Source organism: Kitasatospora sp. NPDC088346 (assembly GCF_044740765.1).
Classification (GTDB): Bacteria; Actinomycetota; Actinomycetes; order Streptomycetales; family Streptomycetaceae; genus Kitasatospora.
In genome coordinates this window covers 56,589-170,034 of the sequence record NZ_JBIURH010000009.1, presented here as the reverse complement: position 1 = coordinate 170,034, position 113,446 = coordinate 56,589, and the positions used below count along the sequence as shown (strand labels likewise).

Below are 113,446 nucleotides of genomic sequence, written 5' to 3'. Positions count from 1 at the left end.
TCAACCTCGGCGCCGGCTTCGACGCCCGGACCCACCGCCTCGACTGGCCCGGCACCTGCCGGGTGATCGAGATCGACTGCGCCCCCGTCATCGGGCTCAAGGACCGCCTGCTGCCCGCAGCGACCGCGTCCGTCCCGATGGAACGGCTGTGCTGCGACCTCCGAGACCTCACCGCCCTCGCCCGGCTCCTGCGGCCCCGCACCGCGGGCCGCCGGACCCTGCTGCTGGCCGAGGGCCTGCTCGGCTACCTCACCCCGAGCGAAGTCCGCCTGCTGTGCGCCGAGTTGGCCTGGGCGGTCGGCGCCGAGGGCGGGTGGATCTGCGACGTCCTGTCCGACACCTCCGCCCGGGCCCTGACCGCCGCTTCCCGAGCCGCCGGGACGAGCCTGCCCATGTACGGCCTCACCGACCTCGGCCCGTTCGAGACCGCCGGCTGGCGCTGCGAGCGCCTCGAACTCCTCCCCACCGCCCAGCCGTCCACCCGGCCGGGTGCCACGGGCCGCCAACTGCCCGACAGCGTCCTGCAGCTGAGGCGGAGCCGGCCGGCCGACCCGCCGGCGGCCTGAGCCACCGGCGGCCTGAGCACGCCCCGGGCCGCGCCGCCCCGACGCCGGGTTCCCGCGGCGCACCGGGCGGTTCAGGCGTCGCCCGGCCCGGGGAGCTCCTGGGCGCGTTCCTCGGTGCGTTCCTCGGTGCGTTCCTCGGCGCGCTCCTGGGCGCGTTCTTCGGTGAGCTCCGAGGCGAGCGTGGCGGAGGGCTGCGGGATCTCGCCGAAGTCGGTGTCCGGACACTCCACGGGGAGACGGTTGATGGCGGCTTCGAGGCGGGGCGGCAGGACCAGTCGCAGTCCGCTGTGGCACTGCTTGATCAGGTCGTGCTGGACCTCCAGCGGCAGCAGCGACTCCCGGGAGCCGCTCGCGGAGCGCCGGTGCAGGTGGGCGGTGAGCCGGCGGCCCTCGGCGCGCCAGTGCTCGGCGTCCCGGAACTCCGCGCGCCGCCGGTGGGCCAGGAAGAGGCAGAAGGCGGCGTTCCGGCTGCCGCCGCCGGCCGCGAACTGCCACCAGAAGCAGGCGGCGTCGCGGTACCCGGCCAGGTGCAGCAGCGCGCCGAACACCAGGGCGCCGGCCGGGTCCACGTCCTCGCCGTCGCCGAGCCGCCGCAGCCCGGCCGCGGCCTGGGGCGCGGTGACGACCAGGGTGACGGCCAGGTCGAGGTCGTGGGCGGCCCGGTCGGTGCCGGCCGGGAACCGGTGGCCGGGGGAGGACGACCGCGGGGCCCGGTGGGCCCGCGGCAGGGCGGCGATCCGCTGACGCGCGGCCGCGCCGTCGTAGTCCTCGTACTCGTCGGCGAGGATCTCGGCGTCGCCGAGCAGCCCTTCGACGGACGGGTGTTGGTGGGCGCGGTGCACGGTCACCCTTCCGGTTCGGGATGTCTGGGCAGGTTCAGCCGCTTCGCGAGCCGCCGTTTGGCGTGCCGCACGTGCGAGCGCACGGTGGCCTCCTCGATGCCCAGGTACTGGGCCACCTCGCGGTCCGAGCGGCCGAGGACGAAGCGCACCACGACCACGTCGTACTGGCGGTCCGGCAGTTCGGCGATCGCCGCGTACAGGCCGAGCTCGCTCTCGATCACGGCGAACTCGTCGCGCAGCTCGTGCACCAGCAGCTTGCGGACGGCCGCCTGGAAGGCCGCGGTGCCGACCATGGCCGGCTGCCGGCCGTGCCGTTCGAGCCAGTCGTGGACGTGTTCCTTCAGGACGGTCCAGGCGTAGCCGGGCACCGACTCCTGGGCGAGCACGTGGTCCCAGTTGCGCAGCAGGTCGGCGCAGGCGTCCTCGACCACGGTGCGGGCGGCGTCGCGCCGGCCGACATGGGTGTGGGCGTAGCGGAGCCAGAGTTTGTGGTGGTACTCGTGAAAGGCGTCGAAGGTCACCGGGGTCCGCCGGGCGGCGGGGCGGTGGTGCGACCGCGGTAAGGACGGCCGGGGCGGGGACAGCGTCTCGCTGCCCGGGAGATCGGTGGGCGGATGTCCCATCGGGCTTTCCTGTCAGGGCTGTTCGGGGCTCGTCCGCGCGCCGGGGGACGCGGCGGTGGTGACACAGGTGTTCTCTCTGTGGTCAGCCAACCGGATTCGTGGCCCCGATGTGCAGCGGCCCCGGAAGTTTTCTGCCACAGGGCAATAGTATGACTACGCTCCGCTCCGTTCGGGTGCCCGGCACCGGGGGAGGGACGGGAGCACCGGGCCCGCCGGCACCTCCGGCGGCCCGTCGGACAGCTGCGAGGGGGCAGACGATGGCAGATGCGGACGGCGTGGTCGATCTGGAGCTCGACCGGGCCCACTCGGCCCGGATGTACGACTACTTCCTGGGCGGCAAGACCAACTTCCCCGCGGACCGGGAGGCCGCCGCGCAGGCGATCACGGCCTTCCCGTCCGCCTCGACCGCGGCCCGGATCAACCGCCGGTTCATGCACCGCTCCACCCGCCTGCTGGCCCGGGCCGGCCTCGCCCAGTTCCTCGACGTCGGAACGGGCATCCCGACCTCGCCCAACCTGCACGAGGTGGTCCAGGGCGAACGCCCCGAGGCGCGGGTGGTCTACACGGACAACGACCCCATCGTGCTGGCCCACGCCCGGGCCCTGCTGCAGAGCCATCCCCTCGGTCGGACCGCCTACGTCCAGTCCGACGTGACGGACCCGGTGTCGCTGCTCAAGGCGTCCGAGCTGCTCGACACCCTGGACCTGGACCGCCCGGTCGCGCTCAGCCTGAACGCGCTGCTGCACTTCGTCCCCGACGAGCGCGGCGCCCACGAGATCGTCGAGCACCTCAAGTCGGCCCTGCCGTCGGGCAGTACGCTGGCCATCTCGCACGCCACCCCGGACTTCGACCCGGCCGGCATCGCCCGGGTCGTCGACACCTACCGGGCCGCCGGCACCACCGTCCAGGCCCGTACCCGCGCGGAGATCGCCCGGTTCTTCGACGGCTGGGAGCTGCTGGACCCGGGCATCGTGCCGACCCACCGGTGGCAGCCGGACGACGACGAACGGTCCGCGGGCGCGACGGACGTCGAGGCCTCCTGCTACGCCGGGGTCGCCCGCAAGCCGTGACCGTCAGCGGTGGCCGGCCGCCGCCAGGGGCAGTTGCAGCCCGCCCTCCAGCGGCGAGCGCAGTGCGAGCGCGGCGGCCACCTCCGCCGGCAGCACGTCCAGGCCCAGCAGCCCGGCGGTGAGCCGGGCCGCCGCCCGGTGCCAGTCGCCGGCCCGGCGCAGCAGGGTGTGCCCGCTGCCCTCGACCCGGTAGCCGGCCACCTGGGCGCCGGCCGCGCGGGCCCGGCCGGCGAAGAGCAGGGTGTCGGCGGGGGCGGTCACCCGGTCGCGGTCGCCGTGCAGCATCAGCAGCCGACGGTCCGCGAGGTGCTCGCAGGGCTCGTCCTCGGGGCACCAGGGCGCCAGCGCCACCACGCCGGTCACGCACGGGTGGCCGGCCGCCCGCAGCGCCGCCCGGCCGCCCATCGAGTGGCCGATCAGCACGGTCGGCACCGGTCCGAGTTCCTCGGCGAGGTCGGAGAGCGCGGCCAGGGTGTCCCGGGCGGCGTCCGCCCGGTCGCCGTTCCAGCCCCGGCAGCGGTAGCGGACCGTGCCGACCGCAACGCCCGCGCCGGCGGTGGCCCGCTCCACGGCGCAGGTGAACCCGCGCATCCGCAGACCCGGCAGGTTGACCGGCCCGGGCGCGCGCAGGCCGGCCACCTGGCCGCCGTGCAGCACCAGCACCGCGGCGCTCGGCGACGCGGGCCGCACCTGCCACGCCAGCGCCTGGTGCCCGCCTGCCCGTGGTACCGAACCCCGTCTGTCCACGTCGTCACTCCCGTCCGTCCGGGCTGTCACTGTACGCGGCGCCGTACGCGAACCGTAAGCTTCCCGGCCCGATTCCGGGCCCGGCGGCTCCTAGGCTGGTGGGCGGTGTCCCCGACCGGGCCGCACCGCCCACCCAGGGAAGGACGAGAGCCCATGGCCGACGCACCCTCACCAGCCCCCGTGCGCGCCGAACTCGGCGTGATCGGCGGCTCCGGACTGTACGCGCTGCTGGACGAGGTCACCGAGATCACCGTCGACACCCCGTACGGGCCGCCCAGCGACTCACTCTTCGTCGGCGAGGCGAACGGCCGCACCGTCGCCTTCCTCCCGCGCCACGGCCGCGGCCACACCCTGCCGCCGCACCGGATCAACTACCGGGCCAACCTCTGGGCGCTGCGCTCGCTGGGCGTTCGGCAGGTGCTCGGGCCGTGCGCGGTCGGCGGGCTGCGCCCCGACCACGGGCCGGGGACGCTGGTCGTGCCGGACCAGTTCGTCGACCGGACGAGCGGCCGGGTGCAGACCTACTACGACGGTGTGCCGCGGCCGGACGGCACGGTGCCCGAGGTGGTGCACGTCTCGATGGCCGACCCGTACTGCCCGGACGGCCGACGGGCGGCGCTCGCCGCGGCCCGGGCCGGTGGCTGGGAGGCGGTGGACGGCGGCACCCTGGTGGTGATCGAGGGGCCGCGGTTCTCCACCCGCGCCGAGTCCCGCTGGTACGGCGGGATGGGCTGGTCGGTGATCGGTATGACCGGCCACCCGGAGGCCGTGCTGGCCCGCGAACTCGGCCTCTGCTACACCTCGCTGGCGCTGGTCACCGATCTGGACGCGGGAGTGGAGAGCGGCGAGGGCGTCACCCACGCCGAGGTGCTGGCGGTCTTCGGCCGCAACGTCGACCGGCTCCGGACCGTCCTGTTCGCGGCGCTCGAAGGGCTCCCGGACACCCGGGACTGCGTCTGCTCGCACGCCCTGGACGGCTTCCGGACCCTCGACTGACGGTGCCGTTCTCCGGGGGCGGTGGCCGCCCCCGGAACGCCCGCCGGAGCCTTCCGGTGACGTTCGCGCTGCTGGCGAGGGCTGGGGGAGGGATCGGCCGGTCCGCTACGGTGTCGCCCATGACGTCCGTGCTCGTCGTCGAAGACGACCCGATCATCCGCTCCTACCTGCTCGACGAACTGACCGCGCACGGGCTGGTGGTGCGCACGTCCCCCGACGCCCTGGGCGGGCTGCGGGAGGTCACGCAGTGGCAGCCGGACGCGGTCGTGCTCGACCTCGGACTGCCCGACCTGGACGGTGCCGACGCGCTGCGCATGATCCGCGGCCTGTCCCAGGTGCCGGTCCTGGTGGCGACCGCGCGGTCCGACGACCGGGAGATCATCAAGCTGCTGAACGCCGGCGCCGACGACTACCTGGTCAAGCCGTTCTCCGCCGGGCAGCTGGTGGCCCGCCTCGCGGCGGTGCTGCGCCGTAGCGCCGTGCAGTCCGGGGCGGCCGGGCCCGGCACCGAGGGCGCCGCAGGCGCGGCGCCGCTGGTGGTCGGCGAGCTGCGGATCGACCCGACGGCCCGCACCGCCCAGCTCGCCGGCCGTGAACTGGCACTGACCCGGCGCGAGTTCGACCTGCTGGAGTTCCTGGCCAGGAACGCCGGGCGGGTGGTCTCCAAACGGGAGCTGCTGGCCGAGGTGTGGCGCCTGCCGTACGTGGACGAGCAGACCGTCGACGTCCACCTGTCGTGCGTGCGCCGCAAGCTCGGTGAACGGGCGTCGACGCCCCGCTACCTGCACACCGTCCGGGGTGTCGGCGTGAAGCTGGTGTCGCCGCGGTGAGGGCCACGCTCGCGATGGTCGCGCTGGTGGTCACCTCGATGGTGGCGGTCTCCTTCCTGATCCCGCTCGGCCTGCTGGTGCGCACCCAGGTGGAGACCCAGGCGACGATCGTCGCCGAACGGCGGGCGGTCGCGGTGCTGCCGGCCATGGTCCTCTCCTCCCAGCCGGGCGAACTGGCGGTCGCGGTCTCCGCGATACCCCGGGGTGAGCGGCCGTGCGTGCACCTGCCGGAGGGGCAGGTGGTCGGCGTGTCGCACGCCCCCGAGAACCTGCTGGCCCGTACGGTGACGGACCGGAAGTCCGCCGCCGGCACCGTGCCCGGCGGATGGGTCTACCTGCAGCCCGTGCTGCTGGACGGTGGCCGGGTCGCGGTGGTGGAGGAGTTCGTGCCGCACGCCGAGCTGACCCGCGGGGTCACCAAGGCCTGGACGGTGATGGGCTTGCTGGCCGTCTGCCTGGTGATCGCCTCCGTGGTCGTGGCCGACCGCCTCGGCTCCCGGATGGTCGGGGCCTCGCGCGGGCTGTCCCGCGCCTCCACCGCGCTGGGCGCCGGCGATCTGGCCGTCCGGGTGGAGCCGGCCGGCCCCACCGAACTGTACGAGGCCGGTGTGGCGTTCAACACCATGGCCGACCGGGTGAGCCAGCTGCTGGCGAGCGAACGGGAACTGGTCGCCGACCTCTCGCACCGGCTGCGGACACCGTTGATGGCGCTGACGGTCGCCTCCGAGCGGATCGGGCGGGTGCCCGGCTCGGACCAACTGGAGTCGGCTGTGGGCCAGCTGGAGTCCGAACTCGACTCGATCATCCGCGCGGCGCAGACCCCGCTGTCCACCCGGGCGGCGCAGCCCGCGCCCGGGGAGGCCGGTCCGAAGACCCTCGGGCCGACGGCCTCCTGCCGGGTCGCCGAGGTGGCCGGGCGCCGGGTCGGCTTCTGGTCGATGCTCGCCGAACAGCAGGGCCGGCCCTGCGCGTTCGCCGCCACCGACGAGCCGACCCCCGTCCAGCTGCCGGAGGACGACCTGGCCGCCGTGGTGGACGCCCTGGTCGGCAACGTCTTCCGGCACACCCCGCAGGGCACGGCCTTCGGGGTGAGCGTGCGGCGCACCGCGCAGAGCGTCGTCCTGGTGGTCGAGGACGCCGGGCCCGGCATCGCCGACCCGGACGGCGCGGTCTCGCGCGGCGCCAGCTCCGGCGGATCGACCGGCCTCGGCCTGGACATCGCGCACAGCGCCGCGAACGCCACCCGGGGCCACGTCCGGCTGGGCCGCAGCCGGCTCGGTGGAGCCCACATCGAAGTGGTGCTCGGCCTCGCCCCCGACCAGGACCGGGGCCTCGCCGCGTCCTGGGGTCACCGGCGGCGCCGGGCCCTGGAAAACCGCCGCCTGCGCCGGCAGGTCTGAGCCCGACTGGTGACGACTGACCGGTTCGGCCGGTAGTTTCCGTTATTGACGGCGTTCGGCAGGATCTCCTGGGTGGGTGGTCCCACGTTCGCCGGTGGCTGCCCGACCGACGGCAAGAGGCGGCAGGGCGGCGTGACCACTGAGGTGGCGCCGGCCTCCGCGACAGAGGGGTGGTGCCATGAAAGCTGCATCACAGTGCGCGGCGTGCGAGCGGAACGGCCGGGCGGAGGAATGCCGTTGCGGGCAGCCACCGGCCCTGGTCCCGGGGCAGCCACCGGCCCGGGTGCCAGGTCAGCGGTCGGCGCCCGCACCCCGCGACCCCGCCGCGGCCCGGCCGCGGGTCGACCGGCGCAGACTGCGCCCGGTGGTCGAGCCGTGGTTGAGGGCGCCTCAGGTCGCCGGCCTGCTGGCGGCCGGCCTGGTGGCCACCACGGCGGCCGTCAGCGTCCTGGCCGTCGTCACCACACCGGACGCGCTGACGGCGCCGATCGCAGGTCCCCTGCTGCCGCAGACCTGGAGCCTCACCGCGTCGGCGGCGCCGAGCCTCGTGCCGTCCGCGTCCCCGGTGAGCCCGTCCCCCAGCGCCGGCACGACGACGGCCGAGCCCTCACCGTCGCCCTCGCCGTCGCCGTCACCTTCGCCATCTCCCTCCCCGCCCCCCTCCCCGTCCCCGTCGCCCCCGCCGCCGGTGAACCCAGACCTCCAGGGAACGCTGGTCAGCGCAGCCTCCGGGCGCTGTCTGACGGTCAGCGGCCAGACCCGGGTGGACATCCGGGACTGCGGGGAGGTCCAGGCCCAGCAGTGGACCGTGACCCAGGCCGGCGAGGTGCGCGACCGGGGCGGTGACTGCCTCGCGGCGTGGAACGGCGGCGTCCAGCCCGGGACGCCGGTGCACGTGTTCCCGTGCACCCGGGACGGCCGGCAGCTGTGGCGCACGGGCGTCAGCGGCGCGCTGGTCGACGTGCGGTCAGGTCTGTGCCTGGACGTGTACAACGGCCGCATCGCCAACGGCACCATGGTCCAACTCTGGTACTGCGGCTTCCACCAGGCGAACCAGACCTGGGGCGTGTCCTGAGCGACCGTCCGACGCGGCCCCGGCAGGGCGGCGAGGCGGGCGGGCGGCAGAGCGGGCGCCAGGGCGGGCGTGGCCGTCGACCGGACAGGTGGATCGACGGCCACGCCCACCGGCGGGCCGGTGGGACGGCGCACCCAGGCCGTCCCACCTGAGGCGGGCAGGATCCGAGCGGCAGTGGGATGCTGCCCGCTGCCCGCGTGCCGCCGACGGACCTCGTCACCGTCGGACCGGCACACCGATCGTATGACCGGCCAGGGGCCGGGGAGAAGGCATCTCAGCTGCCCCGCAGCTGCTCCTAAGGCTGGGCTGAGGTCTGCCCGAGGGGCCGTCCGGAGGCGGGCCGGGCGAATCTGAGCGCAACCTTAGGCGACCGTTAGGGCCGGTTCACGACCGGCCGGCCGGGCCCGTACCGCTTCTACGATCACTCCACGGCCCCCAGCCCCCGGCGGGGCGGGGGGCCGTCCAAGGCCGAGGCGAGCCGCGGTGATCCATGAGGAGGAACCTCCATGCGCCGAATATCCCGGCTTCCCGCGACGAGGACCGGCAGCGAGCGGACCGGCGCCGCGCTGCGGGCCCGCGCGGTCCGTCGCCTGGAGGAGACGGCCGCCGAGCTGTGGAGCTTCGTCCCGGTGACGTTCCCCGACGGGACGTCCTTCCCCGCGCGGCGCGCCTTCGACGAGGCCGTCGCGCTGGGCAGGGCCGTGATCTACGCGTCGCCGCCCCGGGCCGCGGACCTGATGCGGTTCTGCCTGAAGGCCCTCGCGGGCCTCGCCTCGGTGGGCGACCCGCACACCTACACCGTCCAGGCCGGGATCGACGCGATGGCGGCGCGCACCCTGCTGCGGCAGAGCGGGATGGCCGCCTGGGAACAGACCCTGACACGGGTTCTGCTGCTCACCGTCGAGTACCACCGCAAGGCGGGTCACCTTCCGGTGGCGCACCGGCTGCCCGAGGGCGGGAGCGGCCCCGCGCCGCAGCGTCCGGCCTCCTGAGGCGGGCCCGAGGGCCCCGGCGGCGGGCGATCAGCGCCCATCCGGTGGTCACGGCGGCGATCGCGGCCAGCACCAGGAGCCAGTTGCGCAGGTAGGGCAGCGGCAGGACGGTCGGATTGCCGCCGTCCGTGCCGGCCCGCAGGACGGCCGGGAGCGCGACGGCGGAGACGGCGGCGGCCACGCCCAGACCGGTGCGGACCGGCGTGCTGCGGGCGAGGGTCGCGCCGATCAGGCACACCAGCGGCAGCCACAGGCCGTCGTGGAGGATCAGCCCGCCGACGGCCCACCGGACGATCGCCGGCGGGTCCTGGACGAACGGGTCGGTGAGCAGCCCGGCAAGGCCCCAGCCGGTCAGTGCGAGGCCGGCGATGGCGAGGGCGGCGCGCAGCGTCCGCATCACAGGACCTCCATCCGGGTGACCCACTTGGTCTGCAGCACACCGGGGCGGTTCGGCGCCATGATCCGGGCCGGGTAGCCGTGGTCGGGGGCCAGGACCTCGCCGTTGACCCGCAGCGCGAGCAGGGTCAGCGGATCGTGGGCGTGCGCGGTGGGCAGGTCCGTCACCCGGTACGGTCCGTCGGCCTCCAGCGAGGTGACCCGCACCCGGGCGCCGGCCGGGGCGCCCACGAGCTCCAGCAGGTCCCGGACGCGTACGCCCGTCCAGCGGGCCGAGGCGCTCCACCCCTCGACGCAGGCGATCGGCAACTCGGCCTCGTACTGCGGCAGTCGGGCGAGGTCGGCGAGCGAGAGGGTGAGCGGCCGGGGGCCGTCGACGGTCAGCCGCCAGTCGGCGGGGACGGTCGTGGTGCCGGCCTGGGCGGCGGTGCGGTTGACCGGCAGCCCCTGCGGGCCGAGGTCCGGGCGGCGCGGCGCGAACAGGTCGGTGGCGCGCAGCCACGGGACGCTCTGCCCTGCCGTGGTCAGGGTCACCGCGCCCACCGAGGCGGCGACCGCCGTCAGGAAGGCCCGGCGCTGGGCGAGTCCGGGCCGGGCGCGCCGCCAGTGTTCGCCGATCGCCGGAGCCTTGGCGGCGACGTGCAGCAGCAGCCCGCCGGTGGCCAGCCAGCCCAGCCAGAAGTGCGTCTGCCGGAAGGGGAACGGCCACGGGTACCACTGCAGGGTGTTGAACAGGCCGGTGAACAGCTCCAGCAGCATCGCGGCCACCAGGACGGCGATCCCCAGCCGCTCCAGGGCGTGCAGCACGCTGCGGGCCGGCGGCCACTCGAAGAGCTTCGGGTAGACCGTCCAGAGTTTCGCGGCCAGCAGCGGGATCGCGGCGATCCCGCTGATCACGTGCAGGCCCTGGGTGATCCGGTACCCGTCGACCGGCCGGCTCGGCAGCCAGCCGGGCCCCTCCTGGACGAGATGGCTGAACAGCCCGGTCAGGAAGCAGGTGAGCAGCGCCGCGCCGAGCCACCGGCCGACCACCACGGCGGTGCGGGGGTCGTGCAGGGCGGAGCTGAAGGTGCCCTCCCGCAGCGGCCCGCGCCGGAGGGCGTCCGGCGGGGTCGGCAGCGGGAGGTCGTACGCGGCGCGGCGCGGGGGAGGGAGGTTGTCGTCCACCCGTCCATCAGACCGTCCGGAGGGCCTCGGGAGGGGCTTCGGCGTGCTTACGGAAGTCGTACGGACGCCCCGGCGCCCGTCCGGCCGGCGGCTGTGCGGCGTCCCCGCGGCTCAGAACGCCGAGTTGGCGCACCAGCGGGCGAGCAGCTCGCGGTCGCCGTCGAGGGTGAAGGCGGCGGCGTCGTGCGGCAGCCGGCCGTAGAGCAGGAGCAGCAGGTCGGCCGCCGTCCCCCGCACCGTCGCGTCGGCGGCCTGGGCCGTCCGGGCGGCGGGGTCGAGGCCGAAGCCGTCGGGCCGCAGCCGCACCCACCAGTCGCCGGGCCCGTCCGGATCCCCGTCGGTGGCGTGGAAGCGGACGGTCTCGCCGGTGCCGCGCAGCTCGGCCACCCTGGGCGCGAAGATGCCGGCGAAGGGGAGGTTGACCAGGAACTCGTCGATGCCGTCGAGCGCGAGGGCGCGGTCGACGCGGGAGTCGAGCCGCAGGGCGCGCTCGGCGTCGGTCCGGTGCACCAGGGTCTCGAAGAGCATCCGGCGGGCCCAGAACCGGGCGTGCTGGTCGGCGCCCCAGGCGTACATCGGCACGTCGGGCCCGGTGGCGGCGAAGGCGTCGGCGGCCTCGGCCGCGCTCGCAGTCAGCCAGCCGGGCCAGCCGTCGGCACCGTCCGGCAGCCGCAGGTCGACGTCGCGACTGCGCGGCGGCTCCTGGACGCGCCCGCGCAGCAGGACCGAGAACCAGCGCTGGACGCTGCCGGTGTGCCGGACCAGGTCGGCCAGCGTCCAGCCGGGGCAGGCGGGTACCGGGGTGGTGAGGTCCGCGCCGTCGAGCGCGGCGACGAACCGTGCGGTCTCGGTCGCGACGGCCGCGCGGTGGTCGGCCGGGCCGGGCGCCCGGTCGGGGTGGAGCGGGGTGGTCATCGTGTCGTTCCTCCGGTCGTGGTGCGGGGTCAGCCGAGCGGCTTGTCGAGGATCGCCTTGGTGTGGCTGAAGGTGTCGATGGAGTACTCGCCGTGGTAGCGGCCCATGCCGCTCTCGCCGACGCCGCCGAACGGCAGCTCGGGCACCGCCAGGTGCGAGACCGGCAGGCCGAACGCGAGGGCGCCGGAGGAGGTCTCGTCGGTGAGCCGTCGCTTGGTGTCCGCCGACTCGGTGAAGGCGTAGAGCGCGAGGGGCTTGTCACGGCCGTTGACGAACGCGATCGCGGCGTCCAGGTCGGGGACGGCGACGACCGGCAGGATCGGGCCGAAGATCTCCTCCCGCATCACCGGGTCGTCGGCCTCGACGTCCGCCAGGACGGTGGGGGCGAGGTAGCGGGCGGCACGGTCGTGCCCGCCGCCGGTGACGACGCGTCCGCTGCCGAGCAGCGCGGTCAGCCGGTCGAGGTGGCGCTCGTTGACGATCCGCCCGTACTCCGGGTGGGCGGCGGGGTCGTCGCCGTACGCGGCCCGGACGGCGTCGGCCAGCCGGTCGGGGAGTTCGGCGGCGGTCTCGCCGATCGCGAGGACGTAGTCGGGGGCGACGCAGGTCTGGCCGGCATTGAGGAACTTGCCGCGGACGATCCGTTGCGCGGTGGCCGCCAGGTCGACGCCGGGCTCGACCACGACCGGGCTCTTGCCGCCGAGTTCCAGCGTGACGGGGGTGAGGTGCCGGGCGGCGGCGGCCATCACGATCCGGCCGACCGCGCCGTTGCCGGTGTAGAAGACGTGGTCGAAGCGCTGCTCCAGCAGGGCGGTGGTCTCCGGGACGGCGCCCTCGACGACGGCGACGGTGTCGCGGCCGAGGTAGCGGGGCAGCAGCCGGGCGATGGCCGCGGAGGTCGCCGGGGCCAGCTCGCTGGGCTTGACCACGGCCGTGTTGCCGGCCGCCAGTGCGCCCACCAGCGGGGCGAGTGCCAGCTGCAGGGGGTAGTTCCACGGCGCGATCACCAGGACGACGCCGAGCGGTTCGCGGACCACCCGGGCTTCGGCGGGCCGGAAGGCGTCCGGGACACCGGCCGGCGCCGGGCTCAGCCATTGCTCCAAGTGCCGCACGGTGTGGTCGAGTTCGTTCACCGTGAAGGCGATCTCGGTGCGGTACGCCTCGGCGGGGCCCTTGCCGAGGTCCGCGTGCAGGGCCGCCAGCAGGGCGTCGCTCTGCTCGGTGAGCAGGGCCCGCAGGGCGGCCAGCCGGGCCAGCCGGTCGTCCAGCGGCCGGGTGCGGCCAGTGGCGTAGGAGGCGCGCAGCCGGGCCACCACGGCGGCGGGGTCGGCCGACAGGTCCGCGACCATCCGCCGGGCGACGTCCGCCGAGGAGCTGGGGTTCTGGCCGGTGTACAGGGTGCGGTCGACCACGGTGTGCGGCGCGAAGGGGGCGGCCGCGACGAACTCGGCGCCCAGCGCGGTCAGGCGGTCCTGGACGAGCCAGGGCGCCTTCGCGGCGAGACCGGCGGCGGTCTCCTCCTCGTTGGTGAAGGCCGTCATGCGGTAGCCGGCCAACGGCCAGCTGCCGTCCTCGCGGCGGGCGGCGAGCAGTGCGGCGGGGCCGTGGCAGACCACGCCGAGCGGCTTGCCGGAGTCGAGGGTGCGGGTGAGGATCCGGGCGGAGTCGGCGTCGACCGCGAGGTCCTCCATCGGCCCGTGGCCGCCGGGGTAGAAGACCAGGTCGAAGGCGTCGGGGTCGACCTCCGCCAGGGTGGCGGGGGCGTCGAGTCCGGCCCTGACGCTGTCCAGGTAGGCGCCGATCGCGGCGGCGCGCTCCTCCCCGCCCGCGGCCGCCGCGGTCAGGCTGCCCGGGTCGACGGGGGCGGGGACGCCGCCGGGGGTGGCGATGGTGATCTCGTAACCGGCCTCGCTGAGGATCCGGTGCGGCTCGGCGAGTTCCTCGGCCCAGTAGCCGGTCGGGTGCGGGGTGCCGTCGGCGAGGGTCCAGCGGTCGGCGCCGGTGACGACGAAGAGTGCGGCGGTCATGGGGTGGCTCCTGGGGCGGCCTGTTGAGGTCCTGGATGGTTGAACTATTCAACTAATCTGACGGTAGTCCTCAATAGTTAAAGATGTCAAGTAATATCGCCTACACTAGAACCATGACTCGCCCCGCGCCGTCCGTCCCGTCGGCCGCACCCACCCCGGCCCCCGACCCCGCCCAGCTGATGGACCGGCTCGCGCAGGCCGCGGCGGCCTACTACCGGAACTTCGCCGCGGTGGCGGCCGGGCGCGGCCTCACCCTGATGCAGGGCAAGATGCTCAGCCTGCTGCGACGGCCGATGCCCATGCGGACCCTCGCCGACCTGCTCGCCTGCGACGCCTCCAACGTGACCGGCATCGTCGACCGGCTGGAGGCGCGCGACCTGGTCCGGCGCGAGGCCGACCCCACCGACCGGCGGGTCAAACTGGTGCTGCTCACCGACGCCGGGCGGCGGACCGTCGAGGAGATCCGCGCCGAACTGCTCGCCGACCTCAGTGGCCTGGAGTCGCTGGACGAGCCCGACCGGCACGCCCTGCTGCGCCTGCTGGGCCGGGTCTTCCCCGCGGACGGCACCCGCCCGCCGCGCTGACGCCCGCGCCGCCCACCCGGGTACGGCGCCGCTCACCCGGGTGCGGTGCCGGACGCCCTCCCCGCCACCGTGACCGCCCGCAGGTGGCCGCGGAACCACCGGTGGGCGTGGTCCGCCGTGTTGCGCGGGTGCCAGGCCATGCCGATCTCCAGCGGCGGCAGGTCCAGTGGGACGGGGAAGGTGCGCAGGCCCAGGGCGGCGACGGCGTCGGGCAGCCACCCGCCGAGGGTCAGCGCGACCAGGTCGGTGGTCCGGGCCAGCAGCAGGGCCGCGGTGTGGCTCGGGACGACGGCGGCCACCCGCCGCCGCAGGCCCTGCCGGGCCAGGGCGGTGTCGATCGGCCCGTGACGCCGGCCCAGCCGGGAGACACCGACGTGGTCGGCCTCGGCGAACCGGCGGGCGTCGAGCGGGCCGTCGAACAGCGGGTGGCCGGTCCGCGCGACACCCAGGACGGGCACCCGGGTCAGGCCCTCCGTGCAGGTCTCCGGGTCGACGTGGTCGAGGGCGCCGAGTTCGACGTCCAGCAGCCCCTGGCGCAGGGCCGTTCCGCCCTCGCCGGCCTCGGACAGGAACACCACGTCCACCTCGGGCGCCCGGGAGCGGATCCGCTCGATCAGCGGCCCGGCGAGGCCGGCCAGCACCAGGTCGGCGGCCTGCACGGTGAACGTCCGCCGCAACTGCGCCGCGTCGAAGGCGGCGGTGGGAGCGAACAGCGCGTCGGACTGCCGGACGAGACCGCGCACCTGGTCGCGCAGTTCCAGCGCGCGCGGCGTCGGCACCATCTCCTGGCCGGCGCGGACCAGCAGCGGGTCGCCCGCGGCCCGCCGGAGCTTGCCGAGCATCCGGCTGGCCGCGGCCGGCGAGGTGCCGAGCCGTTCCGCGGCGCGCGTCACGCTGTTCTCCTGGAGCAGCACGTCCAGCGCCCTCAGCAGGTTCAGGTCCACGGACTCTCCTCCGGACTCGGGCGGTGGCGCGACGGGCGGGGTGACGGGCGGGGTGACGGCGGGAGCGGATTGCGTCGGGCGCAATGACCCCTTGCCCATCCTTGCATTGCCCGGTGGGTGCCCCGGCTCCGAGAGTGGAGGGGTCCGCGGGAGGGCGGACATCCCACCACCCCACTTTGGAGCAGTCCGTGCAGCAGTCCGTCCGTAGTGACCTGGCCGGCGACGTCCTCGCCGTGGTCAGCCAGAGCGGCCCCACCGTCTCCTTCTTCGACGCCGCGACCGACCGGCACCTGGAGACCGTCGACGTCCTCGCCGAGCCGCACGAGCTGTGCTTCGACCCCGTGCAGCGGCTGATCTGGTGCGCGAACACGTACCGCTCGGGCTACTACCACGCGAACAGCGGCCGGCGCAGCGAACTGACCGTCATCGACGCGGACACCCGCCGGATCGTGGAGGTCGTCGACCTCGCCCCGGAGCAGGGGCCGCACGGGCTGGCCCTGGACACCGTCCGCGGCCGCCTGTACGTCAGCGTCGAGGGCTCCGGCAGCCGTCCCGGCGGGGTCGTGGTCGTCGACACCGCGACCCGGCGCCCGATCGGGCGGATCGACACCGGCGCGCCCGGCCCGCACTGGTTCGTCGTCGACCCGGCCGGCCGGGCCGGCTACGCCAGTAACAAGGAGGCGCCGTTCGTCTCGGTGGTCGACCTCGACCGCGGTGTGCTCACCGACCGGATCGAGGTGCCCGGCAGCGAGGGCATCGCGGTGTCCGCCGACGGCGCCCGGGTCTTCGTCGCGGCGCCGTACGGGTCCTTCGCGAACCGGGGCCGGATCCCGGGCGACAGCCCGGAGGAGGCGCCGGCGACGGGCATCCGGGTGATCGACACCGCGAGCGCCTCGGTCACCGCGCTGCTGCCGACCGAGCACGTGGTCTTCCCGGTCCACGTCACCGCGACCGGCCGGTTGCTGGTCGGCGAGCTGCGGATGGAGCCCGACCCGGCCTCCCGGCTCGGCCGCCAGGCCGCCGGCCGGCTCACGGTGTTCTCGGCCGCCGGCCACGAGCGCCTCGGCACCGTCGAGGTCGGACGCTTCCCGCTCACCATCACCTCGTCCGCCGACGGCCGGATCGGGTACGTCGCCTGCGTCTCCTCCTCCACGGTCGACGTCGTCGACCTGGACGCGATGCGGCCCCTCGCCCGGCTGGACGTCGCCCGGCGCGGCGAGCCGGGCGCCCACGGGATGGCGTACCTCCCGAAGCCGGGCTGACCTGCGCCGGAACGGGTTGGCTGTCGGCGATCCGGTCTGCGGTGGGTGGATGCCGCCCACCGTCTCGATCCGGCTGGTCCGGGCGAGGCGACTGGCAGACTGCTCGGCATGAGTGACTGGTATGAGCAGTTAGCGCTGGGCAGTGACCTCGTTCGGGTCTCGGAACCCCGCGTCAGCCCGCTGCTGTCAGCGAAGACATGGTGGCTGCGCGGAGCCGACCGCGACCTCGTCGTCGATGCCGGGCTCGGTGTCGTCGCCCTGCGCGGGGAGATCCCACGCATGTTCGAGCGCGACCCGCTGGTGGTCCTCACCCACGCGCACCTGGACCACGTCGGCGGGGCTCACGAGTTTCGTGAGCGGGCCGCTCACAAGGCCGACGCCGCGATCCTGGCCGCGGGTGTCCCGGCCAGTCTGTACGGCGCCGAGCTCTACGAGAAGCTCGGCATCGATGCCGGGGGAGAGCCCGTCCCGGACCTGCTGATCAAGGACCTGCCGTATCCCGGGTACGACCCGCGGACGTATCGCGTCGAAGCGGTGACACTGAGTCGCCGGCTGGACGACGGGGACCGGATCGACCTGGGCGACCGCACGCTGACGGTCCTTCACCTTCCGGGCCACTCCCCGGGAAGCATCGCCCTGCTGGAGGAGCGCACCGGGGTGCTCTTCGCCGGCGACGTGGTGTACGACGGCCACCTGATCGACGACCTCCCGGACTCCGACGTGCCCGCCTACCGGCGCAGCATGGAGGTCCTCGCGCAGCTGGACGTGTCCGTCGTCCATCCGGGCCACGGGCGCAGCTTCGACCAGATACGGCTTCGTGAGCTGGCCCATGCCTATCTGCACAAAGCGGGCACCGGACAGGCAGGTAGTGCCTGCGGCTGACCTGACGCCTCGTCGGGTGCCGCCTGGGACGACGAGAATCGGACCAGATCACGTGAGACCGTGCCCGCCAGGGCATCGGCGTGCTGCCTACAGCCAGGTGACGTCGTCACCGTCGACGATCAGGTCGTCCCAGGCGGGGATGCGGTAGAACTTCTTGTTCTCGCCGCCGCCGAGGACGGCCTTGCGCCAGACGCCGACGCCGTCGGTGAGGGTGTAGCCGCCCTCGTAGACCTTGTCGTAGGCGGGCACGAAGGTGCCCTGCTCGCAGGTGACGTCGGTGGACCACGCCCCGTGCTCTCCGGAGGCCTCCTTGTACCGGCGCGGCATGCCGTCGCGCCGGTACCGGCCGACGTACTCGGGCTGGGGTCGGGGGTCGGCTTCGCCGGCTGCGGCGGTCACCACGGCCAGCGGTGCGCCGGCCAGGCGGGCGGGAGCGGATGCCTCTGCGGCGTCGGGGGCGATCACGGTGCAGGTGTGGTCGGAGTAGGCCACGCGCACGGTGCCGTCGGGGCGACGGCGATGGCCGGGGCCCTGTCCGGGGTGCTGGGGAAGGTGCCGGTCTCCTGACCGCACGCACCGGGGCCGTCGCCGGGGGCGGTCGGGCGGCGGGGCCCCGGGCGTCCGCGTGACACCGGCCGGCTGGGGGACAATGTCCCTGAATAGCACCATTCGTGCATAGCATCGACCTGTGCACAGAGATGACGGCCTCTCAGCCGGGACACCCGACCAGGACCACCCGACCGCCTCGATGAGCCGGCGTCAGCTGCTACGGGCCGCCGCCGTCCTCGGGGTGGGAGCGGCCGTGCCGGGCCTGGCGGAGCCGGTCTCCGCCGCGGTGCCGCGGCACGGGGCCGCCCGCGGGCGGCGCGGCGGGGACGCGCTGGACCTGGCGGCGGTGCCCAAGTACGTGACCCCGCTGTACGTCCTGCCGGCGATGCCCCGTGCGGCGCAGGGCGGCGGCCGCGACGACTACACCCTCGCCGTCCGGCAGTTCTCCCAGCAGATCCTGCCGGCGGGCTTCCCCGCCACCACCGTGTGGGGCTACGGCGCGCGGGGGCGCCCGGAGTCGTTCCACTTCCCGGCCTTCACCCTGGAGGCGGCGGCGGACCGCCCGGTGCGCGCCCTCTGGGCCAACGAACTGGTCGACCAGGACGGTCACTTCCTGCCCCACCTGCTGCCCGTCGACCCGACCCTGCACTGGGCCAACCCGACGGGCGGGGAGTCCGGCCGCGACTCCCGCCCCGCCTTCGACCAGACCCCGGGCCCGTACCGGGGACCGGTGCCGATCGTGCCGCACCTGCACGGCGGCCACGTGCTGCCGGAGGCGGACGGCTACCCCGAGGCCTGGTACCTGCCCGACGCCGTCGACATCCCCGACGGGTGCGCGCGGACCGGGAGCGCCTACGCCCGGCTGACCGGCACCGCCGAGGACGGAACGGGCCGGCAGCCCGGCACGGCGCTGTTCGAGTACCGCAACGACCAGCGGGCGGCCGCCCTCTGGTGGCACGACCACACCCTCGGGATGACCCGGCTGAACATCTACGCCGGGCTGTGCGGCTTCTACCTGCTGCGCGGCGGCGCGGCGGACCTCCCGGCCGGCGTGCTGCCCGGCCCGGCGCCGGGGCACGACGACCCGCCCGGAACGGCGTACTACGAGATCCCGCTCATGATCCAGGACCGCTCCTTCGACAGCGACGGCTCGCTGTTCTTCCCGGCCGGCCGGGGCTTCGTCGGGGACACCCCGCAGGACGGGCCGTTCCTGCCCTTCACGGACGTCCCGCCGATCTGGAACCCGGAGACCTTCGGCGAGACCATCGTGGTCAACGGCCGGACCTGGCCGGTCCTGGAGGTCGAGCCCCGCCGCTACCGCCTGCGGCTGCTGAACGGCAGCAACGCCCGCACCCTGCTGCTCAAGATCGCTGCGGACCCGCTGGCCGACCGCCCGCTGGCCGCCGCACTGCCGCTCTGGCAGATCGGCACCGACGGCGGCTTCCTGCCCGAGCCGGTCCGGCTCGATGAGGTCCTGCTCGGCGTGGGTGAACGCGCCGACGTGGTGGTCGACTTCGGCGCCCTCCCGGTGGGCACCGAGCTGTACCTGGTCAACGAGGGCCCGGACGCGGCCTTCTCCGGCGGCACGGTGGGCACCGACTACGCCGCCGCCGACCCGGAGACCACCGGCCAGGTGATGAAGTTCCTCGTCGGGCCGCTCGCCTCCACCGACACCAGCCTCCGCCCGGACCGCCTCGACCTGCCCGCCCTGAGCCGGCTCGCCGAGCCGGAGCGCACCCGGGAGCTGTCGCTGAGCGAGGTGACCTCGGCGGACTTCCGCCGGGCGCCGGTGATGGCGATGCTCGGCACCGTCACCCGCGACGCCCGGCGCCGGCCCCGCCCCGCCCCGCTCGGCTGGGGAGACCCGGTGACCGAGGACCCGGAGCAACACGCGGTCGAGCTCTGGGAGTTGTACAACTTCACCGGACACGCGCACCCGATCCACGTGCACCAGGTGATGCTGGAGGTCGTCGACCGGGAGACCTTCCGCGGGGTGGTCCGGCCGCCCGAGGCGGGCGAGTCGGGCTACAAGGACACCGTGATCGCCTACCCGCGCGAGATCACCCGGGTGAAGCTGCGGTTCGACCTCGCCGGCCGGTACGCCTGGCACTGCCACATCACCGACCACGAGGACAACGAGATGATGCGGCCGATCGAAGTCCGGCCCCGCTGAACGGCCCGCCGGGGTCCGCGCTCAGCCGGCCCCGGTCACCCGCAGCAGCAGGGTGGCGATGTCGTCGGCCCGTTCGCCGGCCGCCCTGGCCCGGCCGACCAGTTCGTCCGTGATCCGGTCCGGCTCGGCGTCCTCGGCGCGGTCCACCTGCTCGGCGACGGCGGCGATGGCGTGGTCGATCTCGACGCCGGGGCTCTCCACCAGGCCGTCCGTGTAGAGCAGCAGCAGGGTCCCGGGGACGAGCGGGATCTCGGCGACCGGGTAGCGGGCGTCCGGGTCGATGCCCAGCGGCGGCCCGGGCACCAGGTCGACGGCGCGGGTCCGCCGGCCCGGGGCGCGCAGCAGCGGGGGCGGGTGCCCGGCGTCGGCGAGCAGCGCCCGCCCGCCCTCCAGGTCCAGGTGGACGTAGAGGCAGGTGGTGAACAGACCCGGGTCCAGGTCGCACAGCAGCCGGTTGGCGCGGGCCAGGACCTGGTCGGGCGGGGCGCCCGAAGCCGCGTGCACGGCCGTGCGGACCTGGCCCATCAGCGCTGCGGCCGAGGCGTTGTGCCCCTGCACGTCGCCGATCACCGCCGCCGCCGCGCCCTCGCCGAGCCGGATGACGTCGTAGAAGTCGCCGCCGACGTCCATGCCCCGGGTCGCCGGCGAGTAGCGGGAGGCGATCTCCAGCCCGGGCACCGGAGGCAGGGTGTGCGGCAGCAGCGCCTGCTGGAGTTCGCGGGCGAGCCCGAGCTTGGCGTCGTACAGGCGGGCGCGCTCCAGCGCCTGCGCGAGCAGGCCGGCCAGCGAGGTCAGCACGGTGCGCTCGTCCACGGCGAACCGGTGCGGCTGGTCGTACGCGAGCAGGCAGCAGCCCACCGGCCGGCCCGAGGTGATCAGCGGCAGGACGGCCCAGGCCTGCTTCCCGGTGACCAGCGGGACGTCCGGATAGACCCGGACCAGCTCCTGCGGGGAGCCGAAGAAGCCCGGCAGCCCGGAGGTGAGGGCGTCCACGGTGGGCGTCTGGTGCGCGCGCAGCGGGGTGTCGTTGAAGCGCTCGATGGCCTCCCGCGGATAGCCGCGGTACCCGGTCACGTGCAGCCGCCCGGCGTCGGCGGAGAGCAGGGCCAGCCCCTGGGCGTCGAAGGCCGGCAGGATCTGCGCGGCCACCAGGTCGATCACGTCGTTGACGCTGACCGCCTCGGTGAGGGCGGCCGCCAGGTGCATGATCTGGTACAGCTGGCCCGCCCGGGAGGCGGGCGGTGGCTGCGGCCGGGTCGAGGTGGGATCGGGTGCGGGCCCCCGGCCGGCCGGGGTGATCCGGATGCTGGTGCCGTCGGAGTCGGGGTACAGCCGGAACGACAGCCAGCGGCCGGGCGGGCGCAGGGCGGTGAACTCGGTGGGCCGGCGGGTGACGACCGCCGCGCGGTAGCGGTCCTCGTACTCCGGGCCGTCCAGCCAGGGCAGCGCCTGCCACGGCAGCGCGCCGATCAGCCGCTCGCGCCGGGCGCCGAGCAGGGCGCACGCGCCGGAGCTGAGGTAGGTGATCCGGCCGTTGAGGTCGAGCGCGCAGCTGCCGCCGGGCAGCCGTTCGGCGAAGGCGCTGGCGGCGTCGGCGGGCAGCGCGGCGGTGGGCAGCCGGACGGGCAGCACCCGGGGCCGGGAGGGCGGCGTGACCGGGTGCCCGGCCAGGTCGGCCTCGGCCAGCAGCCGTCCCAGCTCGTCGCAGGCCGCCGCGATCAGGTCCTGCTCGCGGCGGCTGGCCCGGGCCGGGTGGTCGCCCGGCCACAGCAGCAGCAACGCGCCGAGGAGGCGCTCCCGGCGGCGGACCGGGGCGGCGGCCAGCGCGAAGTGGTACGGGAAGGCCAGCGCGGCCCGCGGGTAGCGCCGGGCGAAATCCTGCTGGCTGCCGCACCAGATCAGCCGGCGGTCGCGGACGGCCTCGGTGACGGGCAGCGGGGCGGTGAGCGGGACGCGGATCCACGGGGTGATGAACTCGGCGGGCATGCCCCGCAGCACCGCCAGGTGCAGCACCGGCTCGGTGGCGGGGAGCAGGTAGATCCCGCCCGCGGAGGCACCGCACCGGCGGACGATCGACGTCAGCGCCGCGTCCAGCCGCTCGTCGCGGTCGGCCGGCGCGTCCCGCTCGACCGTCACGGCACGCCCCGGCCGTGCGGCGCACGGCGCGGGCCGCCGCCGGTCACCGGCCGGTCCGTACATCGCCCATACCTGGACGCTACGCCCGTCCCGGAACCGCAGCACCACGGACGGACGCGGGAGGGGCCCCCGGGCCGGTGAGCCCGGGAACCCCTCCCGTCCTGCGTGCGGTGTCGTCGCGGACCTCGTCAGGCGAGGGTGGCGACGGCCTCGTTGAAGGTGGCCGACGGGCGCATGACGGCGGCCGCCTTCGCCGGGTCGGGCTGGTAGTAGCCGCCGATCTCGGCGGGCGAGCCCTGGACCGCGATCAGCTCGGCGACGATCGTCTGCTCCTGCTCGGACAGCGTCTTGGCCAGGGCCGCGAACGCCTCCGCGAGCTGGGCGTCGTCGCTCTGCTGCGCCAGCTCCTGGGCCCAGTACATGGCCAGGTAGAAGTGGCTGCCGCGGTTGTCGATGCCGCCGAGGCGGCGGCTGGGCGACTTGTCCTCGTTGAGGAAGGTGCCGGTCGCCCGGTCGAGGGTGTCGGCGAGCACCTGGGCGCGCGCGTTGCCCGTGGTCTGCGCGAGGTGCTCGAAGCTGACCGCCAGCGCGAGGAACTCGCCGAGGCTGTCCCAGCGCAGGTAGTTCTCCTTGACCAACTGCTGCACGTGCTTGGGCGCGGAGCCACCGGCGCCGGTCTCGAACAGGCCGCCGCCGTTCATCAGCGGGACGACCGACAGCATCTTGGCGCTGGTGCCGAGCTCCAGGATCGGGAACAGGTCGGTCAGGTAGTCGCGCAGCACGTTGCCGGTGACCGAGATGGTGTCCTCGCCGCGGCGGATGCGCTCCAGGGAGAACGCGGTCGCCTCGACCGGGGAGAGGATCTCGATCTGCAGGCCCTCGGTGTCGTGCTCGGCGAGGTAGCCGCGGACCTTGCCGATCAGCACGGCGTCGTGGGCACGGTTCTCGTCCAGCCAGAACACGGCCGGGTTGCCGGTCGCGCGGGCGCGGGAGACGGCGAGCTTGACCCAGTCCTGGATCGGCAGGTCCTTGGTCTGGCACATCCGGAAGATGTCGCCGGCCGCGACGGGCTGCTCCAGGACGGCGTTGCCCTCGGCGTCGAGCACGCGCACGGTGCCGGCGGCGGCGATCTCGAAGGTCTTGTCGTGGCTGCCGTACTCCTCGGCCTTCTGCGCCATCAGACCGACGTTGGGCACCGAGCCCATGGTGGCCGGGTCGAAGGCGCCGTTGGCGCGGCAGTCGTCGACGACGACCTGGTACACGCCGGAGTAGCTGCTGTCCGGCAGGACGGCCAGGGTGTCGGCCTCCTTGCCGTCCGGGCCCCACATGTGGCCGGAGGTGCGGATCATGGCCGGCATCGAGGCGTCCACGATGACGTCGCTCGGCACGTGCAGGTTGGTGATGCCGCGGTCCGAGTCGACCATCGCGAGGGCCGGGCCCTCGGCGATCTCGGCGTCGAAGGACGCCTTGATCTCGGCGCCCTGGGGCAGCGCGTCCAGGCCGTTCAGGATGGTGCCCAGGCCGTCGTTCGGGCTCAGGCCGGCGGCGGCGAGCACCTCGCCGTACGCGGCGAAGGTCTTCGGGAAGAAGGCGCGCACCACGTGGCCGAAGACGATCGGGTCGGAGACCTTCATCATGGTGGCCTTGAGGTGCACCGAGAACAGCACGCCCTCGGCCTTGGCGCGGGCGACCTGGGCCGCCAGGAACTCGCGCAGCGCGGCGACGCGCATGACGGAGGCGTCCACGACCTCGCCGGCGAGGACCTTGACCGACTCGCGCAGCACGGTGGTGCCGCCGTCCTCGGCCGCCAGCTCGATGCGCAGCGAACCGGCCTCGGCGATCACCGCGGACTTCTCGGTGGAGCGGAAGTCGTCGGCGCCCATGGTGGCGACGTTGGTCTTGGACTCGGGGGTCCAGGCGCCCATCCGGTGCGGGTGCGCCTTGGCGTAGTTCTTCACCGACAGCGGCGCGCGGCGGTCGGAGTTGCCCTCGCGGAGCACCGGGTTGACGGCGCTGCCCTTGACCCGGTCGTAGCGGGCGCGGATGTCGCGCTCCTCGTCCGACTTCGGGTCGTCCGGGTAGTCCGGCAGCGCGTAGCCCTGCTGCTGGAGCTCCGCGACGGCGGCCTTCAGCTGCGGGATGGAGGCCGAGATGTTCGGCAGCTTGATGATGTTCGCGCCGGGGGTCTTGGCGAGCTCGCCGAGCTCGGCGAGGGCGTCCTCGATGCGCTGGCCCTCCTCCAGACGCTCGGGGAAGCTCGCGATGATGCGACCGGCGAGGGAGATGTCACGCGTCTCCACGTTGACACCGGCCGTCGAGGCGTACGCCTGGACCACAGGCAGGAACGAATACGTTGCCAGGGCCGGGGCCTCGTCAGTGTGCGTGTAAATGATGGTCGAGTCAGTCACCGGTGCTCCGCTTCACGTCTAGAACGTCTTGATGTCAAGATATCTCCTGACGGCCCCTCCCCGACACCCACCCCCGCATCGAGTCGCCGGGACCGCCCCGCGCGGCGTCGGCACGGGCCGGGATCCGCCCTCCGGTCCGAACCTAGCGCGGTCCGCGCCCGCCCGCCCCGCCGTCCCGCCGCGGTCGGCGGCCGGCGCCCGCTCCCGGGCGTGTCGCGACGGGCGTCAGGGCGTTTCGCGATCCGGGCCGGGGCCGTGCCCGGGCCTTACGGAACTCGAACGACCCTCGCGCGCCCCGGCCGCGGGCGGCGGCCCGGTGGCAGGGTGGCCGGGTGCCCCCACTCCTCCTCCCGTCCGCCGCCCTGCTCGCCCTGGTGGGTGCCCTCGCCGGTACCGTCACCGCCGGCGGCACCCTCGGCCGGCCCGGCCCGCTGTACGGCTGGTACCTCGCCGACCTGCTGCTCTTCGGGCTCGCCGTCGCCCTGCTCCGCCGGGTGCCGGCCCGCCGGGCGGCCGCCCTGGTGCTGGCGGGCAGCCTCGCCGTCGCCGCCACCGGGCTGCTCGCACCGCCCCGGACCAGCGACGACGCCTACCGCTACGTCTGGGACGGCCGGGTGCAGGCGGCCGGCCTCTCGCCCTACCGGTACGCGCCCGACGACCCCGCGCTGGCCGGCCTGCGCACCCGGTCCCCGGACCTCTTCCCGCCCGCCGCGCCGTGCACCGGCTGGGACGAGCGGCGGACGGCCGCCGGGCAGTGCAGCCGGATCAACCGCCCCGCCGTACCCACCCTCTACCCGCCGGTGGCGGAGGGCTGGTTCCTCGGCCTGCACGCGTTCGGCGGCGGGGTCCGGACCGTCCAGCTCGGCGGCGCCCTGCTCGCCGTCGCGACCACCGGCCTGCTGCTGACCCGCCGGCGGCCGGTGCGGGCCGCGCTCTGGGGCTGGTGCCCGGGGGTCGCCCTCTGGGCGGTCAACGACGCCCACGTGGACGCCCTGGGCGCCCTGCTGCTGGTCGCCGGGCTGCTCGTGGCGGTCCGCGGCCGGCGGGCGGCGGGCGGGGTGCTGTTCGGAGCCGCGATCGCGGTCAAGCTCGTCCCGGTGCTGGCCCTGCCGGGCGCGCTCTCCGGGGTGCTGGCGCGCCGCCCCCGCCCGCGCGACCTGCTGCTGCCGGGGGTGGCCCTGGCCACCGTCGCGCTCGCCTACCTGCCGTACCTCGCGCTGTCCGGCACGGGCGTGCTCGGCTACCTGCCCGGGTACCTGCGCGAGGAGGGCTACGACCGGGCCGACGTCGAACGGTTCGGCCTGCTGCGCCTCCTGCTGCCGTCCGCTCTCGCGCCGTACGCGGCGGCCCTGGTGCTGCTCGCCGTGGTGCTCCACGTGCTGCGCCGGGGCGACCCGGCCGGGCCGTGGCGCGGTGCGCTGCCGGTGACCGGGACGGCCCTGCTGCTGGCCGCGCCGAACTACCCCTGGTACGGCCTGCTGGTGGTGGCGCTGGTCGGGCTGGACGGCCGCTGGGAGTGGCTGGCCGTGCCGGGCGCGGGGGCGGTGCTGTACCTCGGCGCCGGGTCCCAGCCGCTCGCGTACGGCGCGGCGCTGCTGGTGGTGCTCGCGGGCGCCGCGGCGCGCCGGTGGGCGGCCGGCGGACGGCCCGCCGTGTGGTGGGCGGGGGAGGGATCCGCCGGTCGGGAGTGAACCGGTGGGCGGGACGCCGTGACCGGTGCGGTGCCCGGCCGGGGCGCCGTCCCGGACCGACCGTCACCCGCCGCCACCCGGCCCACGGCCCCGGCCGCCCGCCCCGGGCGGCCGGGGCCGCCGCCGTCACCGCTGCCCGGGGCGCGCGGGTTGGGCGGTCGGCTTCGGTGGACGAGGTGGTCCGTGTGCGGAGCCGGGCCCGCGCGGGGGAGGGGTGGCGTGAGGCCGTTCGGACCGTCAAGTTTGCTCTGGACATGCTGAGTTACTGACCGTCAGGGCAGGTGGGGCGGCCCTTGACGGCCTCTTTGGTCTATGCCAGTCTCTCCGCAGGTCTGGACCAATCTGAACTGATGTGAATCACCGCGTCCCGGCCGTCCGGCCGTGGCCGCCGGCTCCGTCGACCGTCCGGCGGCCGGGACGGCGCGCGGCGCCCGCCCCCGGAAGGTCGCCTCCCGCCCCGTCGTGGCCGACCCCCGACCGACCACGGCTCCTCGCTCCCCGCAGCACCCACCACCCGAAGTGAGCAGCGATGCCTGAACAGAACGCGGCCCGCCCGTCCGCCCCGGCCGGGGCCGCCCAGCAGGGTGTCTGGCTGACCGAACGCCTCGGTCTGGCCGGCCGGAACTACCACATGCCGGTGCGCACGGCCTTCGACCGGATCGACCCGGCGGCCCTCGGCCGCGCCTGGGAGGACGTGCTCGACCGCCACCCGGCGCTCTGCTGCACGCTGGTCGAGCAGGACGGCGCGCCGCACCTGCGCACCGCCGACGAGCGCCCCTCGCTGGCCGTGGTCGACGCGGTCGGCGCGGGCGCCGAGGACTTCGCGAAGCGGCTGGAGTCCGAGATCGCCCGACCGCTGTGGACCGCGTCCGGACCGCTGGCCCGCGCCACCCTGTTCCACCGTCCCGACGGCCGGGCCGAGTTGCTGACGGTAGCCCACCACGCGGTGTTCGACGGCACCTCCAAGGACATCCTGCTGGCCGACCTCGCCACCGCCTACAACGCCCGGCTGGCCGGTCACGCCCCCTTCTGGCCGACCGGCACCGGCACCGGCACCGGCACTGGCACCGGCGCGCCGCAGGCGCCCGCCGAACCCGACCCGGCCCTGGTCCGGGAGGCCTCCGACTGGTACGCGCAGCGTTGGACGGACCGGGCCGAGACCGCGCTGCCCGGGGTCGGCCGGCCGGCGGGGCCGGGCGGCACCGGGGAGCCGCTGGGCGAGAGCGTCGAGCGGCTGCTCGGCCCGGTGGAGCACCGCGCGCTGCGCCGGGCCGCCGAGACCGCCGGAGTGAGCGTCTTCGAACTGCTGCTGGCCGCGGCGCACGCCCTGCTGCTGCGCTACGGCAACGAGGGCGCCTCGATCGCCGTACCGCTCTCCACCCGGGGCCCGGCGCAGCGGACGGCCGTCGGCCTGTACGTCAACGAACTCCCGCTGCCCGCCCCGGCCGTGGACCAGGACACCACCGGGATCGCCGCCTTCGCCCGGGCCGTACGCGCCCGGCTGCGGGCCGTGTACCGCTTCCGCACCGTGCCGTTCGGCACCGCGGTCCGCGGGCTGACCCCCCGGGTGGGCCTGACCCCGGTCACGCTGAGCTACCGCAGGCGCGGAGCCGACCCGGTCTTCGACGGCTCCTGCGCGACCGTGGACTGGGCGGTGTTCAACCACGCGGCCCGGAGCACCCTCAACCTCCAGGTGGTGGACGGACCGGACCGGGCGCTGATCGCCCTCCAGTACGACCCGGCCGTACTCCCCCCGGACGCCGCCCGGCGGATCGCCGAGCACTTCGCCACCCTGCTGGACGCGGCCGTCGCCGACCCCGAACGCCCGCTCGCCGAACTCCCGTTGCTCGGCGAGGCCGAGCGGCACGCGGTCGTCGAGGGCTGGAACGGCACCGCCGCCGGGTACCCCGCCGACCGGACCGTGGTCGACCTGGTCGAACGGCAGGCCCGGCACACCCCGGACGCCGTCGCCGTCACCGCGGCCGACGGCAGCCTCGACTACCGCACCCTCGTCGAACGCTCCGGCGTGCTCGCGTCCGTGCTGCGGGCCCGCGGCATCGGCGCCGGCGACCTGGTCGCCGTCCACCTCGACCGCACCGCGGCGCTGCCGGTCGCGCTGCTCGCGGTGCTCCGGGCCGGCGCCGCCTACCTCCCGCTCGACCCGGCCTACCCGGCAGAGCGGCTCGCCCACGTCCTCGCCGACTCCGGCGCCGCGCTGCTGCTCACCGACCTCCCCCCGGCCGCCGAACTCGCCGCCGCCGCACCCGCGGTGCTCGACCTCCGGGACCTCGGCCATCTCCGGGACCTCGGCGACCTCCGGCACCCGGGTGGCGCCGGCGACCTCCCCGCGCCTCCCGCGCCCGGCGACACCGCCTACGTGCTGTACACCTCGGGCTCCACCGGCCGCCCCAAAGGCGTGGTGGTCGGACACCGGGCACTGGTCAACCTGCTGGCCTCCTTCGCCGACCGGCTGGACTCCGGCCCGGGGCACGTCTGGCTGGGCCTGACCTCGCTCTCGTTCGACATCTCCGCCCTGGAGCTGTTCCTCCCGTTGACCACCGGCGGCCGCCTGGTGCTGGCCCCGGACGGCCTGGCCGTCGACGGGCCGGGCCTGCTCCGGCTGATCGCCGCCGAGGGCGTCACGCACGCCCAGGCGACGCCCTCGGGCTGGCGGGTCCTGCTCGCCGCCGCGCCCGGCCCCACCGGGCTGACCGCGCTGGCCGGCGGCGAGGCGCTGCCGCTCCCGCTGGCCCGGGAGCTGCGGGCCGTGGTGGGGCGGCTGCTCAACGTCTACGGCCCGACCGAGACCACCGTCTGGTCGACCTGCGCCGAGATCCCGGCCGGGCCGCACCGGATCGGTATCGGCCGCCCGCTCGCCAACACGCGGGCGTACGTCCTGGACGCGGGGCTGCGCCCGGTGCCCGTCGGCCTGCCCGGCGAACTGCTGCTCGGCGGCGACGGCCTGGCGTCCGGCTACCTGGGCCGGCCCGGGCTGACCGCCGACCGGTTCGTCCCCGACCCGTTCGGTCCGCCCGGCGGCCGGCTCTACCGCACCGGCGACCTGGTCGTCCGGACGGGCGACGGCGACCTGGAGTACCTCGGCCGGATCGACCAGCAGGTGAAGATCCGCGGCCACCGGATCGAGCTCGGCGAGATCGAGTCGGCCCTGCTGGACCACCCGGAGGTCACCGAGGCCGCCGTCGCCGTCCACCCGGACGCCGACGGCGAACCCCGGCTGGTCGGCTACCTGGTCGGTGCGGCCGAGCCGGCCGGCCTGCGGGACCACCTGCGGCGCACCCTGCCCGCGGCGATGGTGCCCGCGCGGTTCGTCCCGCTGGAGCGCCTGCCGCTCACCCCGAACGGCAAGCTGGACCGCCGGGCCCTGCCCGCCCCGCCTGCCCTGCCCGCCGCCGGGGCCGCTGACGAGGCCGCCGCCGGACCCGCGGGCCCCGGGGACGGGCTCACCGCGACCCTCTGCGCGATCTGGGCGGAGGTGCTCGGCCTGCCCGCGGTCGGCCCGCAGGAGGACCTCTTCGACCTGGGCGGGCACTCCCTGACGATCATCCGGATCTCCTCGCGGATCCGCGAGTCCCTCGGCGTCGAGGTCGACTTCGACGTCTTCTTCGACACCCCGACCGTGGCCGGCATCGCCGAGGCCGTGGCCCGCCCGCGCTGACCGCGCCCGCCCACTCGCCCGGCGCGCCCGCGCGGCGCGCCTCCCCGATCCCGAACAGGACGACGATGACCGAAACCCAGCCCCTGACCACGGGCTGGTCCGACGCCAAGCGGGCCCTGCTGGCGCAGCGGCTGCGCGGCGCCCGAGGCCCCGCCAGGACCGTGCACCCCAGGCCCGCAGGGGCGCCGGCGCCGCTCTCCAGCAGCCAGGAACGGCTGTGGTTCATGGAGCAGCTCACCCCCGGCTCGACCGCGTACGCGCTGGCCCCGCCCGCCGCATCCACGGCCGCTACGACCGCCGGGCCCTGGACGCCGCGCTCACCGACCTGCTGGCCCGGCACGAGAGCCTGCGCACGGCCTTCCCCGCCACCGCGGACGGCACCGCGTACGCCCTGGTCGCCGAGCCGGCGCCGTTCACCGCCCGGTACCTGGACGCGACCGCGGACGGGAACCCCGACCGGCGGGCCGCGGAGGCCGTCGAAACGCTCCTCGCCGAGCCGTTCGACCTGGCGGGCGGCCCGCTGCTGCGGGTCCTGCTGGTGCGCCTCGCCGAGCAGGAGCACGTGCTGGCGCTGGTCCTGCACCACATCGTCTGCGACGGCTGGTCGATCGACCTGCTCCAGCGCGAACTGGACGCCCTCTACGCGCACCACGCGGACGGCACCCCGCACGGCCTGTCCGAGCCCGAGCTGCAGTACGGCGACTACGCCGCCTGGCAGCGCGAGCGGATCGCCGACGGCACGCTGGCCGCCTCCCGCGCGCACTGGCGCACCGAGCTGGCCGGCGTCCCGGCGCTCGACCTGCCCGCCGACCGCCCCCGGCCGCCGGTCTTCGGCTTCGCCGGCGCCGCGCACGAGTTCCGCTGGGACGCCGACCTCTCCGCGCGGATCACCGAGCTCGCCCGCGCGCACGGCGCCTCCCGCTACATGGTGCTGATGGCCGCGTACCAGGCGCTGCTGGCCCGGCACACCGGGCAGTGGGACTTCGCGGTCGGCTCGCCGGTCGCGGGCCGGCTGCACCGCGAACTCGAACCGCTGGTCGGCATCTTCGTCAACATGCTGCCGATCCGGGCCCGCCTCGCGCCCGACCTGCCCTTCGGCCGCCTGGTCGACACCGTCCGGGAACGGAGCCTGGACGCGTACGCCCACCAGGAGGTGCCCTTCGAGCAGATCGTCGGCGACCTCGCGGTCGAGCGCGACGTCAGCCGGGCCGCCGTCTTCCAGACCACCTTCGCCTTCCAGAACTACGGCGAGCGGGCGGCCCCGGCCGGGCCGATGGGCCCGCCGCGCTCGGAGGGCTTCGGCTACCGGGCCACCACCACCCACCACGACCTCGCGCTCTACCTGCGCGACGAGGCCGACGGCGGTCTGTACGGCCTGTTCACCTACCGCACCGACCTGTTCGACCACACCACCGTCGAGCGGCTGGCCGAGCGCTTCGAGGTCCTGCTGCGCACCGCGCTGGCCGACCCCGACCGCCCGGTGGGCGCGCTGCCGGTGCTCGCGGAGGGCGAGGAGGCCTCGCTGGCCGACCGGGCGGCCGGCCCCGCCCTGCCGGCCGGCGGCCCGGCCACCCTCACCGAACTGCTCGCCCGCGCCGCCGCGCTGACCCCGGACGCGCCGGCCCTGACCCTGAACGCACGGGCTCCGGACGAGCAGACCCTGACCTACGCCGAACTGGAGCGCCGGGCCACCGGCTTCGCACGGCGGCTGATCGCCCTGGGCATCGGGCCGGGCGCGGTCGTCGGCATCTGCCTGGAGCAGTCGCCGGAGCTGGCCGTCGCCATGATCGGCACCCTCAAGGCCGGCGCCGGATACCTTCCCGTCGACCCCGAACAGCCGGTCGGCCGGGTGGAGTTCCTGCTCTCCGACGCCGGCGCCGCGGTGCTGGTCGCCGACCCGGTGCTCGCCGGCCGGGCCCCCGGATTCGCCGGACCGGTGCTGGCTCCGGACACCGCCGCCGACGCCGCCGCGGGCGGCGACCCGCTCCCCGAGCGGGCCGGCCCCGACGACCTCGCCTACGTCATCTACACCTCCGGCTCCACCGGCCGCCCCAAGGGCGTCGCCGTCCAGCACCGGCAGATCCTCAACTACCTGGCGGGCGCGGGCGAACGGCTGCGGATCGAACCGGGCCGCTCGTACGCGCTGCTGCAGTCCCTCGCCTTCGACTTCAGCCTCACCATGCTCTACCTCGGACTGTCCACCGGCGGCCGGATCCACCTGCTGCCGCGGCGGATCTCGGGCGCCGAACTCGCCGTACGGATGGCCGAGCTGGGCATCGACTACCTGAAGATGACCCCGTCCCACCTGGCCGCGCTGACCGCCGACGCCCCCGCCGAACGGCTGCTGCCCCGCCGGGCGCTGGTGCTCGGCGGCGAAGCTTCCTCCGCGGCCTGGGCCCACGGCCTCGCCGCGCTGGGCCGGTGCGCCGTCTTCAACCACTACGGGCCCACCGAGGCGACCGTCGGCGCCACCGTGCACGAGGTCCGGGCGGACGGCCCGGCGCCCGCCCACGGCTCGACCCCGATCGGCCGTCCGCTCGCTGGCGCCCGCTGCTACGTCCTCGACGAGCGGCTGCGGCCCGTCCCGCCCGGCGCCGTGGGCGAACTGCACCTGGGCGGCGACCGGCTGGCCCGCGGCTACCTCGGCCGGCCCGACCTGACCGCCGACCGGTTCCTGCCCGACCCGTTCACCCCCGAGCCCGGTGCCCGGATGTACCGCACCGGCGACCTCGTCCGCCACCGGCCCGGCGGCGAACTGGAGTTCCTCGGCCGCGCCGACCACCAGATCAAGGTCCGCGGCTACCGGGTCGAGCCCGGCGAGATCGAGGCCGCGCTGACCGCCGTCCCCGGCATCGCCCAGGCCGTCGTGCTCGCCCGCGGCGAAGGCGTCAGGCAGCAGCTCGTCGGCTACCTGGAGTGGCCCGGCGCGAGTGACCCGCCCACCGCCGCCGAGCTGCGCGCCCTCCTGCTGGACACCCTGCCGGACTACATGGTCCCGGCCCGCTGGGTGGTCCTGGACCGGCTGCCGCTGCTCGCCCATGGCAAGGTCGACCGGGCCGCCCTGCCCGTCCCGGAGGACGGCCCGCTCGGCACCGCGGAGTACCAGGAGCCGGACGGCGAGAGCGAACGGCTCGTCGCCGACCTCTGGGCCGACCTGCTCGACGTCGAACGGGTCGGCGCCCTGGACGACTTCTTCGAACTCGGCGGCCACTCCCTGCTCGCCACCCAGGTGGTCGCCCGGCTTCGCCGCGCCCGGCCCGAACAGGCCGCCGGACTGGGCGTCATGGACCTCTTCCAGCACCCCACGGTGCGCGCCCTGGCCGGCCTGCTCGGCTCCTCGGCCGAGGAGCGCGGCCCGCGCCGGCTGCTGCACCGCCTCACCCCGGCGCGCACCCGCACCACCGGCTCGATCGTCTGCGCCCCCTACGGCGGAGGCAGCGCACTGATCTACAAGCCGCTCGCCGACGCCCTCCCGGACGACTGGGCGCTGCACTCGCTCGCCGTCCCCGGCCACGAACTCGGCGAGCAGGCCCGGCCGTTCGACGAGGTCGCGGCCGAGACCGCCGCGGAGATCCTGGCCGGCGTCGAGGGCCGGATCGTGCTCTACGGCCACTGCGGGCTCGGCGTGATGCTGATCGTCGAGGTGGCCCGGCGGCTGGAGGCCGCCGGGCGCGAGGTGTCGGCCGTGCACCTCGGCGGGATCTTCCCGTTCGCCCGGCCCGAGGGCCGCGGCGCCGCCCTCTCCGAGCGCTTCGGCGCGCTGGTCGACCGGCTGCGCAGCGACCAGGACATGGTCAACGCGCTCACCGCGGCCGGCCTCGACGTCGAGGACTTCACCCCCGAGCAGCTCGGCCTGATCGTCCGCAACCGCCGGGTCGGCACCAAGGAGGCGGAACGCTACTTCGGCGAGCTGTTCCGCACCGACGGCGGACGGCTGCGGGCGCCGGTCATCGCGATCGCCGGCGAACGCGACCCCGCCACCGAGTTCTACCAGGAGCGCTACCGCGAGTGGCACCGGCTCAGCGACACCACCGGCGTGGTGGTGCTCGACGAGGCCGGGCACTTCTTCCTCAAGTACCGCGCCCGGGAGCTCGCCACCGTCCTCACCCGGGTCCACCCCGCGATCGCGGCCGGCACCGAGGACGAGCACGCCCGCACCCCGGCTGCCACCTGGTGGTTGGAGGGGGTGTCCCGCTCGCCCGAACCCGTACGGCCCGACGCCGCCGAACCGGCCGTACGGCCCGGTCTCGGCCGGTTCCTGGCCGTCGCCACCGGTCAGCAGCTGTCGATGATCGGCTCGGCGCTCACCGAGTTCGCGCTGCCGATCTGGGTCTACCTGCGGACCGGCTCGCTCGCCGACCTCGGCCTGCTCGCCGCCTGCGCCCTCGTCCCCGGCATCCTGGCCGCCCCGCTGGCCGGCGCCGTCGTCGACCGCGGCGACCGGCGCCGGGTGATGCTCGCCGGGGACCTCGCCGCCGGTGCCACCCAGGCCGTCCTGCTGGTCCTCCACCTGACCGGCGGGCTGCGGGTCGGGCACGCCTACGTGCTGATCGCGCTGCTCTCCCTCGCCCTCGCCTTCCAGCGCTTCGCCTGGGGCTCGGCCGTGCCGCAGCTGGTCCCCAAGCGCTATCTCGGCCGAGCCAACGGCATCGTGCAGATGGCGCTCGGCTTCGCCCAGTTCCTCGTCCCGCTGTTCGCGGTCGGCCTGCTCGCCGCCATCGGCCTCGGCGGAATCCTCGTCCTGGACGTGGCCAGTTACGCGGCCGCCGTCGGCATCACGCTCGCCGTGCGTTTCCCGCAGGCCATGGCGTGGCGCCGCCGGGAGAGCGTGGTCGAGGAGATCAGGGCCGGCTTCCGGCGCTCGCTGGGCAGCCGGCACTTCCGGGCGATGCTGGTCTTCTTCGCCGTCCTCAACGTCTTCCTCTCGCCGCTGTTCCTGCTCACCACCCCGCTGGTGCTCTCCTTCGCCGACCTGCCCGCCACCGGCTGGGTCGCCATGGCGGCCGGCGCCGGAGCCGTGGCCGGCGGCCTCACCCTGCTGATCTGGGGCGGCCCGCGCCGCGAACGGCTGCGCGGCGTCATGTTCGCCACCCTGGGACTGGCCGCCGCCTGCGTCCTGACCGGCCTGCGCCCGGCCCTGCCGCTGGTCGCGCTCGGCGCGTTCGGCATGACGCTCGGCCTGGCCCTGCTCAACGGCACCTACGCCACCATCGTCCAGACCAAGGTGCCGCTGCGCTTCCACGGCCGGATCATCGCGGTCAACACCATGGTCGCCTGGTCCACCCTGCCGATCGGCTTCGCGGTGGTCGCCCCGCTCGCGCCCGGCCTGCTGCAGCCCCTGATGGAGGAGCACGGCGCACTCGCCGCCACCGTCGGCCGGGTCATCGGCACCGGCGCGGGCCGCGGCATCGGCCTGGTCTACCTGCTGTTCGGCCTCGCCATGGCCCTGCTGGCGCTGGTCTGCCTGCGGATCCCGGTGCTCGCCCGGTTCGACGACGAGGTCCCGGACGCCGTGTCCGACGACCTGGTCGGCCTGGAGACCCTGCAAGCCCGTACGAAGGACGAGGTGGCCCATGACCGCTGAACCGACCACCCACCCGCTGACCGTCGACCAGCGCCGGCTCTGGTTCCTCCAGCAGCTCGACCCCGACGACACCGGCTACCACCTCTACCTCGCCCACCGCTGGCTCGGCCCGCTCGACCTGCCGCGGCTGCGCACCGCCCTCGACGGAATCGCCGCCCGGCACGACATCCTGCGCACCCGCTTCACCGTGGTGGACGGGGAGCCCCGCCAGGTCGTCCACCCGCCGGCGCCCGTCCCGCTCGTGCTGCGCGAGCTGCCCGCCGGCGCGGGCGAGGCCGAGCTCACCGCGGCCGTCGCCCCGTACGTCAACGCCCCCTTCGACCTGGCCGCCGAGGCGCCGCTGCGCGCCGTCCTGGTCCGCGCGGGGGAACAGGACCACGCCCTGTGCCTGGTGCTGCACCACATCGCCGCCGACGGCTGGTCCGCCGCACTGCTCCACCGGGAGCTGCTGGACCGCTACCGCGGCGGCGAGCCGGCCGACCTCCCGCTCCAGTACGGCGACCACGCCCGCGCGGAGCAGGCCCGGCTGGGCCCGGACGAGGCCGAGCAGGCGTACGCCCACTGGCAGGCCCGGCTGGCCGGCACCGAGCTGCTGCGGCTGCCCACCGACCGTCCGCGTCCCGAACGCCCCGCCCACCCGGCCGGGTTCACCGACCTCGGGCTCGGCCCCGAGCTGACCGGGGCCGTCGACCGGCTGGCCCGCGAGGAGCGCTGCACCCCGTTCATGGTGCTGCTCGCCGCGTACCAGATCCTGCTCGGCCGCTGGAGCGGGCAGCAGGACTTCACCGTCGGCACCCCGCTCGCCGGCCGCAACGAGGTCGCGCACGAGGCCCTGATCGGCTCCTTCACCCGGACCGCCGTGATCCGCGCCGACCTGCGCGGCGAACCGGACTTCCGGACGGTGCTGCGCCGGGTCAGGGCCGCCACCATGGCGGCCCTGAGCCACCAGGACGTCCCCCTGGAACGCCTGGCCGCCGACCTCGGCGCCCCGGCCGGCGGGCTGCCGTTCACCACCCTGTTCGTGCTGCAGAGCCAGACCGAGCGGGGAGGCGCGGACGCCGAACTCCCCGACGGTGTCGAACTGGCGCCGCTGGACTCCGGGTTCGCCCGCGCCAAGGCCGCCCTGCTGCTCGACAACTGGCGCACCGGGACCGGGCTGACCTGCTCCTTCTCCTACGACCTGGAGCTGTTCGACCGCCGCACCGTCGAGCGGCTGGCCGGCCGCTACCGCGCCCTGCTGGCCCGCGCCGCCGCAGACCCCCTCACCCCCGCGTACGGGGACTGGCTGCTCGACGACCGCGAGCGCGCCGAACTGCTCGCCCGCGGCACCGGCCCGGCCCTGCCCGCCGTCCGCCGCACCCTGCTGGAACGCTTCGCCGAGCAGGTCGCCCGCCACCCGGAAGCCCCCGCACTCGCGCTCGGCGACACCACCCTCGGCTACGCCGAACTCGACCGCCGCTCCTCGCTGCTGGCCGAGCGGATCGGCCCGCTCGCCGGCCGGGTCGCCGCCGTCCGGATCGCGCCCTCCTACGAGCTGGTCACCGCCCTGCTGGCGATCTGGAAGGCCGGCGGCGCCTACCTCCCGCTGGACCCGGCCCACCCGGTCGAGCGGCTCCGCCAGCAGGTCCAGGACGCGGACGCCGCCCTGCTGCTCGCCGACGGCGACTTCCCGGAGCTCGGCCTGCCGCGGCTCACCGTGCCCGCCGGGGAGCCCGGGGCCGCGCCGCCCGGACCGCTGCCGGGCGGCGCGGCGGGCGATCCGGCGTACGTGCTGTTCACCTCCGGCTCCACCGGCCGCCCCAAGGGCGTCGTGGTCGAGCACGGCGCCCTCGCCGACCGGATCGACTGGATGGCCGGCGAGGGCTACGGCCTCGGCCCGGGGGACCGGATCGTCCAGTTCGCCTCCGTCGGTTTCGACACCCACGCCGAGGAGCTCTGGCCCGCGCTCGCCGCCGGCGCCTGCGTCGTACTGCTGCCCGGCGGCGGCCGCACCCTACCGGACCTGCTGAGCGGCCCGGCCGGCGCCGAGGTCACCGTGCTGGACCTGCCGACCGCCTACTGGCACGAACTGGTCCTGCTGGAGGATCAGTTCGCCTGGCCGCCCGCCCTGCGGCTGGTGGTGCTCGGCGGATCGGCCGTGGAACCGGCTCCGCTGGAGCGCTGGCACGCCCGCCACGGCCGGCGGATCCGGCTGGTCAACACCTACGGCCCCACCGAGGCCACCGTGATCGCCACCAGCGCCGAGCTGGACGGCCGCGCGGGCCGCCCGCCGATCGGCCGCCCGCTGCCCGGGGTCCGCTGCCACGTCCTCGACCCGTACCTCGGTCTGGTGCCCGACGGCACCGAGGGCGAACTCTTCCTGGCCGGCGCCGGCCTCGCCCGCGGCTACGCCGGGCGGCCCGACCTGACCGCGGACCGCTTCCTGCCCGACCCGTTCGCCGGTGGCGGCGCCCGGATGTACCGCACCGGAGACCGGGTCCGGCGCCGGCCGGACGGCGAACTCGACTTCCTCGGCCGCACCGACACCCAGGTCAAGCTGCGCGGCTACCGGATCGAACCCGGCGAGGTGGAGCACGCGCTCGCGGCGCACCCCGCGGTCGCCCACGCCGTGGTGCTGGTCCGCGGCGAGCGGCTGCTCGGCTACGCCGTCCCCGCCCCCGGCGAGGCGCCCGGCGTGCCCGAGCTGCTGGAGCACCTCGCCGAACGCCTGCCGTCCTTCATGGTCCCCGCCGGCCTCGCCGTCCTCGACCGGCTGCCACTGACCACGAACGGCAAGCCCGACCTCGACGCCCTGCCCGTGCCGGGCCCGGCCGCCGCCGCGGGCGAGTACCTGGCGCCGCGCACCGACGCGGAGCTGCTGGTCGCCGACATCTGGCAGGAGGTCCTCGGGGTCGAGAAGGCGGGCGCCCTGGACGACTTCTTCGCGCTCGGCGGGGACTCCCTGCGGGTCACCCGGGTCGCCGCCCGGATCCGCGCGTTGGCCGGGCTGGAGATCACCGTCCGCGAGGTCTTCGAGAACCCCGTCCTGGCCACGCTCGCGGACCGGGTGGAGGCCCTGCTGATCGCCGAGATCGACGCCCTCTCCGACGGCGAGGCCGCCGACCGGCTCACCTGAACCACCGACCCCCCCCGAGGAGCACACCATGTTCGCCGTAGTCGTCAACGACGAGGAGCAGTACTCGCTCTGGCCCGCCCACCGCGAGCCGCCCGCGGGCTGGCACGCCGAGGGCACCCGCGGAAGCCGCGAGGAGTGCCTGGCCCGCGTCGCCGAGGTCTGGACCGACCTGCGGCCGCTCAGCGCCCGCCGCTGAACCCCCGCGCCGGGGCACCCGTCCGAACCGGTCGGGTGCCCCGGCGTCGCGCTACCCCGGCCGGTCGCCCCCGGCCGCCGCCCTGATCCGCCGCGCCAGCAGCGCGGCGTCCACCGGGCGGGTGGCGTCGACCCGGTGCACCGTCCCGAGGGCCAGCGGTTCGGCCGTCCGGCTCCAGGCGTCCCAGCGCTCGTCGGAGTCCCGCAGGTCGTCGGAGTCCCGCAGGTCGTCGAGGTGCACCGGGTGCCGGTGCGCGGCCCGCGCGGCCCACCGGTGCCGCGCGATGTGCGGCGGCACATCGCACCAGACCTCCTGGACGTCCTGCGCCCCGGCCCGGGCGAGGCCGGCCACCACGAAGGGCCGGGTGTCCCCGAGCCACGGACTCTCCAGCACGGCGCCGCCGGCCGCGTCGCCCAGCAGCGTCCACAGCGTCTCGGCGGCGGCACGGCCCAGGGCGCTGCTCCACCCGCGCGCGGTGGAACCGGGCGGGGGCCGCAGGCCGAGCGTGTCGGCCAGGGTCTCCTTGACCGCGTCCTTGCTGAACAGCGGAAGGCCCAACTCCTGCGCGAGGGCCCGGGCGAGGGTGGTCTTCCCCGCGCCCGGGAGCCCGTTCACCAGCACCGTGGTCATCCCGCGATGGTAGGGGCGCGGACGCGTCGGCTCAGCCGCAGGCCGCCTCCAGAGCGGCCACGAAGTCCGCCGCCAGCGCCGCGACCACGGGCTCCTCGAAGGCCAGCGCGTTGTACTGCAGCCAGCACCGCAGACCGCCGTCCGGCTGCTCCACCACGGTCAGCTCCGGCACCCCGCGGTCCCCGCCGGGCAGCGGCCACGGGACGGTGCTGCCGCGCGGCAGCTCCCACGGCCCGCAGCTCAGCCCAGGCAGCTGCGCGGGGGCCGCCCAGGCCTCGTACCGCAGCCACGCCGCGAACGGCGCCGCCGGGCTGAACTCGGCGAAGGGGTACAGCTGGTGGTCCAGGGCCGCGGTGGCCGCTCCGCGCAGCCGGTCCAGCAACTCGGCGAAGCCGGGCCCGCCGGAGGCGTCGACCCGCAGCAGCAGGGACTGCACGAAGCACCCCACCGCCCGCTCCGCCTCCGGCCGCGGGCGTCCGGGAACCGGGGTCATCAGCACCAGGTCGGGCCGGCCGCTGCGGGCCGCGAGCAGACCGGACCAGGCCGCCGCCACGGCCAGGAACGGGGTCGCGCCCAGCTCCGCGGCACGCTCGCGCAGCGCGGCCGCCTGCTGGGCGGGCAGCGCGAACTCGTGCCCCCGGGTGAGGACTTCGTCCACCGGACGGCGCCCGGCGAACGGCTCCACGGCCTCCGGCGCCCCGGCGAGCGCGGCCGCGAAGTGCGCCCGGGAGGCCGGCCAGTGCCCGTTGGACCACTCCACCAGCTCCCGGTAGCCGAGGCCGGGCCGCGGCGGCGGCGCACTCCGCCCGCGCCGCAGCGCGGAGTAGAGCACCCCGAGGTCGGCCAGCAGCACCCCGATCGACCAGCCGTCGCTGACCATGTGGTGGACGGCGACCAGCACCACGTGGTCCTCGGCGCCGCGGCTGACCACCAGCAGCCGGGCCATCGGGTCGCGGGCCAGGTCGGTCAGCCGGTCCCGCTCGGCGATCAGCAGCGCGTCGACCTCGGCGTCGCTCGCGCCGGGCGCCGTCAGCAGGGTGATCCGGGCGCTCGGCTGCTCGTCCAGCACGGTGCGCACCACACCCGGCTGCCCGGCCACCGGCTCGAAACGGGTGCGCAGCGCCGGGTGGCGGCGGACGGCCTCGGTGAGGGCCAGGCCGAGCGTCTCGGGCTCCAGCCGGTCCCGGACCCGGAACAGCGCGGTCACCGCGCCGGCGTCCCGGCCGGGCGCCTCGGCCATCCAACGGAGGAAGTTCTCCTGCTGCGAGCTGAGCGGGACGTCGTGCGGCTGGGCCCGCAGCCGGGTCAGGTAGGGGCTGACGGCGGCCGTGGCGGGGCCGTCGGCGGGGGCGGCCGGCGGCCGCCCGGGCCCGTCCAGCCAGGCGGCCTGGGCGCGCAGCGAGGGTCGTTCGAAGACCAGCGCCGTACCGGCCGCCACCGCGAACTCCTCGGTGATCGCGGCGGCCAGCTGGACGGCCCGGAAGGAGTCGCCGCCGAGCGCGAAGAACTCCTCGGCCACGTCGGTGACGGTCCGTGCCAGCAGTCGCCGCCAGATCGCGGCCAGCCGCAGTTCGGTGGGCGTGGCCGGGGGAGCGGCGGGGCCGGCCGGCGTGCCGGGCCGCTCGAACAGCGGGCGCAGCCGGTGCTTGACCACCTTGCCGGACGGGTTGCGCGGCAGGTCGTCCACGAGCAGGATGCGGACCGGCAGTTCGGGCCGGCTCAGCCGGGTGCCGAGGAACAGCCGCAGGCCGTCCAGGTCCACCCCGCCCGGCGCGGGGATCACCGCGGCCACCGGAACGGCCCCCATCACCGGGTGCGGCAGGCCGAGCGCCGCCGCGTCCGCGACCTGCGGGTGCTCGTGCAGCACCTCCTCGATCCGCAGCGTGGAGACCTTCAGCGCACCGGACTTGACGACGTCGCTCTCCCGGTCGACGAGGTACAGGTACCCGTCGTCGTCCAGCCGCCCCAGGTCGCCCATCCGCACCCAGCCGTCCCGGAACACCGCCGGTCCGCCGGCCGGTCCGCCGAGGTAGCTGCGGGCCGGGCCGGGCTGGCGCAGCCACACCTCGCCGACCTCGCCGGCGGGGACCGCCGTGCCCGTGCCGTCGAGCACCCGCAGGTCCGCGGGGTCGGTCGGGCGGCCCACCGAACCCGGGCGGCGGGCGTCCACGACCGCCGAGACCTGCGCGGGGGAGGACTCGGCGGAGGTGTAGGTGTTGACCAGCGTCGCACCGGGCAGCGCGGCACCCAGCGCGGCGGCGACCGGCGCGGGCAGCGCGGCCGCGGAGGAGCTGACCAGCTTCACCCCGGACAGGTCGTACCGCCGCGCGACACCGGAGTTGAGCAGTTCCACGGCCATCGACGGGACCAGGAACACCGTGCCGACGCCGAACCCCTCGACCGCCGCGCCGAACTCCTCGGCCGCGAACCGCGGCAGGCTCAGCACGGTCGGCGCGCCGGTCAGCGCGCCGAGCAGCATCACCTGCCCGGCGTTGGTGCCGATCGGGAAGGCGTGCAGCGCGTACCGCGAGTGCGCGTACGGTCTCGGGCGGGGCCGCAGGACCAGCCCGGCGGTCAGGTTGCCGTGCGCGGCCAGCACGCCCTTGGGGTCGCCGGTGGTGCCCGAGGTGCCGATCGCCTGGGCCGGGTCCTGCGGGCCCACCCGGTGCGGCGCCGCGCCGGGGGCCTGCGGGTGGCGCGCCAGCAGGGCGTCCAGCACCAGGTCCGCGGTGCCGGGCAGTGCGGTGAGCCCCGGGCCGCGCAGGACGGTGCCGGCCCCGGCGAGGGCGGCCAGCCGGGCCGCGTCCTGCTCGGTGAGGTCCTCCCGGACGGGCACCGGCACCCCGCCCGCGTACTGCACGGCGAGGAAGGCCACCGCGTACCGCTCCCACGCGGCGTTCGGGAAGCGCAGGACGACCCGCTGCCCGGGGCGGACCCCGGCGCCGGCCAGCCCGGCGGCCGCACGCAGCGCCTGATCGCGCCACTGCCGGTAGGTGACGGCGCCACCGCCGACCACCTGGAGCGCGACCCGGTCGGGATGGTCGGCGGCCCGGGCGTCGAGCAGGTCGGGGACGGTCAGCGGGGGGTGCTCGACGGGGGCGATGACGGTCTCCAAGGTGCGGCTCCCCGGGCGGGCCGCCGCCCGGCGTGAACTCGGCTGTGCCGTGGGCGCGCTGACGGTTCGTGGCGCCGGCCCGACGGCTCCGCTATGGTCTGGACCAATGCGCGGACCTCGCGAGAGTACGGCCGCAGTGTCGCGCTTGTGTCGCGACTGAACCGGACCATCCGACACCGACCCAGGAGGGCCATGGACGCCCGGACCGCCGAGCCCTGCCCCGCCGGCGAGCACCTCGCCGAACTGCTCGCCCGCCCCGGCCCGTACCGCATCCGGTGGCTGCGCCAGGTCACCCGCGGCACCCCCGACCGGGTCAACCAGGCCGCCGTCGCGCGGGTGCTGGCCCAGTGGCTCTGGCTCAACGGCGAGGCCCCCGAGAGCGAGACCCTGCCCCGGGCGCTGCGCGACCGGGTCTCCCGCGCGCTCGGCGGCCGGCAGTTGTCCGCCGCCACCCTGCGGCTGTTCGCCGCAGCCTTCGCGCTCAGCGAGCAGGACGAGGCCGACCTCTGGACCCTGCTCGACGCCGACCGCCCGGCCCGGCCCTGAACGACGACGGCCGCCCGGCGGAATCCGATTGCGCCCGTTCGCCGGGGGGTGGCATCGTCGCGCCCATGACGACGACAGCAGTGGTGCGACGGCTCGCGGCCGAGGAGTGGACGGGCTACCGCGAGGTGCGGCTGGCCGCCCTCGCCGACGCGCCCGAGGCGTTCGGCTCGACCCTGGCCCGCGAGCAGGCCTTCACCGAGGACGTCTGGCGCACCCGGCTGTCGGCCCGCAACACCCTGGTCGCCGAGCGCGACGGCCGCACGGTCGGCCTGGCCGGCATCGTCGCGGCGGGCCCCGGACGGGCCGAGCTGGTCTCGATGTGGGTGCACCCCGCGGCCCGCGGCCTCGGCGTCGGCGACCAGCTGGTCCGGGCCGCCGTCGAGCGGGCCGCCGAGCTGGACCTGCCGGAGGTGCTGCTCTGGGTCACCGAGACGAACGCGCCCGCCGAGCGCCTGTACACCCGGCACGGCTTCGGCCGGACGGGCGAGGTGCAGCCCGTCGACGAGGAGAGCGACCGCGGCCTGGAGTTCGCGATGCTGCGCCCCGCCGCGGGCTGAACGGGCGCCGAGGCGCCGTCAGGCGGTATTCGGCCCTGGGGATCCGCGGTACGGCCGTTGGCGCCAAGCGCTCGATCACGGCAGTCGGCTGCGGGTCTCGGCGTTCGGGTGGGGGAACGCGTCTTCGGGCTGGCGGATGCGGGTGGGATTGGACCGCAGCGGCAGGCCGTCGTCCACCGCGCCTCCCCGGCCCCGGCACCATGCCGGCCACCGCTGCCGGCCAGGACCCGGACGCGGCCTCCGCCTCCGCTCGGGGCACGGCCAGTGAGCTGGTCCTCATCCTGCACGACCGCATCCCGATCAACTCCCTGAAGCTCGACGGCGACCGACGCCTCTTCGAGCAGCTCAGCGCCTGGGACCGGATGAGCAGGACGTGACGACGCGCCACCTCGTGGGCCCCGGGGCATGCCGCCCGTGCGCTTGGGACCCGGGGTCCGCTCCAGCCTCAGGCGGCCCGGCCGGAAGGCCGCGATGTCCTCGACCCGCTGCAACGCGCCCTTGACCGCGGTACCGGTTGTCCGGGTCCTGGTGGGTGCGCGGGGTACCCGGGCGGGTGGTCGGGTGCGCGAGGTGCCCGACACGCGCGGGCCCGGGGCGGAGAACCGTTTCACCCGATTGGTCCCGCTCTAGGGTGATCCCGTCCTCCTCGTCCCGACGGGAAAGAGAGCTCGCTCCGCCATGCGCATCCGCACCACCGCTGCTGTCGCCGCAGCCGCCCTGGCCCTCCTGTGGTCCGTCCCCGGCCATGCGGTCGCCGCCCAGGGCACCTTCGCGTACACCTACGTCAACGAGCTCGGCCTGCGGACGACCGGCGAACTCGTCGATCCGGCGGACCGGGTCTGCATCGGCGTACCCGAGGGCGGCAGCGGACGCGGCCTGCCCGCCTTCGCCCCGGACAACCGCACCGACTCCCCGGCCGTGCTCTACCTGGAGGCGGACTGCACCGGCGCGACCCACCTGCTCGCGCCGGGCCGGCAGCTGAGCGACCGTCTGCTGCTGAGGTCGGTGCGCTTCCTCTCCTGACCGGCCCCGCCCCGCCGCGGGCCGGTCCCGCACGGCCGGCCCGCAGCGGCTCGCCGCCTCAGGAAGCGCGGCGCGGCGCCGCCCGCCGGGCGGTTGCCTTCTTCGCCGGTGCCTCGGCCCCCGCCGACGCCGCCGCCTTCGTGGCGCCCTTCTTCGCCGGACCCTTCTTCACCCCGCCCTTCCCGGCCGGCTTCGCGGCGCTCTTCGCGGTGGTCGTCGTCGCAGCCCCCGTCCCGGCGGCCCCCTCGGGTGCCGCCTCCGCCGGCGCGGCGCCCCTGCCGTGCACCTCCTTGGCCGCCTTCACGCTGCTGCGCAGCACCGCCATCAGGTCGATCACCTCGGCGCCCGCCGTCGCGGCCGGCTCCTCCCCGTGCGGGGTCTCCACCCCGGACAGCTTGGCCTCGATCAGCTGCTCCAGCGCCTGCTGGTACTCGTCGTGCAGCGCGGACAGGTCGAAGTCCTCCGACAGGGTGTCCATCAACGAGCGGGCCATCCTCAGCTCCTGCGGCCGCACCGCCACCGACTCGTCCGGCGCGCACCCCTCCGCCGACCGGACCTCGTCCGGCCACAGGCAGGTCTGCAGCACCAGCGCGTCGCCGCGCACCCGCAGCACCGCCAGCGACTCCCTGGTCCGCATGGTGACCTTGGTGACGGCGATCTGCCCGGACTCCAGCAGCGCGTCGCGCAGCAGTACGTACGGCTTGGCGGGCGCCTTGTCGGCGGTCGACACGTAGTAGGCCCTGGCCAGCATCATCGGGTCGATGGAGTCGGCCGGGACGAAGGCCAGCACGTCGATGATCTTCTTGCTGGGCAGCGGCAGCTCCGCCAGGTCGGACTCCTCCAGCACCACCCGGCGCCCGTCGGGGGCCTCGTACCCCCTGACCACCTCGCCGTACGGGACCTCGACGCCCTCCGCCTCGCAGAAACGCTTCAGCCGGATCCGCGAGCCGTCCTTCGCGTGCGTCTGGTGCAGGGTCGGACCGCTGTGCTCCTCGGTCGCCGCGTACAGCTGGACGGGCACGCTGACCAGCCCGAACGTGATGACGCCCTTCCAGGTGACCTGTGGCATGACCCATCCCTTTCGCGGGGATCTACCACGGTATGCCGGAGCGCCAGGTCACGGAAGTCGAGGGCCGCCGCCTGGTCCTCTCCCACCTCGACAAGGTCCTGTGGCCGGTCACCGGCTGGACCAAGGGCGAGGCCCTCTACTACTACGCCCAGGTCGCCCCGGCGATGCTGCCGCACCTGCGCCGCCGCCCGGCGACCTTCCTGCGCTTCCCCTCCGGGATCGGCGAGGAGGGCTTCTTCGCAAAGAACCCGCCGCCCGGCCTGCCCGACTGGGTCCCCACCGTGACCGTCCCCACCCACGAGGGCCCGAAGGAGCGGGTCACGGTGGACGACCTCGCCACCCTGATGACGGTCGGCAACGGCTACGCCCTGGAGCTGCACGTCCCGCAGTGGACGGCCGACAGCGGCCACGCCCACCACGACCGGCTGGTCGTCGACCTCGACCCGGGCCCCGGCGCCGACCTCGTCCAGTGCTGCCGGGTCGCCCTGCTGATCCGCGAGCGGCTCGCCGCCGACGGCCTGCGTGCCCACCCCAAGACCTCCGGCAGCAAGGGCCTGCACCTGTACGCGGCGCTGCGCCCCGCCCCCGCGAAGGCGGTCGGCGCGTACGCCCGGGCGATGGCCGAGCGGCTGGCCGGCGACCACCCGGACCTGATGGTGTCCCGGATGGCGAAGGCGGTGCGCCGCGACCGGGTCTTCGTCGACTGGTCGCAGAACGCGACGGCCAAGACCACCGCCGCCGCCTACACCCTGCGGGCGACCCCGGTGCCCGGGGTGTCCACCCCCGTGACGTGGGCGGAGATCGAGGCCTGCACCCGGGCCGAGGACCTGGCCTTCACCCCCGACCAGGTCCTGGAGCGGGTCGCCGAGCACGGCGACCTGCTGGCCCCGCTGCTGGAGGAGGCCGACCCGCTGCCCGGGTGAGCGGCCGGGGCGCCCGGGCCGGTCAGCCGGCTTCGGTGGCCGCGGGCTCCTCGGCGGGCTCGGCGATCAGCGCGGTGGCGACCCGGTGGAAGCCCGCCCGGGCGTAGACCCGGGCCACGGCTTCGTCGCCGGCCGACAGGAAGACCGTCGAGGCGCCGCGGGCGCGGGCGTCGGCCACCAGGCAGGCCGTGACCGCCAGCGCCAGGCCCCGGCGGCGGGCGGCCGGGAGGGTGCCGACGCCGACCACCTCGGTGACCCCGTCCACCGGCTGGTGCATTCCCGAGCAGAGCGCCGAGCCGTCCGCGTCCAGCGCGGCGGCCGTCACGGTCAGCCCGGCCCGCATCCGGTCCGCGACGCGTTCCAGGGTGCCGTCGGTCAGCAGCTCCGCCGTGGCGGTGACCAGCTCGGCCCGGCCGGCCGCGCCGACCCCGGTGCCCGGCTCGGCGAACGCCAGCCGCGGTACCGCCAGCGCGGCGGCGAGTTCGGGCGCGTCCGGGCCGATCAGCCGTACGGCGGGGTCGGTCGGGAGCACGGGCGCGTCCGGGTCGAGCGCCATCAGCGGGTGCGCGTTCACGGCCAGCCCGCCGGCTTCGACCGCCTCCCGCAGCCCGGGCGCGTTCTCGGCCACCCACTCGAAGCTCTCCGGGACGCCCAGCTCCCGCTGGCGGGCCCGGACCCGCTCGACGTCCGCGGCCGTGGCGGGCGGGCCGTCCCAGCCGAGCGTCGGGCGGGCGTAGTACCCCCAGCCCTCCCCGTCGCGGACGAACAGGGTCAGCGGCCCGAAGTCCTCGGTCCGGGCCGCGGAGCGGGGGACCGCGTCGTAGTAGCGCTCGATCCGGGCGAGCAGGTCATTGGTGTCGGTCGTGGTGAAGTGCACAGCGCATCCAAGCAACCGCGGCCCGTTCGCGCCACCGGTTTGAGCGACCCCGGTCCGGTTGTCGCCCGGTGACTCACCGGTCGGGCGTGCCCGGGTCCGCGAGGCCGTCGATGTACTGGTCGGCGAGTTGCACCCGGTACCGGACGTGTCGGGTGCGGCCGTCCGCGGCGTACTGGGTGAGGTCCACCGCGTCGCCCGCGCAGGCGGCGGACCATCGCACCGGCACGGCGGGCCCGCGGAACACCGGGTCGGCGGCCGGGTGCTCCCCGGCCCACCGGTCGAGGCGCAGGTTGAGCTCGGGCGTGAGGTACAGCGCCCGGATCTCGGACGGGGTGCGGCCGGTGGGCCCCTCGCCGAGCACGGCGTCGCGGTAGGCGCCGACGAACTGGACCACCAGGGCCTTCCCGCAGTCGGGCACCGGGGCCGGCGTCCCGCCGGCCGTCCCGCCGGTCGGGACGGGGGCCGCGGCGAGGGCCAGGGCGGCGAGGGCTGCGGCGGCGAGCGGCTGCTTCAAGGATCCTCCGGAGGGCTGGCGAGGCGGACTTCCCGTCAGCCCTGCCCACCGCCGGGCCGGGCGAACCCCGGCCGGGTGCGCGGCCGGCGGTGCAGGCCCTTGTGGCGGTACATCAGCGCGGCCGCCAGCAGCCCGATGCCCAGGCCGACCGCGGCCGCGCCGCCCAGGGCGAGCGGCAGTCCGGCGTCGCCGCCGCCGGTGTGCGCCAGGTCGGAGGCCGGCGCGGCGGCCGGGCTGCCGGAGCCGGTGACCGGGGCGGCCACCGCACTGGCCGACGGGCTCGGTGCGGGGCTCGCGGCGCTCGCCGGGGTCGGCCCCGTCCTGGTCCGGGAGGACGCCGGTGCGGGCGAGTAGGAGTAGTCCGGCAGGACGGCACCGACCTGGAACCCGGCCCGGTCGTCGGCGGCGGAGGCGTCCGCGCCGGCCGGTGCGGCGGACAGCGCCGCGGTGCCCGTCCGGTGGTCGAACAGCTCGGTGGGCTCGACCCGGAAGGTGAAGGTCTCGCTCTCGCCCGGGTGCAGGGTCCTCGTGGGGGTGCAGGTGTACCCGGAGGCGGCGCCCGCGGTGGGCGCGCAGCCCGCGGGCGCCTCGGCCACCCGGAGTCCCTCGGGGAAGGTCAGCAGCAGCAGGACGGGCGTGCCCGCCGGGTCCCCGGGCGCGACGGGCACGTCACCGGCGTTGCGGACGCCGAAGCCGGCCTCGGTCCGGCTCCCGAGCGTGGTCGCGACGTCGGGGGCGACCACCGCGAGGTCGCGCACCCGGCCGGTCTCCAGGTTGCCGTACACCGTGGCGCCGCCGTACTCGACGCCGGACGGCGCGGGCTCGGCCGTCAGCACCAGGGCCGGTCCGGTGCCGCGCCGGGAGATCGCCGGGTCGCCGGCCAGTGCCCGGTCCTGCCGGCCGCCCCTGACGTCGACGCCGTACTCGAAGCGGGAGTTGGGCGGGTTCCCGCCGTCCTGGGGTGCGAGGACCACCGGTACGGCGGGCCGCAGGGCCTCGCCGGGGTGCACCACCAGGTCGTCGAACCGGCACAGCACGTACGAGTCCGGTGCCACCGGGTACAGGCAGTTGCCGTAGCTGCCACCGATGCCGAAGCCCGGCCGCTGCGCGAAGTACAGCACGACGCCGTCGGCGTCCCGGTCGCCCCGGTTGACGAAGCCGGTGTCGACCGGCGTCGGGCCGCCCACCGTGGTCCGGGCGGGCAGCTGACGGGCGGCCAGGTCGGGGCCGTCGGCCACCTTCACGGTGGTGCGCGGCGTGCCGGAGTGCCCGCCCTCGGCCGCGCCGGCGGCCGTGACCCGGTACGAGAGCGAGCCCGTCGCGCCGAGCGCCGCGCCGGCGGTGGCCCGCACGCCCAGGCGGAGGGTGGTGGCGGCGGGCACCTCGCCGAGCGTGCAGAGCGCCTGAAGGTGTGCGGCGTCGGTGAAGGCGCACTGGGCGGGCAGCCGGAGCTCGGCGACCTTGGCGAGCGCGCGCCCGTCGACGGCCACCTGAACCCCGGTCAGGGTGGCGCGGTTGTCGAGGCTGTGCACGAACAGGACCAGGTCGTGGAAGGCGGGATCGCCCGGCGCCACCTGCTGGTCCACCGGAGTCGGGTACTGCACCTCGAAGGCGGGCCTGTCCTGGGCGGCCCCCGCGGGCGCCGCCACCGTCGTCACCATCGCGGCGGCGGCTGCCGCCAGCGCCCCGCGGACCCGCAATCCGGCCAAATCCGGCTCCCCCGTCGAACGTGCGATCCAAAGGTCTAGATCCAACCATTCCGCCGCCCTCCGGGCCAATTCGCCCGGGGCCCCGCCGCGGCCGGTCCGCCGGCCGGACTGCCGGCCGGACTGCCGGCCCGTCCGCCGGTCAGTCCGCGCGGTCGGTCGGGGGCGGCCGCCGCGCGACGGCGAGACCGTAACCGGCGGCGATCGCCAGGCCGGCCGAGGCCGCCGCCAGCAGCGGCACCTGGGGCGCCCAGCCGGCGTCCAGCATCAGCGCCCCGAGCACACCGCCGCCGAACATCGACCCCAGTGCCGCCGTGCGGCGCAGCACCGGACGGCCCCCGCCGGCCGGCGCCGCACCGCTCAGCAACGCGGTGAGGGTGCGGGTGGCGATGGTGGTGGGAAGGTCCGGGACGTGGGCCCGCAGGGTGGTGACGTTGCGCAGGCCCATCGCCACGGCGGTCGCCGCCACCACCGCGAGATGGCGCGGGGAGGGGTCGTCACCGGTCGGCGGGAGGTCCCACGCCGCGGCCGCGGCGGCGCCGAGCAGCAGGGACTCCACCACCAGGCCCACCAGGAACCACCGGTGGCGCCGGGCGTCCACCCGGGCCTCGACCGCCGCCCCCGCCACCACACCGACGGTGAAGCCGCCGAAGGAGACGGCCGACGCCAGGGCGGACAAGCCCCGCGCCCCGGCCACGCCGAATGCCAGGAACAGCAGATTGCCCGTCATCACCGCGGTGAAGACGTGCCCGAGCGCAAGGAAGCAGACCGCCTCGATCAGCCCGGTGGTCACGGTCAGCCCGACCAGCGCCGCGCTCAGCCCGGGGCCCCGACGCAACTCCACCGCGGCTCCCTCCGGCGCCCCCGCAGCGGCGGAGCATCCGCCGGCCACCCACCGCTACCACGGGCCACCCGCCGCGCCCGCGCCGGCGGGGCTGCGCCGGCCGGGTCGTTCAGCCGCCCGGGGGAGCGGCCGGGCGCCGGGTCCGGCCCGGCTCACGGCGGCCGGCTCACCGCTCCGGCCGGTGCAGGGCGACGAACGCCCGCCCGTGCGAGCTCCACCGCTCGGCCTCGGTCAGTCCGGCCGCCGTCGCAGCCGTCCGGACGAGTGCGTCGGCGCCCAGCCGGGCCCAGGCGAACGGCGGGCCGAGGCGGCCGTGCGGGCCCTCCACCCGGACGGTCAGCCGCTCGTCGGTGGGGCGGGGTTCGACCTCGACCAGCAGCCGGCCGCCGGGGCCGAGCAGTTGGGCGGAACGCCGCAGCAGCGTGGCCGGGTCGCCGCCGATGCCGAGGTTGCCGTCGGCGAGCAGGGCGGTGCCCCAGCGGCCCTCGCCGGGCAGCCGCTCGAAGACGGACCGGCACAGGGCGAGTCCGCCGATGGCGGCGGTACGGTCGACGGCCGCCCGGGTGACGTCCACGCCGAGGGCCGGGACACCGAGGGACAGCAGTTCGGCGACCAGGCGGCCGGGGCCGCAGCCGATGTCCAGGGCGGGTTCGGCGGAGTCCAGGCAGCGCAGCAGCAGGCCGTGGTCGGCACCGGCCGCGGGGCCGCACCACCGGTCCACCTCCAGCGGCCGGCGGCTGCCGTCCGCGCCCCGCAGCCAGAGCGGGCCGCGGCCGGTCCGCATCGCCTCCGCGAACGGGTCGTCGACCCAGGGCCGTACCGCGGTCGTCATCGGCGGGCCGCCCTCTCGCTGGGCGCGGCGCTGCGGTCGGGGCAGAACGCCCGCCAGCGGGCCGCGAACCGGCCGTCGGGCGCCGCACGGGCCACCGCCTCGGCGTCCTCGGCGGTGTCCACGTCCACCAGCGTCGGCAGGTGGCAGACCGTCAGGCCCGCCGCCACGGTCCGGGCGAGCAGCTGCGCCCCGGTCCGCGCGGTCGACATCTCGACGCCGACCAGCAGCCGGCGGGCCAGCCCGGGGGTGGGCCGGGCCAGTCCCAGCGCCCAGAACCCGCCGTCGGCCGCCGGTCCGTACCAGGCGTCCACGCCGGGGCGCCGGGCGGCGGAGAGCGGCTCGGCCAGGGTGGCGGCGGTCAGCTGCGGGGTGTCCATGCCGACGAGCAGTGCCGGCCGGTCGGGCGGCGCCAGTGCGAAGGCCGCGGCGAGCCGCGCGTCCAGCCCGCCGGTCACCTGCGGTGCGACCTCCCAGCCGGGCGGGAGCCAGCGGCCGGGCCGCCCGTCCAGGACGACCAGCCGGCGTCCGGCCGGGATCAGCGAGAGGGTGGCCAGGGTGTCCGCGAGCGCGGCTTCGGCCAGCGCGGCGGCCTGCTCGGGGCGGTACACGGGGGTGAGCCGGGTCTTCACCCGGCCGGGCAGCGGCTCCTTGGCGATCACCAGCAGGGTGGGCGGCGGCGCCGCCAGCACCGCACGCATGTCCCGGACCGCCCGCACGGTGCCGCGCACCGTCCCGGTCACCTTGGACCGCCCGGCCCGCGGCCGGTAGTCCACCGGGCGCTCGGCGATCCGCATCCCGGCGGCAGCGGCGGAGAGCACCGCCTCCAGCGGGTAGCCGGAGCGGCGGTCGCCCAGTCCGAGCGCGAGCAGGCGCTCGCGCCGGGCCGCCCGCATCGGGCCGAGGTCGTGCAGGGGCGCGCCGGTGCGGGCGCGCAGCCGGCGGGCCAGTTCGGCGTTGGCCAGCCGGGCGTGCGGTGGCCAGGCGCCCGGGGCGGTCGGTCGGCGGCGGCCGAGCACCAGGTCCGCGGTGCCGTCCAGCACCGGGCCGGTCACCCGGGCGAGCTGGGCCGGATCGAGGGAGCCGTCGCAGTCCATGAAGCAGACCAGGTCGGCGGTGGCGGCCAGCAGGCCGGCGTGGCAGGCGGCGCCGAAGCCCCGGCGCGGCTCGGTCACCACGGTGGCGCCGAGCGAGCGCGCCAGCTCGGCGGAGCCGTCCGAGGAGCCGTTGTCCACCACGATGGGTCGCAGGCCGGGCGGCATCCGCCCGAGCACCCAGGGGAGGGCGGCGGCCTCGTCCAGGCAGGGCAGCACCACGTCGACGGAGAGGGTAGGAGTGGTCACCCGGCTCAAGCTACCGACCGGAATGCGGACAATTGCCGCATCGGTGCCTTACGGAAGTCGTACGGACCGCCCCGGTGGTCCGGCCCGCCCCCCGGGGTTTCCTATCCTCGACGACGTGACCGATACTCCTCCCACCGCCTGCGTCCTCGTGGTCGACGACGACCCCACCGTCGCCGAGGTCGTCACCGGCTACCTGCAGCGCGCGGGTTTCCGGGTCGACCGGGCCGCCGACGGCCACCAGGCCCTCGCCGCGGCCGCCGAACACCGCCCCGACCTGGTGGTCCTCGACCTGATGCTGCCCGGGATCGACGGCCTGGAGGTCTGCCGCCGGCTGCGGGCCACCGAGGCCGGCGCCCGGCTGCCGGTGGTGATGCTCACCGCCAAGGGCGAGGAGGCCGACCGCATCCTCGGCCTGGAGCTCGGCGCCGACGACTACGTCACCAAGCCGTTCAGTCCGCGCGAACTGGTGCTGCGGATCCAGTCCGTGCTGCGCCGGACCGCCCTGGCCCCGGCCGCCGGCGGGCTGCTCACCGCCGGTGACCTCACGCTCGACCAGCAGGCCCGCCGGGCCCGCCGTGGGGAGCGCGAACTCTCGCTCACCCTGCGCGAGTTCGACCTGCTGGCCTTCCTGCTCCGGCACCCCGGCACCGCCTTCGGGCGGGAGGAGCTGATGCAGCGGGTCTGGGGCTGGGAGTTCGGCGACCTGTCCACCGTCACCGTCCACGTCCGCCGGCTGCGGGAGAAGATCGAGGACGACCCGGCCGCACCGGTGCTGATCAGCACCGTCTGGGGCGTCGGCTACCGCTTCGACCCGGTGAAGGGCTGAACCACCGTGAACGACCTGCTGCTCATCGCCCTGTTCGCCGCCCTCGGGGCGTGCTCGGCCGGCCTGCTCGGCTGGCCGGTGGTGCGGCTGCTGCGCCGCCGCTCGCTCGCGCTCTCGCTGTTCATCGTCGCGCTGGTGACGGTGCTCGCCATGACGGCGGGGACGCTGGCGGTCGCCCAGGCGATGTTCCTGTCCCACCACGACCTCGGGGTGGTGATCACGGTGACCTCGATGGCCGCCGTGGTCTCGCTGGTCACCGCCGCGCTGCTGGGCCGCCAGGTGGTGGCGGGCAGCCGGGCGCTGACCGTGGCCGCCCGCACGGTGGGCAGTGAGGAGGGGTTCTCCGCCCCGCGCCGTCCGCTCGGCTCCGAGCTCGCCGAGCTGAGTGCCGAACTCGCCGCCACCAGCGCCCGGCTGGCCGAGTCCCGGCGGCGCGAACAGGCCCTGGAGCACTCCCGCCGGGAGCTGATCGCCTGGATCTCGCACGACCTGCGGACCCCGCTGGCCGGGCTCCGGGCGATGGCCGAGGCCCTGGAGGACGGCGTCGCCGAGGACCCGGCCCGTTACCTGGTGCGGATCGGCACGGAGGTGGACCGGCTCACCGGCATGGTCGACGACCTCTTCGAGCTGTCCCGGATCCAGGCCGGCGCACTCGCCCTCTCGCCCGCCCGGGTCTCGGTCTACGACCTGGTCGGCGACGCGATCGCCGGGGCCGACCCGCTGGCCCGGGAGCGCGGGGTCCGGCTGGAGGGGGCGGAGGTCGCCGCCGAACCGATCGAGGTGGACGGCCGGGAGATCACCCGGGTGCTGGCCAACCTGCTGGTCAACGCGATCCGCTGCACCCCGGCCGACGGCGTGGTCGCGGTCGCCGCCCGCCGGGAGGCCGACGAGGTGCTGGTCTCGGTCACCGACGGCTGCGGCGGCATCCCCGAACCCGACCTGACCCGGGTCTTCGAGACCGGCTGGCGCGGCGGCAGCGCCCGTACCCCCCGGCCGGCCGAGGCCGCCCTGCCGGGCCCGCACCACGGGGACACCGGCGCGGGGCTCGGCCTCGCGATCGTCCGCGGCATCGTGGAGGCGCACGCCGGGCGCGCCAGCGTCCGCAACGTCACGGGCGGCTGCTGCTTCGAGATCGCCCTGCCGTCCGCGGCGGCCGTGGGCTGAGCACCCCAGGGCCGCGGCACAGGGCCTCGACGGGGATGTCCGACCGGACGGCTAGGTTCCTGCCATGGGAATCTCACTGTCGGTCGGCATACTCCACTCCGTGGCGGGCAGCGACCGCGAAGGCCTCCGGTACCACCGGGAGGCGTTCACCCGGCTGCACGAGGCGCTGGCGGCGCAGGGCATCGACTGGCGCGAACCGGAGCCCGCCGAGAGCGCCGACGCACCCCGCCACTACGCCGGCTTCCCCGCCCGCCACCTGACACACCTGCGGCGCAGCTACGTCCTGCACCGGTGGGAGGAGCCCGTCACCCCGGCCCTCACCTGCGACCCCGCCCAGTACGCCCGCGACCTGCGGTGGATCGAGGACGAGACCTCGATGCTCTCCTCCCACCTGCTCTGCCACTCCGACACCGCCGGCTACTACCTGCCGGTCGACCTCGACGACCCGCTCTTCCTGCCCGCCGGCGCCGGGGTCGACGGCGGTGGCATCGTCGGATCGAGCCGGCGACTGCTGGCCGAACTCCGCAGCTTCGCACCCGCGATCGGCGTGCGGCTCGACCCCGACGGCACGCTCGGCGCGGAGGAGTCCGCCCGGCTCGCCGCCCACTCCCCGGACGACCCGTTCCAGGCCGAGGCCTTCGCCTGGCTGCACCTCCACCTCGCCTGCCGGGCGAGCCTCGCCTCCGGCCACGCCGTCGTCCTCCACTGACCGGCGCCGACCACCGCCGACGGGGGCGTCAGGCGCGCAGCGCGGACAGCCGGCGCAGGGACTCCTCCGCGCCGGCGAGCACCGAGACGTGCCCCTCCCCGGGGAGCAGCCGGAGCTCGGCGGCGCGGCAGCGCCGGGCCATCGACCGCGTCCGGCTGATCGCCGGCTACGGCGTCAACTTCGACCTCCAGCACGTCCTGGTGAGCCGGGACAACTTCGCCCTCTCGGTCCACAACACCGCCGAGCGCGACGGCGTGGTGCTCGACGAGTACCTGGCCACCGTCTGCTCCGTGCGGGACGGCCGGATCGGCGCGATCGAGACCTACCTCTCGGACGTGCCGGGCATGGACGCCTTCTTCGTGTGAGCCCCGCCACCGGTCGCCCGTCCCGCCGACGCTGGACGACCGGCCGCACCCCCTCCCGCCGAGGGGCGAGCCCCACCCGCTACCGCTTCACGCACCCGGAGGCGGCCGGCGCCGTCCCGGTCCCGTGGGCGGTGAGGCCGAGCTGCTCCTCGCCCACCGTCGTGCGGACATCGACCAGGATCGTGCTTCCCTCGTCGAGGCGCAGCGTGAAGAGCGGATCGAGCGTCATGAGGAGCTCGAAGTCCGCGCGGTCCGACTCGGACGGCGGAGGATCGAGGACGGCGCCGCCCGCCCACCCGTCACCGAGGGCGTGAGCGGTGACCCGCACGCCGAGCCGGGCCAGACAGGTCGATCGATCGGCCCACCACTCAAGCGTGGCGGTCCCTTCCCAACGGTCCATGCCGCCGGTATCGCCATGTCGACCGTCCATCACTGGACGCGCTCGGCGATGGCCCGGGCGCACTCCATCGACTCCGTACGCGTGGTGTCCACCTCCAGGTCGTAGGCCACGCCCCGGTGGACCACCTCCGCCTGGGACACGGCCATCCCGACGATCCGATCGCCTCGCGCGACCTCACGGCCCGCCGCAACGGAGCCGTCGCACCTGACACCGACCCACAGCACCGGCAGGTCGCCCAGCGCCGTCCGCCACCGCCGCTGCGACTCCGTGCCGCCGAGGAAGACCTCATCGACGATGACCCGGGCGCCCGACCGCGCCATCGCGGCAACCCCCTCGATCCACGCCGCCTCCAACCGCCGGAACTCCGGCCCGACGACCACCTCCCCGTCCGGGGCGAAGTCGATCCCGCCGTCGGCCGTCCGCATGGACGCCGGCATCGCGTCCACCAGGGTGTCCGTCCCGAGCGCCAGCCACGGGCCCGGCAGGACAGCCTGCAGACATCGAACGATCCCGGACTTCCCCGAGCTGGAACCACCGTTGAGGACGATCACCTGGGTCATCATCACGCCACGGTAGGCGCACCCGGGGCGACGCCCGAAACGGATTTCCGTGCGTCGCAACGAGGAGCATCCCCGCCCGTCACCGCCGGTCGCCGCGTACGGGGCCGCGGTCAGGACTGCCGGGTCAGCCGGCTGTTCGCGAAGCCGTCCTGCTTCAGTTCCAGGGTGCCGTCCGGGCCGAGCTCGAAGGTGAGCGGCGCCGAGACCTCCGGGGTGCAGCCGGGGTTGGTGGTGGTGAGGGTCTCCGAGACGACGACGGACTGCTCGGAGGCGGAGACCAGGACGGAGGTCTCGCCGCACTGGACGCCGGGCGCGGCCCCGGTGGTGGCCGCGTGGCCGACGGTGTCGCCGACCTGGCCCTGGACGAGCTGGATCCGGTACGTCGAGACGGCGCCGGACTCCTGGGTCACCTCGCCCTGCCAGGTGCCGAGGTAGCCCTCGGGGACGGCGCCGGCGGGCTCGGCGCTCCCCTCCGCCGAGGCGTTGTCCTGGCCGGCGGCGCCACCGCCACTGCCGTCGCTCGCCTCCGCGGAGTCGCCCGCCTGCGCCGAGTCGCCCGCCTCATTGGAGGCGCTCTCGGACGGCTGCGCCCCGCCGCTCGCGCCCGGGGTGCCCGGGCCGTGGCTGAGCCAGAACGTCAGCCCGGCGGTGAGGACCAGCGCGAGTACCACGCCGCCCACCGCAACCGCCCGCCGCCGGCCGGCGCCCGCGAGCCGGCCGGTTCCCCCTGCCGGTCCGGGGCCGGCGACCGTCCCACCCGAAGCCCGCCCGCCGGCCGGCCCGTCGAGCTCGGTGGCCGGCCCGTCCAGCTCGGTCGGCGGCCCGTTCAGCTCGGTGGCCGGCTCGGCCTCCGCCGGCCGCCCGGCCGGTTCGCGGGTGGCCTCGGCGTCGAGGCCGAGCAGCTCGACCGCCAGCCGGGCGACGGACTCGGAGACCGCCGGTGGCAGCCAGCCGGCCTGCCCGAGGCGGACGGTGTCGCCGGTGGCGGCGGTCAGCCGGTCGCGGACCTGTTCCGGCGTGGGCCGGTCGGCCGGGTCCTTGGCGAGGCAGGCGGCGACCAGCTCGCGCAGGTCGCCGTCGAGCGCGCCCAGCTCGGGCGGCTCGTGCACCACGCGGTAGATGAGCGCGGCGGCGCTCAGGCCCTCGCCGAAGGGGGCGGTGCCGGTGGCCGCGTAGGCGAGGACCGCGCCGAGCGAGAACACGTCGCCGGCCGGTCCCGGAGTCCGGCCCTGGGCCTGCTCGGGGGACATGAAGCCGGGGGAGCCGACGACGAAGCCGGACCGGGTGAGCACGGTCGCCGCGTCCAGCGCGCGGGCGATGCCGAAGTCGATCAGCTGCGGTCCGTCCAGCGCCAGCAGGACGTTGGACGGCTTGACGTCGCGGTGCACCAGCCCGAGGGCGTGCACGGCGGCGAGCGCGTCGGCCAGGCCCGCGCCGAGCGTCCGCACGGCGCCGGCCGGCAGCGGCCCGAACTCCCGGACGGCCGCGCCGAGGGCCGGCCCGGCCACGTACCCGGTGGCGACCCACGGGTGGGCGCCTTCGGTGTCGGCGTCGAGGACCGGGGCCGTCCACCGGCCGCCGACCCGGCGGGCCGCCTCGACCTCCTGGCGGAACCGGCTGCGGAACTCGGGGTCGGCGGCGTACTCGCCGTGCACCACCTTGACGGCCACCGTGCGGCCGCCGGCCGTCCGGCCGAGGTAGACCCGTCCCATGCCGCCGGCGCCGAGCCGCCGCAGCAACCGGTAGTCGCCGATCTGCTGCGGATCCCCTGCGACCAGTGCTTCCATGCCCACCCCGCCCCTGTTCCGGACCGTCGCCGGTCCCTTGCCGGGACGACCGTACCGGGTGCGGGCGGCCCCGTGCCCACCGGAGCGGGGATCGGCGCCCTCACCGCCCGGAGCTGCCCGGACCGTCACGCAATGCTGCCCCCGCGAACTCCGCCATCCCCGCGGCGAAGCCCACCCGGGGCAGCCAGCCGAGCTCGGCCCGCAGCCGGGTGGAGTCCGCCGTGACGTGCCGGACGTCCCCCAGCCGGTACTGACCGGTGACCACCGGCTCGGGCCCGCCGGACGCGTGGGCGAGCTCCCGGGCCATCTCGCCGACCGTCCGCACCTCGCCGCTGCCCACGTTGTACGCCCGCGCGCTGCCCGGCGGGCGCCCGGCGACCGCGGCGAGGGCGGCCAGGTTCGCCGCCGCGACGTCCGCCACGTGCACGAAGTCCCGGCGCTGACCGCCGTCCTCGAAGACCCGCGGGGCCTCGCCCCTGGCCAGCGCCGACCGGAACAGCGAAGCGACCCCCGCGTACGGCGTGTCGCGGGGCATCCCCGGCCCGTACACGTTGTGGTAGCGCAGCGTCAGCACCCGTCCCCCGCAGGCCCGCGCCCATGCGGAGGCCAGCAGTTCCTGGGCCACCTTGGACGCCGCGTACACGTTCCGCGGGTCCACCGGCGCGTCCTCGCCGACCAGCCCGGGGGCCAGTGCCGCACCGCAGACCGGGCAGGGCGGCTCGAACCGGCCGCCGTCCAGATCGCCGACCCGGCGCGGTCCGGGCGCCACCGCGCCGTGCGCCGGGCAGCGGTAGGTCCCCTCGCCGTACACCACCATCGACCCGGCCAGCACCAGGTTCCGCACGCCCGCCCGGGCCATCGCCGAGAGCAGCACCGCCGTGCCGAGGTCGTTGCAGCCCACGTACCCGGGCGCGTCGTCCAGGTCCAGCCCCAGGCCCACCATCGCCGCCTGGTGGCAGACGGCGTCCACGCCCCGCAGCTCCTCCTCGACCAGCGCGGTGTCGCGCACGTCGCCCCGCCGGAACCGGACCTCCGGTGGCAGCCGCGGCGCCCGGCCCGCGGGGTGGACGGCGGGCAGCAGGGCGTCCAGGACCCGCACCCCGTGCCCGGCCTCGACGAGCTGGGCCGCGATCCGCGACCCGATGAACCCGGCGCCGCCGGTGAGCAGAATCTCCATGCCCACGACGCTAGGGCCCACCGGGCGCCCCGGCGGCCCGCGGCGACGGACCGTCAGGACTCCGTAAGACCGGCCGTGGCACCGCCTCCGCGCGCCCGGCCGCGTAGGCTCTCGCCATGCGAGTGATCACCGATCTCGACCGCAAGCTCTTCAACCGGGTCGCCCTGAGCCGGCTGCGCGGCGCCCACCCCGTGCTGCCCCGGCTCACCAGGGCCGCCAACCACGGCGTGCTCTGGTTCGGTGCGGCCGCGGCGCTGGCCGCCACCGGCGACCGCACCGCCCGCCGCGCGGCGCTGCGCGGGGTCGGCGCCCTGGCGCTGGCCTCCGCGACGGCCAACATCTTCGCCAAGGGCGCCACCCGGCGGGCCCGGCCGGTGCTGGACCACGTCCCGGCGGCCCGCCGGCTGCTGGTCCAGCCGACCTCGACCTCCTTCCCGTCCGGCCACTCCGCCTCGGCGGCGGCCTTCGCGACCGCCGTCGCGATCGAGTCGCCGCTGCTCGGCCTGGTGGTGGCGCCGGTGGCGGCCGGGGTGATCGCCTCCCGGGTGTACGTCGGCGTCCACTACCCCGGGGACGTCCTGGCCGGCGCCGCGCTGGGCGCCGGCCTCGCCGTGCTCACCCTGCGCTGGTGGCCGGCGCGCGCCACCGAACCGGCCCGCACCGCGCCGCCCGGCATCCAGGCACCGGCCCTGCCGCGCGGTGCCGGCCTGACCGTGGTGGTCAACCCCGGCTCCGGCTCGGACGGCCCCGACGCCACCATGGCCGAGCTGCGCACCCTGCTCCCCGAGGCCGACCTCCGGCTCTGCGGCCCCGACGAGGACCTCGCCGAGCTGATGGACCGCGCCGCGCAGGCCGCCACCCGGGCGGGCGGCGCCCTCGGCGTCTGCGGCGGCGACGGCACCGTCAACCTGGCCGCCACCGTCGCGGCCCGCGAGAACCTGCCGCTCGCGGTCTTCCCCGGCGGCACCCTCAACCACTTCGCCGTCGACCTCGGCAGCCACGACCTGCGCTCCACCGCCGAGGCGGTGGAGAAGGGCAGCGCGGCCGGCGTCGACCTCGCCCTGGCCACCGGCGGCGACACCGACCGGCCGTTCCTCAACACCTTCAGCATCGGCGTCTACCCCGACCTGGTCCGCATCCGCGAGAAGCACGAGAAGCGGATCGGCAAGTGGCCCGCGCTCGGGCTGGCCCTCACCCGGGTGCTGCGCACCGCCCAGCCGATGCCGGTCAGCGTCTCCGGTGTGCCCCGGCTGATCTGGCTGCTGTTCGCGGGCAACGGCCCGTACGACCCGCCGGGCTTCGCCCCCACCCACCGCAGCCGCCTGGACGACGGCCGGCTCGACATCCGGGTCGTCGACGGCAGCCGCCCCTTCGCCCGGACCAGGCTGGTCGGCGCCTTCCTGCTCGGCACCCTCGGCAACTCCCGGATCTACCGGGAGGTCCGGCTCTCCGCCCTGGACCTGACGGACCTTCGCGGTGTGGACCACTTCAGCGTGGACGGCGAGGTGGTCAGGGCCCCGGACCGGCTGCTGCTGCACAAGGCCGCCCGCGCCCTGACCGTCTACCGCCCGCAGGACCCGGCCATCCCCTGATCCGCCCCCGAGGGGCCCCGGCGGCGGCCGGTCGCGCATGATGGACGGGTGCCCGAAGGAGACACCGTGTACCGCGCGACCGCCCAGCTGCACGCGGCGCTGGCCGGCCAGGTGCTGACCAGCGCCGACCTGCGGGTGCCCGCCCACGCCACCGCCGACCTGACCGGCCGCCGCGTCCTGGAGGTCGTCCCGCACGGCAAACACCTGCTGACCCGGATCGAGGGCGGCCTGACCCTCCACACCCACCTGCGGATGGACGGCCGCTGGGCGCTCTACCGAGCCGGCGAACGCTGGACCGGCGGCCCCGCCTTCCAGATCAGGGCCGTCCTCGGCACCGAGCACCACACCGCCGTCGGCTACCGCCTGCCCGTCGTCGAACTGCTGCGCACCGCCGACGAGCAGCGGGCCGTCGGCCACCTCGGCCCCGACCTGCTCGGCCCCGACTGGGACGCCGCCGAGGCCCGCCGCCGCCTCGCCGAACGGCCCGAGCGCCCGCTCGGCGAGGCCCTGCTCGACCAGCGCAACCTGGCCGGCATCGGCAACGTGTACGCCAACGAGCTGTGCTTCCTCGCCGGGGTCACCCCCTGGACCCCGGTCGGCGCGCTGCCCGGCCTCGACCGGCTGCTCGCCCGCGCCCACCAGGTCCTCGACGCCAACAAGCTGCGGCACGGCCACGTCACCACCGGCGACACCCGCCCCGGCCGCCAGCACTGGGTCTACGGCCGCGCCCGCCGCCCCTGCACCCGCTGCGGCACCACCCTGCGCGCCGCCACCCACGCCGAGGACCGCCCCGCCACCTGGTGCCCGCACTGCCAGCGCGGCCCGACCCCCTGAAACCCCCTTGCCCCCCCCGCACCGGGCGAGCGGCAGCATCGACCGGGTGCACGAGCCCCCCGAGCGCCTCCACCTGTGGGGCCGCCAGCTGTACGTCCGTCAGCCCGACCCGCTGGCCTGGGCCGAGGCGGTGCTCGCTGCGGCCGGCCCGCACGCCGAGGAGTCCGGCCTCGCCTGGTACGTCCACAAGCTTCGCCGGAACCTCACCGCCGGCGCCCGCTACGACCACGACACCGGCTGGTGGATCGCCCCGCTCGCCCACCGGCTCGCCACCGACGTGCCCGGACTCACCGACGCCCTCGCGGACACCCTCGGCGGCCGACCGCTCGGCCCCGCGTCCCTGATCGCGCTCTGGGCGGAGGAACTGACCGCACCCGCCGCGCCCCCGCGCCACCGGGCCGTGGACGCGCTGATCGCCTGGGCCGAGCTCGGGGACCGGCAGGCCCGAGCCGCCCTGCACGCGGCCGTCGCCGACCATCGCACCGCCGACCCGACGGTGTGGACCAAGGCGCTCAACCGGGTGGGCCTGTTCGGCGACGCCACGCTCGCCGGCCCGCTCCTGGGAGCCCTCGCCGACCACCCCGGGTTCCGTGGCGCGCCCTGGGCCGCCACCGCCTGCGCCGAACTCGGCCTGCGCCAGGCCGTCCCCCTGGTCCTCCCGCTGCTGGCGGACCGGGACCGGCTGACCCGGCACACCGCCTGCCAGGCGCTCGGACGACTCGGCGACCCGGCCACCGTGCCGGCCCTGGTCGGGCTCCTCGACGACCCGGCGGAGCTGGTCCGCGCCGGCGCCGCGGCGGCACTCGCCGCGATCGGAGGCACCGCCGCCCGGGCCGCGCTCCGGCGCGAACTGACGCTGCTGCGCCACCCCCGGGCCGGCTACCTGGCCTCCGCCGTCGGGTCGTTCGGGCCGGACGCCCTGGACGACCTGATCGCGCTGGCCGCCGATCCGTCGCCCGAGCGGAGGTACTGGGCCTGCCGCGCGCTCGGGGTGACCGCCGAGGACCGGGCCCTGCCCGTCCTCGAACACCTGGCCGCCACCGACCTCGCCCGCACGGACTGCGGCGGACGCGTCGCCACGGCGGCCCGCCACGGCCTGCGTACGGCGCACCGGATCCGCGCCCGTCGCAGCCCGCCCGGCGCCGGACGGCCCTGACCCCGGGCGCCGCCGGCGGTCAGCGCTCGACCAGGGCGGGATGGCGCGGGTCGTCCACCCGGACGGTGAGGTCGGCCAGGTCCTCGGGGGCGGTCTCGGTGCGGTAGCGGGCGTACGCGGGCAGGGTCCAGCGCTCCTCGGCGGGGGTGCGCCGGGCCAGCGCCGCGTCCCCCATGGCCAGATGCACCGTCCACTCGAACGGCAGCCAGCGCCCGAGCAGCAGCGGCCCGTCCAGCACCAGCACCCCGCCCGGCGGCAGCACGGTGTACGGGACGCGGGCGGACCGGTCGTGCACCGCGTCCCGGAGCGCGGGCAGGACCCGGCCGCTCCCGCCGGGTTCCAGCGGGTCGAGCACCTCCCGCAGCAGGGCCCGGTCGTCCAGCCAGAGGTCGTGGTAGGCGTCCACGTCCTGGTGCCCGTACTCCAGGCGGATCGAGGCCGGGCGCAGGAAGTCCGCCGCGGACACCCGCAGCACCGGCCGGCCGAGCAGCCGCAGCGGCTCCACCAGCGCGTCGGCGAGTGCGCCGGGCCGTGCGGCGGGTGCGCCGTCGACGGCCACCCGGGCCCACCGGCCCTCGCCGCCCGGCAGTGCGGCGATGCGTCCGGCGAGGAGCCCGGCCAGCCGCTCGGGGGAGATCGGTGTCACCTGCATCCCGCCATCCTGGCACCCCGCCCGACGCCGCCCGCGGGGGGCGCCGCCCGCCGGCCGCGGCACGCCGGGCCGCCCCGCCCGGCCACGGTCGTCCGCAACACCGCTATATTGCGCCGGAACTGGCAGATGTTCACCTCGCGGGGGAGTGCCGTGCCCATGCTCAGCCTTGCCGACGTCGACCGCCTCGCCGCGGACGCCCACGCCGGACAGCTCGACAAGATCGGTGTGCCGTACGTGGCGCACGTCCGGGCGGTGGCCGAGGCGGTCGCCCCGTTCGGGACCGGTCTGCAGATGGCCGCTCTGCTGCACGACGTCCTGGAGGACACCGCGCTCACCGCCGACGACCTGCTGCGGGCGGGGGTGCCGTTCAGCGTGGTCGCCACGGTGCGCAGGGTGAGCCGGACGGAGGGCGTCGCCTACCACGCCATGCTCCGGCAGATCGTCACCGACCACTCCGCCACCCTGCTCAAGATCGCCGACAACGCGCACAACTCGCGGGCCGACCGGTCCGCCCGGCTGCCGGAGGCCGACCGCGAGCGGCTGGCCGAGCGCTACCGCTCCGCCCGGCGGATCCTGTGGCCGGCCGCCGCCCCCGCGGACATCCGGGCCATCGTCGCCACGGTCAACCCGGCCCTGCTCGACGAACTCGCCGAGCCCGCCGAGCCCGCCGAACCGGCCGGCTGACCCGGGCCCCGAGCGCTGAGCCCCGGGCCGGGCGTCCCCGCGAGCACTGGCCCGTACGCCCGCACAGGCGCAGGCTGGAAGCCAGGACGCGACCGGCCGGTCGCGCGCACCGTCACGGCGCCGCGGTCCGGTCGACCGCACCAGCATCCGAGCACTGGGAGCCGGCGATGTCCGACATGCACGACAGGTTCACCGACAAGGCCGAGCGCGACGCCGAGGACATCCGCGCCGCCGACCCGGAGGAGGGCATCACCTCCTACCAGACCGCCCACGCCCAGGACATGCCCCCGGCCGAGGGCGAGCAGCTGGACGAGGCCCAGGAAGGCGGCTCGCGGTGACGCAGGGCGGCGCCGCGGCCCGCGAACCGCAGTCCGGTGAGTGGCAGGTGCGGCTGCACGTCACCGAGGACGGCGACCACACCAGGGCGCACGCCGTGCTCGACACCGGCAGCGGCCTGCTGGAGGCCGACGCCGAGGCGCATCGCAGCCCGCACGACCCCGCGGCCCCCGTGATCGGCGACGAGCTGGCCGTCGGCCGGGCCCTGCTCGACCTCGGCCACCGGCTGGTGCAGGCGGGGTCGGTCGCCGCCGAAGCCGCCGAATCGGCCCGCCGCCGCGACGGAGAGTGACCACGAAGCATCCTTGCCGCAGTAGCACTGCGGCCCGTTCGTAATGAAAAGGCGTACCCGAAGAACCGAAACTGTGTCCTATCATCGCCCGCGGGCCGGAACCCTCCGACCCGCGGCTGCGTCACTCTCGGTGGCCGCATGCCCGTGCGGACCGGACTTCCGGGGGTGGACCAGATGGACGAGAAGGCAGGCACGACCGGCCCCGTCGGCGCGCAGCAGGACCAGGGCTGGGAACTCCCCGACTACGAGCACCTGCGCGAACTCGGTGCGGGCGCCGCGGGCCGGGTCGTCCTCGCCCACCACCGCGCCACCGGCACCCCCGTCGCGGTCAAGTACCTCACCGGTTCCTCCGCCGACCACCAGGGCTTCCGCGCCGAGGCCGAACTGCTCGCCGCGCTGCACTCCCCGCACATCGCCCAGCTCTACGAGTACGTCGAGAGCCCGCACGGCGCCGCCATCGTGATGGAGCTGGTCGACGGCATCTCGCTGCGCGACCTGCTGCGCTCCGAGGGCGCGACCGCCCCCGAGGCCGCGCTGACCGTCCTCAAGGGCTCCCTGCTCGGCCTCGCCGCCGCGCACGGCGCAGGCGTCGTGCACCGCGACTACAAGCCCGCCAACGTGCTGGTCGCCGCCGACGGCACCTCCAAGCTGGTCGACTTCGGCATCGCCGTCCGCAACGGCGACACCGGGGCGATCGCCGGCACGCCCGCCTACATGGCGCCCGAGCAGTGGGCCGGTGAACCGGCCGCCCCGGCCGGCGACGTGTACGCCGCCACCGCGACCTTCTTCGAGTGCCTCACCGGTGCCAAGCCGTACGCCGGCACCACCCTGATGGAGCTGGCCGTCCAGCACACCGAGGCCCAGATCCCCGCCGAGCAGGCCCCCGAGGCGCTGCGCCCGCTGATCCGGGCCGGCCTGGCCAAGACGCCGCAGGAGCGGCCGGACGGCGCGGCCCTGCTGGTCGAGGAGCTGGAGGCGGTCGCGGGCGCCGCGTACGGGGAGGACTGGGAGGAGCGCGGCCGGCGCCAGCTCGCCGGGCTGGTCGCGCTGCTGCCGCTGCTGCTGCCGTTCGCCGGTGCGCAGGCGGGCGGTGCCACCACGTTCGCCAGCACCGCCCTCGCGCCGCCGACGGCACCCGGGCCGGGCGGCGGTCCCGGGCCGGGAGCGGTGAGGTTCGGGCGGCGGGCCAAGATCGCCAGTGCCGCCACCGGTGTGGTCCTGGTCGCCGGTGCCATGGCGGGCGTCGCCGTCGCCGGTGCCACCGGTGCCTCCGGCACCAGCGAGGTGGCCGCGCCCAAGGCGACCACCACCCTGGGCGCCGTCCCCGTCGTCGAGGCCTCGCCGGTGCCGTCGGCGTCCGCCTCGGTGGAGGCCTCCCCGTCGCCGTCCGCGTCCGACTCGGCCTCGCCCGGCGCCTCGCCCTCCCCGTCGGCGACCCTGGTGGCCCCGCCGTCGCCCGGCAGCACCCCGACGCCCAAGGTGTCGCCCAGCGCGACGACCGCCACCACCAAGCCCGCCAGCCCCACGCCGACCCTCGTGTCGGCCACCCCCACCGTCACCCCGACCGTGGTGGCGCCGCCGCTGAAGGTCCTCTCGGTGAAGCCGGTGTTCACCTGCGGCCCGTCCTCCGCGACGGCGACGGTCACCGTCCTGACCGACGGCGCGGCCGACGGGACCCTGAACGTGAGCTGGACCAGCGGCCTGTCCCGGCTGCCGACCACGCACACCTTCGCGCTCCGCAAGGGTCAGACCAAGGCGGTAACGTTCAGCGACACGATGCCGTTCGGAGCGGCCTCCACCCTCACCGCCCGGGTCTCCACCACCCCGGCGAGCACCCTGTCGTCGCACACCTTCGACACCATCACTTGCAACCCGCCCCGCTGAGAGCAGGACCGGCATGACCACTCCACCCCCGTCCGACCCGGACGGCACCGTCCGCCTCGGCAAGCAGGGCGACGAGCCGGCCGCACCGGCCTTCGAGCTCGGCCCGGTCCGCCGCCCGAAGGCCGTGGCACCGGAGGCACCGGCCACGCCGGAGCCCCGGGACACCCCGGCGCAGCCCGCGACGCCCGAACCGGCCGTCACCCCCGTGAAGGCCGCGCAGCCGGAGCACACCGTCCAGCTGGTGGTGCCCGCCCAGGGGGCGCCGGAGCCGACGGTGCAGCTGGTGCTGCCCGCCGGCGGGCTCCCCGAGCAGACGGTCCGGCTCGGTGCGGCCGCCGAGGGGCAGGGGCCCGACGCCACGGTGCAGCTCCGGGTGGAGGACGCCCCGGGGATGGAGGCCACCGTCCGCCTGCCGCCCAAGGCGCTCGCCGCCCCTCCCGGAGCGGAGGAGCTGACGGTCCGCCTGGACGAGACCGGCCCGGTGGCCGCCACCGTCCGGCTCGACGGGCCCGCGGCCGGGGCTTCCGCGGCCGCGCCCGTCCCGGTGCCGGCCGACAGCGCGACCTTCCTCGACCCCGAGGCCTGGCCGAGCGCCGCCGAGCGCACCACCCCGCAGCCCGCCGAGCGCACCATCCCGCAGCTCGCCGAGCGCACCGTCCCGCAGGCCGAGCGCACCACCCCGCAGCCCGGTGGCCCCGCCATGGCCGCGGTGCCGGTGCCGGTGCCCGCGCCTGCGCCCGCCGGGTCGGACGCGCCCGCCGGGACGGACCCGGCCGGCCCGACCCCGCCGGACGGGCTGCGCCGCTTCGGTCCGGGCGTCCCGCCGCAGGCCGCCGCCGTCTGGCACGGCGCCGTCCAGCCCGAGCAGCCCGCGCCGCCTCGCAAACGCCGGCGCCGCTGGCTGATCCTGCCGCTCCTGCTGCTGCTGGCCGTGCTCGCGTACCTCGCCTGGCAGCGGTACGGCCGCCCGGTCGTGGTCGCGTCGGTCACCGTGCAGACGGACGCGGCCGGCCCGGCCTGTGACGGCACCCAGGCGATCACCGCCGCGGTGGAGACCACCGGCGGCGCCGGTGACGTCCGCTACCGCTGGCTGCGCAGTGACGGCACGGACTCGGGAGAGCTCGTCCAGCACGTGCCGAGCGGGCACCGCACCACCGACCTGGTGCTGCGCTGGTCGTTCCACGGTCAGGGCAGCATGGACGCGACGGCCACCTTGGAGATCCTCTCGCCGGACCCGCGGACCGCAGCCGTCTCGTTCACCTACACCTGCCGCTGACCGGGGGCACCCGGTCGGGCCGGCCACTCCACGGTGTCGCGCCGGACCACCAGGGGCTCGGCGATCTCGCTCCCGCGTGACCTCAACTGTCCCACCACCACCGGCCCTTGGACGCCGGTCCGGGTAGCGAGCCGCCGCAGCAGCGGGCTCAGGCCGTCGAACTCGCCGGTGCCGAGCTCGCGGTGGGCCGTCAGCGTCCAGCCGTCGGCGGCCTCGGTGAGGGCGCCGCAGTGCGCCAGCAGCGGGTCCGGGCCGCCGGGGACGTCCGGCGCGGCACCGAGGCCCAGGTGCCAGGTCAGCTCGGCCAGTTCGTCCGTGGCCAGCGGGCCCGGCAGCCACACCGACAGGGTCATCTCGTACGCGTCGCTCATCCGCCGCACCCTACCGCCGGGGCGCCGCGCCGTCGGTGGGGAAGGCGTCACCCGGTGGTCGACCGGCGTGGCGGCGGGCCGGCGAGCGGCCCCGCCGGTGGCCGCCGGCCGTCGGTGAACTGGCAGACCACCCGGCCCGGCGGCCGGGCGCCGGGCCCGTGGCCCTCGACGGACCGGGCGAGCGCGCGGCAGCGGGAGCCGTCGGCGGGGGCGGCGGCCGCGGCGGGACGCGCCGCGGCGAGGGCCGCCGGGCCCAGCAGGAGGGCTGACAGGACAACAGCTGCTGCGCGGTCAAACCGCATGACGCTCCTCGGGATTGGCGCCCGGGTTCGGTCCTCCGGGGCGTGGTCACGAGAGCCATCCTGCGCGCACCCGGCGGCGGGACGCCATCAGTGCACGTCCGGTCGGGCGAATACGAACGATCGTGCCGGCGTGCTGTCCAACGCGCTGCCGGGGCGGTGGGACGGGCGGCGCGCGGCCATTGGCGTGACAGGTGGTGCGAGTGCGCACCACCCTTCCCCTGGGCGGGTAGGACTTGGACGTCCGGTGCCCGGGCCCGGCCGGCGCCACCTCCCAGGAAGGCAGGACGATGCCCGACACCGCCCAGGAACGGAAGCTTCGCCAGCACTTCGAGCTGTTCGACTTCGACGGCAACGGCTTCATCGAGCGCAGCGACATCGAGGCGTTCGTCGAGCGGATCACCGAGGCCGCCGGTGCCGAGGGCACCCCGCAGGGCCTGCGCCTGCGGGAGGAGGGCGACCGGCTGTGGCGGCACCTTCAGCGGACCCTCGACACCGACGGCGACCAGCGGATCAGCCGGGACGAGTTCGTGGGTGCGGCGGACCTGGGCGTGGTGCTGGCCATGGCGGTCGAGCTGGGCGCGGCCTCCTTCGAGGTGACCGACACCGACCGCGACGGCCGGATCAGCCTCCAGGAGTGGATCGGCATGGACCGGAAGCTCGGCGTCAGCCGGGCCGACAGCCTGCACGGCTTCCGGCTGCTGGACCTGGACGGTGACGGCTTCGTGACCAGGGCCGAGTACCTGCGGGGCGTCGAGGAGTTCTACCGCAGCGACGACCCGCAGGCGCCCGGCAGCTGGGCGTTCGGCGGGTTCTAGGGCGCGCTTGCCGAGTCGGGGTCAGTTCTCCTGTTCGGACGGCTGGTCGCTGTCGGCCCGCTGGGCGGGCAGCTCCTCGGTGAGGCGGTGCGGCGGCGAGCCGGGCAGGTCGGACTCGTCGGCCTGGTGGCCGAAGTAGATCACGCCGGCCCGCCCCCGCCAGGCGGGGTCGGCGCACACCAGCCCCTCGGGGTAGGCGGGGTAGCCGTAGGACTCGACGTAGGCGGAACGGCGCTGGTAGGTGCGGCGGTAGACGCCGTCGCCGTTGGCCGAGCCGTCGCTGTTGGTGTTGCCGGCCACGACGGTGATGGTGTCGTTGGTGTAGGCGATGCAGACGCCGGTGTGCGTCCCGCCCGGGCCGTCCGGGTTGCCGGGCGCTCCGAAGAAGACCTGGGCGCCGATCGCGGGGTAGACCGAGAGCCGGTTGCGCTGCTTGAACCAGCTGCGGCCGACCGTGCAGGACGCGGTGTTGGGGAACCGGGTGGCGTTGCCGGTCTGCTTGGCGACGGCGCTGACGAAGTCCGCGCACCAGCTCTCGGCGGGCCGGTTCATCTCCTGGGAGAAGCGGTTGGTGTTGCCGGGGCCCTCTCGGTAGCCGATCCAGCTCTTGGCCTTGTCGATCATCGCGCGTGCACCGGGCATCTTTTCCTCCAAACGGCCGGGCCCTGCCAACGACGGTCGGCAGGGCCCGGTCACGGGGATGGTGCGTCGGCGTCCGATGCGCCGGACGGCGGACGGTCGGCGACGCGCCGGTCGCGATCAGCAGCGACCGAAGACTTCGCAGTCCTCCCAACGGGTTCCGCCGGGAACCGCGGTGGCGGGGGCCTCGGTGGCGGCGGGGGCTTCCGCGGAGCGCGCACCGGGCGCACTGAAGGACTTCACGCCGGGGGCGCTGCTCGGGGCGGTCGGGTGACCACCCGCGAGCCGTACGGCGACGGCGTCGATCACCGGGCGGGGGCTGGTGCCCGCGAAGTTGCTCAGCATGACGGTGAAGGCCAGCCGACGGCCGTCGGGCGCGGTGGCGTAGCCGGACAGGTTGTCGACGCCGCTCATCGAGCCGCTCTTGGCGTGCACGTTGTTGGCGGCGGCGGTGCCTCGCATCCGGTTGGCCAGGGTGCCGCCGACCATCCGCTCGGGGTTGCCGGCCACCGGCATCGCGTCGTACCAGGCCTTGAACCAGGGCTTGTCCTGGGCGACCTTGAGCAGGCCGGTCATCTTCGCCGGGGTGATCAGGTCGTAGCGGGACAGGCCGGAGCCGTCGACCTGCCGGCCGGCCGGGTTCTCCAGGCCGTTCGCCTTGAGGAAGCCCTTGATCTGGGTGACGCCGGCGGACCACGTGCCCTGGCCGCCCTTGACCTTGCCGAGCTCCTTGGTCAGGTGCTCGGCGATGCCGTTGTTGCTGATCTTGAGCATCGGGACGATCAGCTCGCCGATCGGCTTCGAGTCGTGGCTGGCCAGCGGCTGGGAGGCCTCGCTGCCGCTCGCGGCGGTGACCGGACGGGCCACCCGCACGCCGTGCCGGGCGAGCGCGCCGGCGAACACCCGGCCCGCGTAGTCGGTCGGGTTCTCCACGGTGGCGAGCGTGGACACCGGGGCGGCACCGACCGCGATGCTGCCGGTCAGCGCCAGCTCGTTGACGCCGCGGCGGCGCTCGGCGTCCGCGGTGGAGCCGCTGCCCGCGGCGCCCGTGGTGACCGTCCCGGTCAGCTTCACCGGCGCGTCGGCCGGGAACAGCGTGACCTTGGCCGCCTCGCCGGCCGCGGCACCCGGCGTGATGGTCACCTTGACGGTGTCCATCGTGTATTCGGTGTCGGTGGCGACGGTCAGGCCGGAGATCTGCGGGCTGTACGAGTACGGCTCGTCGTCCCAGGCCCAGCCGGGGCCGAGCGGGGTGGAGTCGTAGCGGGTGCCGTCGGCCAGCACCCGGCCGGTGACGGAGGTGATGCCGGCGGCCGACACCTTGGCGGCCAGGTCCTCCAAGTCCTGCGGCAGCAGGCTCGGGTCGCCGCCGCCGCGCAGCACCAGGTCGCCGACCAGGGTGCCGTTGTACCGGGTGCCGGTGGTGCGCACCTCGGTGGTGAAGTGGTGGTCGGCGCCGAGCAGGTCCAGCGCCGCGGCCGAGGTGACCGTCTTGAGGGTGGAGGCCGGGTTCAGCAGGGCGTCCGCCTGGTGCTGGTAGACGACCTGGCCGGTGGTGGTGTCGATCACCTGGACACCGGCCTGAGCGCCCGTGAGCCTGGCGTCCGCGAGGATCGCGTCCAGATCGGCGACGAGCATCGGGTCGGCCGGCGGGGCGTTGTCCGCGGCGGCGGATCCGACCAGCAGGGTGGCGGCCAGCGCGGCCGCCGCGAACGGCACGGTGCGGCGCTTCAGGTGTGACGGCAAGACGGCTCCAGGATCCGGGTACGGCGGGGAGCGCGTCACTCCGCGCCGTGCACCGGTGTCCGGGCACGGATCGGCAGCTGCCCCCCGTTGGCGTGTGCCGGACAGATCCTATCTGACGCTCCGTCAGCCGAATCCCGCCCGCACAGCTCTCACCAGCTCATACGCTGCGGGGCGCGGAAAGGTCACACCCCGGTTCGACGGAGCCGCCGCCATTCTCGGACATGCCGGTATCGCCCCGGTATCGCCCGCCGACCCGCGCCGGCCCGGGGCGTTCGAGGAGGGCCCCGGAGGGCCGCTCGGGGCCGACCGGGAGCCGCTCAGCCCTGCGGCGCGACCGCCTCGACGTCCGCCTTCACGGCCTCCACCAGACGCTGGTGCACCTCGCGCGCGGACGCCTCGTCCGTGGCCGCCACCGGGCTGCCCTCCACCGTGAACCAGTCCAACGCCCCGCTGTACTGCACCGTCAGCCGGGCCTCGCCGTCGATCCACATCGTGTGCACGGTCAGATCGCCCTTGATCACCCCGATCTCCACCGTCCGCACCCCGCCGTGCCCCGCCAGAATCCCCTGTGTCGTCCAGGTCGCCCAGGTGTTCACCAGCCCACTCCCATCCGGCGCCGAACGCACGCCTCGCCCTGTCCCCACAGGTACCCACCCTGCGCCAGGCGGAGCCGGATGTCACCCGGACGGCTGCATCCCGCCCCCGGGCGGGTGGCTCGGGCCGGGACTAGCATCGGCACTATGGCAGAGCGACAGTTCGCGCTCACCGCGCCGCAACTGGTCCTGGACACCGACGGCGACTCGCGGGTCATGAGCCCGGGCCGCACCTATCACGTCGGCCGGGACCCGGCGAGTGAGATCGTCCTCGACGACCCGCGGGTCTCCTGGCACCACGCCGTCCTGCACACCGGGGACGGCCACTGGATGCTCGACGACGTCGGCTCCACGAACGGCACCTACACCCAGGGCCACCGCGTCCGGCACCTGGACGTCGGGCCCGGCAGCGTCCTGCGGTTCGGCAGCCCCGCCGACGGACCGCGGTGCACCCTCGCCGCACTGCCCGAGCCGACCGCCCGGCGCCGGCCCTCCGCGCTGACCTCGCTCACCGGCTCCTACCGGCCGCCGACCGCGGTGCGCCCGCTGCCGGTCAAGGTGGTCCGGATCGGCCGCGCCCCCGACAACGACCTCACCGTCGCCGACCTCTCCGTCTCCCGGCACCACGCCGAACTGCGGGCCAGGGCCGACGGCGGCTACGAGATCGTCGACCTCGCCAGCCACAACGGCACCTACCTCAACGGCCAGCCGGTGCAGAGCGCCGCGGTCGGACCGCAGGACCTGATCGGCATCGGCCACTCGATCTTCTGTCTGGTCGGCGACGAGCTCCAGGAGTTCGTCGACACCGGTGACGTCGACCTCGACGTCGAGGGGCTCACCGTCACCGTCGGCCAGGGCCGCACCCTGATCGACGGCATCAGCTTCCCGGTCGGCCAGAAGACCCTGCTCGCCGTCGCCGGACCGAGCGGCGCCGGCAAGTCCACCCTGCTCAACGCCCTCACCGGGCTGCGCCCCGCCGACCGCGGCACCGTCCGCTACGACGGCCGCGACCTGTACCGCGACTACGCCGAGCTGCGCCAGCGCATCGGCCTCGTCCCGCAGGACGACATCCTGCACACCCAGCTCCAGGTCCGCCAGGCCCTGCGGTACGCCGCCGAGCTCCGCTTCCCCGGCGACACCCTGCCCGCCGAGCGGGCCGCCCGGGTGGAGGAGGTGATCGGCGAGCTCGGCCTCGGCAAGCGCGCCGACCAGGTGATCTCCAGCCTGTCCGGTGGCCAGCGCAAGCGGGTCAGCGTCGCCCTCGAACTCCTCACCAAGCCGTCCCTGCTCTTCCTCGACGAGCCCACCAGTGGCCTCGACCCCGGCATGGACCGGTCCGTCATGCAGATGCTGCGCGGCCTCGCCGACGACGGCCGGACGGTGGTCGTGGTCACCCACAGCGTGCTGAGCCTGGACCTGTGCGACCGGCTGCTGCTGCTCGCCCCCGGTGGCCGGATCGCCTACTACGGGCCGCCCGGCGAGAGCCTGGAGTACTTCGGCTTCGGCCAGTGGCCCGAGGCCTTCGAGGCGTTCGAGAACGAGACCGACCGCGACTGGGCCGGACAGTACCGCTCCTCCGACCCCTACCGCCGCTACATCGCCTCCGCGATGGAACAGCCCGGCCGGCCCGCCGCCGCGCCGCCCGCCGTCCACCCGCCGCCGCCCGCGCCCCAGCACTGGCACCGGCAGGTCGGCACCCTGGTCCGCCGGTACGCGAGCGCGCTCACCGCCGACCGGACCTTCCTCGCCGTGATGATCGCGCTGCCGTTCGTCATGGGCGCGATGGCCCGCGCACTGGCCGGCAGCAAGCTCAACCAGGACACCGCGCTGAACGCGCTGCTCATCCTCTGCGTCGGCGGCGTCCTCACCGGCGCCGCCAACGCGGTGCGCGAGCTGGTCAAGGAACGCACCATCTACCAGCGTGAGAGAGCCGTCGGCCTGTCCAGATCCGCGTACCTCTGCTCGAAGATCATCGTGCTGGGCACCATCACGGTGGTGCAGGCCGTGGTGCTCTCCATGGTCGCCCTGGTGGGCGTCCAGATCAGACCCGACGGCGGCTCCGGGGTGCTGATGTCACCCCTGATCGAGATCACCCTCGCCGTCGCGATGCTCTCGCTGACCGCGATGATGCTCGGCCTGGTCATCTCCGCGCTGGTCAAGAAGGAAGAGGTGACCATGCCGCTGCTGGTCCTGGTCGCCATCGTCCAGGTGGTCTTCTGCGGCGCGCTGCTCCAGCTCGACGGCGTCCCCGGCCTCAACCAGCTCTCCTGGCTGGTGCCCTCCCGCTGGGCGCTCGCCGCCATGGCCTCCACCATCGACCTGCACTCCGTGGTGCCCGACGACCTCACCGACGACCCGCTGTTCGCCCACAAGGCCTCCACCTGGCTGATCGACATGGGCGCCCTCGCGGCCCTGTCGGTGCTCTTCGGCCTCGTCGTCGCCCGTCTGCTGCGCCGGCACGAACCCGCCGTGATGCGGCGTTAGGCGCCGGCCATGGGGAGCCCGATCGACTTCAGCCCCACCCATGTCGCGCCTGCCGACGGGCTGCAGACCTGGTCCGAACCCGACCCGGCCCGGCCGACCATCCGGCTCGACCCGCTGCTGCCGGTCCGGCTGATCGGCACGGAGGGCAACTGGGCCCGGATCGTCTGCGCCAACGGCTGGTCCGCCTGGGTGGACGGCCGCCTGCTGGTCGCCCTGCCGCACCGGCCGCCGGGCACCGGGCAGCCGCTCGGCACCACCGACGACCCGAGGCCGCTGCTGGCCGCGCTGGAACACGCCCTGGCCGAGTACCGGCGGCTGATCGACGACTACGCCGACGGCCGGATCGACCTGGCCGCCTACCGGGCCCGCAGCCGCGGCCTGCGGCTGGGCGCCGTGCTCGACGGCACCGAGGCCTGGCTGCTCGACCTCGACCACAGCCGCTGGTACTACTCCGACGGCGCCCAGCTCCAGACCTACGCCACCGTCGACCCGGACGGGTCCGCCACGGCCGGTGAGACCCCGTGACGACCGCCGCCCGGACCGACCTGACCGGCCACCAGCTGGCCGGCTACCGGCTGGAGGAACTGATCGGCCGCGGCGGCATGGCCGTCGTCTACCGGGCCGAGGACCTGCGGCTCGGCCGCACGGTCGCGGTCAAGCTGCTCGCCCCCGAACTCGCCCGCAACGACGTCTTCCGGTCCCGTTTCGCCCACGAGTCCAAGGTCGCCGCCGCCATCGACCACCCGAACATCGTCCCGGTCTACGAGGCGGGCGAGGCGGACGGCCTGCTCTACATCGCGATGCGCTACGTCCAGGGCCGGGACCTGCGGATCATGCTCGACCGGCAGGGCCCGCTGGCCGTGCCGCAGACCGCCCGGATCGCCGTCCAGGTGGCCTCCGCACTCGACGCGGCGCACGCCCACGACCTGGTCCACCGGGACGTCAAACCCGGCAACATCCTGCTCGCCGAGGGCACCGACCCCGACCACCCCGAACACGCCTACCTGACCGACTTCGGCCTGACCAAGAAGTCCCTCTCGCTCACCGGCCTGACCACCGTCGGCCAGTTCGTCGGCACCCTCGACTACGTCGCCCCCGAGCAGATCTCGGGCAAACCGGTGGACGGCCGCTGCGACGTCTACGGCTTCGGCTGCGTGATCTTCGAAATGCTCACCGGAGCCCCGCCGTTCGAGCGGGAGGACGACTTGGCGCTGCTCTGGGCGCACCTGCACGACGAGCCGCCGCGGCTGACCGAACGCCGTCCCGACCTGGCGCCGGCCCTGGACGGGATCCTCGGTCGCGCGCTGGCCAAGGCGCCGGAGGAGCGCTTCGACGGCTGCCTGGAGTTCATCACCGCCCTGCGCGACGCCGCCCCGGCTCCGGCCACGCGGCGGGTGCCGTCCCGGGCGGACGCACCGACCCCGACCCAGGTGGTGCCGCAGGCCCAACTGGCCGAACTGGCCGAACAGGCGGGACCGGCCGAGGAGGAGCCGGTGCCCTCGCCACCGCTCTGGGCCTGGCCGGTCTTCGGCGTCCTGGAGTAGTCCTCCGGAGCAGTCGGCGGGCCGCCCGGGCGCCGTCCCGGAGCAGTCCCGGCGCGGTTCAGCGCCCCGCGCGCCGCAGCCGGCCCGCCAGGGCGCCGCCGACCAGCCCGGCCACCGCCCCCCAGGCGGCCCCCAGCGCGAGGGCCACCAGCAGGTTCGGCTCCAGCTCGGTCGCTCCGCGGGCGCCGAGCCCGAGCAGCGACAGCCCGAGCGCGGCCGAGATCCGGGTCAGCAGCCCGATCAGCAGCATCGCCACCGCCAGCGCCACCGCGAGGTGCAGCGCGTGCCGCCAGAGCGGGATGCCCGGCGGGGCGTGCATCGCCATCCCGACCCCGGTCAGCAGGACGGCGACCACGGCCAGCAGCAGCAACAGCCAGGCCCGGCCGTCCTGCTCGGCGAGCGTGCCGAGGTCCAGCGTGACGTCCTGCCCGGAGTGCAGCACGGCCGCCAGCGGCTCCGGCATCGGCAGCCCGATGGTGTCCGTCACATGGCCGTGCCAGGAGGCGCCCAGACCGATGCCGAGCCCCAGCCAGGCCAGGTTCGGCAGCCCGAGCATGATCACCGCCAGCGTCTCGCGCGGCTGGCCCCGGGTGAAAAGGGCCACCACGGCGACCACCAGGGCCACGCCCACGTAGCCGAGCAGCAGGGTCAGGACGGCGTGCGCGGCGGGCCGTACCGCCGAATGGAAGCGCACCAGCGCGCTAGGCAGCGGCGCCTGCCGGGACACCGCCAGTGCCAGCGCGAGCACCACCACCAGCCACAGCAGCCCGAGACCGGCCGCCGGGAGGGTCTCGACCTTGAACCCCACCGTGGGCTCGGCGCCGATCAGGCTGCCCAGCTCGTCCACCAGGTCCTCGCCGGTGGAGACGGTGAAGCTGTGCTGCGCCCCTAACGACACCAGCACGACGGCGACCACCCAGAGCACCGCCGTCCGCAGCACCCGGCCCAGAAGTTCACCCGGTCCGACCACCGCGTGCAGCCGGAGCGGGCGCAGGAAGACCACCCCGGCGACCAGCGCCCCGACCAGCGTGACGGAGAGCGGGATCGCCGTGATGCCGCCCTGGGCGGTGGCCACGAAGACCGCACCGCCCTCCAGCTGCGCGGGCACGCCGAGGGCCATCAGCACGGTCGCGGCCAGCACCGCGCCGAACCCGCCGCCGGGCAGCGAGTCGGCGCCCGCCAGCCACAGTCCGAGGGCGGCCACCACGGTCATCGCGGCGAGCGTCGCCAGCACCGTCGCCAGGGCGGCGAGCCAGCGCCGCGACTCCGTCGCCACGGTTTCGGTCCGGCGGTCGGTCCGGCGGTCGGTCCGTTGCATTCCGAGACTCCTGGCAGGCCTGGCCCCCCGGCCGGGATCCGGCCGGGACCGGCCGGATCCCTCCAGCTTCGGGCCTGCCGCCGGGAACGGCGAACCGGTGGACGGGAAGTCGCGGGCCGGCGGCAGGGCACTCAGAATGAGGCGGCAGGGGGACGTGGACGCCTATTCGCACCAGTCCGGAGGAGGCCCGGTGACTTCCCCGCCGCCGTCCGACCCGCCGCCCGAGCCGCCGCACGACCGGCCCTCGGTGCCGCCGTCCGAGCAGTCCTCGGGCTCGCCGTCCGGGCCGCCGTCCGGCCCGCTCTCCGGCCCGAACTCGGGTGCGGAGCCGGGTTCGGCCCCGCCGCCGGACCAGAGCGGGGGGCCTCCCACCGAGGCCGTCCAGCTGCCGTCCGGGCCCGCCGAGCAGGCCGGCAAGGGGTCCTCGGGCGGATCACCGCCCGTCCCGCCGTCCGGGCTGCCCCCGCGGGCCCTGGCCGCCTCCGGGGGAGGCGGGCAGCGGCCGTGGTGGCGCGGGCGCCGCGGGATCGTCGCCGTCGCGGGCCTGGCCGTGGTCGGCCTGGTGCTCGGCCTGCTGCTCAGCAGCCAGGGCGGCGGCAGCGCGCAGGCGGCGGAGAAGGTGGCGCTGCAACCGGTCGCCGACGTCGGACGTGACCCGTTCACCGATTCGGTCGCCGTCCAGGACGGGCCGACCAGCCCCGCCGCGTCCCCGGGCACGCCGAGCTCCGGCGGCACCCGCAGCGGCGCCGACGCCGGGCTGTACGGCGGCTCCCAGTCGGTGGCCAGCTGCGACGTCCCCAAGCTCATCGGGTATCTGGAGGCCAGCCCGGACAAGGCCCGGGCCTGGGCCCAGGTCGAGGGGATCGCGCCGTCGGCCATCCCGGCCTACCTGAAGGGCCTGGCGCCGGTCGTCCTGCGGGAGGACACCCGGGTGACCAACCACGGCTACGCCGACGGGAAGGCCGTCCCCTACCAGGCCGTCCTCCAGGCGGGCACCGCCGTCCTGGTCGACGCCCACGGCGAGCCCCGGGTCCGCTGCGCCTGCGGGAACCCGCTGCTGGCGCCGACACCCGACAAGGGCGTGCCCGACTACGGCGGGGTGCCGTGGGCGAGCTTCCACAGCGACTCCGTCGTGGTGGTCGTCCCCGCGCCGGCCGCCGCCACGACCATCGTGGTGGTGGACGAGCACGGGCGCCCGATCCCGAAGCCGGTGAGCAGCACCTCGCCGTCGGCCTCCGCGAGCACCTCGTCCTCGGGACCGTCGAGCCCGTCCTCAGGATCGTCGAGCCCGTCGTCCTCGTCGTCCTCGTCCTCGTCCTCGTCGTCGTCCGGCTCGAAGTCCTCGGGCGGTCCGTCCTCGCCCGCCTCCGGTCCGGCCTCGCCGCCCTCCTCGGGACCGTCCTCCGGTGCTTCACCGCCGCACTCGGCGGGTTCCTCGGCCGCGGTGGTGTCCAGCCCGGCCTCGGCTCCGGCCTCGCTGAGCGGGCCGCCCTCGTCGGCCGGCGGCTCCGCGCAGCCCCAGAGCGCTCCGGGGCCGGCCACCGTGAGCCCGGCGACGTGATCCCCGCGGCGTGATCCCGGGAGCGCCGTCGGCCCGGCCGTACTGCGGCCGGGTCGGTGGCGCGAGTCGCCCCGGGAGGTCCCGGTCCGGCGGCCGTCGGCGGTCGGGACGGCCGCTCAGGCCCAGCGGGCGGCCCGCCGCGGGGGCGCGGCACCCACCGCGGCGGGGACGGGACGGACGGTGTGCGCGGGCATCGGCCCGCCGCAGGCCCGGCGTTCGACCGCCGCCTGCGCGGCCCGGGCCAGCACCCGGCGGCCGACCGTCGGCGAGGCCGTGATCGGCGGCGCGAGCCGTACCTCCCCGACCAGGCCGCGGGCGGCGACCACCCGCCGGACGGAGGACAGCAGCCCGTCGTCGCCGACGAAGGCCGGCGCGCTGGTCGCGGAGCCGTCCGCGAGGCGGTAGCGGATCGTCACCGGCTGCACCGGGACACCCGCGTCGATCGCGGCCTGGAACAGCGCGGGCCGGAACCGGCCGCCGCCCTGCCCGCACCAGGTGCTGCCCTCCGGGAACACCACCACCCGGCCGCCGCGCCGCAGCACCGCGCCGATCTCCCGGACGGTGCCGGGCAGCGAGCGCAGCCCGTCCCGGTCGATGAAGAGCGTCCCGCCCCAGGCGACGAAGCGGCCGGCCACCGGCCATCGGCCGACCTCCGACTTGGCCAGCATCCGGCCCGGCCGGACCGCGGCGATCAGCACGATGTCCAGCCAGGAGATGTGATTGGCCACCACGAGCGCACCGCCGCGCCCGGCCTGCGCCGCCGCGCCGGCGGTGCGCACCCGGACGCCGAGCGCGGCGGCCACCGCGCGGGCCCAGCCCCGGACCAGCGGCGCCCCGAGCGGCGCCGGGAGGCGGCGGACCAGTGGGGCGAGCGCGATCCCGGCCGCCAGCAGGGTGGCCCCGGTGAGGCAGCGCAGCACCCGCAGGGGGAGCGCCACCGTCGCCCGCGGCGCCGTCACGCAGGCCTGCGGGGTGCACGGCGCCGACGGCAGCCAGGCGCTCACGACGCCGGCCCCGCGGCGCCCGCCGCTCCCGCCGGGACGGCCGGCGCGGGCTGCCCGGCCGCCAGGAAGTGCCGCAGGTAGCGCGGGTCGGTGCGCTGCAGGGAGAGCAGCACGTACAGGTCGCTGACCCCGAAGTCGGGGTCGTACGCGGGCTCGCCGCAGACCCAGGCGCCGAGCCGCAGGTAGCCGCGGAGCAGCGCCGGTACGGTGGTCCGGGCGGGGCGGACGATGCCGCTCGGGTCCCACGGGCGGTGCGGACGGACCCGGTACTCCGCCGGGGCGAGGTGCCGGGCGGCCATCGCGTCCCAGACGCCGGCCGCGGTGCCGCCGCCGTCCGACAGCGGGACGGAGCAGCAGCCGGCGATCCAGGTGTTCCCGGCCTCGGTCAGGTAGCGGGCGATGCCGCCCCACATCAGGTTGATGACCGCGCCGTTGCCGCGGTGCTCGGCGGAGATGCAGGAGCGGCCGACCTCGACCAGGTCGCCGCGGATGCCGGCCAGGTTCGACAGGTCGAACTCGCTGTCGGAGTACAGGCGTCCGGCCCGGGCCGCCTGCGACGGGCGCAGCAGCCGGTAGGTGCCGACCACCTCGCCGGTCGACTCGTCGCGCACCAGGAGGTGGTCGCAGAAGTCGTCGAACCGGTCGACGTCGAAGCCGGGCAGCGGGGTGTCCAGCACCGCGCCGAGCTCCTCGGCGAAGACCTGGTGGCGCAGCCGCTGCGAGGCGCGCAGGTCGGCCTCGTCGCGGGCCAGCGAGACGGTGTAGACGGGCGCCGGGGCCGTGCTGGCCCGGCGGGCCGCGGGAGCCTTCGGCGCCGTGGTGCCGTGGACGGCGGCCGGCAGCGTGAGAGTGGTAACTGCAGTCATGGCGAACTCTCCGGGGATTCGCGGGCGATGACCGGCACGGGAAGCCGCGCACCGGGCAGGTCCGGGACGACCGTCACGCGTTTGGCGTGGCACCCGTATGTCTCCCCGAGTGGGCTGGCGTCGCGGTGGCCATTCGGCGGAGCGCAGATGTGCACCGGCTGAAGGCCTGGCTGCGCCGCCCGGAGGGCCCTGGTCCGGGGCCGGCGGCGGCCGGGAACCGGCCAGTCACCGGTCACCTCCAGGTCGGTGCCGCGTCGCCCGGCGGCCACCGGGTCCTGACAGCTTGTCCGCATGCCGATCCGGGGTGTGGCCACTGACCCGTACTGGTGCCGGACGCTCGGATTCGCGGGCACGGCGGCCCTCGCGGTCGGTGGCCTGGCCGCGGGGGCGCTCCCCGTCGGGGTGTCCTACGGGCCGCTCCGCGGGCATCCCCGACTCGGGCTGCTGGTCGCGTACTTCGGGCTCGTGCTGCTCGTCGCCGGCTGGCTGCGGCTGGGCCGGGCCCTGCGCGGCCCGCGGCCGCCCGGAGCGCGTTCGCTGGTCCTGACGCTGGCGCTGTGGGCGGCGCCGCTCCTGGCCGGGCCGCCGCTGTTCAGCCGGGACGTCTACAGCTACCTGGCGCAGGGCGCGATGGTCGACGGCGGCCTCGACGTCTACACCCACGGGCCGGCCGACCTGGGCGGACCGCTGGCCGAGGAGGTCCCCGCGGTCTGGCAGTCCGCCCCGGCGCCGTACGGCCCGGTCTTCCTGGCCCTCGCGGCCGGGGTGGCCCGGCAGACCGGACCGGGGGTGTACCCCGGGATCCTCGGGCTGCGGATGGTGGCCCTGCTCGGGGTCGCGTTGCTGGTCTGGCTGACCCCCCGGCTGGCCCGGGCCTGCGGGGTCGACCCGGGGGCGGCGCTGTGGCTGGGGGTGCTCAACCCGCTGCTGCTGCTCCACCTGGTCGCCGGGGCGCACAACGACGCGGTGATGCTCGGGCTGCTGGTCGCCGGGCTCGTCCTCGCCCTGGAACGCCGTCCACTCCCGGCCGCCGCACTGGTCACGCTGGCCGCGCTGGTCAAGGCACCCGCGGTGCTGGGGCTGCTGCCGCTGGCCGTGCTGTGGGCCGACCGGCTGCGGGGGCGCGCCCGGACGGTCCGTGCGGCCGCGGCCACGCTCGCGGTGGCGCTCGGCACGGCCGCCGCCGTGACCGCGGCGACCGGTACCGGCTACGGCTGGGTGCGGGCCCTCGACACCCCGGTGTCGGCGGGGAACTGGTCGGTGACCAGTGCCCTGGGCCGGGCGACCGACGCGCTGGCGTCCGGGCTCGGCGCCGGACCGGGCGGGTCGGCGGTGCCGCTGTGGCGCTGGCTGGGCCTGGCCGGCGCGGCGCTGGTCGTGCTGTACCTGTGGACCGGCCGCCGCCGGCCCGCCCCCGTCCACGCCCTGGGGCTGAGCCTGGCCGCGCTGGTGCTGCTCGGCCCGGCGCTGCGGCCCTGGTACGCGCTGTGGGGCGTGGCGGTGCTCGCCGCCGCCGCGGCCGATGGACGGACCCGCCGCTGGGCGGCGCCCGCCAGCGGGGTGCTGGCGCTGGTGGTGCTTCCGAGCGGATTCGCGCCCGCAGCACCGGAGTCGGCGGCGGCGGTGGCCGGCGGGCTGCTGGCGCTGGCGGCGCTGTCCGGTCTGCGGCTGCTCCCGGGCGGCCGGCCGGCCCGGCCGGTCCTGGACGCGCCGGGGGGTACGCCGTGGTGAGGCGGTCCGCGACCGGACGCCGGCTGCTGGTCCTGCTGGCGCTGGCCACCGCGACCGGGCTCTTCCTGGCCGTGATCCCGGGCCACCGCGGCTGGTTCGACGTCGGCGTCTACTACGGGACGGTCCGGCACTGGACGGGCGGCGGCCACCTGTACGACTACGTGCACCCGAACAGCACGATGGGCTTCACCTACCCGCCGTTCGCCGCGGTCTGCATGCTGCCGATGACCCTGGTGGGCTGGCACACCGCGGTGGCGGTCAGCGTCGTGCTGAGCGCGCTGGCCGCGGCCGCGCTGCTGCGCTGGCTGGTCGATCCGGTCGCCCGGCGGCTGGGCTGGAACCGCTGGTTCGCGTTCGGGGTGGCCGGCTGCCTGTTCGGACTGCTCGAACCCGTCCGGGACACCTTCAGCTTCGGCCAGGTCAACCTGGTGCTGGTCGCCCTGGTGCTGGCCGACCGGCGGCTGCTGGCGGGCGCCGACGACGGCTCCGGACCCGGCGGCGGGAGCGGGACGGCGGCCCGGCGGCGCAGCCGGTACGCGGGGATCGGGATCGGGCTGGCCGCCGCGTTCAAGCTGACGCCCGCCGTGTTCATCCTCTACCTCGCCGTCACCCGGCGCCGCCGCGCCGCCCTGGTCGCCACCGGCACGGCGGCCGCCGCGACGCTGCTCGGCCGGCTGGCGGATCCGGCGGCCTCGGACGCCTTCTGGACCGATCTGCTGTGGCACACCGACCGGGTGGGCTCGCTCGGGTACGTGTCCAACCAGTCCCTCCAGGGCATGATCGTCAGGCTGGCACCGGACCTGCCGGGCCGCGCGGCCTGGGGCCTGGCGGTGCTGGGCGTGATCGCCGTCTGGGGGTACCGGGTGCACCGGGCGGCGGCGGCCGGCGACGAGGCGGCGGGCTTCGCGCTGACCGGGCTGGTCGCCTGCCTGGTCAGTCCGATCACCTGGGTCCACCACCTGGTGTGGGCGCTGCCCGCGCTGATCCTGCTCGCCGACGCGGGACTGCGCGCGCCCGCCGACTCAGGGCGCCGCCGGCGGCTGCTCACCGCGGCGGTCTGCGGGTACGTGCTGCTCTGCAGCAGCGTGGTGTGGCTCTGGCGGTTCGACACCGGGGGCGTGGGCGGTCTGATCGGCGGCAGCGCCTACCTGTGGATCACGCTCGGCCTGCTGTTCGCGCTGCCGGTCCGCCCGGTGGCGGTGCGGTCGGGTCCGCCCGGCGTGGTCGAGCCGTCGGGGGCGGACGCCGTCCCGGGGCCCCTGGTCCCGGTCGGCCGGTCGGGAGGCAGGGGCCTTCCCGAAGGTCCACCCCCGGACGGGCGGCGGACCGGGCCGACCTGACGTGTCGTCACTCTCCGCCGGGCCGCGTCCTGTCCGGCGCGGGGGCGACGCCTGCGCACGGCGGGCGGATTCGGGGACGGCCGACCGGTCACACGGGTGGGACGAGGGTGAAGTAGCGGTCCAGGGCGGCCCGGTCGCCGGTGACGGCGAGGCGGTCGGCCGGGAGGCGTCCCCAGAGGAAGAGCATCAGGTCGGAGGCGGTACCGGCGAGCTCGACGTCGTACCCGCCCTCGCCGTCGGTGAGGCTGACCCGCGTCCCCTCGAACGCGGCCGTCCAGCGGCCCGGCCCGTCGCTCTCCCGGAGGCGGTAGCGTTCCCCCGATCCGTCCGGGGCCCCGCGCCAGGCCCGGCGGGCGGGGGCCATCACGGTGAAGGTCTGCGCGACGGCGTCCCGGGCGAGCTCGGCGTCGACGGGCTGCGCGGCGCCGGTCGCGTCCTCGGCGTCCCAGCGGTGCACGGCCGCCTCGATGGCCTGGATCCGCCGCCAGAAGCCGACGCTGCGCTCCGGCGACCAGGTCCACACCTCCTCGGCCGGGCCGTGGTCGGCGAGCAGGGCCGCCAACTCCCGTGCCCCGGCGGTGAACCAGTCGCCCAGGCCGGGCGGCACCGGGCCGAGGTTCGGCTGGTGTTCCGGGGCGGGCCAGCCCTCGGTGGAGTCGGGGAGGCGGAGGAAGCGCAGGTCGGCGGCGTCCGGACCCCGGCTCGGCCGGTCCCGGATGACGTGGGCGACCGCCCGGTGCACCGAGCCCAGGTGGAGCACGAGGTCGGACACGGACCAGCCGGGACAGGACGGCACCAGCGGCACCGCCTCCCGTCCGGCGGCCCGTCGGACCGCGGCCTCGAACGCCCGGACCTCGCGGCGGAAGTGGGAAACGTAGTCCATCGCCCCACTGTGCCACCGCGGGGCCGGGCGGAGCGGTGGACATGCCCTGCGGTGCGGGTGCGGGAGTCCTCGCGGCGGCGGGGCGCGCCCCGCGGGCGTTCAGCCCAGGAACGCCCTCAGCAGCGCGGCGGTCGCCTCCAGGTGCTCCTCGGTGGCCCGGCGGGCGGCGGGGGCGTCGCCGGTGAGGATGGCCCGGGCCATCGCACCGTGCTGTTCGGAGGCGTGGTCGATGTTGCGGCCGAGCATCGGGATGGCGTTCAGCAGGTCGTTCAGCCGGATCCGGGCCTCGGTGATGGCGGCGGCCAGGGAGGGGGATCCGGTCAGCTCGCCGATCGCGAGGTGGAAGCGGGAGTCGCACTGCCGGTAATCCTCGGGACTCGCCCCGTCGGCGTCCGCGAGGCGTTGCAGCAGGTAGCGGCGCTGTTCGTCGGCGAGCTCGCGTCTGGCGGCCAGTTCGGCGGCGCCGGTCTCCAGGACGAGGCGGAGGGTGAGGGCGTCCTCCAGTTCGGCGCCGAGGTCGTCGGCGACACGGCGGAGCTCGACGACGTCGGGTGCGGGCAGCCGGTAGGTGACGAACGTGCCGCCGTAGCGGCCGCGCCGGGACTCCACGAAGCCGGCCTGCTGGAGCGAGCGCAGGGCCTCGCGCAGGGTCTCGCGGCTGACGCCCAGGCGGCCGGCGAGGTCGCGTTCGGCGGGGAGCCGGTCCCCGTGGCCGATCACGCCGAGCTTGATCGCCTGGAGGATCCGTTCGACGGTCTCCTCGAAGGCGTTGCCGGTGCGCACGGGACGGAAGACGGTGTCGAGCTGCCGGTCCAACAGTGCTTCCTCCACGGGGGGATCGTACCCAGGTGCGAGCGCGAAACGGGCGGGGGAGTCCTCTTGACGGCGGGGTGGCCCGGGGTGAACGATGCTCGGCACAGCCAATGGTCTGCTTCCGGGCCATTGAGCGCAAGGAGGGCGCACCACGACGACGTGGGTGCGCATGTCGGTCCCGCCTCATTCCCCAGGGGTGCGCATGACGTCCGAACACCAGGCCGGCTCCAGCCCGGCCGAGCAGAATGCCAGACCGGTGTTTCCCGCCGGTTCCGCCACCATGTCCGAGCGGACAACCGTGTCCGACGACGCCGGGCTGTCCGAGGACGAACGCCGCCTGCGCGAACTCGGCTACACCCAGGAGCTCGCCCGCTCGATGTCGGGCTTCTCCAACTTCGCGGTCTCCTTCTCCATCGTCTCCGTCCTCTCCGGCTGCCTGACCCTCTACGGGATGGGCATGAACACCGGCGGCCCGGCCATGATCACATGGGGCTGGCCGCTGGTCGGCCTGATGACGCTCTGTGTCGGCCTCGCGATGGCCGAGATCTGTTCCAGCTACCCCACCGCGGGCGGCCTCTACTACTGGGCCGCCAAGCTGGCCCGCACCAAGGGCCCGGCGGCCTCCTGGTTCACCGGCTGGTTCAACTTCATGGGCCAGGTCGCGGTCACCGCGGGCGTCGACTACGGCGCCGCGTTCTTCACCAACGCCTTCCTCGACCTGCAGTTCGGCTTCACCGCCACCACCGACCACACGGTCATCGTCTTCGTGGTGATCCTGCTGCTGCACGGGCTGCTCAACACCCGCGGCGTCAAGCTGGTGGCCCTGCTCAACAGCGTCAGCGTCTGGTGGCACCTGGTGGGCGTCGCGGTGATCGTCGGCGCGCTGGCGCTGCTGCCCGACCAGCACGCCTCCGCCTCCTTCGTGTTCACCGAGTTCGTCAACAACACCGGTTTCCAGAACGGTTTCTACGTCGGCATGCTCGGCCTGCTGCTCGCCCAGTACACCCTCACCGGGTACGACGCCTCCGCGCACATGACCGAGGAGACCCACGACGCGGCCCGCTCCGGCCCGCGCGGCATCGTCAACGCCATCGTGGTCTCGCTGGTGGCCGGCTGGATCCTGCTGCTCGGCATCACCTTCGCCATCCGGGACTACGACGGGGCGCTCGGCAGCTCCACCGGCGTGCCGCCCGCGCAGATCTTTATCGACGCGATCGGCCCGACCGGCGCCAAGCTGCTGCTGCTGATCGTGATCGGTGCCCAGTTCTTCTGCGGCATGGCCTCGGTCACCGCCAACTCCCGCATGATCTACGCCTTCTCGCGGGACGGCGCGCTGCCCGGCGCCCGCCTCTGGCACCGCATCAACCCCCGCACCCAGACGCCCACCAGCGCCGTCTGGCTGGCCACCGGCGGCGCCCTGGTGCTGGCACTCCCGGTGCTGTGGAACACCACCGCCTACGCGGCGGTCACCTCGATCTCGGTGATCGGCCTCTACATCTCGTACGTGATCCCGGTGTTCCTCCGGCTCCGCCAGGGTGACGACTTCCCGCGTGGTCCCTGGCATCTGGGCCGCTGGAGCAGGATCATCGGCTGCGTCGCGGTCGGCTGGACGGCCGTGATCACCGTGCTGTTCATGCTGCCCACCGTCAGCCCGGTCACCGCCGTCAGCTTCAACTACACCCCCGTGGCCGTCGGCGTGGTGCTCGGGTTCGCCGGCCTGTGGTGGCTGGCCTCCGCCCGGCACTGGTTCACCGGCCCCCGGATCCACGACGGCTCCGCCGGCAGCCAGGAACTGCCGGACCACCAGGCCTCCCCGGCCGACGAATTGGAGACCCGATGACCGCGTCCCGGCTCACCCTCGACCGGCTGAGGCAACTGGTCGCCGACGGGAGCGTCGACACCGTCGTGCTGGCGATGACCGACATGCAGGGCCGCCTCCAGGGCAAGCGGGTCGCCGCCGACTACTTCCTCAGCGACGTCGTCCCGAACGCCGCCGAGGGCTGCGGCTACCTGCTGGCCGTCGACATCGACATGAACACCGTGGACGGCTACCAGATCTCCTCCTGGGACAGCGGCTACGGCGACCTGGTCCTCACCCCCGACCTCGACACGCTGCGGATGGTGCCCTGGCACCCCGCCACCGTGATGGTCCAGTGCGACGTGCTCCACCACGACGGCCGGCCCGTCACCGTCTCGCCGCGGCAGATCCTGCGCCGCCAGCTGGAGCGGCTGGCCGGCTACGGCTGGAGCGCGTACGTCGGCACCGAGCTGGAGTTCATCGTCTTCCGGGACAGCTACGAGCAGGCCTGGGACAAGGCCTACCACGGCCTCACCCCGGTCAACCAGTACAACGTCGACTACTCCATCCTCGGCACCTCCCGGATCGAGCCGCTGCTGCGCCGGCTGCGCAACAGCATGGCCGGTGCCGGCCTGACCGTGGAGTCCGCCAAGGGCGAGTGCAACCCCGGCCAGCACGAGATCGCCTTCAAGTACGGCGAGGCGCTGACCACCTGCGACGACCACTCGGTCTACAAGACCGGCGCCAAGGAGATCGCCGCGCAGGAGGGCGTCAGCCTCACCTTCATGGCGAAGTACAACGAGCGCGAGGGCAACTCCTGCCACATCCACCTCAGCCTGCGCGACGAGCAGGGCCGGCCGGTGATGGCGGGCGACGGCCCGAACGGCTTCTCCCGCACCATGGAACACTTCCTCGCCGGCCAGCTCGCCTGCCTGGCCGACTTCTCCCTGATGCTCGCGCCGACCGTCAACTCCTACAAGCGGTACGTGCCGGGCAGCTTCGCCCCCACCGCCGTCGCCTGGGGACGGGACAACCGCACCTGCGCCCTGCGGGTGGTCGGCCACGGTCCGTCCCTGCGCTTCGAGAACCGCGTCCCCGGTGGCGACGTCAACCCGTACCTCGCGGTCGCCGCCCTGATCGCCGCCGGCCTGCACGGCGTCGAGCACCAGCTGCCGCTGGAGCCCGAGTTCACCGGCAACGCGTACGCCTCCGACGCCCCCCGGGTGCCGTCCACGCTGCGCGACGCGGTGGAGGCCTTCGAGCGCAGCGAGGTCGCCGCGGAGGCCTTCGGCAAGGACGTCGTCCAGCACTACACCCACGCCGGCCGGACCGAACTGGCCGCCTACGACGCGGCGGTGACCGACTGGGAGCGGCGCCGCGGATTCGAGCGGCTGTGACGGTGCGCCCCCTGATCGGCATCACCAGCTACCTTGACGAGGCGGCCTGGGGCGTGTGGCGCCAGAACGCCGCCGTCCTGCCGCAGACCTACCTCGACGCCGTCTCCCGGGCCGGGGGCACCCCCGTCCTGCTCCCGCCCCAGGGCGGCGGCGTCCACCGGCTGGTCGACGCGCTGGACGGACTGCTGCTGGCCGGCGGATCCGACATCGACCCGGCCCGGTACGGCGCCGACCCGCACCCGCGCACCGGCCGGCCCCACCCGGCCCGGGACGCCTGGGAGTTCGAGCTGCTCGCGGCCGCCCTCGACCGCGACCTGCCGGTCCTCGGCATCTGCCGGGGCATGCAACTGCTCAACGTCGCCCTCGGCGGCGACCTCGTCCAGCACCTGCCGGACGAGAGCCACCAGACCCTGCCCGCCACCTTCGTCCGCCAGGGCGTGGTGGTCCGGCCGGAGAGCCGCCTCGGCGAGATCCTCGGCCCCGCCGCCCAGGTCTCCTGCTACCACCACCAGGCGGTCGGCCGGATCGGCAGCGGGCTGCGGGCCACCGCCTGGAGCGCCGACGAGACCGTCGAGGCACTCGAACTGCCGGACCGGTCCTTCGCGGTGGCCGTCCAGTGGCACCCCGAGACCGACCCGGACGACCCGCGACTGTTCGACGCGTTCACCGCGGCCAGCTGCAAGGAGGCAGCCAGATGACCGAACCCGACCACTACCAGGTGATCAACCCGGCCACCGAGGAGGTGATCACCACCGTCGAGCTGGCCACGCTCGCCGAGACCGACGCCGCCGTGGCGCGGGCCAAGGCGGCCTTCGACGGCTGGCGCCGGGTCGCACCCGCGGACCGGGCCCGGCTGCTGCGGGCCTTCGCCGCCGCCGTCGACGCCGACCGTGAGCACCTGGCCGCCCTGGAGGTCGCCAACGCCGGCCACACCGTCGGCAACGCCCGCTGGGAGGCGGGCAACGCCCGCGACGTGATCGAGTACTACGCCGCCGCCCCCGAGCGGCTGTTCGGCCGGCAGATCCCGGTGGCCGGCGGACTCGACGTCACCTTCCAGGAGCCACTGGGCGTGGTCGGGGTCATCGTCCCGTGGAACTTCCCGATGCCGGTCGCCGCCTGGGGCTTCGCCCCGGCCCTCGCCGCCGGCAACACCGTCGTCGTCAAGCCCGCCGAGCTCACCCCGCTGACCGCGCTGCGCCTGGGCGAACTCGCCCTGCAGGCCGGTCTGCCCGAGCACGTCCTGCAGATCCTGCCCGGCCGCGGACCGGTCGTCGGACAGCGCTTCGTCACCCACCCCGACGTCCGCAAGGTGGTCTTCACCGGTTCCACCGCCGTCGGCAAGGGCATCATGGCCGGCTGCGCGGACCAGGTGAAGCCGGTCACCCTGGAACTCGGCGGCAAGAGCGCCAACATCGTCTTCGCCGACGCCGACCTCGCCAGGGCCGCCGCCAGCGCGCCCTACGCGGTCTTCGACAACGCCGGGCAGGACTGCTGCGCGCGCTCCCGGATCCTGGTCGAGGAGTCCGCCTACGACGAGTTCATGGCCCTGTTCGAGCAGGCCGTCCGGGGCGTGCGGGTCGGCGACCCGACCGACGAGAAGACCGAGATGGGACCACTGATCTCGGCCGCCCACCGGGCCCGGGTCGCCTCCTACGTCCCCGACGACTCCGCCGTCGCCTTCCGCGGCGCCGCCCCCGAGGGGCCGGGCTTCTGGTACCCGCCGACGGTGCTGGCGCCGGTACGCCCCGACGACCGGGCCTTCACCGAGGAGATCTTCGGCCCGGTGGTCACCGTGGTGCCGTTCCGCGGCGAACAGGACGCGCTGCGGATCGCCAACTCCACCGAGTACGGCCTGTCCGGCTCGATCTGGACCAGGGACGTCGGACGGGCACTGCGCGTGGCGCGCGGAGTGGAGGCCGGCAACCTGTCCGTCAACTCGCACTCCTCGGTGCGCTACTCGACCCCCTTCGGCGGGTTCAAACAGTCCGGGCTCGGCCGCGAGCTCGGCCCGGACGCCCTCAACGCCTTCACCGAAACCAAGAACGTCTTCATCTCCACGGAGGAATGAGCACCATGACGAAGCGACTTGACGGCCGGGTGGCGGTCATCACCGGCGCGGGCAGCGGCATCGGCCTGGCCACCGCCAAGCGGTTCGCGGCCGAGGGCGCCAAGGTGGTCTGCGTCGACCTCGACGAGGAGACCGGCGGCAAGGCCGCCAACGAGGTGGGCGGCCTGTTCGTTCGCGCCGACGTCACCGACGAGGCGGCCGTGCAGGCCATGTACCAGACGGCCGTCGACCACTACGGCAGCCTGGACATCACCTTCAACAACGCCGGCATCTCGCCGCCGGACGACGACTCCATCCTCACCACCGGCCTGGACGCCTGGCGGCGCGTCCAGGAGGTCAACCTCACCAGCGTGTACCTGTGCTGCAAGTACGCCATCCCGCACATGCAGCGCCAGGGCCGGGGCTCGATCATCAACACCGCCTCGTTCGTCGCGGTGATGGGCGCGGCGACCTCGCAGATCTCCTACAGCGCCTCCAAGGGCGGCGTGCTGGCGATGTCCCGCGAGCTCGGTGTGCAGTTCGCCCGCGAGGGGATCCGGGTGAACGCGCTGTGCCCCGGGCCGGTCAACACCCCGCTGCTCCAGGAGCTGTTCGCCAAGGACCCGGAGCGGGCCGCCCGGCGCCTGGTGCACATCCCGCTCGGCCGGTTCGCCGAGCCGGAGGAGATCGCCGCCGCGGTCGCCTTCCTGGCCAGTGACGACTCCTCGTTCATGACCGCCAACACCTTCCTGGTGGACGGCGGCATCTCCGGGGCGTACGTCACCCCCGAGTGGCAGTAGCCGGACGCGGGACTGCGGCCGGGCACCCCGTGCGGGGAGCCCGGCCGCAGCTGTACGGTCGGTGAATCAGGCCGCCGAACCCGCGTCACCGCCGACAGCAAAGGCGTCGCCGCCGTCGGCCGAGGCGTCGCCGCCGACCGCGAACGCCGACCCGTCCACCGCCCAGGCGTCGCCGCCCACGGCCGCGGCGTCGCCGCCGTCGGCCAGCGCGTCACCGCCGACCGCGAGGGCGCTGCCGTCGACGGCCGCGGCGTCGCCACCGACCGCGAGCGCGCCGTGCGGGTGGTCGTGCATGTGGGCGGAGGCCGAGCCGGCCCCGCCGATCAGCGCGAGCCCGGCGAACAGGGCAGCGGTGGTGACCTTGGCAATGCTGGAACGCATCGAGTCCTCCTGGTTGGGAAAGCGACGGGACCGATGTTCCACGGGCCCGGGCCGGTGGCGTGCGAACCACTCCGCACTGTCACCCGTCCGGACCAGGTACGGCCTCCGGGCGGGCGATCGCCGCGCATCCCGGTCCGACCACGGCACACCCCGGGCCGACCGCGGCGGCGCCGCGGTCAGGTGCGGCCGGCCGGCGGGATCTCCAGCTCGAACCAGACCACCTTGCCCTCGTGGGTGGCCCGGCTGCCCCAGCGGTGGGCGAGCTCGTTCACCAGGTGCATGCCGCGGCCGCCCTCGTCCTGCTCCCGGGCCCGCCGCAGCCGCGGCTCGTGGCTGTCCACGTCCGAGACCTCGACCGTGAGCAACTCGTTGCGGAACAGCCGCAGTTGGACGGGCGCCCCGGCATGTACCAGCGCGTTCGTGATCAACTCGCTGGTCAGCAGCTCCGTCTGGTCGCTCAGCGACCCCAGGCCCCAGCCGGCCAGCGTCTGCCGGGTGAAGCGCCGGGCGTGCCGCACCATCGAGAGGTCACCCGCGAGCGACAGCATCGCCAGCCGGTCGCGGCCGATCGGCCGCGCGTGCGCCATGATCACGGCCACGTCGTCCTGGCCGTTGTGCGCGCCCAGCACGTCGATGACCTCGTCGCAGGTCTCCTCCAGGGTGCCGCTGCGCCCGGCGACCGTCCGGCACAGCAGGTCCATCCCCTCGTCCAGGTCCTGCCCGCGACGCTCCACCAGTCCGTCCGTGTACAGCACCAGCAGACCGTCCTCCGGCAGGGTGAAGTTCATGCTGTCGAACGGCACCCCGCCCACCCCCAGCGGCGCCCCCGGCGGGATGGTGAGCAGCCGGGTGGTGCCGTCCGGCGCCGACAGCACCGGCGGCAGATGGCCCGCGGTGGCGGCCGTGCAGACCCGGTCCACCGGGTCGAAGACCACGCAGACACAGGTGGCGAACTGGCCCTCGCCGATCGCCGCCGTGGCGTCGTCGAGGCGGCGCAGCACCCGCGCCGGGTCGGTGTCCAGCGTGATCAGCGTCCGGGCGACCGTCCGCAGCTGGCCCATGGTGGCCGCGGCCCGGATGCCGTGGCCCATCACGTCGCCGACGATCAGCGCCACCCGCCCGCCCGACAGCGGCACCACGTCGAACCAGTCGCCGCCGACCTCGCTGATCACACTGCTCGGCAGGTACCGGTAGGCGATCTCCAGACCCGGCGTGCGGTGCACGTCCTGCGGCAGCAGGCTGCGCTGCAGGGTCAGCGCGGTGTCCCGCTCCCGCCGGTACAGCCGCGCGTTGTCGATGCACACCGCCGCCCGGGCGGCCAGCTCCTCGGCCAGCGCCACGTCCGCCGCGGTGAACGGGTCCGGGTTGCGGGTCCTGATGAACTCCGCCCCGCCCAGCACCGTCCCGCGGGCCAGCAACGGCACCATCAGGTACGAGTGCACCCCGGCCGCCAGGCTCGGCTGGACCCGGTCCGGGTGGGCCACGATCCGCCGCAGCGCCGGCTCGTCCACGTGCGGCACCAGGATCGACCGGCCGGTCCGCAGACTCTGCGCGTACAGCTTCGCCGACTGCGAGGCCCCGCCGATCGGATCGGCGGCCCCGGCCATCCGCCCCTCCTCGTCGATCTCCCCGACCGCGATCGCCCGCATCAGCACCGAGCCGTCCGTCGGCACCGGATCCGGATCGTCGCCCTGCAGCACCGACTCCAGCACGTCCACGGTGGTGAAGTCGGCGAACCGCGGCACCACCACCTCCACCAGCTCCTGCGCCGTCCGGTGCAGGTCCAGCGTGGTGCCGATCCGGGTGCTCGCCTCGTTCAGCAGCGCCAGCCGCTGCTGCGCCGCGCCCGCCGCCTCCAGCGCCCGCTGGCGCTGCTCGGCGGCGTCCCGCTCGCGGGTGTACAGCAGCGCGTTGTCGATCGACACCGCCGCCCGGGCCGCCAGCTCGGCGGCGAGCGTCAGGTCCTCCTCGTCGTACGGCCGGTCGGTCACGCTGCGGTAGAAGGTCGCCACGCCCACCGCCGCGCCGCGCGCGATCAGCGGCACCACCATCAGCGAACGCACCTGCTGCTCGCGCACGGCGACGGCCCGCTCCTCGTCGTCGTTGAACCAGTTCAGCGCCCGGTCGTCCATGACCGGCAGGAACACCGGCCGGCGGTGCGCCAACACCCAGGCGTTCGGCGTGCTCGGGTGGAAGCGGTGCACCGAACCGACCGGCGTCACCGGGAACATCCCGCTGCCCTGCACCGTGTGGTACGCCATCCGCCGCAGCACCGCGGAACGGTCCGCCCGCCCCGGACCCGGCCCGGTGGCACCCCGTACCAGCGCGTCCAGCACCTCCACCACCACGGTGTCCGCCAGCCGGGGCGTGGCCATCTCGGCCAGCTCCCGGGCCGTCTGCACGAGGTCGAGCGTGGTGCCGATGCGCGCCGTCGCGGTGTTCACCAGCGCCAGCCGCTCCTGCGCGGCCTTGGCCTCCCGCAGCGCCTGCTCCCGCGCCTCGGCGGTCTGCTGCTGGCGCTGGTACAGCCGGGCGTTGTCGATCGCCACCGCCGCGCGCGCCGCCAACTCGTCGCCCAGCGTCAGGTCCGACTCCCCGAACGGGTCCCGCCCGGCCCGCCGCGAGTACACCACCATGCCCAGGACCGTGCCCCGGGCCACCAGCGGGGTGATCACCACCGGGCGCGGCCGGTCGCCCAGGTACCCCCGCAGGCGGTCCGGCGGCACCTGATCCGCCAGCAGCGGCAGCTCCCAGTTCGGCATGGTCACCGTCCGGCCCGTCGCCAGCGCCCGGGCGTACGCCGAATCCGTCGGCACCTGGTGCACCGACTCGGTCGGCAGGTCCTGCACCGGGTGGGCCGGGTCGACGGTGGCCACCGCCAGCCGGCGCACCAGCAGCGGCGCCGACGGGTGCGGGTCGCTGCCCGCCACCAGGTGCTCCAGCGCGAACACCCCGACGGTGTCGGTCAGCCGCGGGACCAGGGCCTCCGCCAGCTCCCGGGCGGTGCGCCGCAGGTCGAGGGTGGTGCCGATGGACGCGCTGGCGTCCGCCAGCACCGCCAGCCGGTCCTGGGCCTTCGCCGCCAGCAGTTCGGCCTGGTGCCGCTGGGTGACGTCCACGATGGTCGAGCTGACCCCCAGCACCTCGCCGTTCGGTTGCTGGAGCCGGAAGTAGGACGCCGACCAGGCGTGGTCGTGCGCGGGATCGCCCGGTGTCCGGCCGTGCGAACGGGTGTCCACCACCGCGTCGCCGCCCGCCAGGACGTCGCGCATCACCGCCTCGACCTCCTCCCCGTTGAGGCCCGGCAGCACCTCGGTGATCGTCCGGCCCAGGTGCTCGGAGATCGGCATCCCGTTGATCCGCGCCAGCGCCTCGTTCAGCCGGACGAACCGCAGCTCGTCGTCGTACACCGCCATCCCCACCGGGGACTGCGTGAAGAAGCCGTCCAGCACCGCCAGGTCGGACTGCAGCCGCCGCAGCGCCGTCACGTCCGACGCCACCGCCAGCACCAGCGGCTTCCCGCCGGGGCCCGCGATCGGATGCGTGCGGAACTCCAGGTTGACGTCGTGGCCCGACCGGTGCCGCACCGGGAACACCCCGGACCAGGCCCGGCCGTTCAGGATGTCCGCGAACAGCGCCATCACCTCGGGCCGCTGCTCCGCCGACACCAGCAGCTGCGCGGCCGGCGCCCCCACGGCCTGCTGCGCGCTGTAACCGAGCAGGGCCTCCGCGTCCGGGCTCCAGTGCAGGATCCGCCCGTCCTGGGCGATCAGCGCGGTCGCGATCGGGACCATCAGCAGGCCGTCCGGAACCCGCCCGCCGCGCTCGGCCCCGCCCTGTTCGGGCGCTGCCAGGGAGCTGCGGGTCGGTGGGATAGTCCTGTGGTGCTCGTTGGTGTCCATCTAGGCACCCGCCCGGAGGTCGGCGTTCCGCCCTGCCATCGTCGCACGCCCTCCCCGCGCAGCCCATCCGGCGGAGGGCGCGGATTGGGCCGCGGGCCGCCCCGGATGGTTGGCTTGGTCCCGTCGGACGAGCCCCGCGGGGCCGGTGTTCAGCAGCAGACGGAGGGTGTCCGGCCGATGAGGCGCAAGTCCGGGGTACCGGCCAGTCCCCTTCCACAGCGCCACGGCGTCGACCCCGTCCGGTTGCGGCTCCCGGTGACCGGCAGCTGGCCGACCGCCCGCGCCTACCTGCTGGAACGCTACGCGCCCGCGGTCGGCGCCGAACGCGTCGAGGAGATGCTCGACGGCGGGGAGTTCACCGCCCAGGACGGGCCGGTCGGCGCGGACCGCCCCTACCGCCCCGGCGAGTACCTCTGGTTCCACCGCGAACTGCCCGCCGAGGTCCCCGTCCCCTTCCCGGTCGAGGTCCTGCACCGCGACGACCGGCTGGTGATCGCCGACAAACCGCACTTCCTCGCCACCACCCCGCGCGGCCGCCACGTCGCCGAGACCGCCCTCGCCCGGCTGCGCCGCGACCTCGGCCTGCCCCGGCTGAGCCCCGCCCACCGCCTGGACCGGCTCACCGCGGGCCTGGTGATGTTCGTCGTCGACCCCCGCCACCGCGGCGCCTACCAGGGACTCTTCGAACAGCGGCTGGTGCGCAAGGAGTACGAGGCCGTCGCCCGCTTCGACCCGGACCTCCCGCTGCCGCGCACCGTCCGCAGCCGGATCGTCAAGGAACGCGGCGAGCTCGCCTCCCGCGAGGTCCCCGGCGAGCCGAACGCCGAGAGCCGGATCGAACTGCTCGACCGGCACGGCTCCCTGGCCCGCTACCGCCTTCACCCGCACACCGGCCGCACCCACCAGCTGCGGCTGCACATGGCGGCCTGCGGACTGCCCATCCTCGGCGACCCGCTCTACCCGGAGGTGCTCGCCGAACCGGCCCCGGACGACTTCCGTCACCCGCTCCAACTCCTGGCCCGCACACTGGAGTTCACCGATCCGGTGACGGGCGTGCGGCAGCTCTTCCACAGCCGCCGCGAGCTGGCCGCCGCGACGGCGCCGCAGGAGTGGGACGCGCCGTGACCCGCGGCCGCGCTCACGCGGGCCCGGCCGCCGCCAGTGCGCGCACGGCGGCGACGGTGTCCGCCTCCTCGGCGAGCTTGTCGTCCCGGTAGCGGACCACCCGGGCGAACCGCAGGGCCAGGCCCGCCGGGTAGCGGGGGCTGCGCTGGAGACCGTCGAAGGCCACCTCCACCACCAGCTCCGGGCGGACCCGGACGGTGCCGGCCTCCCGGTCGACCTCGCGGGCCAGCAGTTCCCGGGTCTGCCACACCAGCAACTCGTCGGTCAGCCCCTTGAAGGTCTTGCCCAGCATCACCCACGGCGGCAGCCCCTCCGCGCCGGCCGCACGGGCACCCAGGTGCAGGTTGCTCAGGAAGCCCCGGCGGCGGCCGGAACCCCACTCGGCCGCCAGCACCACCAGGTCCAGGGTGTGGTGCGGCTTCACCTTGATCCACCCGGCGCCGCGCCGGCCCGCCGCGTACGGCGCCGCCGGGTCCTTGACGAGCACCCCCTCGTGCCCGTGGTCGAGCGCCTCCCGCAGGAAGGCCTCGGCCCGCCCGGGGTCCTCCGTGCGCACGCCCGGTACCCGCAGCCCGGCCGGGACGGCCCGTTCCAGGGCCGCCCAGCGCCGTTCGGCGGGGAGGTCGAGCAGATCGGTGCCGTCCAGGTGCAGCAGGTCGAAGAAGAACGGCCGCAGCGGGGCCTCGGCGCGCAGCCGGGCCGGGTCCTGCCGGGAGGCGGTGCGGGCCGCCGTCACCTGGAACGGGCGCGGCCGGCCGCCCGGGCCCAGCACGATCGCCTCACCGTCCAGCACGGCCGACCCGACCGGGAGGGCCAGCGCCGCCTCGACCAGCTCCGGGACCCGGCCGGTGATCTCGTCCAGGCTCCGGGTGAAGACGGCCACCTCCCGGCCGTCCCGGTGCACCTGTACCCGGATCCCGTCCAGCTTCCACTCCAGCGCCGCGGGGCCCTGGATCCGTTCCAGGGCCGCCGCGGTGTCCGGTGCGGCCGCCGCCAGCATCGGCCGCACCGCCCGGCCGACCCGCAGGCCGAAGGCGAGCAGCGCCGGCTCCCCGCCGGTGAGGGCGGCGCCCGCCACCGCGCGGGCCGAGCCGCGCAGCATCAGGGCGCGCCGCACGGCCGGGGCCCGGACCCCCGCGGCCTTCGCCACCGCGTCCCCCAGCAGCGCGTCCAGCGCGCCCTGCCGCAGGTCGCCGACCAGGACCCCGGCCAGCAGTTCCTGCTCGGGGCCGGTCGCCCGGCCGAACAGCGCGTCCAGCAGCCGCCGGCGCTCGGCCTGCGCGCCCGTGCCGTGCACGGCGGCGATCGCGGCCAGCGCGTCCTCGGTCTCCAGCACCCCCAGGGACGGCTCCGCGGCGGGGGCGGGCATCGCGCGCAGGGCCGCCGGGCCGACCCCGATCCGCTGCCGCCGCGACTCGCCGGACAGCAGGGCGACCGCCGCCGCCCCCTCGGCCGGGCCGAGTTCGCGCAGCAGCGTCGCCAGCAGGCCCACCTTGGCGTTGCGGGCCGGTTCGGCGGCGACCGCGCGGGAGGTCTCGGCGATGCGGTGCAGCACGGCGGCCTCCCGGGGCGTTCGCCCGGGACGTCCCCGGGGTCGGCTCCCATGCTGGCCGGTCCGCGCGGCCGGTGCGCGTCGAGCCGAGGTGGCCCCGGCGCCCCGGGCGCGCGACGCTGGTGGGGAGGCCGCGACCTGCCCGGGCCGCGGCACCGCGAGCGCCGGAGGACACCATGACCACTGCCGCACACCCCGGCGCCCGACCCGTGCCGCTCGGCCCCAAACCGGCCGAGACCCCGGAGTGCGAGTCGAGCACCAGCCACGAGATCTCGACCCCCGAAGCCCCGGAACTGCACAACGCCTGGCCGGGCTGGGCACCCATGCTGCTGATCGCGGTGATGGTGCTGGCCTGCGTCCTGTTCATGGTCGGCCGGATCTTCTCCATCTGACCCGCCGGGCCGGGCGCGGCACAGGTCCTGACGCCGCGTCGGCCCGGATCCCCCTGCCGGTTACCATGTGTGACGTCTGAACAGCACATGGAAGTGGTGGTTGCGCTGAACCCCTCCCGCACCGGCGCCGTCGCGCTGCTCGCGGCCGCGATGGTCTGGTCGTCCGGCAGTCCCGCCGCACCGCTGGCGGCCCGCGGCGGGCCCGCCGACCCGGTCTATCCCGCCCTCGGCAACGCCGGGTACGACGTCGACCGTTACGACCTGGACTTCACCTACCGCCCCGACAACCGCACCGTCGACGCGACCGCGCGGGTCACCGCGCGCACCCAGGAGCGGCTGCCGCGGTTCGAGCTGGACGCGCTCGGGCTGGACGTGCACGCCGTCCGGGTCGACGGGGCCCCGGCCGCGTTCCGGCTGCAGAACGAGAAGCTGGTGGTCGAACCGCGCCGGGCGGTCCCCGCCGGCGCGGTCATGACGGTCTCGGTGGCGTACACCGCCGATCCGCGGGCCGCACTGCCGCACACCGGGTGGGTGCCCACCGAGGACGGCTTCGCGGTCGCCGGGCAGCCGGACGGGGCACACACCGTCTTCCCCTGCAACGACCACCCCAGCGACAAGGCCCGCTTCACCGTCCGGGTCACCGCCCCCGACCAGCTGCTCGGCGTCGCCAACGGCACCCTCGCCGCCGGCGCCGAACACGACGGGCAGACCACCCGCACCTACGTCTCGCGCTACCCGATGGCCACCGAGCTGCTCCAGGTCTCGGTCGGCGCCTACACCGTCAGGGAGCGCCGGGGCCCGGACGGCCTTCCGCTGCGCGACGTCGTCCCCACCTCCCGGGCCGCCGCCACCGAGCCGGCCCTGTCCCTGACGTCCGGTCAGCTCGGCTGGCTCGAACAGCGGCTCGGGGCCTTCCCGTTCGAGACGTACGGCCTGATGCCCGCGAACACGGACGACCCGGAGGCCTTCGACTTCACCGGCCTGGAGACCCAGACCCTGACCATCTACAAGCCGGCCTTCCTGCTCCAGCCGGAGGCGAAGATCGGCTCGCACATGGTGCACGAGCTGGTCCACTCCTGGTTCGGTGACAGCGTCACCCCGCAGAACTGGTCCGACCTGTGGCTCAACGAGGGCCACGCGGACTTCTACGGGCTGCTCTACCGGTACGAGCGCGGCTGGCCGGACTCGCTGGGCTTCACCTCCTTCGAGGCCCGGATGAAGGACACCTACGCCCGCGGCGACCAGTGGCGCCACGACTCCGGCCCGGTGGCGGCCCCGAACGCCGCGAACCTCTTCGACAGCCAGCGCTACCTGGGCGGGGTCCTGGCGCTGTACGCGCTCCAGGAGGAGGTCGGCCCCGACGTGTTCAACCGCATCGAGCGCGAGTTCCTGCGCCGCTACCAGCACGGCACCGCGAGCACCCGCGACTACATCAGCACCGCGTCCCGGGTGGCCGGCCGGGACCTCGGCCCCTTCCTGAACGCCTGGCTCTACGGTGACCGGACCCCGCCGATGCCGCATCACCCGGACTGGACCGTCGGCCCGGCCACCGGCGTGCAGCGTTCCTTCGCGCCCGTCCCGCGGGGGAGCGCCACGCTCTGATCCGCAGCCCGGCGAGGGGCCGTGGCGGACGGCGGCCGAGCGCGGTCTCGACCCGCGCCAGCAGCCGTTCGTCCGCCACGGTGGCGAGGACGACCAGCAGAAGCTCCACTGCTTCGCCGTCGCCGCCGTCCACGGCCCGGCGGATCCGCTCCACCAGGCCGTCACGTACCGCGACCATCGCCCTCGCCTCCCTTCCACCGGACACCCCCGGGACCCTGCGGGTGCCCACGGTGCATTCGGAGCCGCTCCCCGCCCGGATGGGTGGCACCTCCGACGGGCCCCGCGCACCGGCCCGCCGACGCCGCGCCCGGCGCCCCGGCCCGTCCCGCGTCAGCGGCCCCGGTCGGCCAGCAGCTCGCGGGCCGCCCGGGCGCCGGAGGCCAGCGCGCCCTGGACGGACCCGGTCGCCCGGTGGTCGCCACAGACGTACCGCCCCCGCCCGCAGCGGGAGGAACGGCTCAGCCGCAGCGGGACGGGCATTGCCGGCAGCGCCGCCGGGATCCGGTACGTCGCCAGCGGCTCCCAGCCCGCCGGGTCGCAGCCGTACAGCTCCGCCAGCCTGGCCCGGACGGCGGGCTCCACCGCCTCGGTGCCCAGCACCGAGGTCGACACCAGCGCCCGGCCGTCCCCGGACAGCTCCGGCACCACCTGCGACAGCACGACCGTGTTCAGCACCGGCCCGTCCCGGTCGACCAGCAGCGTGGGTTCGGCCAGCGGGGTTCGCTCGGCCGCGTGGTAGAAGGTGGTGACCGACCGCATCGGCGGCACCACCAGACCGGGCAGCAGCCGGGCCGCGGCGCCTGGGTCCGTCGCCACCACCACGCTCCGCGCGGCCAGTTCGCTGCCGTCGGCGAGCAGCACCCCGGCGTCGGTGAGCGCCGACACCGGCGCCTCCAGGCGGACCGGAAGCCGGGCCGCGAGCCGCTCGGGCACCGCGCCGATCCCCGCCTGCGGCAGGCACAGCGTGCCCCGCAGCATGCTGCGCCAGACCAGGTGGAAGAAGCGGCTGGAGGTCTCCAGCCCGTCCTCCAGGAAGACCCCGGACAGGAACGGGCGCAGCAGCGTCTCGATCCCCCCGGCCGAGAAGCCCGCCGACCGCAGTGCGGCGTACGTCCCGGCTTCGCCCGCCCGGCGCAGCAGCGCGGCCGGCAGCGCCGCGTCGCGGGCTCCGAGCAGCGCGAGGGCGGCCAGGTCGCGGGTCGAGGCGAGCCGGCCGGGCCACAGGTCGCCGGCCTCGCGGGGCCGCCGGGTCGGGTCGACGAAGCGCAGCCGTTCGCCCCGGCCCGCCAGCAGGAACCCGGGGGTGAGCGGGCGCAGTCGCAGGGCCCGCAGCTGCAGCCGCCGCCGGACCTGCGGGTACGAGGTGTTGAACACCTGGAATCCGCGGTCCAGGCGGAAACCCTGCACCAGGTCGGTCCGCATCCGGCCGCCGACCCCGTCCGAGGCCTCCAGCACCAGGACCCGCAGGCCGCCCGCCACCAGGTCCTGCGCACAGGCGAGACCGGCCAGGCCGGCCCCCACCACCACGGCATCGACGGTCACGGCGCCGACCTCCTTCCGGACGATCTCTGCGGACGAGCGGTCGGATCCTCCCGGCCGCCGTCGTCCGGCGTCCAGTCATACCCCGTGGGCCCGGTACGGTCCCGGGCGCCGCGCGGGGACCTGACACGTCCGGGTGCGCGATCGGGCCGATCGCGACAGGGTTGGGTGGTCAGGTCCTCCCGGCGCACAAGTTGGAGCTTCCCGTCATGACCGAGCAACCCAAGGCGCAGATCGGCGTCACCGGCCTGGCCGTGATGGGCCGCAACCTCGCCCGCAACCTGGCCCGGCACGGCCACCGCGTCGCGGTCCACAACCGTACCCGGGCGAGAACCACCGCGCTGGTCGAGGAGTTCGGCCACGAGGGCGAGTTCGTCGCCACCGGGACCACGGCGGAGTTCGTGGCGTCGCTGGAACGGCCCCGGCGCATCGTGATCATGGTGAAGGCGGGGCAGCCCACCGACGCGGTCATCGACGAACTGGTGCCGCTGCTGGACGACGGCGACGTGGTCCTCGACGGTGGCAACGCGCACTTCCTGGACACCCGCCGGCGCGAGCAGGCCCTGCGCGAACACGGCCTGCACTTCGTCGGCAGCGGCATCTCCGGCGGCGAGCAGGGCGCCCTGGAGGGCCCCAGCATCATGCCGGGCGGCACCGCCGAGTCCTACCGGGTGGTCGGCCCGCTGCTGGAGTCGATCGCCGCCAAGGTCGACGGCGAGCCGTGCTGCACCCACGTCGGCCCGGACGGGGCCGGCCACTTCGTCAAGATGGTGCACAACGGCATCGAGTACGCCGACATGCAGCTGATCGCCGAGGCGTACGACCTCCTGCGGCACGCCGGCGGCCTGCGGCCCGCGCAGATCGCCGAGGTCTTCCGCACCTGGAACGGCGGCCGGCTGGAGTCCTACCTGATCGAGATCACCGCGGACATCCTCGCCCACACCGACGCCGCGAGCGGCAAGCCCTTCGTCGACGTGGTGCTCGACGAGGCCGAGCAGAAGGGCACCGGGCGCTGGACGGTCCAGACCGCCCTCGAACTGGGTGTCCCGGTGAGCGGCATCGCCGAGGCCGTCTTCGCCCGCTCGCTCTCCGGCAGCGCCGAGCTGCGCCGGGCCACCCGGGAGCTGCCCGGGCCGACCGAGACCTGGCTCGACAGCACCGCCGCGGACCGCTTCGCCGACGACGTCGAGCAGGCGCTGTACGCCTCGAAGATCGTCGCGTACGCGCAGGGCTTCCACCAGATCCAGACCGGCAGCAGCGAGTACGGCTGGAAGATCGACCCCGGGGCGATGGCGGCCATCTGGCGCGGCGGCTGCATCATCCGGGCCCGCTTCCTGGACCGGATCAGGGCGGCCTACCGGGGCGAGGGGGAGGTGGTCACCCTGCTCACCGACGACCACTTCCGCGAGGCCCTCGGCTCGGCCCAGTCCGCCTGGCGCCGGGTGGTCTCCACCGCGGCCCAACTCGGCGTGCCGGTACCGGGCTTCTCCACCGCGCTCGCCTACTACGACAGCCTGCGCGCCGAACGGCTCCCGGCCTCGCTCGTCCAGGGCCAGCGCGACTACTTCGGCGCGCACACCTACCGGCGGGTCGACCGCGAGGGCACCTTCCACACCCTCTGGGGCGGCGACCGCAGCGAGGAGCAGCACTGAGGCGGGGCTCCCTCCGGGCCGTGGCGGGGTCGACCAGTCCGCCGGCCCCGCCGCTCCGAAGAGGGGGTGTCCGGCCGGTGGAGCGCCGGGGCGGGAGAGGAGCGGGCCGTGATCGAGGTGGAGCGGACCATCACGGTGGAGCGTCCGGTGGACCCGGTGGTCGCGTACCTGGCGGACTTCGGGCACACCGAGGAGTGGGACCCGGGGACGGTCCGGTGCCGCAGGCTGGACGCCGGGCCGGTCCGCGAGGGCGCACGCTGGGCGAACGTCTCCCGGTTCCGGGGCCGGGAGAGCGAGCTGACGTACCGGCTGGTGCGGTACCGGTCCGACCACCTGGTGTTCACGGGGGAGAACCGGACCGTCACCGCCACCGACGACCTGCGGTTGCGGGAGGAGCAGGGCCGAACGGTGATCACCTACCGGGCGCAGCTGCGGTTCAAGGGCGCGGCGCGGCTCGTCGCGCCGCTGCTGCGGCGGGAGTTCGAGCGGCTGGCCGACGCGGTGGAGCGCTCACTGCCGGAGGTGCTCGGCCGGGGGTGAGCGCGCCGCGAGCGGGCCGTGGGTGCGCCCCGGCCCGTCGGCGGCGGGGCCGGGGCCCGGCGGGTCAGAGCCAGGCGGGCTGCTCGCCCAGCGCCTGGCGCAGCCGCATGACGGTGCCGCGGACGGCGTCCCGGGCGACGGTGTCGGTGCACCAGTCCGTGGAGGCCTCCAGCAGTTCGGCGGCGGCCTCCGCGACGGCGGCGGGCAGGGCGATCTCGCGCAGGTCGTGCAGGCGCGCCGCCGCGCGCAGCCCCGCCGAGGACCGTTCGTTCTGGGGCGTGACCACCGGGTGCGACGGCTGGCCGGGGTGGTTGGCCTGGAACTCGTAGACGGTCATGCCTGGTGAAACGTCGTGGGGCCCCGCTGGTCACGGGTGTGCGGGAATTGCGTCTGGACGGGGTGCGGGCCCGGACGGTGGCGCGGTCCGCCCGGTCTATTGACGGCTCGTCTAATAGCTCCTACCTTCTCGGCAGAAGGGAATGCCGTCGCCCAGGAGGCCGAGCCGTGACCACCCAGCCCGCCGAGCCGCGCACCAGGGACCGCGAACAGACCGCGCAGCGGCTGCTCGCCTCCTCCGCCAAACTCTCGTTCGACCCGGCCAAGGACGTCGACTGGCAGTCCCCGCCGGTACCCGGCCGCTACTACGCCCCCGCCCACCACCTCTCGCTCTACGGCACCGACCTGTGGGAGCGGCTGAGCGAGGACCAGCGGATCGAGCTCAGCAAGCACGAGGTCGCGAGCATCGCCGCCGTCGGCATCTGGTTCGAGGAGATCCTCATGCAGATGCTGCTGCGGCACGCCTTCGACCGCGACCCGACCACCGCCCACGTCCAGTACGCGCTCACCGAGATCGCCGACGAGTGCCGGCACTCCGTCATGTTCGCCCGGATGATCTCCTGGATGGGCGTCCCCGCGTACGGCCCCGACCGCCTCGCCCACAACCTCGGCCGGGTCTTCAAGGCCACCTCCACGCACAGCCAGACCTTCGGCGGCACCATGTACGTCGAGGAGATCCTGGACGCCTTCCAGCGCGAGCTGATGAACGACGAGACCCTCCAGCCGCTGACCCGCCAGGTCTCCCGGATCCACGTCATCGAGGAGTCCCGGCACATCAGCTACGCCCGCGAGGAACTGCTGCGCGGGCGGACCGGCCCGGTCCGCCGCCGCTGGGAACAGCTCTTCGTCGGCCTGATCGTCTACTTCGCCACCACCAGCCTGATCAACCCCCGCCTCTACGCCGCCGTCGGCATCGACCCCGCCGCCGGCCGCCGCGCGGCCCGGGCCAACCCGCACTGGCGCGCCACCAGGATCCGGATGGCGAGCAAGGTGATCGGCGTCCTCGACCGCGCGGGCCTGGTCGGCCGCACCAACCGTTGGCTGCTGCGCGCGGCCGGCGTCCTCGCCTGACCGGTCGCCGGATCGCCGGGGCCGGGCAGCTCAGGACCGGTGACCGGCCCCGGCGGCGACCGCCGCGGCGGTCAGCACCACCAGATGCGCAGTCCAGCAGTCGGACTGCTCGGTGGCGATGTCGGCGCCGCAGCCCGCGCAGACCAGGTTGGGGCCGTCCAGGCCGTCGAGTCCGCAGCAGCCGTTGCGGCGGCCGTCGTCGGGGTGCGGCGCCGTGCCCCGGACGTCCTCGGGATGCAGGATGACGGAACCGCCGTCGGCGCTGGTCAGGTAGCTGCCGCGGACTGCCCTGAGAGGGGCGGCCCGCCGGCCGGGACGCCGCTCGGCGTTCGGCGCCAGGCGCGCCTGCGTGAGCTCGCCGGTGAGCGGCTGCCGGCAGTTCGCGCAGCTGAAGGAGGTCATCGGAACATTGTGCCCCGCGGGGCCCGGGTCCTCGTCAGACGGGCTCACCCGGGTAGCGGACGCCGATCTGTGCCCGGGCGGCGTCCAGGGTGCGCATCACGGCGAGCGAGCCGTCGTGCGGTACCAGCGGGGACTCGGTCAGCCCCGCGCGCAGGCAGCGCATCACCTCGGCGGCCTCGGGGCCGAAGCCGTGGCCGGGGCCGCGCGGTGCGGCGACCGGCTCGGGGGCGCGTCCGTCGCGGTGCAGGGTGAAGCCGCTGGGGTGGAAGAAGTCCTCGGCCAGCTCGATCCGGCCGCGGGTGCCGTGCACCGACGCCCGCTGGGCGGTGGCGGTGGCGATCGAGCAACCGAGCAGCGAGACCGCGCCGCCCGGGTGCCGCAGGGCCAGCGCCGTGCTCTCGTCGACGCCCTCGGGTGTCAGCCGGGCGAGGGCCCGGACCTCCTCGGGCTCGCCGAGCAGCAGGTGCGCGAACGACACGGGGTAGACGCCGAGGTCGAGCAGCGCGCCGCCGCCGGCCCGTGGGTCGCGCAGCCGGTGGCCCGGGTCGGGCGGTGCGGCGATCCCGAAGTCCGCGTGCACCGAACGGACTTCGCCGATCGCGCCGTCCCGGACCAGCTCGGCGATCCGGCGCACCGTCGGGTCCAGGTACATCCACATCGCCTCCATCAGGAAGCGGTCGGCGGTGCGGGCGGTGGCGACCAGGGACTCGGCCTCGGCGGTGTTGAGCGTGAACGGCTTCTCGCACAGCACCGCCCGTCCGGCCTCCAGCATCAGGGTGGTGGCGGCGTGGTGGGCGGTGTGCGGGGTCGCCACGTACACCACGTCCACCTCGGTGTCGGCGGCGAGAGCGGCCCAGGAGCCGTACGCCCGGGGGATCTTGTAGCGGTCGGCGAAGTCGCGGGCGCCCGCCTCGCTGCGGGAGGCGACGGCCAGCACCTCGGCGTCGGGTGCGGCGAGCAGGTCCTCGGTGAACGCGGCGGCTATCCCGCCGGTGGCGAGGATCCCCCAGCGGATCGGTCGGTCGGAGACGGCCACGGTGGTCTGTACCTCTCTGCGGTCGGCCGGCCCGCTCGGCGCGCGGGCCGGCCTCGACGCGGCCAGCGTAGCGACCGGCCCCGCCCGGGCCGGACCCTGCCCCGGCGGACCGGCCGTCCCCGACCCGCCGTCAGGCGGCGGTGCGGGCGCGGCCCCGGATCACCACTTGTCCCAGGCGATGTTCCAGCCGCTCAGGCCGTTGGCCGGGTCGACCTGCTTGCCGACCGAGTTCTTCACCGTCACGATGTCGCCGATCAGGGCGGCGGCGTAGTAGCGGCCCGCGACGGAGTCGTTGTCGCCGTCCTCCGCCGAGCCGTCCTGGAGGCCGACGCAGCCGTGGCTGGTGTTGCGGCTGCCGAACGGGTTGTCCGGCGCGTACTTGCCGTGGACGTAGGTGCCGGTCGGGGTGAGCCGCAGCGCGTGCGGCATCTTCACCTTGTAGTCGGGGCCCTCGTGGTTGACGACGGTGGAGGAGTCCATGACGGTCGTCCCCTCCTTCGCCATGACCACCATGGTGCCGTTGAAGGTGTTCTGCGAGGCGGGCGAGTCGGCACCGGCGCTGATCGGGATGGTCTCGGCCGGCTTGCCGTCCTCCTCGACCACCATCTGGTGCGAGGAGGCGTCCGCCGTGCTGACCCGGGAGCGGCCGATGGTGAACGACTGGTCGCTGTCGACCTCGCCGTAGACGCCCGGTGCGGTCTCGACGCTCTTCAGGCGGTAGTGGGCGACGACCTTGGTCTGCGGCTTCCAGAAGGTCTGCGGACGGAAGTCGATCCGGCTGTCGTTGAACCAGTGGCCCTTGACCACGCTGCCGTCGGAGGTGTCGAAGGTGATCGCCTTCTCCACCGCCGCGCGGTCCTTGACCGGCTTCTTGAACGTCAGCGAGACGATCATGCCGGTGCCGTAGGTCTGGCCGTCCGCGACGTTGTCCTGCGGGCTCGCCACCTGCTGCGGGGTCAGCGTGGTGAAGCTGCTCTCCGCGGTCGTCGCCACGCCGGCGGCGTCGGCCGCCCGGGCGCTCACCTTGTACTCGGACGAGACCGCGAGCCCGCCGGCCGGTGCCCAGCCCAGGCCGTCGGCGGTGAGCGCGCCGGGTACCTCGGTGCCGTCCTTGCCGGTGACCTTGACCTCGGTCAGCTTCCCGTTCGCGACCGACACCTTGAGGGCGCCGGTCGGCTTGACGCCCGTCGCCCCGTTCGCCGGTTCGATGCTCACGGCCGCCGCGGACGTCTTCTCCTTGGACGCGGCGGGCCCGGAGGCCGATCCGCCCCCGCCGCCGCTGCACGCCGTGGTCAGCGCGAGCGCGCCACCGAACACCGTCGCCGCCAGAACCCTGTACCTGCGCTCCACCCGAGTTACCCCTTTTGCCGTGATCCAGTCGTATATACGCAGCGGCGAGCGGCCGGGTTCCACCCGAGAGCGACGATTGCGTCACAGTGGGACTCCGCGGGGCGGCCCGGGCCGGCGAACCGGCCCCCGGAATCCGGACGAACCGGGTACGGCGGACGGCGGCACCCCGATGGCGGGCGCGGCGGGCCTGGCCGAGCCTGGGGGAACACGTGCCCGCGACCCAACGGAGGACCCCATGACCGTCACCGCCGACCTCGACAAGGTGCTCGACAAGGCCTACGAGAACCTCACCCTGCCCGAGGTGCTGGACGCACCGGTGGCCGCGCTGTCCGGCCTGACCGACGCCCACGGCGAAGCGCTGTCCGCCCTGCGGATCAAGACCGTCGGCGACCTCGGCCGCAACAAGTACATCCGCTGGGCGGTCGCGATGGCCGACCTCCAGGACCGCACCAACTGACCCCGGAGCGCGGCCCGCGGGCCGGCATCTGCCCCGCAGGCGCCGGGCCCGCGGGCCGCGCCGCTACGAGAAGTCGGCCCCGGCGCCGCCGTCGTACCCGAGCCGCGCGTCGCCGCCGGTGTCCGGCCCGTCGCCGCCGCCCGAGCGCCGGACCGGCCGGCGCCACAGCAGCTCCGCAGGGCCCGTGATGCCCGGCAGGTAGAGGTCCAGCGCCGCCCGGCCGTGCACGGCCACCGCCCGGACGATCCCGTCGCGCGAGGCGCCGGCCGGGTCGTCCGGCAGCGGGTGCCCGGCGCGCAGCAGCTTCGAGTGCCGCGCGGAGAGCGGGGCGTCCTGGGCCCGGGCGAACAGGCGCAGTGCGGCCACCGCGAGGACCGTGCCGCCCGCCCCCGCGAGCACCGGGGAGAGGTCGAGCAGGCCGACCACGGCGAACGGGACCGCCACCAGCAGCAGCAGACCCGCGAGCACCGCCCGGCCGACCGGGAGGAACAGCCCGCGCTCGACCAGGACGGCGCGGATCCCCCGCAGCGCCTGCCGTGCCTCACCGCGAGACGCCAGCCGCTCCAGCTCCACCGGGGTGCCGAAGGTCGGCAGCAGACCGGCGAGCAGCGGATCGGCGGGGGAGTCCGCCACCGCGCTCCGGGCGAGGCGGCCGTCCGGCAGCCGTTCGACCAGCCCGGCCAGGTGCAGGGCCACCACCGTCGTGACCGCGAAGGCCCGCGGGCCGTTGCGCAGCCACGCCAACTGGTACGCGGTCAGCCCCTCGGCCGACCGCGGCAGCCGGGCCAGGGCCGGCCGGCGGGTCAGCACTGCGGCGAGAGCCGGCAGCACGACCGCCGGGACGAGCAGGATCCACCGCATCGCACGCCCCCGATGTCCGGCGCCCCGCGGGCGCGCCCGGGCACCGTAGCGCGGGCGGGCCGTCGGGAGGGCGGAATTCGGCCGGGCTACTGGCCCCGCAGCCGTTCGATGTCCCGGCGCTCGCGCTTGGTCGGCCGGCCGGCGCCGCGGTCGCGGACGGCCACCACGGCGACCTCCTCGCGCGGCGGGGGCGGCGGGCTGTTGTCGACGAAGCACTCGGCCGCCGGCGCCGCGCCGACCCGCTTGCGGACCAGCTTGGCGACCACCACCACGCGCTCGCGCCCGGCGTGGAACAGCCGGACCTCGTCACCCGGGTGCAGCGACTGCGCCGGCTTGACCTTCTCCCCGTTCACCCGCACGTGGCCGGCCCGGCAGGCCGCCGCGGCCAGGGCCCGGGTCTTGGTCAGCCGGACCGACCAGATCCAGCTGTCCACCCGTACGGTTGCGTCCTGCGGCTCCATGCCGTCGACCTTAGCCGCAGCCGGGCGGGCCGCCGAAACGGATATCGCGGGGCCCGACCGGGGGAGGCCCGAACGGGCCTGCCGGCCGCAGGGGGCCGGATCAGCCCCGTCCGGCCGGCACCTCGAAGATCAGCTCCAGGCCGTCCACCTCGTCCCACTGCTCACCGGCGGCCGTGAAGCCGAAGCCCCGGACGGTCGCCAGCGACGCCACGTTGTCCGGACCGATGGTGGCCCGCACCGTGCGCACCGCCGGGTCGGCGGCGGCGAGCCGGAGCAGCTCGGCCAGCATCGCCCTGGCGTACCCCCGCCGGCGGAACTCCGGGGCCACCGAGTACCCGACCTCGACCATGCCGTCCTCGTCGGGCCCGCCGTGGAACCCCGCGTAGCCGACCACCTCGCCCCGCGGCTGCGCCACCGCCGCCCGGGCCAGCCACGGCGCGTCCTGCGGCCGCTCGGCGAGCTGGTCGAGCCGGTAGCGCCAGAGCCAGCGGGCCCGGTCGGTCAGGAAGAAGTCGGTGAGGCGCAGCCCGACCAGGTCGCCGGCGCCCGCCAGGTCACCGTCCAGGAGCGCGGCCATCGCGGGGGCGGGCAGCAGGGTGAAGGCGATCCGCGGCGAGGCGGCCGGGGGGTGTTCGTTGTCCATGGTGCGGATGCTGCTGCACCGGCCTGCCGCTGTCCACCGCATTGCGGACGGCGGCGTCCGGTGCGCGCCCGGATCCGGTACGGGAGGAGTTCGGCGGACCGGCACCGTCCGGCCCACGGACGGTCATGTCCCGGACCCGGAGCCTGATGTACTGGTGGAGAACAGGACGACCTGGCCCCCGCCGCCGGACGGGGCCCGGGGTGACGACCGAAGGAGACGCGATGGTGCACGCACGGGCAGGAATGCAGGCGGAGCCCGGGGACCTGGTGGACGTGGCGAGGCTGGTGACGGCCTATTACACGCTGCACCCGGACCCGGACGAGCCCGGGCAGCGGGTCGCCTTCGGGACGTCCGGGCACCGCGGCTCCTCGCTCGACACGGCGTTCAACGAGGACCACATCGCGGCCACCACGCAGGCGATCTGCGAGTACCGCGCAGCCCAGGGCACCACCGGCCCGCTGTTCCTGGGGGCGGACACCCACGCGCTCTCCGAGCCGGCACTCGCCACCGCGGTCGAGGTGCTGGCGGCGAACGGCGTCACCCTGCTGCTGGACAGCGCCGACGGCTACACCCCCACCCCCGCGGTCTCGCACGCGATCCTCACCCACAACAGGGCCAACCCGCTCTCGCGGGCCGACGGCATCGTGGTGACGCCCTCGCACAACCCGCCGCGCGACGGCGGGTTCAAGTACAACCCGCCGCACGGCGGCCCGGCGGGCTCGGACGCCACCGGCTGGATCCAGGACCGCGCCAACGACCTGATCCGGGCCGGCCTGGCGGGCGTGCACCGGCTGCCGTACGCACGGGCGTTGGCCGCCGACACCACCGGCCGCTACGACTTCCTCGGCCGCTACACCGAGGACCTGCCCTCGGTGCTGGACCTGGACGCCGTCCGGGCGGCGGGCGTGCGGATCGGCGCCGACCCGCTGGGCGGCGCATCGGTCGCGTACTGGGGCCGGATCGCCGAGACGCACCGCCTCGACCTGACGGTCGTCAACCCGCTGACCGACCCGACCTGGCGGTTCATGTCGCTGGACTGGGACGGCAAGGTCCGGATGGACTGCTCCTCGCCGTACGCGATGGCCTCGCTGATCGGCCGCCGGGACGAGTACACCGTCGCCACCGGCAACGACGCCGACGCGGACCGGCACGGCATCGTCACCCCCGACGGCGGGCTGATGAACCCCAACCACTACCTGGCGGTGGCGATCGACTACCTCTTCCGCCACCGCGGGGACTGGCCGGCCACCGCCGCCGTCGGCAAGACCCTGGTCTCCTCCTCGATGATCGACCGGGTCGCGGCCGAACTGAAGCGCGAACTGGTCGAGGTCCCGGTGGGCTTCAAGTGGTTCGTCGACGGGCTGCTCGACGGCTCCGTCGGATTCGGCGGGGAGGAGTCGGCCGGCGCCTCGTTCCTGCGCCGGGACGGCGGGGTGTGGACGACGGACAAGGACGGCATCCTGCTCGCCCTGCTCGCGGCCGAGATCACCGCCGTCACCGACCGCAGCCCCTCGCAGCACTACGAGGACCTGGCCGCCCGCTTCGGCGCCCCCGCCTACGCCCGGGTGGACGCGCC

General features: G+C 75.5%; 98 protein-coding genes and 2 pseudogenes (2 of these 100 only partly in view). 53 read left to right on the top strand and 47 right to left on the bottom strand.

Annotation, left to right across the window (positions count from 1 at the left end):
• Positions 1-566: the 3' portion of a class I SAM-dependent methyltransferase gene (locus ACIOFR_RS15345; RefSeq protein WP_400996780.1), read on the top strand. It extends 271 nt beyond the left edge of the window; only the last 566 of its 837 coding nucleotides appear in the window; its start codon lies beyond the left edge, outside the window; it ends in the stop codon at positions 564-566.
• A 71-nt stretch (positions 567-637) separates the two neighbouring features.
• On the opposite strand, the gene ACIOFR_RS15340 is transcribed toward ACIOFR_RS15345, so the two are convergent.
• Positions 638-1,414, bottom strand: coding sequence for a hypothetical protein (locus tag ACIOFR_RS15340; protein ID WP_400996778.1), 777 nt, complete (start codon positions 1,412-1,414; stop codon positions 638-640).
• The gene (locus ACIOFR_RS15335) at positions 1,411-2,031 is read right to left on the bottom strand and encodes an RNA polymerase sigma factor (protein WP_400996775.1); all 621 of its coding nucleotides are present in this window, start codon (positions 2,029-2,031) and stop codon (positions 1,411-1,413) included. Before ACIOFR_RS15335 ends, ACIOFR_RS15340 begins: the two co-directional genes overlap by 4 nt.
• Before the next feature lie 257 nt (positions 2,032-2,288).
• Here ACIOFR_RS15335 and ACIOFR_RS15330 point away from each other — a divergent pair, with 257 nt between their 5' ends.
• The gene (locus ACIOFR_RS15330; RefSeq protein ID WP_400996773.1) at positions 2,289-3,101 is read left to right on the top strand and encodes an SAM-dependent methyltransferase; all 813 of its coding nucleotides are present in this window, start codon (positions 2,289-2,291) and stop codon (positions 3,099-3,101) included.
• A 3-nt stretch (positions 3,102-3,104) separates the two neighbouring features.
• On the opposite strand, the gene ACIOFR_RS15325 is transcribed toward ACIOFR_RS15330, so the two are convergent.
• On the bottom strand, positions 3,105-3,848 hold the full coding sequence (locus ACIOFR_RS15325) for an alpha/beta hydrolase (protein WP_400996770.1): 744 nt from the start codon (positions 3,846-3,848) through the stop codon (positions 3,105-3,107).
• 153 nt (positions 3,849-4,001) lie between these two features.
• Here ACIOFR_RS15325 and ACIOFR_RS15320 point away from each other — a divergent pair, with 153 nt between their 5' ends.
• From ACIOFR_RS15320 to ACIOFR_RS15300, 5 genes are all read left to right on the top strand, one after another.
• Positions 4,002-4,844: an S-methyl-5'-thioadenosine phosphorylase gene (locus tag ACIOFR_RS15320; RefSeq protein ID WP_400996768.1), complete on the top strand. Its 843-nt coding sequence runs from the start codon at positions 4,002-4,004 to the stop codon at positions 4,842-4,844.
• Positions 4,845-4,963: 119 nt separating this feature from the next.
• Positions 4,964-5,674: a response regulator transcription factor gene (locus tag ACIOFR_RS15315; protein ID WP_400996766.1), complete on the top strand. Its 711-nt coding sequence runs from the start codon at positions 4,964-4,966 to the stop codon at positions 5,672-5,674.
• Positions 5,671-7,074: an ATP-binding protein gene (locus tag ACIOFR_RS15310; protein WP_400996764.1), complete on the top strand. Its 1,404-nt coding sequence runs from the start codon at positions 5,671-5,673 to the stop codon at positions 7,072-7,074. Before ACIOFR_RS15315 ends, ACIOFR_RS15310 begins: the two co-directional genes overlap by 4 nt.
• Positions 7,075-7,438: 364 nt before the next feature.
• The gene (locus tag ACIOFR_RS15305; RefSeq protein ID WP_400996762.1) at positions 7,439-8,149 is read left to right on the top strand and encodes a ricin-type beta-trefoil lectin domain protein; all 711 of its coding nucleotides are present in this window, start codon (positions 7,439-7,441) and stop codon (positions 8,147-8,149) included.
• A gap of 506 nt (positions 8,150-8,655) precedes the next feature.
• Positions 8,656-9,141 carry a hypothetical protein gene (locus tag ACIOFR_RS15300; RefSeq protein ID WP_400996759.1) on the top strand — a complete coding sequence of 162 codons (486 nt, stop codon included), beginning with the start codon at positions 8,656-8,658 and terminating at the stop codon, positions 9,139-9,141.
• Here the strand turns inward: ACIOFR_RS15300 and ACIOFR_RS15295 are convergent.
• From ACIOFR_RS15295 to ACIOFR_RS15280, 4 genes are all read right to left on the bottom strand, one after another.
• Positions 9,044-9,538, bottom strand: coding sequence for a hypothetical protein (locus ACIOFR_RS15295; protein ID WP_400996757.1), 495 nt, complete (start codon positions 9,536-9,538; stop codon positions 9,044-9,046). The genes ACIOFR_RS15300 and ACIOFR_RS15295 overlap by 98 nt on opposite strands.
• Complete coding sequence (locus ACIOFR_RS15290; RefSeq protein ID WP_400996963.1) at positions 9,538-10,656, bottom strand: molybdopterin-dependent oxidoreductase; 1,119 nt, start codon at positions 10,654-10,656, stop codon at positions 9,538-9,540. Before ACIOFR_RS15290 ends, ACIOFR_RS15295 begins: the two co-directional genes overlap by 1 nt.
• Positions 10,657-10,815: 159 nt before the next feature.
• On the bottom strand, positions 10,816-11,619 hold the full coding sequence (locus ACIOFR_RS15285) for a maleylpyruvate isomerase family mycothiol-dependent enzyme (protein ID WP_400996754.1): 804 nt from the start codon (positions 11,617-11,619) through the stop codon (positions 10,816-10,818).
• A 29-nt stretch (positions 11,620-11,648) separates the two neighbouring features.
• Positions 11,649-13,646: an aldehyde dehydrogenase family protein gene (locus ACIOFR_RS15280; RefSeq protein WP_400996752.1), complete on the bottom strand. Its 1,998-nt coding sequence runs from the start codon at positions 13,644-13,646 to the stop codon at positions 11,649-11,651.
• A 113-nt stretch (positions 13,647-13,759) separates the two neighbouring features.
• Here ACIOFR_RS15280 and ACIOFR_RS15275 point away from each other — a divergent pair, with 113 nt between their 5' ends.
• Positions 13,760-14,230: a MarR family winged helix-turn-helix transcriptional regulator gene (locus ACIOFR_RS15275; protein WP_400996749.1), complete on the top strand. Its 471-nt coding sequence runs from the start codon at positions 13,760-13,762 to the stop codon at positions 14,228-14,230.
• Positions 14,231-14,262: 32 nt separating this feature from the next.
• Here ACIOFR_RS15275 and ACIOFR_RS15270 read toward each other — a convergent pair whose 3' ends face one another.
• On the bottom strand, positions 14,263-15,174 hold the full coding sequence (locus ACIOFR_RS15270; RefSeq protein ID WP_400996746.1) for a LysR family transcriptional regulator: 912 nt from the start codon (positions 15,172-15,174) through the stop codon (positions 14,263-14,265).
• Positions 15,175-15,362: 188 nt separating this feature from the next.
• Here ACIOFR_RS15270 and ACIOFR_RS15265 point away from each other — a divergent pair, with 188 nt between their 5' ends.
• On the top strand, positions 15,363-16,436 hold the full coding sequence (locus ACIOFR_RS15265) for a YncE family protein (RefSeq protein WP_400996743.1): 1,074 nt from the start codon (positions 15,363-15,365) through the stop codon (positions 16,434-16,436).
• Between the two features lie 108 nt (positions 16,437-16,544).
• Positions 16,545-17,318: an MBL fold metallo-hydrolase gene (locus ACIOFR_RS15260; RefSeq protein WP_400996741.1), complete on the top strand. Its 774-nt coding sequence runs from the start codon at positions 16,545-16,547 to the stop codon at positions 17,316-17,318.
• 87 nt (positions 17,319-17,405) lie between these two features.
• Here the strand turns inward: ACIOFR_RS15260 and ACIOFR_RS15255 are convergent, their stop codons facing one another.
• Positions 17,406-17,810: a hypothetical protein gene (locus ACIOFR_RS15255; RefSeq protein WP_400996738.1), complete on the bottom strand. Its 405-nt coding sequence runs from the start codon at positions 17,808-17,810 to the stop codon at positions 17,406-17,408.
• Positions 17,811-18,006: 196 nt separating this feature from the next.
• Here ACIOFR_RS15255 and ACIOFR_RS15250 point away from each other — a divergent pair, with 196 nt between their 5' ends.
• Positions 18,007-20,040, top strand: coding sequence for a multicopper oxidase family protein (locus ACIOFR_RS15250; protein ID WP_400996736.1), 2,034 nt, complete (start codon positions 18,007-18,009; stop codon positions 20,038-20,040).
• A gap of 21 nt (positions 20,041-20,061) precedes the next feature.
• Here the strand turns inward: ACIOFR_RS15250 and ACIOFR_RS15245 are convergent, their stop codons facing one another.
• Together ACIOFR_RS15245 and ACIOFR_RS15240 are read right to left on the bottom strand one after the other, a co-directional pair.
• Positions 20,062-22,239 (bottom strand): SpoIIE family protein phosphatase, encoded by a 2,178-nt coding sequence (locus ACIOFR_RS15245; RefSeq protein WP_400996733.1) that lies wholly within the window; start codon positions 22,237-22,239, stop codon positions 20,062-20,064.
• A 125-nt stretch (positions 22,240-22,364) separates the two neighbouring features.
• Entirely contained in the window at positions 22,365-24,584 is a 2,220-nt protein-coding gene (locus ACIOFR_RS15240; protein ID WP_400996731.1) for an NADP-dependent isocitrate dehydrogenase, read from the bottom strand.
• Positions 24,585-24,916: 332 nt separating this feature from the next.
• Between ACIOFR_RS15240 and ACIOFR_RS15235 the strand changes: the two genes are divergently transcribed.
• The 5 genes from ACIOFR_RS15235 to ACIOFR_RS15215 all read left to right on the top strand — a co-directional run bounded on the left by ACIOFR_RS15235 (position 24,917) and on the right by ACIOFR_RS15215 (position 38,846).
• Positions 24,917-26,275: a hypothetical protein gene (locus ACIOFR_RS15235; protein WP_400996728.1), complete on the top strand. Its 1,359-nt coding sequence runs from the start codon at positions 24,917-24,919 to the stop codon at positions 26,273-26,275.
• A gap of 529 nt (positions 26,276-26,804) precedes the next feature.
• Positions 26,805-29,951: an amino acid adenylation domain-containing protein gene (locus ACIOFR_RS15230; protein WP_400996725.1), complete on the top strand. Its 3,147-nt coding sequence runs from the start codon at positions 26,805-26,807 to the stop codon at positions 29,949-29,951.
• Between the two features lie 217 nt (positions 29,952-30,168).
• Complete coding sequence (locus ACIOFR_RS15225; protein ID WP_400996723.1) at positions 30,169-35,535, top strand: amino acid adenylation domain-containing protein; 5,367 nt, start codon at positions 30,169-30,171, stop codon at positions 35,533-35,535.
• Positions 35,525-38,650, top strand: coding sequence for an amino acid adenylation domain-containing protein (locus ACIOFR_RS15220; protein WP_400996720.1), 3,126 nt, complete (start codon positions 35,525-35,527; stop codon positions 38,648-38,650). Before ACIOFR_RS15225 ends, ACIOFR_RS15220 begins: the two co-directional genes overlap by 11 nt.
• Before the next feature lie 28 nt (positions 38,651-38,678).
• Positions 38,679-38,846, top strand: coding sequence for an MbtH family protein (locus tag ACIOFR_RS15215; protein ID WP_400996717.1), 168 nt, complete (start codon positions 38,679-38,681; stop codon positions 38,844-38,846).
• A gap of 51 nt (positions 38,847-38,897) precedes the next feature.
• On the opposite strand, the gene ACIOFR_RS15210 is transcribed toward ACIOFR_RS15215, so the two are convergent.
• Together ACIOFR_RS15210 and ACIOFR_RS15205 are read right to left on the bottom strand one after the other, a co-directional pair.
• Entirely contained in the window at positions 38,898-39,476 is a 579-nt protein-coding gene (locus tag ACIOFR_RS15210; RefSeq protein ID WP_400996714.1) for an AAA family ATPase, read from the bottom strand.
• Positions 39,477-39,507: 31 nt separating this feature from the next.
• Positions 39,508-42,591, bottom strand: a complete 3,084-nt coding sequence (locus tag ACIOFR_RS15205) for an AMP-binding protein (RefSeq protein ID WP_400996712.1) — start codon at positions 42,589-42,591, stop codon at positions 39,508-39,510.
• Between the two features lie 192 nt (positions 42,592-42,783).
• On the opposite strand from ACIOFR_RS15205, the gene ACIOFR_RS15200 reads away from it, so the two are divergent.
• From ACIOFR_RS15200 to ACIOFR_RS15185, 4 genes are all read left to right on the top strand, one after another.
• A complete protein-coding gene (locus tag ACIOFR_RS15200) occupies positions 42,784-43,137 on the top strand; it encodes a hypothetical protein (RefSeq protein ID WP_400996710.1) in 354 nt (117 codons plus the stop codon).
• A gap of 65 nt (positions 43,138-43,202) precedes the next feature.
• Positions 43,203-43,694, top strand: a complete 492-nt coding sequence (locus ACIOFR_RS15195; protein WP_400996707.1) for a GNAT family N-acetyltransferase — start codon at positions 43,203-43,205, stop codon at positions 43,692-43,694.
• 200 nt (positions 43,695-43,894) lie between these two features.
• Positions 43,895-44,071 (top strand): hypothetical protein, encoded by a 177-nt coding sequence (locus tag ACIOFR_RS15190; RefSeq protein WP_400996705.1) that lies wholly within the window; start codon positions 43,895-43,897, stop codon positions 44,069-44,071.
• Between the two features lie 301 nt (positions 44,072-44,372).
• Positions 44,373-44,717 carry a hypothetical protein gene (locus ACIOFR_RS15185; RefSeq protein ID WP_400996702.1) on the top strand — a complete coding sequence of 115 codons (345 nt, stop codon included), beginning with the start codon at positions 44,373-44,375 and terminating at the stop codon, positions 44,715-44,717.
• Positions 44,718-44,775: 58 nt separating this feature from the next.
• Here ACIOFR_RS15185 and ACIOFR_RS15180 read toward each other — a convergent pair whose 3' ends face one another.
• Complete coding sequence (locus tag ACIOFR_RS15180) at positions 44,776-45,786, bottom strand: Ku protein (RefSeq protein WP_400996700.1); 1,011 nt, start codon at positions 45,784-45,786, stop codon at positions 44,776-44,778.
• A 32-nt stretch (positions 45,787-45,818) separates the two neighbouring features.
• On the opposite strand from ACIOFR_RS15180, the gene ligD reads away from it, so the two are divergent.
• Positions 45,819-46,709 carry a non-homologous end-joining DNA ligase gene (gene ligD / locus ACIOFR_RS15175; protein ID WP_400996698.1) on the top strand — a complete coding sequence of 297 codons (891 nt, stop codon included), beginning with the start codon at positions 45,819-45,821 and terminating at the stop codon, positions 46,707-46,709.
• Between the two features lie 22 nt (positions 46,710-46,731).
• Here ligD and ACIOFR_RS15170 read toward each other — a convergent pair whose 3' ends face one another.
• The 7 genes and pseudogenes from ACIOFR_RS15170 to ACIOFR_RS15140 all read right to left on the bottom strand — a co-directional run.
• Positions 46,732-47,586, bottom strand: a complete 855-nt coding sequence (locus ACIOFR_RS15170) for a GNAT family N-acetyltransferase (protein ID WP_400996696.1) — start codon at positions 47,584-47,586, stop codon at positions 46,732-46,734.
• Positions 47,587-47,659: 73 nt separating this feature from the next.
• Positions 47,660-48,100: a hypothetical protein gene (locus tag ACIOFR_RS15165; RefSeq protein ID WP_400996693.1), complete on the bottom strand. Its 441-nt coding sequence runs from the start codon at positions 48,098-48,100 to the stop codon at positions 47,660-47,662.
• A gap of 35 nt (positions 48,101-48,135) precedes the next feature.
• Positions 48,136-49,809, bottom strand: a complete 1,674-nt coding sequence (locus ACIOFR_RS15160; protein ID WP_400996690.1) for a hypothetical protein — start codon at positions 49,807-49,809, stop codon at positions 48,136-48,138.
• Positions 49,810-49,948: 139 nt separating this feature from the next.
• Entirely contained in the window at positions 49,949-50,650 is a 702-nt protein-coding gene (locus ACIOFR_RS15155; RefSeq protein ID WP_400996688.1) for a YoaK family protein, read from the bottom strand.
• Between the two features lie 166 nt (positions 50,651-50,816).
• On the bottom strand, positions 50,817-51,482 hold the full coding sequence (locus ACIOFR_RS15150) for an SAM-dependent methyltransferase (RefSeq protein ID WP_400996686.1): 666 nt from the start codon (positions 51,480-51,482) through the stop codon (positions 50,817-50,819).
• Positions 51,479-52,180, bottom strand: a complete 702-nt coding sequence (locus ACIOFR_RS15145; RefSeq protein WP_400996961.1) for a DUF2064 domain-containing protein — start codon at positions 52,178-52,180, stop codon at positions 51,479-51,481. The genes ACIOFR_RS15150 and ACIOFR_RS15145 overlap by 4 nt, the downstream gene beginning before the upstream one ends.
• A pseudogene (locus ACIOFR_RS15140) lies at positions 52,154-52,831 on the bottom strand (glycosyltransferase family 2 protein); the annotation flags it as partial. The pseudogene ACIOFR_RS15140 and the gene ACIOFR_RS15145, both read right to left, overlap by 27 nt.
• Before the next feature lie 13 nt (positions 52,832-52,844).
• On the opposite strand from ACIOFR_RS15140, the gene ACIOFR_RS15135 reads away from it, so the two are divergent.
• From ACIOFR_RS15135 to ACIOFR_RS15120, 4 genes and pseudogenes are all read left to right on the top strand, one after another.
• Positions 52,845-53,648 carry a response regulator transcription factor gene (locus ACIOFR_RS15135; protein ID WP_400996684.1) on the top strand — a complete coding sequence of 268 codons (804 nt, stop codon included), beginning with the start codon at positions 52,845-52,847 and terminating at the stop codon, positions 53,646-53,648.
• Positions 53,649-53,654: 6 nt separating this feature from the next.
• Complete coding sequence (locus tag ACIOFR_RS15130; protein ID WP_400996682.1) at positions 53,655-54,812, top strand: sensor histidine kinase; 1,158 nt, start codon at positions 53,655-53,657, stop codon at positions 54,810-54,812.
• A 64-nt stretch (positions 54,813-54,876) separates the two neighbouring features.
• Positions 54,877-55,521, top strand: coding sequence for a hypothetical protein (locus tag ACIOFR_RS15125; RefSeq protein WP_400996680.1), 645 nt, complete (start codon positions 54,877-54,879; stop codon positions 55,519-55,521).
• A 146-nt stretch (positions 55,522-55,667) separates the two neighbouring features.
• Positions 55,668-55,886 (top strand): annotated as a pseudogene (locus tag ACIOFR_RS15120) (nuclear transport factor 2 family protein); the annotation flags it as partial.
• Positions 55,887-55,965: 79 nt separating this feature from the next.
• Here ACIOFR_RS15120 and ACIOFR_RS15115 read toward each other — a convergent pair.
• The 4 genes from ACIOFR_RS15115 to ACIOFR_RS15100 form a co-directional block, all read right to left on the bottom strand.
• The gene (locus tag ACIOFR_RS15115; RefSeq protein ID WP_400996677.1) at positions 55,966-56,286 is read right to left on the bottom strand and encodes a hypothetical protein; all 321 of its coding nucleotides are present in this window, start codon (positions 56,284-56,286) and stop codon (positions 55,966-55,968) included.
• Between the two features lie 29 nt (positions 56,287-56,315).
• Positions 56,316-56,849, bottom strand: coding sequence for a chloramphenicol phosphotransferase CPT (cpt, locus tag ACIOFR_RS15110; RefSeq protein WP_400996674.1), 534 nt, complete (start codon positions 56,847-56,849; stop codon positions 56,316-56,318).
• A gap of 107 nt (positions 56,850-56,956) precedes the next feature.
• Positions 56,957-58,633 carry a serine/threonine-protein kinase gene (locus ACIOFR_RS15105; protein ID WP_400996672.1) on the bottom strand — a complete coding sequence of 559 codons (1,677 nt, stop codon included), beginning with the start codon at positions 58,631-58,633 and terminating at the stop codon, positions 56,957-56,959.
• A gap of 100 nt (positions 58,634-58,733) precedes the next feature.
• A complete protein-coding gene (locus ACIOFR_RS15100; protein ID WP_400996669.1) occupies positions 58,734-59,810 on the bottom strand; it encodes an NAD-dependent epimerase/dehydratase family protein in 1,077 nt (358 codons plus the stop codon).
• A 116-nt stretch (positions 59,811-59,926) separates the two neighbouring features.
• Between ACIOFR_RS15100 and ACIOFR_RS15095 the strand changes: the two genes are divergently transcribed.
• Genes ACIOFR_RS15095 through ACIOFR_RS15085 form a run of 3 tightly spaced genes read left to right on the top strand, consistent with a single transcriptional unit; the run spans position 59,927 to position 63,392 of the window.
• Positions 59,927-61,402, top strand: coding sequence for a bifunctional phosphatase PAP2/diacylglycerol kinase family protein (locus ACIOFR_RS15095; protein ID WP_400996667.1), 1,476 nt, complete (start codon positions 59,927-59,929; stop codon positions 61,400-61,402).
• A 48-nt stretch (positions 61,403-61,450) separates the two neighbouring features.
• Positions 61,451-62,236 carry a DNA-formamidopyrimidine glycosylase family protein gene (locus ACIOFR_RS15090; protein ID WP_400996665.1) on the top strand — a complete coding sequence of 262 codons (786 nt, stop codon included), beginning with the start codon at positions 61,451-61,453 and terminating at the stop codon, positions 62,234-62,236.
• A 46-nt stretch (positions 62,237-62,282) separates the two neighbouring features.
• Positions 62,283-63,392 (top strand): HEAT repeat domain-containing protein, encoded by a 1,110-nt coding sequence (locus ACIOFR_RS15085; RefSeq protein ID WP_400996663.1) that lies wholly within the window; start codon positions 62,283-62,285, stop codon positions 63,390-63,392.
• Positions 63,393-63,411: 19 nt separating this feature from the next.
• On the opposite strand, the gene ACIOFR_RS15080 is transcribed toward ACIOFR_RS15085, so the two are convergent.
• Positions 63,412-64,044 (bottom strand): uridine kinase, encoded by a 633-nt coding sequence (locus tag ACIOFR_RS15080; RefSeq protein WP_400996661.1) that lies wholly within the window; start codon positions 64,042-64,044, stop codon positions 63,412-63,414.
• A gap of 156 nt (positions 64,045-64,200) precedes the next feature.
• Here ACIOFR_RS15080 and ACIOFR_RS15075 point away from each other — a divergent pair, with 156 nt between their 5' ends.
• The 5 genes from ACIOFR_RS15075 (at position 64,201) to ACIOFR_RS15055 (ending at position 68,516) form a co-directional block, all read left to right on the top strand.
• Positions 64,201-64,728, top strand: a complete 528-nt coding sequence (locus tag ACIOFR_RS15075) for a phosphohydrolase (protein WP_400996658.1) — start codon at positions 64,201-64,203, stop codon at positions 64,726-64,728.
• 167 nt (positions 64,729-64,895) lie between these two features.
• On the top strand, positions 64,896-65,066 hold the full coding sequence (locus ACIOFR_RS15070) for a hypothetical protein (RefSeq protein ID WP_400996655.1): 171 nt from the start codon (positions 64,896-64,898) through the stop codon (positions 65,064-65,066).
• Positions 65,063-65,356 (top strand): dsRBD fold-containing protein, encoded by a 294-nt coding sequence (locus ACIOFR_RS15065; RefSeq protein WP_400996652.1) that lies wholly within the window; start codon positions 65,063-65,065, stop codon positions 65,354-65,356. Before ACIOFR_RS15070 ends, ACIOFR_RS15065 begins: the two co-directional genes overlap by 4 nt.
• A gap of 174 nt (positions 65,357-65,530) precedes the next feature.
• Complete coding sequence (locus ACIOFR_RS15060) at positions 65,531-67,240, top strand: protein kinase (protein WP_400996650.1); 1,710 nt, start codon at positions 65,531-65,533, stop codon at positions 67,238-67,240.
• 13 nt (positions 67,241-67,253) lie between these two features.
• Positions 67,254-68,516, top strand: a complete 1,263-nt coding sequence (locus tag ACIOFR_RS15055) for a hypothetical protein (RefSeq protein WP_400996648.1) — start codon at positions 67,254-67,256, stop codon at positions 68,514-68,516.
• Here ACIOFR_RS15055 and ACIOFR_RS15050 read toward each other — a convergent pair.
• Both ACIOFR_RS15050 and ACIOFR_RS15045 read right to left on the bottom strand, forming a co-directional pair.
• Positions 68,501-68,887, bottom strand: coding sequence for a hypothetical protein (locus tag ACIOFR_RS15050; RefSeq protein WP_400996646.1), 387 nt, complete (start codon positions 68,885-68,887; stop codon positions 68,501-68,503). The two genes, ACIOFR_RS15055 and ACIOFR_RS15050, sit on opposite strands and share 16 nt — an antisense overlap.
• A gap of 47 nt (positions 68,888-68,934) precedes the next feature.
• Positions 68,935-69,189 carry a hypothetical protein gene (locus ACIOFR_RS15045; RefSeq protein WP_400996644.1) on the bottom strand — a complete coding sequence of 85 codons (255 nt, stop codon included), beginning with the start codon at positions 69,187-69,189 and terminating at the stop codon, positions 68,935-68,937.
• Between the two features lie 287 nt (positions 69,190-69,476).
• On the opposite strand from ACIOFR_RS15045, the gene ACIOFR_RS15040 reads away from it, so the two are divergent.
• Positions 69,477-70,004 (top strand): EF-hand domain-containing protein, encoded by a 528-nt coding sequence (locus ACIOFR_RS15040; protein WP_400996642.1) that lies wholly within the window; start codon positions 69,477-69,479, stop codon positions 70,002-70,004.
• A 21-nt stretch (positions 70,005-70,025) separates the two neighbouring features.
• Here ACIOFR_RS15040 and ACIOFR_RS15035 read toward each other — a convergent pair whose 3' ends face one another.
• The 3 genes from ACIOFR_RS15035 to ACIOFR_RS15025 all read right to left on the bottom strand — a co-directional run bounded on the left by ACIOFR_RS15035 (position 70,026) and on the right by ACIOFR_RS15025 (position 72,985).
• A complete protein-coding gene (locus ACIOFR_RS15035) occupies positions 70,026-70,646 on the bottom strand; it encodes a CHAP domain-containing protein (protein ID WP_400996640.1) in 621 nt (206 codons plus the stop codon).
• A 117-nt stretch (positions 70,647-70,763) separates the two neighbouring features.
• Entirely contained in the window at positions 70,764-72,389 is a 1,626-nt protein-coding gene (gene dacB, locus ACIOFR_RS15030) for a D-alanyl-D-alanine carboxypeptidase/D-alanyl-D-alanine-endopeptidase (protein WP_400996637.1), read from the bottom strand.
• A gap of 317 nt (positions 72,390-72,706) precedes the next feature.
• Complete coding sequence (locus ACIOFR_RS15025; protein ID WP_400996635.1) at positions 72,707-72,985, bottom strand: hypothetical protein; 279 nt, start codon at positions 72,983-72,985, stop codon at positions 72,707-72,709.
• A 144-nt stretch (positions 72,986-73,129) separates the two neighbouring features.
• On the opposite strand from ACIOFR_RS15025, the gene ACIOFR_RS15020 reads away from it, so the two are divergent.
• The 3 genes from ACIOFR_RS15020 to ACIOFR_RS15010 are packed head-to-tail and all read left to right on the top strand — an operon-like array spanning position 73,130 to position 77,010.
• Positions 73,130-75,466, top strand: coding sequence for an FHA domain-containing protein (locus ACIOFR_RS15020; protein ID WP_400996633.1), 2,337 nt, complete (start codon positions 73,130-73,132; stop codon positions 75,464-75,466).
• 9 nt (positions 75,467-75,475) lie between these two features.
• Positions 75,476-75,991: a hypothetical protein gene (locus tag ACIOFR_RS15015; protein ID WP_400996630.1), complete on the top strand. Its 516-nt coding sequence runs from the start codon at positions 75,476-75,478 to the stop codon at positions 75,989-75,991.
• The gene (locus tag ACIOFR_RS15010; RefSeq protein ID WP_400996628.1) at positions 75,988-77,010 is read left to right on the top strand and encodes a serine/threonine-protein kinase; all 1,023 of its coding nucleotides are present in this window, start codon (positions 75,988-75,990) and stop codon (positions 77,008-77,010) included. The genes ACIOFR_RS15015 and ACIOFR_RS15010 overlap by 4 nt, the downstream gene beginning before the upstream one ends.
• A gap of 58 nt (positions 77,011-77,068) precedes the next feature.
• On the opposite strand, the gene ACIOFR_RS15005 is transcribed toward ACIOFR_RS15010, so the two are convergent.
• On the bottom strand, positions 77,069-78,328 hold the full coding sequence (locus ACIOFR_RS15005; RefSeq protein WP_400996625.1) for a streptophobe family protein: 1,260 nt from the start codon (positions 78,326-78,328) through the stop codon (positions 77,069-77,071).
• A 190-nt stretch (positions 78,329-78,518) separates the two neighbouring features.
• On the opposite strand from ACIOFR_RS15005, the gene ACIOFR_RS15000 reads away from it, so the two are divergent.
• Positions 78,519-79,889, top strand: coding sequence for a DUF6777 domain-containing protein (locus tag ACIOFR_RS15000; RefSeq protein ID WP_400996622.1), 1,371 nt, complete (start codon positions 78,519-78,521; stop codon positions 79,887-79,889).
• Between the two features lie 116 nt (positions 79,890-80,005).
• Here the strand turns inward: ACIOFR_RS15000 and ACIOFR_RS14995 are convergent, their stop codons facing one another.
• The gene (locus ACIOFR_RS14995) at positions 80,006-80,893 is read right to left on the bottom strand and encodes a lysophospholipid acyltransferase family protein (RefSeq protein WP_400996619.1); all 888 of its coding nucleotides are present in this window, start codon (positions 80,891-80,893) and stop codon (positions 80,006-80,008) included.
• A complete protein-coding gene (locus ACIOFR_RS14990) occupies positions 80,890-81,759 on the bottom strand; it encodes a GNAT family N-acetyltransferase (protein ID WP_400996616.1) in 870 nt (289 codons plus the stop codon). The genes ACIOFR_RS14995 and ACIOFR_RS14990 overlap by 4 nt, the downstream gene beginning before the upstream one ends.
• A 291-nt stretch (positions 81,760-82,050) precedes the next feature.
• Here ACIOFR_RS14990 and mptB point away from each other — a divergent pair, with 291 nt between their 5' ends.
• Both mptB and ACIOFR_RS14980 read left to right on the top strand, forming a co-directional pair.
• The gene (gene mptB, locus ACIOFR_RS14985; protein ID WP_400996614.1) at positions 82,051-83,490 is read left to right on the top strand and encodes a polyprenol phosphomannose-dependent alpha 1,6 mannosyltransferase MptB; all 1,440 of its coding nucleotides are present in this window, start codon (positions 82,051-82,053) and stop codon (positions 83,488-83,490) included.
• Entirely contained in the window at positions 83,487-84,830 is a 1,344-nt protein-coding gene (locus ACIOFR_RS14980; protein ID WP_400996612.1) for a glycosyltransferase 87 family protein, read from the top strand. The genes mptB and ACIOFR_RS14980 overlap by 4 nt, the downstream gene beginning before the upstream one ends.
• 88 nt (positions 84,831-84,918) lie before the next feature.
• Here the strand turns inward: ACIOFR_RS14980 and ACIOFR_RS14975 are convergent, their stop codons facing one another.
• Together ACIOFR_RS14975 and ACIOFR_RS14970 are read right to left on the bottom strand one after the other, a co-directional pair.
• Positions 84,919-85,713, bottom strand: coding sequence for a maleylpyruvate isomerase family mycothiol-dependent enzyme (locus tag ACIOFR_RS14975; RefSeq protein WP_400996610.1), 795 nt, complete (start codon positions 85,711-85,713; stop codon positions 84,919-84,921).
• A gap of 99 nt (positions 85,714-85,812) precedes the next feature.
• Positions 85,813-86,544: a FadR/GntR family transcriptional regulator gene (locus ACIOFR_RS14970; protein ID WP_400996608.1), complete on the bottom strand. Its 732-nt coding sequence runs from the start codon at positions 86,542-86,544 to the stop codon at positions 85,813-85,815.
• Between the two features lie 262 nt (positions 86,545-86,806).
• Here ACIOFR_RS14970 and ACIOFR_RS14965 point away from each other — a divergent pair, with 262 nt between their 5' ends.
• Genes ACIOFR_RS14965 through ACIOFR_RS14945 form a run of 5 tightly spaced genes read left to right on the top strand, consistent with a single transcriptional unit; the run spans position 86,807 to position 92,568 of the window.
• Positions 86,807-88,366 (top strand): amino acid permease, encoded by a 1,560-nt coding sequence (locus tag ACIOFR_RS14965; protein WP_400996606.1) that lies wholly within the window; start codon positions 86,807-86,809, stop codon positions 88,364-88,366.
• Positions 88,363-89,721 (top strand): glutamine synthetase family protein, encoded by a 1,359-nt coding sequence (locus ACIOFR_RS14960; protein WP_400996603.1) that lies wholly within the window; start codon positions 88,363-88,365, stop codon positions 89,719-89,721. The genes ACIOFR_RS14965 and ACIOFR_RS14960 overlap by 4 nt, the downstream gene beginning before the upstream one ends.
• On the top strand, positions 89,718-90,419 hold the full coding sequence (locus ACIOFR_RS14955; protein WP_400996601.1) for a gamma-glutamyl-gamma-aminobutyrate hydrolase family protein: 702 nt from the start codon (positions 89,718-89,720) through the stop codon (positions 90,417-90,419). Before ACIOFR_RS14960 ends, ACIOFR_RS14955 begins: the two co-directional genes overlap by 4 nt.
• Positions 90,416-91,789: an aldehyde dehydrogenase family protein gene (locus tag ACIOFR_RS14950; protein WP_400996598.1), complete on the top strand. Its 1,374-nt coding sequence runs from the start codon at positions 90,416-90,418 to the stop codon at positions 91,787-91,789. The genes ACIOFR_RS14955 and ACIOFR_RS14950 overlap by 4 nt, the downstream gene beginning before the upstream one ends.
• 5 nt (positions 91,790-91,794) lie before the next feature.
• Positions 91,795-92,568 carry a 3-oxoacyl-ACP reductase gene (locus ACIOFR_RS14945; RefSeq protein ID WP_400996595.1) on the top strand — a complete coding sequence of 258 codons (774 nt, stop codon included), beginning with the start codon at positions 91,795-91,797 and terminating at the stop codon, positions 92,566-92,568.
• Between the two features lie 66 nt (positions 92,569-92,634).
• Here the strand turns inward: ACIOFR_RS14945 and ACIOFR_RS14940 are convergent, their stop codons facing one another.
• A complete protein-coding gene (locus ACIOFR_RS14940) occupies positions 92,635-92,949 on the bottom strand; it encodes a hypothetical protein (RefSeq protein ID WP_400996593.1) in 315 nt (104 codons plus the stop codon).
• Between the two features lie 176 nt (positions 92,950-93,125).
• Complete coding sequence (locus tag ACIOFR_RS14935; RefSeq protein ID WP_400996591.1) at positions 93,126-96,851, bottom strand: SpoIIE family protein phosphatase; 3,726 nt, start codon at positions 96,849-96,851, stop codon at positions 93,126-93,128.
• Between the two features lie 177 nt (positions 96,852-97,028).
• On the opposite strand from ACIOFR_RS14935, the gene ACIOFR_RS14930 reads away from it, so the two are divergent.
• On the top strand, positions 97,029-97,976 hold the full coding sequence (locus ACIOFR_RS14930; protein WP_400996588.1) for a pseudouridine synthase: 948 nt from the start codon (positions 97,029-97,031) through the stop codon (positions 97,974-97,976).
• Positions 97,977-97,989: 13 nt separating this feature from the next.
• Here the strand turns inward: ACIOFR_RS14930 and ACIOFR_RS14925 are convergent, their stop codons facing one another.
• Positions 97,990-99,531: an ATP-dependent DNA ligase gene (locus ACIOFR_RS14925; protein ID WP_400996585.1), complete on the bottom strand. Its 1,542-nt coding sequence runs from the start codon at positions 99,529-99,531 to the stop codon at positions 97,990-97,992.
• 173 nt (positions 99,532-99,704) lie between these two features.
• On the opposite strand from ACIOFR_RS14925, the gene ACIOFR_RS14920 reads away from it, so the two are divergent.
• Both ACIOFR_RS14920 and ACIOFR_RS14915 read left to right on the top strand, forming a co-directional pair.
• On the top strand, positions 99,705-99,920 hold the full coding sequence (locus tag ACIOFR_RS14920; protein ID WP_400996582.1) for a DUF6480 family protein: 216 nt from the start codon (positions 99,705-99,707) through the stop codon (positions 99,918-99,920).
• A gap of 87 nt (positions 99,921-100,007) precedes the next feature.
• Positions 100,008-101,522 carry a M1 family metallopeptidase gene (locus tag ACIOFR_RS14915; protein WP_400996580.1) on the top strand — a complete coding sequence of 505 codons (1,515 nt, stop codon included), beginning with the start codon at positions 100,008-100,010 and terminating at the stop codon, positions 101,520-101,522.
• A gap of 330 nt (positions 101,523-101,852) precedes the next feature.
• Here ACIOFR_RS14915 and ACIOFR_RS14910 read toward each other — a convergent pair whose 3' ends face one another.
• Positions 101,853-103,064, bottom strand: a complete 1,212-nt coding sequence (locus ACIOFR_RS14910) for an NAD(P)/FAD-dependent oxidoreductase (protein WP_400996578.1) — start codon at positions 103,062-103,064, stop codon at positions 101,853-101,855.
• A gap of 206 nt (positions 103,065-103,270) precedes the next feature.
• Between ACIOFR_RS14910 and gndA the strand changes: the two genes are divergently transcribed.
• On the top strand, positions 103,271-104,713 hold the full coding sequence (gene gndA, locus ACIOFR_RS14905) for an NADP-dependent phosphogluconate dehydrogenase (protein WP_400996576.1): 1,443 nt from the start codon (positions 103,271-103,273) through the stop codon (positions 104,711-104,713).
• A gap of 108 nt (positions 104,714-104,821) precedes the next feature.
• A complete protein-coding gene (locus tag ACIOFR_RS14900; protein ID WP_400996574.1) occupies positions 104,822-105,253 on the top strand; it encodes an SRPBCC family protein in 432 nt (143 codons plus the stop codon).
• 64 nt (positions 105,254-105,317) lie between these two features.
• Here ACIOFR_RS14900 and ACIOFR_RS14895 read toward each other — a convergent pair whose 3' ends face one another.
• Positions 105,318-105,590: a hypothetical protein gene (locus tag ACIOFR_RS14895; RefSeq protein ID WP_400996572.1), complete on the bottom strand. Its 273-nt coding sequence runs from the start codon at positions 105,588-105,590 to the stop codon at positions 105,318-105,320.
• 167 nt (positions 105,591-105,757) lie between these two features.
• On the opposite strand from ACIOFR_RS14895, the gene ACIOFR_RS14890 reads away from it, so the two are divergent.
• The gene (locus ACIOFR_RS14890) at positions 105,758-106,660 is read left to right on the top strand and encodes a diiron oxygenase (protein ID WP_400996569.1); all 903 of its coding nucleotides are present in this window, start codon (positions 105,758-105,760) and stop codon (positions 106,658-106,660) included.
• A 30-nt stretch (positions 106,661-106,690) separates the two neighbouring features.
• On the opposite strand, the gene ACIOFR_RS14885 is transcribed toward ACIOFR_RS14890, so the two are convergent.
• The 3 genes from ACIOFR_RS14885 to ACIOFR_RS14875 form a co-directional block, all read right to left on the bottom strand.
• Positions 106,691-107,062 (bottom strand): hypothetical protein, encoded by a 372-nt coding sequence (locus tag ACIOFR_RS14885; RefSeq protein ID WP_400996566.1) that lies wholly within the window; start codon positions 107,060-107,062, stop codon positions 106,691-106,693.
• A gap of 34 nt (positions 107,063-107,096) precedes the next feature.
• Positions 107,097-108,098, bottom strand: coding sequence for a Gfo/Idh/MocA family protein (locus tag ACIOFR_RS14880; RefSeq protein ID WP_400996564.1), 1,002 nt, complete (start codon positions 108,096-108,098; stop codon positions 107,097-107,099).
• Between the two features lie 159 nt (positions 108,099-108,257).
• On the bottom strand, positions 108,258-109,448 hold the full coding sequence (locus ACIOFR_RS14875; protein ID WP_400996562.1) for an Ig-like domain-containing protein: 1,191 nt from the start codon (positions 109,446-109,448) through the stop codon (positions 108,258-108,260).
• A 235-nt stretch (positions 109,449-109,683) separates the two neighbouring features.
• Here ACIOFR_RS14875 and ACIOFR_RS14870 point away from each other — a divergent pair, with 235 nt between their 5' ends.
• The gene (locus ACIOFR_RS14870; RefSeq protein ID WP_400996560.1) at positions 109,684-109,905 is read left to right on the top strand and encodes a hypothetical protein; all 222 of its coding nucleotides are present in this window, start codon (positions 109,684-109,686) and stop codon (positions 109,903-109,905) included.
• Positions 109,906-109,968: 63 nt separating this feature from the next.
• Here ACIOFR_RS14870 and ACIOFR_RS14865 read toward each other — a convergent pair whose 3' ends face one another.
• From ACIOFR_RS14865 to ACIOFR_RS14855, 3 genes are all read right to left on the bottom strand, one after another.
• Entirely contained in the window at positions 109,969-110,766 is a 798-nt protein-coding gene (locus ACIOFR_RS14865; RefSeq protein WP_400996557.1) for a hypothetical protein, read from the bottom strand.
• Positions 110,767-110,852: 86 nt separating this feature from the next.
• Entirely contained in the window at positions 110,853-111,227 is a 375-nt protein-coding gene (locus ACIOFR_RS14860) for an RNA-binding S4 domain-containing protein (RefSeq protein WP_400996555.1), read from the bottom strand.
• 100 nt (positions 111,228-111,327) lie between these two features.
• Entirely contained in the window at positions 111,328-111,870 is a 543-nt protein-coding gene (locus ACIOFR_RS14855; RefSeq protein ID WP_400996553.1) for a GNAT family N-acetyltransferase, read from the bottom strand.
• Positions 111,871-112,091: 221 nt separating this feature from the next.
• Between ACIOFR_RS14855 and pgm the strand changes: the two genes are divergently transcribed.
• Positions 112,092-113,446: the 5' portion of a phosphoglucomutase (alpha-D-glucose-1,6-bisphosphate-dependent) gene (gene pgm, locus ACIOFR_RS14850; protein ID WP_400996551.1), read on the top strand. It continues 286 nt past the right edge of the window; only the first 1,355 of its 1,641 coding nucleotides appear in the window; it begins with the start codon at positions 112,092-112,094; its stop codon lies off the right edge, out of view.

Coding starts and splice junctions, on each gene's coding strand:
- ACIOFR_RS15335 (WP_400996775.1), bottom strand. CDS start 2,031: ATGGGACATCCGCCCACCGATCTCCCGGGCAGCGAGACGCTGTCCCCG.
- ACIOFR_RS15330 (WP_400996773.1), top strand. CDS start 2,289: ATGGCAGATGCGGACGGCGTGGTCGATCTGGAGCTCGACCGGGCCCAC.
- ACIOFR_RS15320 (WP_400996768.1), top strand. CDS start 4,002: ATGGCCGACGCACCCTCACCAGCCCCCGTGCGCGCCGAACTCGGCGTG.
- ACIOFR_RS15315 (WP_400996766.1), top strand. CDS start 4,964: ATGACGTCCGTGCTCGTCGTCGAAGACGACCCGATCATCCGCTCCTAC.
- ACIOFR_RS15300 (WP_400996759.1), top strand. CDS start 8,656: ATGCGCCGAATATCCCGGCTTCCCGCGACGAGGACCGGCAGCGAGCGG.
- ACIOFR_RS15295 (WP_400996757.1), bottom strand. CDS start 9,538: ATGCGGACGCTGCGCGCCGCCCTCGCCATCGCCGGCCTCGCACTGACC.
- ACIOFR_RS15285 (WP_400996754.1), bottom strand. CDS start 11,619: ATGACCACCCCGCTCCACCCCGACCGGGCGCCCGGCCCGGCCGACCAC.
- ACIOFR_RS15280 (WP_400996752.1), bottom strand. CDS start 13,646: ATGACCGCCGCACTCTTCGTCGTCACCGGCGCCGACCGCTGGACCCTC.
- ACIOFR_RS15275 (WP_400996749.1), top strand. CDS start 13,760: ATGACTCGCCCCGCGCCGTCCGTCCCGTCGGCCGCACCCACCCCGGCC.
- ACIOFR_RS15260 (WP_400996741.1), top strand. CDS start 16,545: ATGAGTGACTGGTATGAGCAGTTAGCGCTGGGCAGTGACCTCGTTCGG.
- ACIOFR_RS15245 (WP_400996733.1), bottom strand. CDS start 22,239: ATGTACGGACCGGCCGGTGACCGGCGGCGGCCCGCGCCGTGCGCCGCA.
- ACIOFR_RS15230 (WP_400996725.1), top strand. CDS start 26,805: ATGCCTGAACAGAACGCGGCCCGCCCGTCCGCCCCGGCCGGGGCCGCC.
- ACIOFR_RS15220 (WP_400996720.1), top strand. CDS start 35,525: ATGACCGCTGAACCGACCACCCACCCGCTGACCGTCGACCAGCGCCGG.
- ACIOFR_RS15215 (WP_400996717.1), top strand. CDS start 38,679: ATGTTCGCCGTAGTCGTCAACGACGAGGAGCAGTACTCGCTCTGGCCC.
- ACIOFR_RS15210 (WP_400996714.1), bottom strand. CDS start 39,476: ATGACCACGGTGCTGGTGAACGGGCTCCCGGGCGCGGGGAAGACCACC.
- ACIOFR_RS15200 (WP_400996710.1), top strand. CDS start 42,784: ATGGACGCCCGGACCGCCGAGCCCTGCCCCGCCGGCGAGCACCTCGCC.
- ACIOFR_RS15195 (WP_400996707.1), top strand. CDS start 43,203: ATGACGACGACAGCAGTGGTGCGACGGCTCGCGGCCGAGGAGTGGACG.
- ACIOFR_RS15190 (WP_400996705.1), top strand. CDS start 43,895: ATGCCGGCCACCGCTGCCGGCCAGGACCCGGACGCGGCCTCCGCCTCC.
- ACIOFR_RS15185 (WP_400996702.1), top strand. CDS start 44,373: ATGCGCATCCGCACCACCGCTGCTGTCGCCGCAGCCGCCCTGGCCCTC.
- ACIOFR_RS15180 (WP_400996700.1), bottom strand. CDS start 45,786: ATGCCACAGGTCACCTGGAAGGGCGTCATCACGTTCGGGCTGGTCAGC.
- ligD (WP_400996698.1), top strand. CDS start 45,819: ATGCCGGAGCGCCAGGTCACGGAAGTCGAGGGCCGCCGCCTGGTCCTC.
- ACIOFR_RS15150 (WP_400996686.1), bottom strand. CDS start 51,482: ATGACGACCGCGGTACGGCCCTGGGTCGACGACCCGTTCGCGGAGGCG.
- ACIOFR_RS15145 (WP_400996961.1), bottom strand. CDS start 52,180: ATGCGTGCGGTGCTGGCGGCGCCGCCGCCCACCCTGCTGGTGATCGCC.
- ACIOFR_RS15135 (WP_400996684.1), top strand. CDS start 52,845: ATGCGGACAATTGCCGCATCGGTGCCTTACGGAAGTCGTACGGACCGC.
- ACIOFR_RS15125 (WP_400996680.1), top strand. CDS start 54,877: ATGGGAATCTCACTGTCGGTCGGCATACTCCACTCCGTGGCGGGCAGC.
- ACIOFR_RS15115 (WP_400996677.1), bottom strand. CDS start 56,286: ATGGACCGTTGGGAAGGGACCGCCACGCTTGAGTGGTGGGCCGATCGA.
- cpt (WP_400996674.1), bottom strand. CDS start 56,849: ATGATGACCCAGGTGATCGTCCTCAACGGTGGTTCCAGCTCGGGGAAG.
- ACIOFR_RS15105 (WP_400996672.1), bottom strand. CDS start 58,633: ATGGAAGCACTGGTCGCAGGGGATCCGCAGCAGATCGGCGACTACCGG.
- ACIOFR_RS15100 (WP_400996669.1), bottom strand. CDS start 59,810: ATGGAGATTCTGCTCACCGGCGGCGCCGGGTTCATCGGGTCGCGGATC.
- ACIOFR_RS15095 (WP_400996667.1), top strand. CDS start 59,927: ATGCGAGTGATCACCGATCTCGACCGCAAGCTCTTCAACCGGGTCGCC.
- ACIOFR_RS15080 (WP_400996661.1), bottom strand. CDS start 64,044: ATGCAGGTGACACCGATCTCCCCCGAGCGGCTGGCCGGGCTCCTCGCC.
- ACIOFR_RS15075 (WP_400996658.1), top strand. CDS start 64,201: ATGCTCAGCCTTGCCGACGTCGACCGCCTCGCCGCGGACGCCCACGCC.
- ACIOFR_RS15070 (WP_400996655.1), top strand. CDS start 64,896: ATGTCCGACATGCACGACAGGTTCACCGACAAGGCCGAGCGCGACGCC.
- ACIOFR_RS15060 (WP_400996650.1), top strand. CDS start 65,531: ATGGACGAGAAGGCAGGCACGACCGGCCCCGTCGGCGCGCAGCAGGAC.
- ACIOFR_RS15055 (WP_400996648.1), top strand. CDS start 67,254: ATGACCACTCCACCCCCGTCCGACCCGGACGGCACCGTCCGCCTCGGC.
- ACIOFR_RS15050 (WP_400996646.1), bottom strand. CDS start 68,887: ATGAGCGACGCGTACGAGATGACCCTGTCGGTGTGGCTGCCGGGCCCG.
- ACIOFR_RS15045 (WP_400996644.1), bottom strand. CDS start 69,189: ATGCGGTTTGACCGCGCAGCAGCTGTTGTCCTGTCAGCCCTCCTGCTG.
- ACIOFR_RS15040 (WP_400996642.1), top strand. CDS start 69,477: ATGCCCGACACCGCCCAGGAACGGAAGCTTCGCCAGCACTTCGAGCTG.
- ACIOFR_RS15035 (WP_400996640.1), bottom strand. CDS start 70,646: ATGCCCGGTGCACGCGCGATGATCGACAAGGCCAAGAGCTGGATCGGC.
- ACIOFR_RS15020 (WP_400996633.1), top strand. CDS start 73,130: ATGGCAGAGCGACAGTTCGCGCTCACCGCGCCGCAACTGGTCCTGGAC.
- ACIOFR_RS15015 (WP_400996630.1), top strand. CDS start 75,476: ATGGGGAGCCCGATCGACTTCAGCCCCACCCATGTCGCGCCTGCCGAC.
- ACIOFR_RS15005 (WP_400996625.1), bottom strand. CDS start 78,328: ATGCAACGGACCGACCGCCGGACCGACCGCCGGACCGAAACCGTGGCG.
- ACIOFR_RS14990 (WP_400996616.1), bottom strand. CDS start 81,759: ATGACTGCAGTTACCACTCTCACGCTGCCGGCCGCCGTCCACGGCACC.
- mptB (WP_400996614.1), top strand. CDS start 82,051: ATGCCGATCCGGGGTGTGGCCACTGACCCGTACTGGTGCCGGACGCTC.
- ACIOFR_RS14975 (WP_400996610.1), bottom strand. CDS start 85,713: ATGGACTACGTTTCCCACTTCCGCCGCGAGGTCCGGGCGTTCGAGGCC.
- ACIOFR_RS14965 (WP_400996606.1), top strand. CDS start 86,807: ATGTCCGAGCGGACAACCGTGTCCGACGACGCCGGGCTGTCCGAGGAC.
- ACIOFR_RS14960 (WP_400996603.1), top strand. CDS start 88,363: ATGACCGCGTCCCGGCTCACCCTCGACCGGCTGAGGCAACTGGTCGCC.
- ACIOFR_RS14950 (WP_400996598.1), top strand. CDS start 90,416: ATGACCGAACCCGACCACTACCAGGTGATCAACCCGGCCACCGAGGAG.
- ACIOFR_RS14945 (WP_400996595.1), top strand. CDS start 91,795: ATGACGAAGCGACTTGACGGCCGGGTGGCGGTCATCACCGGCGCGGGC.
- ACIOFR_RS14940 (WP_400996593.1), bottom strand. CDS start 92,949: ATGCGTTCCAGCATTGCCAAGGTCACCACCGCTGCCCTGTTCGCCGGG.
- ACIOFR_RS14935 (WP_400996591.1), bottom strand. CDS start 96,851: ATGGACACCAACGAGCACCACAGGACTATCCCACCGACCCGCAGCTCC.
- ACIOFR_RS14930 (WP_400996588.1), top strand. CDS start 97,029: ATGAGGCGCAAGTCCGGGGTACCGGCCAGTCCCCTTCCACAGCGCCAC.
- ACIOFR_RS14920 (WP_400996582.1), top strand. CDS start 99,705: ATGACCACTGCCGCACACCCCGGCGCCCGACCCGTGCCGCTCGGCCCC.
- ACIOFR_RS14915 (WP_400996580.1), top strand. CDS start 100,008: ATGGAAGTGGTGGTTGCGCTGAACCCCTCCCGCACCGGCGCCGTCGCG.
- gndA (WP_400996576.1), top strand. CDS start 103,271: ATGACCGAGCAACCCAAGGCGCAGATCGGCGTCACCGGCCTGGCCGTG.
- ACIOFR_RS14895 (WP_400996572.1), bottom strand. CDS start 105,590: ATGACCGTCTACGAGTTCCAGGCCAACCACCCCGGCCAGCCGTCGCAC.
- ACIOFR_RS14885 (WP_400996566.1), bottom strand. CDS start 107,062: ATGACCTCCTTCAGCTGCGCGAACTGCCGGCAGCCGCTCACCGGCGAG.
- ACIOFR_RS14870 (WP_400996560.1), top strand. CDS start 109,684: ATGACCGTCACCGCCGACCTCGACAAGGTGCTCGACAAGGCCTACGAG.
- ACIOFR_RS14865 (WP_400996557.1), bottom strand. CDS start 110,766: ATGCGGTGGATCCTGCTCGTCCCGGCGGTCGTGCTGCCGGCTCTCGCC.
- ACIOFR_RS14860 (WP_400996555.1), bottom strand. CDS start 111,227: ATGGAGCCGCAGGACGCAACCGTACGGGTGGACAGCTGGATCTGGTCG.
- ACIOFR_RS14855 (WP_400996553.1), bottom strand. CDS start 111,870: ATGGACAACGAACACCCCCCGGCCGCCTCGCCGCGGATCGCCTTCACC.